Raw genomic sequence first — 115,343 nt, 5'->3', positions numbered from 1 at the left:
GTTGTATTCATCTCAATCACCAACTCTGTCCCTTGACCTAATTGAGAATTACACTTAAGTTTACCTTGATGTTTTTCAACGATAATTTGCCGACTAATTGATAGTCCTAATCCTTGACTTTTGCCTACTGGCTTAGTTGTAAAAAACGGTTCAAATATATGTCTTTGGATATGGGGAAGTATACCTTTACCATTGTCAAAAATGCGAATGATAACTTTGTGTTTTTTCCCTAGTATTTTGTCATTTACCCAAGGTTCATGATTATTGACCAATGATAAATGACTGCTAACAACTTCTGTATTAATCAAAATTTTTGGAGTAAAAGAATCATCATGCTTCATCCTATCTTCTAAGGCATCAATGGCATTAGTTAAGATGTTCATGAATACCTGATTCAGTTCACCAGGGTAACACTCGATTAAGGGTAATTCACCAAAGGTTTTAATTACTTTAATCTCTGCTCTATCAGGGTTTTCTTTGAGACGATGCTGCAAAATCCTGAGAACACTATCAAATCCTTCATGCAAGTCAACCTTTTTCATTTGACCTTCGTCAGAGGTGGAAAAATTCTGCAAGGCAAAAACAATTTCTTGAACGCGCTCAGAACCGGCTCGCATTGACCACAGTAATTTTAAAAAGTCTGTCTTCACGAAACTAAGGTCAAGGTGTTGCAAATGTAAGGCTATGACTGGTGTTGGTGTGGGATAGTAATATTGGTAAAGTTCAATAATTCTGATTAAATCTTCAGCGTATTTACTAGCAGGATGGAGATTGCCGTAGATAAAGCTAACGGGGTTCTTAATTTCGTTAGCCATATCCGCCACCAGTTGACCGAGATTAGCCATTTTCTGGTTCTGCAATAACTGCTTTTGAGTATATTTGAGTTCTTCGAGGGTAGTTTCTAGCTGCTCTGATTTTTCCTTAACTTGGTCTTCGGTAGACTGGCGTTGAGCGATTTCAGTTTGGAGTTGTTCAAATAGTTGGTATTGTTGGGTAGCGTAGGCGCAGCCCGTCGTAGACATCGCCTTATCCTGAGTAATATCCTTGTGCGTTCCCACCATCCGCACTGGTTTACCGAATTTATCCCGTTGAAATACTTTGCCACAAGTCAAAATCCACTTCCACTCCCCGGATTTAGTCAACATTCGCAATTCGACTTCAAACACAGGTATGCATCCTTGGAGATAATCGTGCAATACCTGACGAATTCTCGGTAAATCCTGTGGATGTACAAGTTGTTCAAAGGATTTATAATCGTTGTCGATTTCGTCTACTTTATATCCCAGGATGCTTTTCCACTGGGGATCGTAATAGGTTTTGTCAGTTACCAGATTCCAATCCCACAACCCCAAGCCACTAGTGATTAATGCCATTTGTAAGGCGGCTTGTGAGCATTGGCAAGTATCTAAATTTTCTGGAGATAAGTCTTTGGCTTCTGGGAAATTCTGAGAATCTTGTATTGAAAATGGAGTTTCTGATTCATGGGTAGCGGGTTCTTGGATATGCATAGCTGCTGGTACGATGAGGAAGATATTCTGTAGCTCTCTCTCTACGCTGTCTTAGCACCCTGACGATTCAGTTATGGACAAATCCGCCTAGTTGGTTTATTAGGCTGTAACTTACAGCAGAATTCAGAAGTAAAACAGACTTTATACCTGGATAACAGACTTAGCTTGTGTACCTCATCAACTTGAAATCTGCTGTACGTTACGGATATATCAGCCCACATCATAAATTGGGATGGAATTTATAAAAAGGTAAATGGACGAGTGTAACCTCTGTTGCGATCGCCATAGCAATCTTTTAGAAAAAATCGCTACGTTGTGTGCATCTACATTCTAAGATATGTCTTAAAAAAGTAGTTCAAGTCACATAGAATTACCTAAAAACCCCAAAAAATTTGTAAAAAAAATTCTATGATTAAATCATGTCAAATAATTTAAGGATGCAAAAAATTGTCAAGGCTTTTTTGTAGCTTTTTTAGTCAGGACTGGCTGCTATGCATACAAGGCAGTCTACATTGACTTCCAAAGCTGAATGGTGTGAAGAAAATATCATACTGAATTAGAGTCAATGAGTAATGACTATAGATGAACTAGTATTGCTACTAAAAGCCAGTCAAGCAACCGGTTTAACGACGCTCCAAGAGTTGATATTGCGTTCTTCGTGGGAAGGAAAAACCTACACCAATATAGCCGATGAAGTACACTACGGCGAGGAACGTGTCAAGAAAATTGCTGCTCATTTATGGCAAGTACTGAGTAATTTTTGCAAAGAACCAATACATAAATCCAACTTTCGCCAGACTCTAGAAAATCACCATCTTAGCGAAGCGCATCAGCAGTTAATTAAGGAATTCAACCGAGCCGCCACGGCGATATCCTTAGAATTTCCTAGTGGCCCAGTATCGCTTAATTCCAGATTTTACATCCCTCGCCCACCAATTGAAGAACTCGCTTACGCAGAAATGGCTGAACCTGGGAGTGTAATTTGCATCAAAGCACCCAAAAAGATGGGGAAAAGCTCTCTGGTTTTGCGCTTGCTTGCACACGCTAACAAGCAAGGCTTTCGCACCGTAACTTTGGACTTTCAGCAAGCAGACAAAGCAATATTTGCCAGTTTGGATAAATTTTTGCGCTGGTTCTGTGCGAATGTTAGTCGGGAGTTACAGCTAGAACCAAAACTCAATGATTATTGGGATGAAGATATGGGTAGCAAAATCAGCTGCTCTATCTATTTCCAAAAATATTTACTGTCTGCGCTCTCCAGTCCCCTGGTTTTAGTATTAAATGAGGTGGATTGGCTATTTGAGTATCAGGAAATTACTGGAGAATTGCTACCATTAGTGCGATCGTGGCATGAACAAGCTAAAAGGGTAGAAATTTGGCAAAAATTACGTCTGGTTCTGGTTTATTCAACAGAAATTCTTGTTCCCATAAAACTGACTCAATCGCCATTTAATATTGGTTTGACAATTAATTTACCTCCCTTTACGAAAGAGCAGGTGGAAGATTTAGCACAACGTCACGGGTTGGATTGGACAGATGATAAAGATGCCGATAGTTTGATGGCAATGGTGGGAGGAAACCCTTATTTAGTGCGATTGGCATTGTATCAGCTTGTAGGTAAAGGTGGATTAAAAGGGGATTTAGGGCAGTTATTACAACAAGCATCTACAGATGCCGGAATCTATAACGAGTATTTAAGGCAGTATGTGTTAGCACTACGAGATGAGCCAGAATTGGTAGATGCTTTTTATGAAGTGATTAATACTACAAATTATGTAAAATTAGAGCCAAGATTGGCATATAAATTACAGAGTCTAGGGCTAATTAATTTAGAAGGCGATCGCAGTACTCCTGCGTGTGAATTATATCGGTTATATTTCCGACAATATCTCAAAAAAAGTGAGCATTTCAACAATACTCATGTTGAACGGTTGAGGCAAGAAAATCAACAGTTTCTCTTCCTCTCTAGCTTAGATGAACTAACTCAATTAGGAAATCGCCGCTACTTTCAAACCTACCTGCAAATTGAGTGGCAAAATTCCACTCGTGAAAACACTCCAGTATCAATAATTTTGTGCGATATCGATTATTTTAAAATTTATAATAAAACTTATGGTAGCTCGGCAGGAGATGAGTGTTTAAGACAAATCGCTAATACTATCTGTAACTGCGTCAAGCACTCACTAAATAATAGCACTTTCTTATCCAGTAGGAATATGAATCATTCAACTGGTAGTCCTTTTGTGAGTTCCCAAAAAGGAGATTTTCGAGACGAAAGCAGCAGAGTGTTAGTAGCTCGTTATAGTGGTGAAGAATTCGCCATTCTTGCTCAAATAGATGTAACTGCTGCAATGGACATTGCTGAATATATTCGAGAGCAAGTAAAAGCTTTGGGTATTAAATGTGAGTATTCTAACATTGGTGGTTTACCTGCTGCTGTTTTAACTGTCAGTCTAGGTGTGGCTAGCGTGATTCCGGTAATAGGAATTGAACCTACTACTTTAGTTAATGCTGCTGAAGAAGCACTCTATCAAGCCAAAAGAAAAGGACGCGATCGCGTTGTAGTTTAATCTACAAATTCTCATCAAATAACGAGATTGAAATTGATTAATCAGGTGATTGTCTCTAACATATTTCGCAAGTGCAAGTATAAAAGTAGCAATTGACAAGACTTTTTATTGCCGATGAAACTTCCATCACCAGCTTGGGAATAATAAATCATGCTTGAGAAAGATTTGCAATTAATCTCAGCAGATTAGGTGTGTTTACTACCGGCAATTAAAGGAACAATTTGTTAATGAAAGTGAGTTCATCAGGGATTAAGCTAGGTTTTGCAGCTGTTAGCAGCAGTTGTCTCGCAGCAGTAGCGATCGCTATCAATGGAGCAAGTGCAATTGCTGCTCAATTCATCACAATTGAAAGCACTGGCACATTATCAGGAACTATCGAACTTCCCAGAAATAATCCCATTTTCAATAATAGTACTACTCGTATTGATACGGATGAAACTGGAACTTATTACCGGAACTTAGGTACTAATAATAATCCTAATTATGTTCCTGTATACCAGTCAGACTATTTAAAGGTAGAAACACGCTCCGATGGAAGTCTGCATTACTTTGTTGACTTTAAAGGTATTCCCATTGTCTCGTTTAATAGTGTTCTGACATCGCCGGTGCTTTCTGGTGGTCAGTTGACTGCCTTCCTCTACCAGGGACAATTGCCAGGAACCACATTTCAAGGAGTAGTTCAAGATGAATTTAATCTCACAAAAGCTTTCTACACTGGTACTGTCACCGACCCAGACACCGGAAAGAAGTATCAAGGTACTTTTGAAGTGAGTGGATATGGGGAACGATATAGTAATCCCAATGGTAATTTAACTCCCACAGTCTTTGATTTCCAGTCCGATATCCCAGGTTTGCCAAGCGTAACATCCTTGACCATAACTAACGCTAGCTTGGCAAATCTAAGAATCAAAGTACCTATAAATGAAACTTCTATTCCAGAACCCGCTAGCCTTCTCGGAACTCTGATGGTTGCTAGTTTTGGTATCGTTCTGAAAAGAAGAAAAGACAGCGGACTTAGGAAGACATTTTAAAACTCAAAGGTTGTTGTAAGAAAGCTCACAAGGTGCTGAATTGTAAAGTCAGCGCCTTGTGAGCAAATAATCTTAGAGGATGTTTGAAAAGTCATGATTGATGTATCAAATATTTTTTTACCCCACCCTAACCCTCCCCTTATAAAGGGGAGCCACTGCGTTGGGCGGGCAACGCCCGACTTGAAGCATGTGGCGTGAGAGAACCGGATTTTCTTGTTTCCCTCCTTTACAAGGGGGGATTAAGGGGGGTAATAATTCGATAAAAATCACAACATACCACTTTTCAAACATCCTCTTAGAAAATAAGGACTAAAGTCCTGACTACGAACTTGCTTACCCATCAATTTAAAATTGACAAACCATTAGTGTAATTTTAAATATAAGCCGGACTTTTGCAAATCCGGCTGAGTTGAATCAATCATCTATACGCAGTAGCTTGCGGTAAAACGGTTGTGAAAAATCGGTTACGCGATAACGTTTATAGTTGTCCATCAGTTCAATTAAAAAATTAATAAACTCGAAACTAGCCATCATCAGTTCATAACTCAGGTCAGCATTGCCATCAAACTGAATTCGGCAACGGGTTAAGTCTGAGGGTAAAGTAGCAACATTCCAGGAAGCGACAAAGGGGACATGTTCGCTGGCTTCGATCTTTCGATGTCCCTCCAAAACCCCTTTTTGATAAAGACTGATGGCATAGGGTAAGAAATTGCGCCTAGCGCCCTGAACATAAGGTAAGTAAACACTGGCTTGTTGTTGAGTTGCAGGCTGGAGTTGCTCAATAGACATAGTTAAATATTCCTCAAGTTAGTTAGCAACTGGGGATATTAGTGGATGTTAGTAGTATTCCCCAAAGATGTGTCTAAAGCACATAGTGGTCAGTGAAGAAGGGAATAGGGTATAGGTTACAGGGTACAGATTATTCCCTATCACCTGTCACCTTTCCCTAATCCCAATGCCCCATGCTTAATAAATGAAGTTACTACTAAGAAATATTAAAATTTCGGTTACAATAATGCTGCATTAACTGTTATCGAATCTGGGAACGTTAACACTAAAAATGTCTACTGTAAAGTGGTGGATGCCGTTATTGCAGTTTTTCCCAACAAAAAGCTGCTGCTACCTTGCTATTACTTTACCCAAACCAGAGTTCTCGTTAGAGAAAGTCCGACTCTACAAGCTTCCTGCCCAAGTGGCTATCAAAGGAATCAAGCTTCTGTCTAAGAGTAGTAAACGCGGTTAATATGAGGTAATTACGCACAGTGACGGTGACAACAAAGGTAGTCCCAGCGGCTTTTGGCTTAGGGATAGCGGGTATTGCAGTTTGCCCATTCCGATTAATATCGGGAAAAGTAGCTTAGGGATATTTGTCCGTAAAATTACTAACTGTAGACAAATAGTGGTTTTTGAATCAAGCAACCTAACCTATGCCAGCGAATTCCTGGCCCGAAGAAGATTCTTATCAAGAGCTTGATCCGCTCAACTCCTTGTTGTCTGACCTATCAGTAGATGAGGAGTCAGTGTTAGAGACAGATTCTATGTCTCTACCATCCCGGTTTCAAGGTCGTAGAGGCAAAGCAGCTCTAGTCTTGACTATCGTCTGGAGTGGCACGATCGCTCTACATTTAGTTTCTTGGGCTTCCATTTTTATTCTAGGACTGACCACCATTCTAGGATTTCATGCTTTGGTGGTGGTGTTTACTAAATCCCGTCGCTATCCAAAAGAAATACAGGGAGATTTACCTTCTGTTTCTGTGCTAGTGGCTGCGAAAAATGAGGAAGCGGTAATTGCTAAATTAGTCAAAAATCTTTGTAATCTGGAATATCCAGGTGGGCAGTACGAAATTTGGATAATTGACGATCACAGCAGTGATAGCACGCCACATTTATTAACGGAACTCGAACAGAAACACGACCAACTGAAAGTACTAAGGCGTTCAGCAGAAGCTACTGGTGGCAAATCGGGGGCGTTGAATCAGGTATTGCCGCTGACAAAGGGCGATATTATAGCAGTATTTGATGCTGATGCCCAAGTGACACCAGACTTGCTGCAACAGGTAATACCTTTATTTCAAAGAGAAAACGTGGGGGCGGTGCAGGTGCGAAAAGCGATCGCCAACGCTAAAGACAACTTTTGGACTAAGGGTCAAATGGCAGAAATGGCACTTGATACCTGGTTCCAGCAACAGCGGACTGCCCTTGGTGGCATTGGCGAACTGCGGGGCAATGGTCAATTTGTCCGGCGTTCAGCCTTGGAAAGCTGCGGTGGCTGGAATGAAGAAACCATTACCGATGATTTGGATTTGACAATCCGTTTACATTTGGATAAATGGGATATTGAGTGTGTTTTCCATCCAGCGGTGCAAGAAGAAGGAGTGACAAGTGCAGTTTCACTCTGGCATCAGCGCAACCGTTGGGCAGAAGGCGGTTATCAGCGCTATTTGGATTATTGGGATTTAATTCTCAAAAACCGCATGGGAACGCGTAAAAGCTGGGATTTGCTGATTTTTATGCTGATTATGTATATCTTGCCAACAGCAGCAGTCCCAGATTTATTAATGGCGATCGCTCGTCATCGTCCACCAATGTTAAGTCCGATCACTGGTTTGTCTATTTCTATGTCGATGGTAGGGATGTTTACAGGTCTGAAGCGGGTACGTCAAGATCAAAAATTCCCACTTTCTACATATTTTATAATGCTGGTGCAAACCCTGCGCGGCAGTTTATATATGTTGCACTGGTTAGTCGTCATGAGCAGTACTACTGCTCGAATGTCGGTAAGACCAAAGCGCCTGAAATGGGTGAAAACTTTGCATACTGGGCATGGGGAATAGCCCCTTTGGGGAATTCAAAATTTAAAATTCAAAATTCAAAATGCAAAATTACCAAAAATAATTTTGCATTTTTTATTCATCATCAACTTCTGCTTCCTCTACCCATTCTGGTGTAGTTATGGAATCAGAGAATTCTGGGAAATCATCTGCAAAACGGATAATTTGTCCGTTGAAAAATTCTGCTACACGTTGAGCTGCGATCGCTACTTCGTCAGGTTCCCAATCAGGTGCGGGTGTTTGTTTTGGCGGTGGAGGCAAAGTTTGCGCCCCATTTCCATTTACCCCGTTTCTATTTACGCCATTTCCATTTGCCCCATTTCCATTTACGCCGTTTCCATTTTTTGCTGCTGTCGGTGCTGGTGGTGGATTAGTTGGCTGCGGTGCCGGCGCTGGAGACGAAATTTGCTGGTTGTAACTGGGAGTTGGTGGTTGCTGAACGCGAGTCGAATCTTTTGGCGGAGGATTTTTTTTAGTTGAGGTAGAGTTTGAAGAAATTCCTTTTTCTATATTTATCTGGATTTCACGCTGGAAAGTCTGCTGGAAAGCTGCCGTAATCATCGGTAGATAAGATTTACCCTTGTCATACCATGCCTGTTTAATCGCAATTCGAGCCACAACACCGTCAAAATCTATGAGTTGGCTCATTTGACGCAGCATTTCTTGCCTTGATTTTGGCTGGAGGTTGGCAAGCACTTGTTGCCAAATCTGAGTTAAGTCATATTCTGCTTCGCCAACAACTTCTGAAGTTACTGGTTCAATGTTCGCAGCTGGAACAGGAACAGCAACAGGTTCTGGAGTTGGTGCTGAAACTGATTTAGCAACAGAATTGTGATTTGTTTGCTGTTCAACTGGGGGAGATGAAGTAACGGGCTGAGTTTGGGCAGCCGTTTGATGATTGGCAGATGCAGAATTATGATTTGTTTGCGGTTCAGCTAAAGGTACAGAAGAGACTGGGTGATTTTGGGCAACTGCTGGAGGATAGCTTGGAGATACAGCAGGTGTATTAACTCGCGGTGCGACACTTGGGGCTTGTGGCTGAATATTTGTCGCACTAGGTAACAATCCTAGTAATGTTACTTCCAACCACAAACGCGGCTGGGTGGTATTTTTAATTTGTACTTCTGATGTTCGCAGGTGTTGCTGTCCCGCCAAAATCGTGCTGATATCGAAGTATTGAGCAAACTCAACCAGCGCTGTCCAAGTTTGCTGAGTACAAGCAACCAAATCGTGGCGGTTGGGTGCTGTTTTCGCTATGAGTAAATCGCGGTAAAAAGCAGCGAGATTTTGCAGAATAGTTAGGGGTTCTCGACCACGATCTAGAATGTAGTGAGTACAGTCTAGAACTGCTTCGGGTTTATCTTGAGCGATCGCATTTAAAAGCGCTAACAAATCCTGTTCGCTTACCGTCCCCACCAAATCCCAAACTTGCTCTGGTGTGACTTCACCCGCTAACAAGCCCAATTGATCGAGTAGACTTTCGGCATCCCGTAATCCCCCCTGAGAAAGTTGGGCTACCAGGGTGACAGCATCATGTGAAATATGAATGTTTTCTATAGATGCGATCGCACTTAAATGCTTCACCATCGCCTCTAACTGAATGCGTCTAAAATCAAACCTTTGACAGCGCGAAATAATCGTTGGTAACACCCGTTGCGGGTCTGTTGTCGCCAATACAAAAACTACGTGTCTCGGTGGTTCCTCTAGGGTCTTAAGTAGCGCATTGAATGCCTGGGTACTGAGCATGTGGCATTCATCGATTACATAAACCTTGTAGCGACACTGCACAGGAGCAAACTGGGCTTTTTCAATCAACTCGCGGATATTATCGACACCAGTATTACTGGCGGCGTCTATTTCAATTACGTCTAAGGCGTAGCCCTTGGTGATTCCCTGACAAACCTCACATACACCGCAGGGTTCAGCAGTGGGCTGATCACCTTTTAGACAATTGAGAGATTTAGCCAGAATCCGGGCACTAGAAGTTTTCCCCGTACCTCTTGGCCCAGTGAATAAATAGGCGGGGGCAATTTTGGATGTGCCGATCGCGTTCGTGAGGGTGGTCGCGATCGCCTCTTGACCCACCAGTTCAGCAAAACTTTTGGGGCGATATTTGTGGTGCAGGGGTTCGTAAGACATGGAAAAATAGACTTCAATGCCTTTCAATGTTGATTAGTAGCACCGAGTCGAGTTTAGGATTCAATTATTTTAAACTCTCGTACCTGCTTTGTTGATCGATGTTGCCATAGCCCTTGCACTCAACTAATGCCGTGAATTTTGGCACCCAGGAAAGCAAGTAACCAGAGCTTATCCTCTACTATGATTTCAACATCAATGTATCGGAATTATAGCATATCATTTAGTACATTTGTTCTTATAAAGGAGTGGGGAGGCAGAGGGAGAAGAATTAATAAGTTCCCAATGACTAATGCCCAATGCCCAATGACGAATGACCAATGACTATACGTTTTATTGACTGAACTAACGCCATAGTCCAGTGCGATCGCTACAATTTTATAGATAAAGTAAAACTCGATGGTGCAGCAGATGCTCAAGCGGCTATTTCAATGGCTCAAAAAGCTTTTTCAGAGCTTGTTTGGTGGAAAACAGAATACCTCAAAATCTAGGGGAAATGTCCAAAAAGAACCAGCACCACCCTTAAGCGATACGGATCTGGAATTTCTCTTCAACGAACTGTTGCAAGGAGTACATCAAGCACGAGGGGAAGCATGGGCACAGAAGTGGCTGCATAATATCGAACATCGCATCACAACTCAAGAGTGGGTTGAGTGGTTGGGGCGCTTTGGCGACAGATTGCTAGCATCTCCTACACCCAATAATGAAATGGCTGCGCGGTTAGTGCAATTGGGTGAGTTGAGCATCGGAGAAATTGGAGATGTTGCCTATAATATCGGGATGCAGTTGTTGACACGCAATGAAGGCGAACCAATTTGGGAATACGAAGGGCCAGATGCGTTTAGCACTGCTTTGCCCTCTGAGGTAGCTGTCCCAGTATCAGAGTCAGCAGATGCGCTAGAGAACCTCCCAGAGGGAGAATACCAAACTGTCACCCTAGAACAGTTGTTTGTGATGTTGCAGGAGGATGAAAATTTACGTCAGCAAATTGCTCAACAGCTTGCCGTTGAAACAGACGATCCACAAGTGCTTGTCCAGGCATTAATTAGTCAGTTATATCCTGCTGGTCAATCGACTACAGAGCAAACTGAAAATTAACTGCTTGCCAAAGTCAAATTCAAGAGTTAAATCTGGGAATTGTAACGTTGTAATGCTATGCTCTTGAAGATTTGTATATTTTTTGCTAACCTGCTACGGAAGCGCTGTCCGAATCTAATGGATTTTTACGTAATTGATGATTTTTTTAACACAACGATGGCTACAATCTAGAAAAACAAAATCCAAGAGTGTGGCAGATGCTCAGGCGGATATCGCAGTCGCTTAAAAGGTTTTTAAAGCGCCTCATTGCAAGTAAACAGAATAGTTCTCTCAAGGGTGCGAGAGGACGCAATCTGGTGGGGGTACTACCAGAACTAACCAATGCGGATCTGGAACAATTGTTTATCCAATTGTTAGAAGGCGTGCATCAAGCACGAGGACGACAGTGGGCATTGAGGTATCTGCAACGGATCGAAAATCGCATTCCGGCTGAACGTTGGATAGACTGGTTGTTGATGTTTGGTGAAAGCTTGCTAGCTTCACCTACACCAAATCCTCTTTTAGCAACACAGATGGTGCAATTGGGGGAACTTGGTGTTGGCAGAATTGGAGAAGTTGCTTATGACATTGGCATTCGGCTAATGCAAAACTTACCTACAGAAATAGAAGATTATCAGGACAATCAGGCACAAGATGATCTAGAAATCACTCCTGGGCAAGAACTGATCCGCGATTTGGGCGAACAGTTATGGGAGCATGATGAGCCAGATGTAATAGAAATCACTCCTGGACAAGAACTGATCCGCAATTTAGGCGATCGGTTATGGGAGTATGATGAGCCAGATGTAATAGAAAGTACACCCGATGAAGAAATTCTCCCAACTCCCCCTGGACAAGAGCTAATTCTTAGTTTAGGTGAACAATTATGGGAATATGATGCGCCAGATGTTGAAGCAATAACGTCAACACCCCAAAATGACTCTTTTGAGGAAAGATTACCCGAAAACTTAGAGGAAGTGGTATGGGAATATGAAAGGGAAGACGCCCAAACCACAATCCCAGAAAATCTTCCTCTGCCCGCAGCAGAAGATTCAATCACTTTGTTAACCCAATTGAGGTTTGACGAAGAAGAAATTGTTCAAATTACAACACCAGTAAATCTCCTTTCCACTAGGCAAAAGACTGAATTAGCAACGTCTTCCTCGGTGGAAACCTGGGATAACACTCTGACGAATTTAGAGCCGAATGTGGCTAATACTTTAGATGAGTTGTGGGTGAGGTTGGATCAAAGTACCAATTTAGTTCAGCAACTTGCTTCGGATTTGGCAGTTCAAAGCAGTAATTCCCCTGGTATTATTGAGCGACATAACGATAATCCGATTACCGACGCTCAAGGGTGGTTTTACCAAGGTCTTCAGCAAGCGAAAACGGGTGATTTGTTGGGCGCGATCGCATCTTATGACCAAGCCATTGCAATGCAACCAGAATTCTCAGAATATTGGTTTAATCGAGGCTTGACGCTGTTCCATTTAGAACGTTTTGAAGAAGCGATCGCATCTTATGAAACAGCTACACAACTGAAACCAGACTTCTACAAAGCCTGGTACAACCGGGGTGGAACTCTCGGAGAATTAGGATACTTTGAAGAAGCGATCGCTTCTTTTGACAAAGCTATAGAAATCAAGCCAGACTATCAAGAAGCTTGGTCTAGCAAGGGTTTGGCACTGCTGAAATTAGGTTGGCTACCAGAAGCTATTGCTAGTTATGACCAAGCGCTGCAACTCGAACCAGAAGACCAGGAAAACTGGTATCACCGAGGCATAGCCTTAGCTGTCAGCGAACAATTTGCTGAGGCGATTATATCTTACGACAGAGCTATAGAAATTAACCCAGAGTACCACGAAGTTTGGATAGACCGGGGTGTAGTGCTGTTTAATTTAGGTAGGTGGTCAGAAGCGATCGCCTCTTGGGATAAAGCACTTTCAGTTCAAGCTGATTTCTACTTAGCTTGGTACAACCGAGGTATAGCGTTAGACAACTTAGGACGGAGAGAAGAAGCGATCGCCTCCTATCGGCAAGCGATCGCCATTAAACCCGACTTCCACTTAGCTTGGTATAATCAGGCAATAGCACTGTTTCATTTAGAACAATTTGCCGAAGCGATCGCTTGTTATGACAACGCTTTGCAAATTAAACAAGATTATTGGGAAGCTTGGATTGGTCGGGGAACTGCGATCGGTCATTTAGTAGCTTCTGACGTATTGCTGAATTTGTCGAGTAGTATCATCGCGGCAAATCCCGCCTTACAACAGGGCGGCTACGAAGGAAAATTAGCCAGCTACGAAGAAGGGTTAAAGCATCTACGGACAGATACCCATCCAGAAGGTTGGGGTAGATTGCATTTTGCGATCGCTAATACTTACTACGAACAAGGTAAAAAACATACCAATACGCGGGATTATTGGCGCAAAGCTGCATCTGAGTATCATCAGGCGCTGTTAACCCTGACACTAGAATATTTTCCCCAGTTGCACCTAGAGGTTTTGCAATCTCTTAGCAAAGTGTTGATGGGTTTGGGACAAACCACACAAGTTCAAGAATTGCTGCAACGTGGGACAGATTTATTGCGACAATTACTGAGTGAAGAAACTCGCTCAGACGAAAGTAAAAAACAACTAGCTCTAAAATTTGCCGGCTTCGATCAATTGGCAGTTGATTTAGCTGTGGAGTCGGGTGATTTAGTAGAAGCTTGGGAAATTGCCGAACAAGGTAAAAATGCTTGTTTAAACTGGCTGCTTTCTGGTTGGAATCATAATATTTACTCGCCTTATTATGGCGCAATTCAACAACTATTCAATCCCACAACAGCAATTATTTACTGGCATATTAGTCCAGTTGCCCTACATACTTTTATTCTCAAAGACCAAGCTCCATCACCAATTCTCCTGTTTACACCCATGCAAGATGCTGGGGTAATACCTTTAGGAGAAGACGCTATCCGTCTAAATGAATTGCCTCTACCCGAAGCAGTGCAACGCCTAATTGAATTTGAAATTTGGCTAGAAGATTGGCATCAACAATACCAAGAATATCGCAGCACAGCCCACGACAGAGAAAGTAAAAGTCAGCATTCTTGGCGAGTTGATATGGAAGAGAAACTGTTGCGACTGTATGAAATTCTGAATATTTCTACAATTGCACAGGAACTCGAAGGCATCACCCAACTGGTCTTAATTCCTCACCGTGACTTGTACAGATTGCCCATTCATACACTTTTCCATCTTTCTTCGCCATCTCTGGAAGAGTTACCAAATGTGGAATCAAATTTCAGCGTTACCTATCTACCTAGTGCCCAAATAGGTTTATCAATCAGAACTGAGGATATTTGGCAGTGGCAAAATAAGTTCTTGCTCAGTATTGAACATCCTGAAAGTACAAGTTATCCCACACTGAAATTTGCCAAACTGGAGTCTGAAATTGTTAGTCAGATGTTCAATAATATCCAACGAATTCAGGGGGCAGAAGCTACAAAAAGTATTGTCGAAAATGCCTTGTCTGATAATTATAACATCTTGCATTTTACAGGTCATGTCACTAATAATTTAGCTGAACCTAAAAAATCAGAATTAGCATTAGCAGGTGAAGACAAACTTACTCTAGATGAAATCTGCCAACAAAATCTAGATAGTTACAACCTGATTACCCTCTCTGCTTGTGAAAATTTAAGTACTAATAACTACACTATTAGCAGCGAATATTTGAGCTTAGTCAGTGGTTTTGTAACTCAGGGCGTACCTCATGTAGTGAGTACTCTCTGGAGTGTAGAATCTTCGGCTAGTGCCTTAGTAATGATCGAGTTTTACCGACGATTACAGCCCAATAAATCAGCAATTACTGCTTTAGCGGAAGCCACACAATGGTTAAAAGAACTAACTGCTGGAGAACTGACAAAATGGTATGAAGATATTTTGAATAATCTGCATCCAGAGGAAGTAAGAATTCAAACTTATTTAGCGACGCAACTATATAGAAATAGTAAAATGGCATCAGATAAAATTCTTTATAACCATCCTTACTACTGGGCAGCATTCACGATTACGGGTAAGCCGAATTAATCTTTTCAAGCTTAGTCAAACAATTTTGGTTTTTAGATTTGCGATCGCGCAGCGTTAGCAAGGAAGAGAATTGAAGAATTAAAGACTCGAATCAAAGAACTCAGTAGTCAAGCTGTAAAATTTAGTAAAAAAGCAACTGAAGTGTGTTTGACGGATCGGGAACAAGCTAGGGAACCTAGTAAGCGTTGTCAGCTATTAATACAAGAATTGAAACGGCAATAGGTTTAAAATAATTCGTAATGGGGGGTTTGTTATGCCAGATGTTAGGTTTGATAAATACTATCGTTATGAAGACCTGGCAAGCATTCTGCACAGTTATGCAAAGGAATTTCCCCAACTAGTACGCATAGAAAGCATTGGCAAGAGTTACGAAGGACGTGATATTTGGGTATTGACAGTTACCAACTTTGCCACTGGCGCACACCAAGAAAAACCTGCCCTTTGGGTTGATGGCAATATCCACGCCACTGAATTAGCACCGTCAAGTGTTTGTCTATACCTCTTGCAAACATTAGTTACAGCTTACGGTACTCACCCAGAAATTACCCGTTGTTTAGATACTCGCACCTTCTACATTTGCCCCCGCGTTAACCCTGATGGTGCTGAGTTGGCATTGGCTGACAAACCGAAATTTATTCGCTCTAGTACTCGTCCCTATCCCCATGATGAAAAAGGCAACGATGGGTTAGTCATGGAAGATATCGATGGCGATGGTCGGATTTTACTGATGCGAATCCCCGATGACAATGGGGCTTGGAAAGTCTGTCCTACTGAACCTCGTCTGCTGGTGCGACGCGAACCCACAGAAACAGGTGGACAGTATTATCGCGTACTACTAGAAGGAAATATAGAAAATTATGACGGAGTTCAGATTAAAATTCAGCCTTCTAAGAAAGGGCTAGATTTAAACCGAAATTTTCCATTTTTATGGCGGCAAGAATCTGAGCAATCGGGGTCTGGCCCTTATCCTACATCTGAAACAGAAGTGCGATCGCTAGTTCAATTTATCACTACACATCCTAATATTACAGGAGCGATCGCCTTTCATACTTTTAGCGGTGTTCTCATCCGTCCCTACACCCACCTCAGCGATGACGAATTCCCCGTTAATGACCTCCGCACTTATCAACGTATTGGCGCAAAAGGTACTGAACTTACTCAATACCCAGCCATCTCCGCCTTTCATGATTTCCGCTATGACCCCAAAGACGTAATTACAGGGACATTTGATGACTGGGCTTATGAATATCAAGGTCTATTTGCCTGGACAGTAGAAGTCTGGAGTCCGCAGCGCCAAGCTGGAATTAATGATTATAAATACATCGATTGGCAGCGAGAACACTCTGTAGAAGATGATCTGAAATTGCTGCGTTGGAACGATGAAAAACTTGCAGGTAAAGGCTACGTAGATTGGTATCCCTTCGAGCATCCCCAACTCGGTCAGATTGAACTAGGCGGCTGGGATACCATGTACGCTTGGACAAATCCACCCCCTGAATTTCTGGAGAAAGAAATAGCCCTCTTCCCAGAATGGCTAGTTTGGCATCTGTTAATATCTCCGCGTTTAGAAATTTACGAAGCCAGTGTCCACAGCTTGGGTGATGATATTTATCGGGTGCAATTAGTTGTGCATAATACAGGCTGGTTGCCCACCAACGTCACTCAAAAAGCCTTAGAAAAAAAGCTGGTGCGGGGCTGTATCTGTGAAATTGAACTACCTCCTGGGGGAACTTTGGTAACCGGTAAGCCCCGTGAAGAGTTAGGTCAATTAGAAGGACGAGCCTATAAGCCTTCAACTCCCATTAGACGGCACAGCGATCCTACCAAGGATCGGGCAAAAGTAGAATGGGTGGTGCGTGTGCCTCAAGGTAGCACAGTTAAACTGCTAGCCCGCCATGAACGTGCTGGAGTTGTTCGTACTGAATTGACATTCCCATAATTTTGACATTTGAAATTGTCAAATATACTTCCTGCGATATTATCCTAATACAGCTTTGTCTAAACCTATAATTACCGTTCGCCTAATTACACGCGACGAACTTCCCCAACTTTTGGCTTTATATAACCACCTAAATCCTGTCGATGCGCCTCTACCAGCTGATGATGTTTTACAATCTATCTGGGATGAGATTTTACATGATCCCCATTTGTATTACATCGTGGCTGATGTTCATAGCCAGCTAGTAGCAACATGTAATTTAACCATTGTTCCCAACTTGACGCGTGGCGCACGTCCATACGGCATCATTGAAAATGTTGTCACCCATCTCGATTTTCGACAACAGGGATTAGGTACACAAGTGCTACATTATGCCTTAGCTTTAGCATGGCAGCAAAAGTGCTATAAAGTGATGCTTCTAAGTGGCTCAAAAAACGAGGAGACGTTGCACTTCTATGAAAAAGCAGGATTCAAGCGTGGACTAAAAACCGGATTTGTTGCCCTACCTCCAGAAAAGTTGTGAGCAAAATTGAGACAGATTAGCCAGCTTCCAAAAATCCTAGTTTATCTTTGGGTTCGCTTTTATAAAATAGTCTTTTGTAAAAAAATAATTCCTAGCCAAAAATCTTGGCGCAATCAGGCTTGAAATTTTTGATTGCGATCGCTAATTTCCAGTCTAGTATTTGAAAATTTGCCATCAAGGACAACTATCTAAAGAGTGAAAGTTTTTCCTCAAAATCCAGCCCTGAGTTAGTTGTATAATTTCGATCAAAGATTAATAATGCATCATATCGCCAAGAGGCATTTTATTTCTTAAATCTTGCTAAAGATCATGATACATTAAGTTTGACAGCATGAACCCTCCTCGGCAATTATAAAGATACGGCTATTAAAGGCCAATTATTTTACTGCTTGACTGCAATTTTAGAACTGATAAAATCGCCTACTTGCATTAATTATCTTTATTGTTGCAACAGAAGAGATTACCCTGGTATGCCTGCTTCTCTTTAGTGCGATCTCCGGTTCTTTAAAAAGCAAATAGGAATCCGATACTACATGTGGTAAACATTTGGATAAATGTTATGAGATATCAGAGCAGCTACTCATAATGTCCCACATTTGAATTTTTCAGAGTAAACGGGTTTCATTTTTGGTTTCCATATTAAGGCGAACCAAATAATTATCTGGATATTTGTATTCACTTAACCTTGCATCCAGTATTTTCCAATAGTCAACCCAAGAAATTGAAAAGAGGATATTTCCATGTCTAGTTTGTTTCGTTGGTCATCAACAAAGGTTACTTTGCTAGTTCTGGGAATTACAGCTGCGACAATAACTCCCATCGTAATTTCTGCCCCAGCTTCATCTCAAACTCCTGTTCCATCTGCGACACCATCACCTGCGACACCATCGCCTACTTCAACAGTTAACCTGTCTGATGTTTCCTCAGATTATTGGGCGCGTCCCTTCATTCAAGCCCTAGCTGAGAATAACGTGATTAGTGGCTTTCCTGATGGCACTTATAGACCAAATCAGCCTGTGACTCGTGCTGAATTTGCTGCTTTGATTCAAAAAGCTTTCAGTACCCAAAACCGAGTCCGGCAATTAAGTGCGGGTGGATTTAGTGATGTTCCTGCTAACTACTGGGCAGCTGCTGCAATTCAAAACGCCTACGAAACTGGATTTTTGGCAGGCTATCCTGGGAACGTGTTTAGACCAAATCAAGAAATTCCTAGAGTACAGGGGATCGTTGCTTTAAGTAGTGGCTTAGGTTTAACTGGTGGCGATACAAGTACTCTCACTACTTACTACAACGATGCCTCAGCTATCCCAGAATATGCTGTTGGTAGTGTGGCAGCAGCGACAGTAGGTAATCTTGTTGTCAACTACCCGGATGTAAAACAACTCAATCCGCAACAGTCTTTGACTCGTGCTGAAGCAGCAGCACTTTTATATCAAGCTTTAGTTAAACAGGGACGGGTGCAACCCATTGCTAGCAATCTTCCAGCTAGTCAGTACGTTGTAGCTGGAACTCCCACAAGTACTGATATTGTTTCTCTGGCAGCATCCAGTAGTTCTTTTACAACTCTGACTTCTTTATTAAAGACAGCCGGTCTAACAGATATTCTTCAACAGCCAGGCCCTTATACAGTCTTCGCTCCCACCAATGATGCATTTGCTGCTTTGCCTGCTGCTACCTTACAGCAGTTAGAGCAACCAGAGAACAGAGAAGCGTTAGTTAAGATTTTGAGATATCATGTGGTTCCCGGTGCGGTAACTGCTAGTCAACTCTCGGCAGGGGAATTGACAACCGATGAAGGAAGACCTGTAAATATTAAAATCGATTCCGCTAACAGTCAAGTGACAGTGAATAATGCCAGAGTTCTCCAGGCAGACGTGAAAGCTAGCAATGGTGTTATCCATGCAATTAACCAAGTCCTGATTCCGCCTGATGTTAACATCAGTCAGTTAAATCAGCCATCAACAGGAAGTACAACGCCTGATGTTAACGTAGGCAGAAGTACTCGTGGTGGCAGAAGCTATATCGGAGGTGGTGGTAATATTGGTTTGAGCGGCAACGATTCAGCTTTGAGCGATAGTAACTTTGCAGTAATCAGCAAACTTGGTCTGACAAACAATATATCAGTTAGACCATCGGTGATCTTTGGGGACGATACAATATTTTTGGTTCCTGTAACTTTAGATTTTTCTCCTCGCAGAGCTGGTTCGGTAGGCGAGAGAAGCTATAGTATATCTCCTTTTATCGGTGCTGGGGTAGCAATTGAAGCTAATCTGGATACTGATATTGGATTACTGCTAACTGGTGGTGTAGACGTTCCTGTAGGTTCTCGATTTACAGTGACAGGTTCCGTAAATGCTTCTTTTCTCGATGATACTGATGTAGGGCTACTATTGGGAGTTGGCTTCAACTTCTAAGTCAATAGAAGCAGAATACGCAATAAGGGCGCACAGTTATTGTGCGCTCTGCTGTATTAAGATCGCTTGATTGCTAAAGTAAGTCCATCGGCGATGGGGACAAGGGCGAGAGTAATGCGTTCGTCATGATGTAACTTCTCGTTCAGCGCTCGGATAGATTGGGTGCTTTCATCTTGATTTTGCTCGTCAGCTACTTGTCCAGACCATAAAACATTATCGATCGCAATCAATCCACCTGGACGCACTAATTGCAGCGATCGCTCATAATATCCATCATAATTTTCTTTATCAGCATCAATAAAGGCAAAATCAAAAGTCTCGCCTTGCCCAGTTGCCAATAGCCGATCTAAAGTTTCCAAAGCTGGAGCCAATCGGAGATCAATTTTATCAGCAACCCCAGCTTCTAGCCAATATCGCCGAGCGATCGCAGTAAATTCTTCACTCACATCACAAGCAATAATCTTGCCATCAGCCGGTAGCGCCAAAGCTACAGAAAGTGAGCTATAACCCGTAAACACTCCAACTTCTAGGGTTTTTTTCGCTCCAATTAACTGTACCAGAAGGCTCATAAACTGCCCTTGTTCTGGTGAAATCTGCATTCCACTTCGGGGATGATTGGCGGTTTCTTGGCGCAACTTTTCAAGAATTTCTGGTTCTCGCAGCGAAACGGATAAAAGATAATTGTAGAGTTGATTATCAAGACCTATAGACTGTTTTGGCATGGTAGATGAGAGAATTGAGAGAATCTACAGTTATACTATCGCTGATAAGTGGAATCTCAGGAATAACATGGTGCGGTTAGTTTTGACAGCAATATTGCTGGTGCTAGTAACAGCTTGTGGCAGTATTGGACTGCTACCGACTAGCGAGTTAGTGCAAAAAGCGATCGCACTTGGGCTAGAACAAACTCAACAAAAACTTAGCCAACAGTTGGATCTAGATTTTCAAGGATTTGAAATCAAGCGGCTATCAATTACCCAAGAACAACCCCTAACCATTGACAATTTACCAGCTTTCCGGGTTCGGGGAACCTACGACTTGATTCTCAAGCTACCAAAACGGCGCTTGACGCAAGCAAAACAAGCATTTGACGTTTACCTGCAAATTCAGCAAGAAGGTAAAACCTGGCGATTGCTACTTCCAGAAAAAGGCAGTAAAAATACTCAATCAATTTGGCGCAGTTATTTAGTTGAGTAAACAAGATAGGACTTACGCAATAACTCTCTGAAACTCTCATTCCTTTGTATCCTTTGCCCTTTGCGGTTCGTTTTTCCATTATTTGGCGTAAGTTAAGTTTGTCGCGGTTATCGAAGAACTACATTAAGGGTTTTTAAATTTTCAATTCCGCACAGTGGGATATGTGCTACTCAAAAAACCATCACAAGCATTTACGTATAACTGCTAGGGCAAAGTCATGATCTAGGTATAGTTTCACCGGAGACAGGGCAAGATGTATATTAACTTTTTCATCAGTTCCATTGCAGGAATTGTGGTTGTGGTGTTGGCAGCTTTTGGCTTACTGCAATGGTTGCACATTCCTGCTGGTAACTTTCTTGATTGGGTAATTGGTGGTGCTAGTTTTTGGTGGCTGTTGGTAATTGTTACCGTACCGTGGAATGTGCATTTTCAAGCCAAAGAAGTCTTAGCAGAAGCAGCACAATCAACTGAGAAAGGCATTCCAGTTGATGAGAAACAAGTGAAGTATGTCACATTGTTGGCAAAGCGATCACTCTGGGTTGCCATTGCTTTACACTTATTCTCAGCTGTTGGTCTTTATACCCTTGCTGTCACTGGTATTAGTACGGTTGGATATATCAGTTCTGGTGCAGCTTTATTATTAACAATTCTGCGTCCCGCGATTCGCGCTTACGAGTATTTATATGCGCGGTTAGCGATGATTCGCCAAGAATGGAAGTATCCGCGCGAAGATATTTTTGAACTGCGCGATCGCTTCTCGATATTGGAACAAAAAATCCAGTCATTGGAAGATCAACTCAACCCAGAACAACCCTATTCCTTACCAGCAACTCAACAACGTTTTGCCGAAGAGACTCGCAGAGATTTAGCTCGAATTGTGGCTAATTTAGAAGAATTACGGGCGACAAATCAAACAGAACATGAGCGTTTGGGGAGAGAAGCCAGAAATGCGATCGCGCAACTTTCCACCGACGGGCAATTTCTTGATCATGTCCGCGAAATTATTCGATTTTTTAAGACCGCTTAATTATTGCTCTAATAACTGAACTAATTTTAAGTTTTGGATAATGATAGTGAATATTCATCATCCAAAATTTAAAAAATTATTTAAAAAGGAAAGGCTATAGTAAAGCTTACATAACTTCAGGAGTACTCACAGTGAATCAGATCCAACTGACTTTAACTATTGGTTACTTATTAATGACATGCTATTTTTTAACTAATTGGTTAATATTTTCCCTATGTCATCCTGCTTCCAATCCAGAAGATAAATTTTTATCGGTTGTGATGTTTGTGGTGACAACTATCTTCTGGCCTCTGATGATTCCGATATCTTGTTTAGAAATAGTTCAACAAAAGCGAATAGACTTTAGTAAAATGATTCCTGTTCTCTTAGCAATATTTGTATTTAGTATTTCATATTATTTAACCGAATAATTAATAATTCCTCCTCGTCAATTACATAGATATTAAATGCTTGCTGTGTATTTAGGGATACGCGGCAAATTACCCAAATTAGAACAACTGCGCTCTGCTTCTGGAAAATTATTAGCGATCGCGACAATATTCTTAGGGATTAATTACTTTTCGTTTACCAAGGTTTAGCATTAACATCGCCTGCTAACGCTGAAGTTCTCATTCAATTATCTAGCCTTTTATTAGGTTTTGGAGGTTTAGTAATTTTTAAAGAACGTTATCGGCTGTCTCAATGGATTGGCGTTAGTGTCATGATTTGTGGTTATCTTTTATTTTTTCGCGAACAACTAACGAATTTAATTACAGCACATGGCACATATATACTAGGCAGTATTTTAATTGCTCTAGGATCAACGGCTTGGGCTATTTATGCTTTGGCACAAAAGCAGTTATTACAATCTTTATCTTCCACCAGCATCATGTTGATAATTTATGAGGGCTGTGCTTTATTATTCACTCCTCTAGCAAAAGTTAAATCACTTTTTATACTTGATACTTTCCATTTAGGAATGTTGATTTTTTGTGCCTTGAATACCTTAATCGCTTACGGTGCTTTTTCTGAATCATTACAACATTGGGAAGCATTACGAGTAAGTGCAGTAATAGCTTTAGCTCCCATTGTGACATTAATATCAGTCGCATCTGTGTCAGTTATTGCACCTTCTTGGACACCACCAGAACACTTCACCCTCATAGCAATATTTGGAGCGGGTTTAGTAGTTACAGGTTCAGTAGCGATCGCCTTGGGAAAAGCTGATTAATTGCAATGTTTTTCAGGATTTTTACTGGATTTTTCATCTAGTGAAATTGTGCAATATTCAAAGCTACAACATAAATACTGAGGCAGACTATTTTTTATTTGTTATGATTTAATAGTGAAGGCAAACTACTGAAGTCATCTGGATACTTTACCCATCTGCGTGACTTTGTAGGATTTGATTGTTGACTTTATAGCCGAAATATCCTTGAAAAAGAATTCAAAAATCAGAATTCAGGAGTCAGAATAAATTACTAGGGCATTGGGAATCACTACTTTTTTTGACTACTAAATCTCAGATTTGGTGGAAATTTTAAAGCCATTTATACCTATTATTTTCAGCCAGCTACATTCGCAAGTCATACATTAATTCATCGTGAATTATAAATCCTGACTCCTAAATTCTGTTTTGATAAAATTGAGGCTAATAACTTTAAGTAAACTAAGCAGGGCGCCCGAATAACTACCAAAGCCAACACCTGATAAAACCAGACCACCGAAACAGTTGAGCGATGAATAGTTTGTTTGGTAATTGGGCCAGCACCCTCAGAAAAAATTCTTTATTGCTGGTTCTTTCAATGGTGCTGCCAACATTTGGAGTTAGTAATTCTGTCTTGGCAGCAGAGCGGATTTATGCATCTTATTCAGCTTTGGAGCTTTCAATTTCAGTCACAACTTTAGAGAACTACGCCAAAACAGGTGTAATTAACGAAGACTTAGCAGCCTATCAGCGATATCTGCCTCTAGAACAGCTTCAAGAATTGCGGCGGATTTTGCTTAATCGTGTGAAAGTTAGTCCAGTAGTAGTTTCGCAACTTCTCTACACACCACAAGGAGAATTTTTACTGCATCGATTGGCGCAAGTGATTAAAACCAGTCAATCAGAACCAGGATTTGGTACTTTGCGTTCGGCGCTAATTTTAGCCTCTGGTGAATCAGGAGGCTTGACACTTTTAAATGTGTTGCGTAAATATCCCACCAGCAGCATTCGCCTTGATGTCGCCGAGACTTTGGAAATAGCTACGGAATTGGAGAAACTTGTTAACCAAACCCATCAGGCGATCGCAGCTGTTTCCCAAAGGTCTAAAATAGAAGCTGAGAGCATTTTCCCACCAAATTTCTCGCAATTGCCCGATTTAAAGGTTCCGGGAAAATTTAAGTCGCAAAAATACATCCTGAAGTTTTTTGACTCAACCCGCAATCGCCTTTTATTGACTGATGTTTACATTCCCAATGTCCAGAAGACTGCACCGATAATTGTAATTTCTCACGGTTTGGGTTTAGACAGCAGTAACTTTCAATATTTAGCCACTCATCTAGCTTCTTACGGATTTGCTGTCGTTGTTCCCAATCACCCTGGTAGTGATGCGAAACAATTGCGTTCTCTGCTAAATGGACGCGCTATTGAAGTAGCAGAACCAAGTGAATTTCAAGACCGACCTTTGGATGTAACATATATACTGAATCAATTGCAAAAAGGTAATCAATCTGATTCACGGTTTAAAGGTCGCCTAAATCTGCAACAAGTTGGAGTATTTGGTCAATCTTTGGGAGGCTACACAGCCTTGGCGCTGGCAGGCGCTAAAATCAACTTTGAGCAGCTAAAACAAGACTGTCTACCAGCAGCACTACAAAATACCTGGAATATGTCTTTACTGCTCCAGTGTCGCGCTTTAGAATTGAACATCAGCAAGTCTGGCAAAGATTATAACCTGCGGGATGAGAGAGTGAAAGCTGCGATCGCAGTTAATCCCATTACTAGTTCTATTTTCGGTAAAGCTGGTTTAAGTCAAATTAAAACTCCAGTAATGATTGTCAGTAGTAGTGATGATACAGTTGCACCAGCTTTATCTGAGCAAATTTTACCTTTTTCCTGGTTGGCAAATTCCCAAAAGTATCTCGTCATGCTTGTTGGTGGTACACACTTTTCCACCATTGGCAATGCAAACCCTGCAAATCAACAAGTAGCATTACCTGCTGATATGATTGGCGATGCTTCTCAAGCACGTCGTTACATGAATGTTTTAAGTTTACCTTTCTTCCAAACATACATTGCAGGCAAGCCGCAATACACACCATATCTGAACGCCGCTTACACTCAAAGCATTTCTAGTAAGTCTCTTGGTTTGAGTCTCGTCAAGTCATTGAATACAGCAGAATTAGCACAATTATTGGATATTAAAGGAGCCAAACTCGTAAAAAAAAAGTTCCCAACACCATAGTCAGCTTCGGATTTTGGATGTTGGATATTGGTGTTGCATTGCTGCATGTGATGATTTTTATTTGATTTGTACAGACGTAATCAATTACGTCTGTAAAATTTATTTGCGTCTTTATAAAATCAGAGGTTCAATTTTTGCTTGGACTTCTTCAATTAGCTCCTGTTCAACTTTCTCTACAAACAAAATCTTTCTAGCTTTCCAGTCTAGTGATTTGATCTGATCGGCTAGCACCACGCCACTGGTTATCATTCCGTCAGGAAGCGGAACCTCAAAGTTAAGACCTTTTTTTTGATTAGTAATTGGACAAACTATAACTATAGAAGCCATTTGATTGTATTTTAATGGCGACATAACTAAAAAAGGACGATAGCCCATCTGCTCACGCCCTTGAGGTTTTAGTTCAGTATTAAGGGTTTCAGCAATATCTTCAAATGACATTCCTGATGTTCTCAGGGCTAATACATGTCGGATCGAATCAGCCGTAATTTGCTTTGTAGTTCCGCAGTCTAACTTGACAATATCACCTCTATCTGGAATGTATGGTTTAACTACCAAACTTCATTCCCTACAGCAGATCCAGTATCTATTTCAGAATGGAAATTATCTGGAGTCATACCTTCCAATAATTCATCAAGCGTATATTTTTTTCGCTGCTGCGGCGTGATGACAATACTATTGCCTGAAATGCTGAAAGTTATGTCTGTCCCCTCTTTGACATTAACTTGTTCAGCCAAAGCTTTCGGAAGTCGAATAGCTAGGCTGTTTCCCCACTTAGCAACAACTGTAGTCATAACTACCTCAAAATAAATGCTTTCTTAGAGAATTCCACACCCAAACATAAAACTTTCGGAGCTTGACGCACCTAATTTTTGACTATTTTAAGTATCTACTTTGAATATACCATAATTTGTATTTTCGCTATGTTACGGCTTCCATAACGTACCGAAAACCATCTTCTAATTATTCTCCGGCGAGTTCCCGCGCAATATCCATGTTTGCTGCCAGTACACGCACGATTTCAACGGGGTTTTCACCTCTGTATATCAGGAAATATCGGGGCTGCACCAACCAGAAACGGACGGGAAGCGGAGTCAGGTCGTAACGGTACTGTCCGATTCTGGGGTTGTCTGTCAGTAATTCACAGGCACAAAGAAGCTTATCTAGCACCTGTTCGGCAGCATCCGAATTATCTCGCGCGATATAGGCATAAATTCCCGCGAGGTCGTTTTCAGCTTGCGGGGAGAGAATATAAAGTTTTGGGTTCGTCACAACGATTTTTTGATCAATTGTTGTGCTTTATTGCGGATGCGCTCTCGCGCACCTTCTTGGGGAAGACCTTGTGCATTATCAAGCTCCGAAAGACCGATAGCGATTTGCTCATTGAGCCACAATTTATACTCTTCGGAATGGTCGTTAAAGCGTTTCAAAAGACGCAACCCCTCCCGAATCACCTCGCTTTGAGAATGGTACAAGCCGGACTCAACCTGCATTTGGACGAAGGCTTCCAACTCAGGAGTAAGGGAAATATTCATGTATCTATTTCTTTATAACAAGAATAGACATTATAATAACAGTTTTTGTTATTGCTTGCCAGTGAAAACTTTCGCAAATATCTACGTAAAAACCGTAACAAGTAGAGTTGATATGCGATCGCATTCAAACTTCAGGACATATACTTTAAAGAAATATGACATTTAATTGCGTTATTGTAAAAATCAGCTTTACATAAGTTCAGTTATGAGCCAGCCGGAATATACTACAGCCCAAGCTACTGCCCTGACTAACCACGATCGCAAACCAATTCATATACCTGGCTCTATTCAACCTCATGGCGTTCTACTGGCACTCAGTACTCAGCTAGAGATACTGCAAGTTAGCAACAATACTCAAGTATATTTGGGCAAAGAGCCAGAAGATGTACTCGGTCGGCCCTTGAGCTATTTAATTGACCCTCGGCAAGTGGAAATTGTCAAGCAGTGCTTAGGAAAAAAAATTGGCACTGCTAATGCTTTCAAAGTATTAATAAATACTTTAAATGGGGAAAGATACTTTGATGCTATTGCTCATCGTACAGAAGAGGCTGTGATTCTGGAGCTAGAACCAACTGACTCTGAATCTGAGGTGAGTTTCTTAAGCTTTCATGCTTTGGCGGGTGAAGCGATCGCTAAGATGCAAAGGACATCCAATCTGGTAGAATTTTTGCATTTGGTGGCTGAAGAAGTCCAAAAAATCATCGGTTTTGATCGGGTGATGGTCTATCAATTTGACGAGTCAGAAGCGGGTTCTGTTGTTGCAGAAGTTAAACGGGAAGATTTATCACCTTATTTAGGACTCCACTATCCGGCTACAGATATTCCAGCGCAAGCTAGGGAGTTATACACGCGCTGCTTTCTCCGATTTCTCCCCGATTTAACTGCCGAACCTATCAAACTAATTCCAACGGAAAATCCGACAACACATCAACATCTTGACTTAAGCTACTGTCTGCTACGGAGTTTTGATCGGTGTTGTACTGAATATCATCAAAATATGGGGGTGAAGGCTCTTTTGGTGATTTCAATTATTCAAGAGCAGAAGCTTTGGGGATTAATATCCTGTCACCATCAAACACCAAAGTATGTTTCTTACGAAGTCCTCAAGATGTGCGAATTTTTGGGACAGATTGTTTCTTCAGAGTTAGCGCACAAAATTAGTTACTCAGAATGGGATTATAAAGTAAAACTCAAATCGCTACAGTCTGAGTTTTTAGAATCTATTTCCCAAGCAGACAATTTTATCGATGCCCTAATCAAACCGGAAATTCGCTTGCTCGATCTTGTGAGTGCTTCAGGAGCGGCGGTTTGTCTGGATAATGAAATTAACCTTGTGGGAACAACACCGAATATTCATGAAGTTCAGGCACTCATTGAATGGGCGGATACCCAAGTTAGTGACAACCTGTTTTCTACCGATTCTCTGCCGAAGCTTAACTCAGAGGCGCTGATATTTAAAGATACTGCTAGTGGCTTGTTGCTGCTGCGAATTTCTAAAGTCCGGCGCTATTACATCCTTTGGTTTCGCCCTGAAGTTATCCAAACGGTACACTGGGCAGGAAATCCACAAGAATCCATACAAGCACAGGCAGACGGTAGCTATACCCTGTCTCCCCGAAAATCCTTTGAACAATGGCAAGAAACGGTTAGATTAACTTCTCTACCCTGGAAACCTTGTGAACTTGACAGTGCGATCGCTCTGAGGAATGCGATCGTTGGTATTGTACTCTCGAAAGCGGATGAATTAGCTAAAATCAACCTGGAGTTAGAGCGCAGCAACCAAGAACTAGCGTCCTTTGCTTACGCCGCTTCCCACGACCTCAAGGAACCTTTGCGAGGCATTTATAACTTCTCAACAGTGTTGCTAGAAGACTATGCCCAAGTATTAGATGATGAGGGAATTGAGTGCTTGCAAACAGTAGTATCCTTGTCTGTACGCATGGAAACTCTGATTAATGCTCTCTTGCGGCTCTCGCAGTTAGGACAAGCCCAACTGCGCTTGCAAGCAACTGACCTCAACGAATTACTCAACCAAGTAATAGACGTTTTTCGTGCGAGTCGCCAAGACTCTGGGCTTGTGGATATCCGCATTCCTCGGCCTTTACCAACAGTTTTGTGCGATCGAGTGCTGGTTAATGAAGTCTTCAGTAATCTGCTTGGTAATGCGTTCAAATACAACGATAAGGCGGAGCAATGGGTTGAGATTGGCTATTTTTCTCAAGAAGCAGGGGGACAAGGGGACAAGGGGACAAGGGGACAAGGGGACAAACAGAATAACCAATCCCCAATCCCCAATCCCCAATCCCCAATCACTTTCTATATACGAGATAACGGTATTGGAATTCCACACCATCACCTAGAAACTATCTTTAGATTGTTTAAGCGGCTCCATTCCCAGGAAAAATACGGTGGAGGAGCCGGTGCAGGACTAGCTATTGTTAAGAAGATTGTTGAGCTTCATAACGGTAAAATTTGGGTGAAATCTACTGTAGGCGTTGGCTCGATGTTCTATTTTACGCTGGAATAGTTTAAGATAATGACTAAATATATATTTTTGTTAAGCTCTTTTAAGATCGCGAATGACAAAAAAACTTCATGAACCGCTGCTCGTTGTTGAGGACAGCAATGAAGATTTTCGGATGCTGCAACGTCTGATGCGGCGTATGTCCGTCCAGAACCCCATACACCGTTGTACTAATGGAGATGAGGTTTTAGAGTTTCTCTATCAACTGGGGAACGATGCCTACCCTAAAGGCGAAGACCTACCTAACTCAAAAGTAGTATTACGACCCTCTGTGATCTTGCTCGATCTGAATTTGCCAGGTATTGATGGGCGTGACATTTTAGATCGGCTCAAGCAAGACAAGACTTTCAAGGGAATCCCCATCGTTGTTTTTACCACATCATCTAACCCCAAGGATATTGAATTGTGCTACCAAAAGGGCGCAAATGGATATCTGGTAAAACCGATGGATGCTCTGGAACTAAAAAAGACGATCCAGGCATTCGTAGATTACTGGCTTGAAGCCAATACGCCGCCTGTGTTGGATTAAGTTGTTTATTTTCTGTTGATGTAGCAGTAGGGGAAAAAGGATAATAAAGGAGACGGCTCAGAGGAAACAGAGATATTTTCCTTTTTAGTCACTGTATCTGTTTGTCTCTGTTAGATTCCTTTTCCCCATTTTCCTGTTTTTGACTATTTGATGTTTCTTTAGGATTACTAAAGATTTTAGATTTTATTTACACTTATTTTATATTATTTTTAGAATTATGCAAGAAAACACAATCTGGATAAAAGGGATCTATATGGCTCCCTGATCCTCATAACCTTATGTTGGACACATGGACGCTACTTATCATTGATGATTGTGCCGCAGATCGGAAAATCTATCGTCGATATCTTTTGAAAGATCCGCACCAGTCCTACCAGATTTTGGAGGCAGACTGTGCAGAAGAAGGAATTGCTTTGTGCCAAAAAGTACGCTGCGATGTCATTTTGCTGGATTTTTGCCTACCTGATATGAGTGGGTTAGAACTTTTTGATCGCATCCAGCAGGAGATATTTAAGACTTCTATCCCCGTGATTATGTTGACAGGGCGCGGTGATGAAGAAATCGCTGTGCAGGTAATGAAACGGGGTGCTTTAGATTATTTAGTCAAGCAACATGTGACACAGGATGTGCTGCAACTAGCAGTTCGCAACGCCATCAAGCAATCGTGCTTGCAAGCCCAGCTGATCAAAACTCAGGAGAGACAGCGCCTAATTGCCACGACTGCTTTACGAATTCGTCAGTCTCTTAACTTAGAGCAAATTTTGAATACGGCTGTAGCTGAGGTACAGCAACTTCTGAAGTGCGATCGCGTGATGGTTTATCAGTTTGCCCCAGATACAGATGGTAAAATAGTCGCCTCATCAGTTGAGTCATACCGCACTCTGGCATTGTGCGATCACGTCGGTGCTGGGATTGGGGAGCAGGGGAGCAGGGAGGAAGTTGGAGTAGGTTTTTCTCCTCTGCCCCTCTGTCCCTCCGCCCCTGTGTCTCTTGTGCCCAATACCCATTACTCCTTATCCCCAGAGGGAGGCATACCTTCCCCAATCCCTTATATCTATGAGCTTGGCTTGTGTAATTGTGTCAATCTAAAAGAGCAATTCAATACTAAGGCAAATCTGGTAGTTCCGATTAATCTGAGCAATAATGGGAACCCAACACCCAAGCTTTGGGGTTTATTGATTGCTCACCATAATTCCGGGGAGCGACACTGGCAAACTGATGATGCAGAAATGCTCAATGAAGTATCAGTACAATTAGCAATCGCTATTCAACAGGCGGAATTGCTAGCTCAAACTCAAGCAGCCCTTGCCAAAGAAAAGCAACTCAATGTATTTAAATCCCAAATAATTACAACGGTTTCCCATGAGTATCGAACGCCGCTAACTTCAATTCTGGCTGCGGCATCAACTTTGGTAAAACATAGCCAGCAATTAGATGAGTCTAAACAACAGAGGTTCTTGGGAATCATTGAACAGAAGGCAAGGTATATGTCCAAACTCGTGGATAATATGCTTCTGGTTAACCAACTTGAACTGGAAAAACCCAAGTTTCAACCAATTTCAGTCGATTTACTGCAATTTTTTTCTGACCTTTTAGAACAAGAGCGAGAAACAGTAGGCGATCGCCACGAATTGATTTTTAAAATTACTGGTAATCATCATGGATTTTGGGGCGATCGCGGACTTTTGCAACAAATTTTTATTAACTTAATGTCCAATGCAATTAAGTACTCTCCAGATGGAGGTAGTGTAGAATTTCATCTGATCGGCAAAGAATCAGAAGCAATTTTTTACATTAAAGACTGTGGAATTGGTATCCCGATGGTAGATCAAGAAAATTTGTTTCAATCCTTCAGTCGTGGAAGTAACGTTGACACAATTCCTGGTACAGGCTTAGGGCTAGCGATCGCTAAAGTTTGTGTCGAGTTACATAGTGGCAATATTACCTTGTCAAGTGAAGTGGGGCAAGGAACTAAAGTTACAGTTAGCTTACCGAAGATATGCCCAACTGGTCAACTATCCCCATCATCCACTTGATCCACTTGATTTATATAATTTTAAAAAGCATTAGGACTTACGCAATAACTCTCTAAAACTCTTATTCCTTTGTGCCCTTTGCGTCCTTGGCGGTTCGTTTTTTTATAGGACTTATGCAAAAATCGCCAAAAATCTTAATTTCTCGAACCGCCAAGCCGCCAAGAACGCCAAGAATTGTAGAGTTTGCGTAAGTCCTGAGCATATTGTAATTATTGCTCTTGAATTTCTATCTTACTAATCAACCATTCTTTGATTGTTTTCCCGCAAGGCTCAGAACTTTGGCAATCACTGACGTTCTCTAGAGAATAAAACATTTTTACTTTTTTGTTGACGTATTTTTCTGGTTCACAAACCTCAAAGACTGCACCGACACCTTCATACACTTTGCCATTTTCATCGACAACAGTAACGTAGCATTTCAAGTCTCCGTTTTGCATATCTTTGATAGTACCACAAATTGGATTATCGTTTTTAATTTTCTTGGATTGATTGTTTTTAATAGATGCTGAATTAATTGAATTTTTGCTGTTATCTAGTTTTACTTCATTTACAGAAATAGATTCAGAATTAACTTGGATAGCTGTTGCAGGATTTGCTTTATTAATTTTATTCTTTCGAGAAGCACTCTTGTCAGAGTTACTACAACTCATAATCAACAGAGAACAAAAAAGCAATGTAGTAGTAAAGATTGTTTTTTTTTATTTCATTTATGTTTATAAAAATCATCGATGGGTGTTTTTCTAAAAGCGCTACAGGTAAGTTATTTGATTTACAATGAAAACTTTCATTAAGTTTTCTCTGATAATTGTTGATTATTACAGTTTTATTTGTTGGAAATTATAATTGACATCGTGATATTTGCGGAAAATACTCGGCGTTATCTCAATACGGTTCGGTTAAGGTTTTTTGATGAAAATGATAGATCACAAAGATCCGATAAATCATCACAAAGACGCGATAAATCGCCGTCTCTACAAAAGACTGATTATTGTAAAGACGGCGATTCATCGCGTCTATGCTTAGAGAATACCTTAACACTGGTAACCTTGTATAAAATAATGCCTAAACTAGTCTTGGTTACTAAATATTAATGCTTTGAGCATTAAATAAGTATTTAATAGAGTTTAGAAGCTGTAAGTATTGATTTTGTGTTATTTCAAGGTTTTCTCAACTTAAACAAACCATTTGACTGGACTTCCCACGACTGCGTAGCGCGGGTGCGAAAATTGTTGCGCCTCAAACGTGTAGGACATGCGGGAACCTTAGATCCAGCAGCAACAGGGGTTTTACCGATCGCACTTGGTAAAGCCACAAGATTATTGCAATATCTGCCAGAAAATAAAGCTTACAAGGCTACGATTCGTCTGGGTGTGCGGACTACAACCGATGATTTAGAAGGTGAAATCATTAATTCTCAAGCTTGTGCCGGATTGAGTTTGACAGAGGTGAAAACTGCACTGGCACAATTTGAAGGCAAGATTGAGCAAATCCCACCGAATTATAGTGCAATTCAAGTGGATGGGAAACGTCTCTACGACTTAGCACGCCAAGGGAAAATGGTAGAAGTTCCAGTGCGGACAGTGGAAATTTTTCAGATAGATATTTTGGACTGGAGAGAAGGAGATTTTCCCGAATTGGATGTGGTGATCGCTTGTGGATCTGGTACATATATTAGAGCGATCGCTCGTGACTTAGGTGCAATCTTAGAAACTGGTGGCACTCTTGCAGCTTTGATCCGTACCCAAAGCAGTGGTTTCGATTTAACAGATAGTCTCACTTTCACTGACTTAGAAGCTAAATTGCAAGGCGGGATATTTCAACCTCTTGCCCCTGATGCAGCGTTACAACATTTGTCGTCTGTGACTTTACCAGCAATATCTGCTCAAAAATGGTGTCAAGGTCAGCGAGTTTCTCTAAATTCTGAAGTTAATGAGATAGTAAGAGTTTATCAAGAAGAGACTCGCTTTTTAGGTGTTGGACAATTACAAGATGAAGTGTTAATTCCGCAAATGGTTTTTGAACCGATTTCTTAAAACTGTTGTTCTAAGTAAGTGGCTGTGAATAATTAAATTACATAACATAGTTTGATTTATTCTAGTCCACTTACTTATTTACTTACTTTTTCTCTTTAAAAAAAGGCATTAAACCAAATAACTCGTATTTGGTACGATCGCAAAGAACGCATACTCGTACCAAGCAGTCCAGATGAAACTGCGAATCCATCGCTGACGCTTGTCGGGACTCAATTCGTATTCAAACGCCCCACGAGATACATCAATGGAAGATAGATGAGAGTTGCAACCGCAACCATGCTGATAAGTAAAACCGTATTTGGAGGCAATACTTTGCACCTTCATTTGAATAGCAAATACCTTCCCTGCATGGAGTATGGCATCCCAAGCACGTTTGTGTTCGATATCGCGCTGATCGAATCGCAAAGCACGTTCTTCAAAAACATGATCGCGGTAAATTGGTGCTAAATGCACGTGATAAAAGCTAGCAGGTAGTTCATAACCAAATTCATTGAACAAATCTATGCCAATATGAGCCACTTTTATTTCATCAGCGTAATCGACTCCTTTAGACTCCACATCACGGAGAATTTCTGCAAAGTTCGGATAGCTGTGTTTGAGAAAGTCTTGTCCAAAGAACTCTAAGGTTTCCCATGCCAGTTGTGCAAATAACTGGGAAAATGACGGTATTAAGTGAGCTAGTTGGGGGCGATCGCTAAATAAGTCAACATCACCACATTCTAATTTATACAAAAACAACTGCGCCATCTCAACATAGCTTTGGGGTTGGGAAAGTCCGACACTCGTGGTTCCTCTTGCAATGTCTTGCCATATAGAAGGTAGTTGAGAAACATGAACCGCATTTTCTCCAGCAATGACTGCAACAGGAGGACATTCGAGAAGTTGCATCGACAATCTCCTTAAATACTTTAATATGTAATTTACCTTAAACGCTCGCTAAATCTATCTTCTGAACACAATAAAAAATGTTTGACAGACTGTCTTTTGACAACGAGCGCAATTTTATTCCTAATTTTCGGGGTATTGGCTATTAGTTATTTTCAGATAATTCATAATTCATAATTCAATTACCCATTCAAAGCATTCTTTTCACATACCTGCTACTTTCCTATATATTTTCTCACCCTTGACTAACTCTTCATAGTAAGGCTCATAAGAGGTGAATCTGATAGATTCTTGTCTTCCTAAACCCAAGATACCAAAAGTACAAAGGCTATTATAAAACAGTTCGTGTACCCGTTTTTGAAGGAACTGATTAAAATATATCAGGACATTACGACAAAGAATCACATTAAACTCATTAAAAGAACTATCAGTGGCTAAATTATGCTGGGCAAAAACAACATTTTCTCTTAGGGATGAGCGAAAAATCGCGTTGTCATAAGCTGCTGTATAATATTCAGAGAAAGATTTCTTGCCGCCTGCTTTTAGATAAAGCTGAGTATATTCCTGCATCATTTTCAGCGAGAAAATCCCACTTTTGGCATTTTGTAATACCTTCTCGTTTGTATCAGTGGCATATATGCGGCAACGGTGATAAAGTCCTTCTTCTTGCAGTAAAATTGCCATTGAATAAACTTCTTCACCAGTTGAACATCCAGCGTGCCAGATGCGAATAAACGGATAGGTTTGTAAGAAGGGAATAACCTGATTTCTGAAGGTATTATAAAAGCTGGGATCACGAAACATTGATGTTACATTCACCGTCAGAGCAAGCAAAAATCTTTCTAAATAGGGGCGGTTGTGGAGTAATCGCTCTTGCAATGCAGAAACATTTGCTAACCCTTCTAAGTGCATAAAGCCCTGAATACGTCGCTTGAGTGAAGAAAGAGCATAATTGCGAAAGTCATAACCGTAGTACTGATACACACCCTCCAATAGCAGGTGTATTTCTATATCCTCCAATATTGGTTTTGGTAGAGGCATAATACTCATAATTCATCATTCATCATTCATGATTCATAGGTTTCAGCTTAACCAAGTGGCTTTTACTACTAAAACAGCGATCGCAATTATTGAAATTCCAGCTAGCCATCTAACCTGATAGCGCAGATTTTTAATCTCTTGGCTTAGACTTTCTGTTTGTGGTATGGAATATGGTTCCAGTTGTACAACTTCGATAGCTACTTGTTCGGGTGTCTTTTGGGGCTTTTCAAAAGATACTTGCGTGTGTAGCCAATTAGTAATCAGTTGGGGACAGTTCTTTTTAAACCAATTTAAAGCTAATGTTTTAAAAACTGGTTTCGACATTCTGGCAATTAATTTCATCACCCTGTTTAAGGGTTTCAGGCGAAGCTTTTGATTGATCAGATTGACTGAACCAACATCATAAAGACAATCCAGAATTAGTTTTACAGTGGCTTCTTCACTGTTAATCAAGTTTTGCAGTAAAATCAGAACATCATGCATACGCTCTGCCTCCATATACTTTTCTGCCAAGTTTTCTGGAGGGCTTACAGAAGGATTTACAGTTGGATTTAGAGTGTTTTTTCTTACTATCGTCATATTGGTAACATAGCAGCCATAATAATTTCAGTACACCTATCTATCGAGAGAAAGATTTTTTATCTAGAGAGAGAACCTAAAAGCCAAAATTTATTCGTGAGAGACATAACTAGATCGTTTCTGTAAAAAAGCTATTTGTCTAAATTCTTCTAAATTTTTTATCTACTTATGGATAAATAAACTTTTTTATTTAGATGCTAATACCTCAATTTGCGAAATCACCCGTTCTAATTCCTCAATGATTACAGTTGTTTCAGTCTTTTTAAAGGCATCTACAAGCGCCCGATAATACCAAAGAGTACCTTCTTTACGCCCATGAAAACGTTCCCAAAGTGATTCACCTACAATGCGATAATCTTTGAGAATAGACTGGGCGTTGTAAAGTTTATCTGCTGATGACACAAGTAGAACTGATGGGGAAGCAGTAGGAATATGAGCAATGTATGCCTCCTTTCGCTGTCGCCAAGGGGGTTTTGGAGTTGTATCAGCATCAGTACAACCATCGACAATTGCCGTTACATTGTCACCAAAGCGACGGCGAATTTCTTCTCGTGTTGCAGCGCCACCTTGATCTTCGATCGCATCGTGTAAGAGGGCTGCGATCGCTTCATCTTCATTTGCCCCATATTCTAAAGCAATACTGGCGACACCTAATAAATGGGCAACGTAGGGGACACCTGAACCTTTACGAATTTGGTTAGCGTGTAGTTGGGTGGCGTAGGTAAGGGCTGTGGTAAAACGTTCTGAGAGCATTGTATAAAAAAGTTCCAGCAGTCAGAAGAACTCAACCGAAATATTGTGTTTGTGTCAATTTTATAACAAATCGCTCCAAGTGCAGAGGTAATAAAAGATGAAAAGGGTAAAATTGAAATTTGAAATTAGGTAGACAACATTTAAATCTATATTCCATCGCCAGATAGATAAAACTCTGCTGTTAGTTTATTAAATTTACTCAAGGATGTGCTTTAAAATAGGAGTTAATTTAGATAATGCCAGACAATCCTGGATTAGGAGAGCAAGCGCTCAATAAAGCGGCAGAAATAGGATTATCTAGTCAATTAGATGAAGTAGAAAATTTAGATGTAGACATCAAGACAGACCCGCTGAAACTGGTTCAGGGAGAGGTGGATGAAGTGACAATTGAAGGTGAAGGTTTGGTAATGCAAAAAGACCTCCGTATGGAGGAATTGGAAATGCAAATGACTAGCGTTGCCATTAATCCTCTAAGTGTGGCTTTTGGCAAAATTGAACTAACTAAACCGACTGAAGCTCATGCACAGGTTGTCTTAACCGAAGCTGATATTAATCGTGCCTTCAATTCCGAATATGTGCGTTCACAACTGCAAAGTCAAAAAATACATATTAACGGACAACTGAGGAGTATTGAACCTCAAGATGTAGATTTTCGATTACCAGGTGATGGGAAAGTAGCACTAAATGCCAGCATAAAATTAGTAGAAACTGATGAAAATCAGCAAGTTGCTTTTTCCGCAGTCCCCAAGATTAGCAGCAATGGAAAAAGTGTTGCTTTGGAAAATATTGAGTATAGCGAAAGTGAGGAAATATCGCCAGATTTGACAAAAGCTTTGATAGATCAAACTAGCGAAATTTTGAATCTAAGTAACTTTGATTTAGATGGTATGAGTCTGCAAGTCAACCAACTAAAAGTAGAAGTAGGCAAACTAATCCTACAGGCTGAAGCTTATGTGGAAAAAATTCCTTCAGCTTAAAAATGTAACGTTCATAAATTCAGGATACTAATAATGGAAACTACAGAAACAACGCAAACAGGTTCAACACCTTTTCCAAATATTCCACCAGTTATTGAAAGTAACGACAGTGAGTATCGTGATACTGGTGTACCCAGTACAGTTGCGATCGCCGGACATCCCCTACACCCGTTGAGTGTGATCTTTCCCATAGCCTTTTTAGCCGCCGCTTTGGGCAGTGACATTGGTTATTGGTTAACTGGCGATTTCTTTTGGGCTAGGGCTTCGCTATGGTTAATCGGACTTGGATTAGGTGGAGGCATCCTTGCATCTGCGATCGGTCTTAGCGACTTTGTGAAAATTGAACGAGTCCGCAAGCGCACCGCCGGTTGGACGCATTTGATACTTAACGTTTCTATACTAGTTTTATCACTCGTTAACTTTCTCCTCCGCTTGGGCGACGCTGAATCCCGAATAGTACCTTGGGGACTGTTAATATCGCTTGTTGTCGGTACACTAACTAGTGCTTCTGGTTGGTTCGGTGCTGAACTCTCCTATCGCCACAAAATTGGTGTAGTGGGTGGAGGTAGTAGAAGATATCCTTAAAGAGGCAGAAGACAGGAAAAATGCAGCAATTAACAAGATAGTTGGTCGGAGCTAGAAACCCACTAACAGATTATTAATTACAGCTTCCGCTAAGAATATTTAGCAGTTATCGTTTGTATTTGATACAGTTTTGATACATCTTGTGGGGTGGAGATAAGTCTGATATAAGGTTTTACCAAATCAAAATTTGGGAGGCTCTTTCTCTTACCAAGTAAGGCTTTTAAACCCATCTCACAAGAAAAAAATTAGCGTATTTAATTACTAACTGTATACTTTCTCTAATGTATACTTTATCTAAGTGGTGAAAAAAATTACATTCTGTTAATTACTAACTATTTATATACACAAGCTTATAAAAATTACAATTATACAAAAGGGTGAAATTACAATAGAGAATTTCATACCAAATTGAGTTTAAAAAAGTGCGGTAGCAGTAATTTTCAGAGTTTAAAGTGTTTTAATAAAGTTATTACCCAAAGTTTAGAGAAGCAAAAACATGAAAGGTTTCAGGAAACTATCCTCAATAGCAATGTTGCTATTTGCCTTTGTGTCCCCGCCCTCATTAGCTGAAGCGAAAGATATTTCTCTAAGTAATACTCTGAATGAACAGAGCGTTGCCCCAGATGCCAACCTGGTTGGAAATAAAACTGGAGAGCTTTTGATTGCTCAACGGCGGTCAAGACGATACCAGAGAATCCGACGACGGCAGATAATCCGACGACGGCAGCCCTATGGACGATACCAGAGAATCCGAGGACGGCAGCCCTACGGACAACGGCAGATAATCCGACGACGGCAGGGCTTTGGACAACGCCAGATTATCGAACGACGGCAGCCCAACAGACGATACCAGATTATCCGACGACGCTATTAGAGAAATAAGTGAAAATGACGTAGGCATAATCCTCTTCTTCTAACAGAGACGCTACGCGTAGCTTGCTTCTAGAAAGTGGTGTGGGAAGGCTTCAGCTACATGATGCCTATAGTTTCTAGAGATGTCTATTGAGGACTCGTGATACAAATAAGGCAATTGTTAATAGGAATCTGGTGAGAAAGAATGTAGAGAAGCAGCACTGCTACATCTCTAAAAGGGTTTTAGATAACACATATTTAATTTCACCAGAGGTCTAATGGTTAGTGGTTACTAACCATTAACTATAGCGGCTCACTTCAGACTGGGATTAATCGCTGGTATCACCTTGAAATTGGCGATTTTCCAAGGTTGTACAATCGAGATTTTTTGCTGCGATGAAAATTCAGTACTGGCGGAACGCTCTAATAAATCTACTGTATTTCCGAGATTCAACCCTAAATCACTTTGCAAAGATAACTCGGCTATTTCTCCGTGAGATTCATAACATCGCAGAATTAACTGCTGTGGGTCATCTTCAGATGGCTTCAAGGCCATCAAGATTAAATTTTCAGCTGATAAATTTAGGAAACTTACTCCTTCAATAGTGCTGTTAGCGGTAGCTCCGGGTTGAGCCAGTGGCCAATTCAATATCACTTGCAACGGTATATTCAATTCATAGCCACGCCGTACTGTATGGGCTGATTCCCAACTATCAGCATGAGGATACAAGGTATATTTGAACTCGTGAAAACCTCGGTCAGCCTCTGAGTCTGGCCAATTAGAACTGCGTAGCAGTGTTAGGCGGAGTTGATTTGGTTTGCTGTCATAACCGTATTTACAATCATTGAGCAAACTGACACCATAACGATTTGGGATTGCGGTATTTGTCTGTGTATCTTCTGCTGTTAAATCAGCCCAACGCAAAGCGGGAACTTCCCATTTTGCTTGTTCTGCGGGGGTTTGCGGTTTAGTTGGTCGGCGAATCGCGCCACAGGGAATTTCATAAGTAGCAAAGTCAGCTTCAATATTTAGAGGAAAAGCAGCTTTCACTAAGACATGATTTTCTTGCCAATTGACAGTTGTAGCAATGTTCAGCAGAGGTGAACCAACTTGCAGAATATAGTCTTGGCAAAATTCCGATTCACCCAACTGACGCACCACGCGCACACGACTTTGCACTGGGCCTTGTTCTAACCACTGAATAGATTGAAGATTTGTTGAGGGTAAGGGATGTTGAGCATAATTGGGGTCTATATTCCAAGCATCCCAATATTGCCCACTGTCTTTAAAAGCTTGCAGTTGATTCCCCGCTCCACTCAAAACTTCTCGCTGATAAGTTTTGTCAAAAACACTTGATAAATCTCCGGTGTCAGGATCTATAACAACTCGCAAGAATTCATTTTCTAAAATCCAGTCTGGGAAAAATGCGGGAGATGAGGGAGAGACGCGATTCATCTCGTTTGGACTGGAGAGTGAACGGGAAAGCCAAAATATGCGGTAGCCTACGGGTGGAATTTCGGTGGCGAGAAATAGTAGGGTTGATGGTTCAGATAATTGGGAGACAAGCTGCTTTCCAGAAGCATCGAAAATCTGCCATTCTTGAGTGGTTGTTGGTGGCGTGGGTAAGGCTACAGAGATTACCTCAGAACGTTGCCAATTGAGAGAATTGAAAACAAAAATAGGCCGACTATCGGGTTTTGGTGGTTCTGATAGGGTAATGTGAGATGCGATCGCTAAAAGTGATTCCTGTAATATTTTCGTTCCCACTTGTTCCACTTGCTGCCATTGGGGCAACGCATCTGTGTAAACTTGGGTAATTGAAGAACCAGGTAAAATATCGTGAAACTGTTGAAATAACACCAATTTCCAAGCTGCTTCAATTTCTGCCTTGGGATATGTCACACCACAGCTTACAGTTGCCAAAGTAGCAAATAGTTCAGCTTGATATAATAAATTTTCACAACGACGATTCCAACGTTTTTGATCTGCGTGGGTAGTGTAGCAACCGCGATGAAATTCTAAGTATAGTTCGTCATTCCAAGTAGGGAATGAGGAGGATGGGGAGGCAGGGGAAGAATCATAATTATTAACAGACGCGATGAATCGCGTCTCTACAACTTGCTGTAAATACTTTTCAGCCGTCGTAAATTCTAAGTCTGGAAATAAAGGCGACTTTTGCCAGCGTTGGGCGGTTTCTAACATATCACGGGTGGGGCCGCCGCCGTGGTCGCCGACACCGGGAAGCCAGAGAGATTCTGGTAAACCAGTTTGAGTTTGCCACTCAAGAGCATAAGTTGCCATTTTAACTGGATCTATAGCTTCACCGATGGGTGCAGACATCAAACTAAAGACTTCGCACCCATCAGGCGATCGCCACCAAAAAGCCCCATAATCAAATTTAGTAGTATCATTCCACCGCAACTTCTGCGTCACAAAATACTCAATTCCGGCATTAGCGAAAAACTGCGGTAAAGTTGCACAGAAACCAAAAGAATCTGGAACCCATTCCACAGTTGAAAGCTTGCCAAATTTCTCCTGGATGTAGCGCTGACCATATAGTAGCTGACGAACTATTGATTCACCAGCAATTAGGTTGAGTTCTGGTTCCACCCACATTCCGCCGACAACTTCCCAACGCCCTGCGGCTACCTGTGCTTGAATTGCCCTAAATAAATCTGGGCGATGTTCCTCAATCCAAGCATAAAGCGCGGGAGTCGAATGACAGAAAATTAACTCAGGAAAATCTGCTTGCAACTTCAGAACCGACTCAAAAGTATTTTGCGCTGCATTCCAAGTTTCACTTACAGGCCATAGCCATGCTAAATCTAAGTGAGCATGACCCAACAAAAAAATTTTAGATTTTTGATCCCCCCAACCCCCCTTCAAAAGGGGGGCTAAGATGTCAGATTGAATTAAATTTTGACGTAGAGACAAAAACGATTTTACTAACTCTTCCTTGGCGTCCTTGGCGTCTTCTCTACGAGACGCTTCGCGAAGGCGGTTCGTAACCTCCCCCACCATCGCCGCCAAAACATCCAACTTCTCGGGCGCAAATTTTTCTAAATAAAGTTGCACCACAGCTAACTCATCAGCCACAAAACCCGGATCGGGATTATTATCAACATAAGACTCATACACTAGGCGCGATCGCACTAAAGCACCATCACAATGTCCCGGACTCACTAACCGCAAAGCCACAGTGAATTCTTCCCCTGCCGTCACCCCTTGACTGAGAAGCACTCTCGGCGAACAATCAAATAAATCACCCTCCAGCACTAACTCACCATTTACATAAATCTCAGCAGAATCCGCCCACCAAACCAGTGCCAGCCGCAAAGACAACCCCGCCAAGGGATAACCGTGTAAATCTTGGGGAACAACCAATCTTTGCACTAGCCATAGCACTTTCTTCCCGCCCGTCCAAGCAATATGTTCTTTAGCATTCAACTGGGCAAGTTGCCAATGAGACAAATCAGCAGCTACAACATCAGTAATAACTAGGTCAGATTCCTGATACAGCCACGTAGACTGAAGATTAACTTGACAAAAAGAGCGCAGTTGCTCAATTGCTTGTGAGATAAATTTGGTCTGGGATTGAGAGACAGTCGGGGTCATATATTCGCTAAGATGAGGTGTTGGTCGTTTTTATTGTTTGGCGCGAGTCTCACAACTTAACAAGGCTTGAACTAAAAAATTACTACTATGTCTTCTGGTTCCTCTGGTCGTTATCAAAGCAGACTATTTAACTTTGTCCACCAGCAATCTCGGCGGGTGACACAACAGTGGGAACATACCTTCCGGCATTTGCAAGTCGCCACTAAGTGGGGTGTCGAGGTACTACTTTACCCAGTGTATCTACTGTTTCAGTCATCTGAATCATCTGGGAAAACGCTACATACTAAAGAACCACAAACTAGATTAAAGTTACAACCAAATGATACCGATTTCCAGCCTAAAACTCTACCCAATGCTGATAGTCCCATTCAAAATGTACTAGAGGCAGTCAATTATCTATCATCAGATGAACCCGCCTCGACTCCTACAAAAGCATCTGAACATTTCAATCCCTTAGCTTTATTGGGAGTTTTCCGGCTGAAATTCGTTGAAAATAACTCTAATCTTAGTCAATCATCAAATATTACAGATAATCAAGCTGTCAGTCTCAACCCTTCACAATTAGACAATGCCCTTCAACAGCGTCTTTCAATAGTGCGAGGAATTGCCACAAATTTGATGAATCGAAATTTAGTACTTGTTACTGCCGACAATGAAATTCTAGATATCTTAACACCCGAACAACAGGCAAAATTAGAAGACCGAATTATTAACGAAGTTGCTAATTACTGGCAGTATTGGCGTTTGATTGTAGCTAAAAAAGAAACGCAGTTATTACCACAAATTGACCGATTATTAGTAAAACTAACTGACGTAAATCTAGCTAAAATTCCAGTTTTAGCGGAGGGTATACCAAAAAATTTACTTAATACAGATAAATTATTAGCATTTCTAGATATAGCCATTGCTAAGTTGGAATCGAATGCTTTAGTCCCAGTGCAAGAACGTAGTCAGGAAATTGTCCAAGTTGCCCAAACTCAGTTAAACATATTTCTTTATGGCAAAGAGCAATTAGCTGCCAAAGGAGAAATTTCGTCCAACGCTAATGATTTAGAAACTCATTCACAGAATTTTCAGGCTTTGATTGAGGCGGCGCTTAATTACTTTTTTGGTGTTGGTAATAGAAAAAAACTTGAGACAACTAGTAATGAAAGATTACCAGTTAAACTCTTCTCGTCACGTCTTAGAAAAGTCTTGTCCAAAATCCCTTTGATAGAGAACCAGGATTTAAGAGATGATCCTTGGCTAACATGGAATGATTTATTTGGTGACAGCCAAAGCGTTGCTGACAAGCCAGTTACACTTTCTGGGGGGATAAATCCTGCTTTAGCCCCAAGTTTATCAATAGGGCATTTTCCACAAAAGAATTTGAGTGTAAAACAATCTAAAGTCGGATCTGGTTTGGTACAAAGAAAACAACCAAGTAGTAATCTTACCTCAAGTCAAAAAACATCTGGAAAAGTCGCCTCTGTCAAACAAACTCAAACCCGCATTTCCCAAACTAAAAGCGAGAGTCGTAAAGGGGAAATTTTGCAACAGCAATTTCACCAAAGCAGTCAAGTTGAGCCGCAGCCGGATTGGATAGAAACCACAGCAACTTCAACTGGCTATGAAAAGCACCCCTTAGAGCAACTTCTAGAATGGCTTGATTATGTTATGGTCTGGCTAGAAGAGAGATTTGTAAAGATTTTTCAGTCGTTGCGGCAGCTATGGCAGGGAAAATAATACTAATTCGTAATGGGCTACGACCCGCTGCGCTAACGTAATTCGTAATTCGTAATTCGTAATTAATACTCATCAGATTTAATTTGGGTTATATCTGTGGTCTTATGTTTGGCCCTTTTTAGTCGGCAACGCCAGATAATGCTTGCTCAAAAAAATTTTTAACTATATCATGCACAGAATTCTAGTGATTGAGGATGATTTTTTGCTATTAGAACTTATAAAGGAATTACTTGAATTGAGAGGGTTCTATGTTATTACCACAAATACTTACCAAGAAGGATATGATCTATTCACATTAGAACAACCCGATTTGATTCTGTGTAATTATCCCTTTTTTGATCTCAATAGCTTAATCATTATGAAAACTATTTGCGATGATGCAGCAATACAAAACATTCCCTTACTATTTATGCTTAACTACCAAATAATAAAAAATTCCGAATGTGACACTATTTTGAAACAACAAGATATTTTATTTAAACCATTTTCTTCTGTAATTTTATTAGAAAAAATTTCCACTTTGTTACAGATATAAGGTAATTGCTAAACTCCCTTGACAAGAGGCAAAGATATTCAATCGCACTTTTAAAATTGCCCCTAGATGCACTTCATGTAGGTTTAGTAGGGTTCAACCCTTGTTATCTATGGTTACAGGCAGAGAACAGGTTTCAGTTTTCCCTCCTGCCCTCCGCCTTTCCGAGGTGTTCGACCCTTACTTTGAACGCATCCCGAAGCGACGCAGCCTAGAGTTGGCTCTAGGTTAGGAATGCCCTTGACTAATAATTTCCAGATGATTGAGAGTTTTTTCGATGGCGTTGCATAATGCGGGATGAATTGGCGGTTGAAACCATTGAAAAATCGTGACAAAATGGGCGAAATCATCCCATAATTCAGCAATGCCCTGAAGCAAAGTCAGGTAAGCTTCTTTACCCAATTTTCATAATTTGAATTCTTGTATATATTTTGATGTTGACTTTTTAGTAGCTTGTTGGGAAAATTATGTAAAAAATTAACCTTATGATTGACTATAGCGATCGCCTAGCTTCTCGTAAAGAAGGCAGATTCCAAGGTGTTGGAGGACTTAAACTGTATTACCAAAGCTGGCATCCAGAAGGTAAAGTCCGGGCAATATTAGCCATTGTGCATGGACTCGGAGCGCACAGCGATCGCTACAGTAATGTAATTGAGCAGTTGATACCCAAGCAATACGCTGTCTATGCCTTAGACTTGCGTGGTCATGGACGCTCACCGGGTCAACGAGGCTATATCAACGCTTGGAGTGAGTTTCGTGAAGACTTAGGAGCTTTTTTACAGTTAATTCAGACTCAGAATCCTGGATGTCCAGTTTTTCTCTTGGGTCACAGTTTAGGCGCGGTGATTGTCTTAGATTACATTCTGCGCTATCCCCAACAAGCATCATTATTGCAGGGTGCGATCGCTCTTGCGCCAACCTTGGGGAAAGTTGGAGTCTCACCTATTCGGGTACTTTTAGGAAAAATGCTCTCACGGGTGTGGCCGCGTTTCACCCTGAATACAGGCATTGACATTAGCGCTGGTTCACGAGATCCGCAGGTTTTAGCTGCGATCGCTCAGGATACACTGCGACATACCCTTGGTACTGCCCGTCTAGCTACAGAATTTTTTGCAACAGTTGATTGGATTAATGCTCATGCAGGTGATTGGCAATTACCATTGTTGATTCTCCACGGTGGTGCAGACCGAGTTGCTTTACCTGTGGGAAGCGACATCTTTTATCAACGGGTAAACTATACAGATAAGCTGAGAATTGAGTATCCAGAAGCCTATCACGAAATTCAGCGTGACCTCAATTATCGAGAGGTAATGGCTGATTTGGAAGATTGGTTAGAGCGACACCTACCATCTGAGGTGGTGCAGTTAGGGAGGGGAAGTGGTGACTTAGAGTTTCCCAGTTTTTAGTTTTCAGTACTGAGGCTTGATAACTGTATCCTCAAGGAATGCGTAGGTGTAGTCTGTCGTACACATCGCCTCTCGATTCCTTGATGATAATTCAACAAAAGTGTAAAAATTTTCAAGGCTCAAGATGTTTTTATAGTAAATACGGTAAGATTTTAGTTGGTATTTACAAATCAAGCTTAAGCTGTATTGGCCCTTTCTGCTCAGACTGCGGTTTTGCATCACAGGGTTTTAAAGGAGTTAGTTTAGAGTCATCGCTTGCAGGTATCTTTGCTTCTTCAGTCAGGCTTGTAGATGCCTTTGCGTCTTCGCTCAAGATATAGTAGCCACTACGGCCTCCGATACCCATATGCTTTAAAAGATCCCGATCAGCAAGTTTACGTAGTAAGTATCTTGCCTGATTAGGATTGATGCGACATAATTCTGCTGTTTGTCCTCGTGTAATACGTCCATTGGTCTTGATGTACTGTAAAATCATCTGTTCTCTCTGTAGTTCATCAAACCCACGACGGCGAATATATGCTTCTGGACGACCCATTTGACGATAAACAGATGCGCTCAGATGGTACTCACGCTGTTTTGCGGTTTTGATACGTTCTACCAGACCATTCTCCATTAATTCCTCAAGGAGATGGCGAGCATGAGCTTCTCCTTTTTGAGTCAGACGCCCTGCTTCAACGATATTTATTTCTCCTTCTTGCCTAAGATAATTGAGGAGTATTAATTCATCTAAGGTAAGCAACCGTTTTAGTCGCCTCTCCTCAGCTAAAATAATTTTTACAAAATCTAAATCAGCTTTTCCACCAGGTAGCCGAACGATGACATTTGAATTGGTAGTAGCGGAATAATCTGGCAGTGGATGTCCAGTGCGTAATTGACCAGAATATATAAGTCCAATTCCACGACCAGTACGTTCTACCAAACCTATTCGCTTGAAGATATCAGCGAGTAATGGATTTCTTGGTAAAGGACCGCTAACTAATAAAGAATCCAATTGAATGCCTTCAACAAAACCTCCTGGATTTCTGATAACTAACGCATCATCATGTGTCTGAATATGAACTGCTCCTATACGATTGTAATCGCGGTGGGTAAGTGCATTATTAACAGCTTCACGAAATGCACGTGGATCATAAGCTGGAACACCCACACGAAAGAGGTCAACTGTTAATTCATTTTCTTCATTTCGCAAGCTAAATGCTTCCATAATGCGCTCAAAAACGCGCAATAAGGGCCAGCGATAAAATTCATTGATTGCAACATCTTGACCCCTTAACACTTGAAAAGCTACTTCGTGGGTCGGAACTTGCTCACTCAAGACACTTTCTCGTCCAATAACAAGTAAACCCGCAAGTGTTGGTACTAAATCATCTCCCCGTACAAAACTTAAAGCTTGTGCTAATTCCCGATCGGATAAATCTTGAAGCGATATATCGCCACGATATTCACTTAGCAATCGCCGGAGACGAACAAATTCAAGTGGATCAAGGTCATCCCAGGTAGTTCCAGTTATCAGCCGTGCTGTAACATCACGCTGACCTCGGTCAGCATACCAACTATCTATTTCATTCGCATAAAGTGGTTGGCATTGAGGTTTTCCGCGTGTATCTAATCGACGTATCAGCGTTCGACCATTGCTTGTTGATACCAATTGCGGTGTAGTGGGTACGTTTATTACAGCCACGCGTCCTTCAGGCAAATCAATCATTGCCGTTTCTACGGACAGAGATGGTGTTGTTTTACTTGCTATCAAAGCAGACAACAAACCTGGAGAAGATTCTGCAAGCTTTTGATTTAAGCCTGTTATACAACCATCATCCTCCACACCAATTACTAGTTTGCCACCATGCTTGTTAGCAAGGCATACTACAGCTTCTACCAATTCATTCTCAGGTAGTGGTTTGCGATCGCTCTTAAACTCTACAGTCAGAGTTTCGCCATCACCTATGAGTTTTATGAGTATTTCTGGAGTTATCATGCCTATAGTATCCTAGCGATCGCATATTGAAAAATAACAACTACAGTGTTGTTGGATCAACCGCTACAATTCCTTCAGACGCATAACGAATGAAATCTTTAGTATTGAATGTCAAAATATGCGTCACACTATTTGCCTTTATATTAGCAACGAGACGAGCATCATGCACTTGGACACCTGACACACTGAATGCAACAACAAGCTTACGCTACTCAGGGTAAATAGTAGGCATATCAGGCAACAATGGAAAGAGGCGTTCAATCAATTGCAGAAGCCGATCTGCATCTGTTGGTGTTAAGCCAAATCCGTTTTTTGTGGCTGGTCTTGTAGCAACATTCCAAAACTCAACGCAGTTTTGCACGGTGATTTGCAGTGTATGTCCATCGCGCCGCAGTTTTCGGATCGCAGTTCGTACTATTGGATGTAGTGGGTGAGTGCGATCTACAAAATGCAGTAGGATGTTAGTGTCTATGAGGTATACCACTGCTAAGGATGATCCTCGTAAATACTCTCACGAGTTACAGCATAATCTGACAGCACTGGTAAATTTGACCCAACACATAGCGCAAATTCGTCAGCTAACTTATCTGCAACGACTTCAAACTCCTCATCGTTCAGTTGACCCTGTGTCTGAAGCTTTGCCATCAACTGAGCGCATTTTCCTTCTTGGCTTTTGCACTGTTGATCTTGAAAGATTAGCTCTTGAAGATATTCACTGGCTGAACTATAACCGCCTTTAGCTACTTGTTCCTCGACAAAGACTTTCATCGACTCAGGTAAGGAAATCTGAATGTTAGTCATACCTTCTCCGCTTTGATATTATCCTTGGCTGCTGGCACAAAAAACTTCATAGGCTTTGGTTACGAATAACATGAGTTTCACTAGCACAAGCGTAACGCAATTACCAAGGCAATCTGCTCCCATCCCATGAGAAAAACTGTCCACTATCACCTTCTTGAAGCTGTTCGATGACAGCCAATAATTGGGTAACAGTACGTTCCACTGAAAATAATTTTTCCGCAGGTACATTTCCTTGGTAAGGACGAGAAAGGCGGGTATCAGTTGTACCAGGATGCAATGTTACTATTAATGCTTTTGGACAACTTCTTTTATACTCAATTGCCGCAGTTCGCATCAACATATTGAGTGCTGCTTTAGAAGCCCGATAGCCATACCATCCACCAAGTTGGTTATCGCTAATACTGCCTAATTTAGCAGAAATAGTGGCGAACACGCTGCGTTCTCCATGACGAAACAGAGGCAATAAATGTTTAGCCAGTAAGACAGCACCAATACTATTTATCTGAAAGTAGCGTAGCAAATTTTCTGAATTGATCTGTCTTAAGCTTTTTTCAGGTTGCAAAGTATCTTCATGTAACAGTCCTACACAGTTGACTCCCAAATGCAGTTTGTCAACTTGAGTATGTATTTTTTGAACAGCTTCAATAATCTCTAACTCATCAGTAATATCCATCTCCAAATAAATTAATCGCTCAGGAAATTCGTCTGCAAGAGCTATTAACTCTGAGGCCGATTTCGGTTGACGAGAAGTTGCATAAATTTTAGCTATTCTGCGATCTTGTAGCAATTTTTTCACACAACCCAAACCAATACCTTGGCTGGCTCCCACAATCAAAGCATTGACAGGATTAATTTCATCGATAAAAGACATATCAATTTAGATAACTTGTGGAGGTATTTGATATTCATAGCGAAAGACGAAATAAGCACCAATTTGTCTCTGGCTGTGATAACGGAAATCAAAGCCTTCATATACTGCTCTCAGGCGCGGACGCGAATCATCGCAATCTAGACGTAAATAACGTTTACTAAGTGTTTGTGCGTGTTCAACAGCCCAAGCCAGCAGTGTCGAACTGCAAAGCGATGTACAAATGCTGACTCTTTCTGAGAGATGTCGGGCCAGAAAAGTAAATGCTCTAGTTCTTAGAGCAAAGCGCCACCACAACTAGAACCACACCCAGCAGTACAACCATAGCAATAAGCAGCAGTTTGTACCTCATTAATCAGGTCTAAACTGCCAGCTTCTAACAATTTGCCAACTGTCAAAGTTTCACCATTGCGAGTTTTTGCAGGCAAATTCATCATTTGGTTAAAGTCACAATCATATACATTGCCCAGATAGTCAATTGAAAGTTCATCGCGACACATTAAATGTTCAACTGTGCTGGGATTAAAATGCGACTCTAAAAACTGCAAATAGCTGGTGTATAGTTTTCTCCGTTCTAAATGCATTTTGGTTCGACCAACTGGTAGGTTGGTAAAGGTGAAGAGGTTGTTAAACACAATATTAAAATGTTCTTGTAAGAACATTTTGTAATCTCGTTCTAGGTTACTCTGTTCGGGAGCTAAAGAAAATTTTTCATCGGTGGGCAACTGAGGATTAAAAACCAAGTCCAAAATTAAATTTTGGTCTTTACCATAGCCGAGTTGGTTAAGCCACTGCAAAGCTTTGACTGAACTATCAAAAACACCAGCACCGCGCATTTTATCAACATTATCTGCTAGGTAACAGGGTAAGGAAGCTACAACTCTTACTTGGTGTTTAGCAAAGTATTCTGGTAAATCACCAAATCCATCTTCAAAATAAATAGTCAAATTAGACCGGACAATCACTTGTTTACCAGTTGCTTTTGCTGCTTCTACCAGTGGCTTAAATCCATAATTCATTTCGGGTGCGCCACCAGTCAAATCCACAATTTTAATTTCGGGAAAATTATGGATTAGTGAAATCAATTGTTCGCAAATTTCGGGAGAAAGTTCTTCTGTACGTTTTGGCCCGGCTTCGACATGACAGTGTGTACAAGCAAGATTACAAAGCTTACCTAGATTAACTTGTAAAACAGTGATTCCTTTTTTTGTCAAAGGTGAACTGAGTTTGTTTTTAAAGGCTGTTACTGCTGTATCTAGTAAAATTTCTGTTTGAGTTTGCATTAGTTACTACTCCTGAAAAATTACACAAATATATTGATGTTTTCTAACCTTGCAATAATCTGTATATTATTGCGCTAATAATTGCAGCAGTTGGTAAAGTTAAAATCCACGATAATAGAATCTGATAAAAAACGCGAGTATTAGATTTAGATTTGTGGCTAATTAATCCAACCCCAAAAATAGAACCAACTGAAGTGTAAGTGGTAGAAACTGGAAGCCCAAACCGAGTAGCTGCAATCACCAGAATCCCAGTTACTATATTTGCTGATAAGCCTTGAGTATGATTCATTGAGGTAATCTTTTCACTCATGGTTATTGCAACTTTTTGGGAGTTGAGTAAACCGCCAAGTGCCATTGCGATCGCTATCACGATCGCTCCTCCCTGAATCGAAAAATATTCAATAATTAGGATGAGTGAAACAATTTTAGGAGTATCATTTAATCCTCTAGTAAAACTGACAATTCCAGCGCTGAAAAAATGGCAACCATCAATCATTTTTTGGTTGACTGGTAGATGCCATTTTGAATTAATATAGCCAGATAAGCTGTAAATTCCTGCTCCCAAGGGAATAGCAATGATTGGACTGAGTAATAAAGGCAAAATAAAGGAAGTTCCCAAAGCTGCAAAATTAACTTGTAGTCCAATCGCAACTAATCCAGCGCCAACCAGCGCACCTGTTAAACTGTGAGTTGTGGAAATGGGAAACCCCATGAGGGTGGCAATGAGTACAGTCAATCCAGTAGCGATCGCTACTGCAAGATGAAACTCTGGAGAATTAGCGATCGCATCAGGTAATAGTCCTTTTCCAGAGAAGTTTTTAATTAATGCTCCTGCTAAAAAAGTCGCAGTTATTGCACCAGCAAAAGTTGTAAAAGTTGCCCACAAAATTGCTGTTTGATAACTGCTAGTCCGGCTACCAAACAGCGTCGCTACACCTTTAAAATTATCATTTGCTCCATTTGAATATGCTAAAAAAAGCGTAGCTAAAAATAGACTAATTAACAACATTTTGGAGTTTATAAAGAAGAAGCCAGAATTCAGAATTCAGAATGTAATTAGTGAAATATTCCAATTGTGCATTCATTACCCAGTACACAGAACCATTCTGTTAGCGGATAGCTAAGGTTTAGCCCATTCTGACTCCTGACACCTGAATTCTTTCTTAGATAAATTAACAGCAGCCACCACCGCTATAGTGCCAGGTTGAATCGGTAACAATTATTTCTGCTGGCTTACTAGCAGCAAGTTTAGCAGCAGTTTTATCACACACCGCAGCCGGAATACCTAGCTGAAGTAGATGACCTGCCAAATCGTCAAAGAAGGGTTCAGAACCAGCATAAATTGCTGTTTTTCCAGTGAAAATGCAAGCACCATCTTCTGGAATTACAACTTTAAATGAGACAGAATCCAGACTTTCTAAAAGTAGGTTTTCTTCTAAATTATAAGTCTGGGAATCTAGTAGGCGATAAGGACGACGGGCACGAATTTCAACTTGACCAAAACCAGCATTTATAATCCTTTCAGTATACTCTTGATATGTGAGCGCGCCTGATAAACACATGGCTCTCAGCCGCTCATCTTCTTGAAGATGTGCTGGAATGGGACGAGTCGCAATTGGATCGCTCATCTGCAAGCGTCCACCAGGTTTTAACACCCGATATGCTTCTTTTAAAGCACGAGTTAAATCTTCTGGTTCAAAGATGTTGAAAAGACAATTTTGTGCCACGATATCAACGCTAGCATCAGCAACAGGTAAGTTAAAAGCATCACCTTCGCGGATTTCGACAAAGCTGGTGTTAAACCAGGGGTTTTCTTGAGCAGCAATTTCCAAATTACGTGCAGCTGCTTCCCGCATAGCGCCAACCGGTTCAACGGCAATTACAGCACTTGCATAACGGGAAAAATAAGCGAATTGCAACGCTTCTAATCCGCCACCAACGCCGACGTACAGCACAGTAGGTTGGTTTCCTAGTTCGGTGGGGTGAACAGTGGTGCCACAACCATAATTCATTTCCTGCATTGGCAAAGGAATTTTCAATCCTGGTAGTTGCAGGGGCGTACTTTGTACACAACAAAGTCCAACTTGCGGGGTTTGGGCAACTTCGCGGTAGAACTGCGCTGCTGTTTCTAGATAGGTCATGCCACTTTGAGTTTTGGATTTTGGATGATGATAGCTTTGTGCATCCTAATATAATTAACTCTAAGTTGGATGAGTTTTTGTGGAGATTGCCAAAAACGCCAAAGTTTGCTATGTGAAGCCTTTTGCTTTTGGGCAATAGGCACTGAGGGAATAAGGAAGAATTATTGAAAAGTCTTTCGCTTGTCTTCTCCCAATCTCCAATTCAATCATGCAATGTGTAGCCAACACCAATCACAGTTTGAATGAGACATTTTTCGTTATTGGCTTGAAGTTTCAAGCGCAGGTAGTTAATATAAGGTTCAATGATGTTGGCATCGCCCATGAAGTCATAACCCCAGACTTCCTCTAAAATGCGATCGCAGCTAATTATCTGTCGCGGATGTGCCAGTAAATATTCTAGTAAATCAAATTCTTTAGCAGTTAACTCAATTAACCGCCGATCTCGATACACTTCCCGCGTGCGACGATTTAAACTTAGGTCTTCAAATTCTAAAACATCTGCGTACTCTGCTTGGTTGCTTCTTCGTAGGTGAGCGCCAACTCTGGCTAATAATTCATCAACGCTGAAGGGTTTAATGAGGTAATCATCAGCACCAGCGTCTAAACCTGCAATGCGATCGCTCACTTCATCTTTGACGGTTAATAAAATTATCGGCACTCTCTCAGCTATAATCCGCAGGCGGCTGCAAATTTCCCACCCCGACAACCCAGGCAACATCCAGTCTAAAATTACTAAATCCAGATGCAACTCCCTGGCTGCGGTGAGTGCAGTTAATCCATCGTAGGCAATACTGACTTGATAGCCTTCATAATTCAATTCCAATTCGACAAATCGCGCCAGTTTGACCTCATCTTCAATCAGTAAGATGTGCGTCATGATGATGTTAATAATTTCAGCAGGATACGGGAAGCAACAATAGTGCCAGCTACTTAATAGCCAAACATCTAATTAGGTGTACGTTAGCTTAGTATAAACCTGAGTAAGTAACAACCGTAAACCTGCAATTACCGATCGCTCGCTGCTCGATCAAACAACAATCCAACTGGCTATCAGCAATAAGCTGTAATATCTTCACCACATTCATCGGCAAGATAACAAAGCGCTCTAAAACGCAAACCAACCACTTCCTCGTATAGAGGATTTAATTTACACATAGGTGGAATATGAAATAGCTTCCGACCAAACAGTGTGATGTCTCGCTCAAAGGGACACTGAGCAGGAATAGCTTTGCATAGGAAATGAGCCAATTTGGAGTTATGAATTTCTATCGTTTCCAACCACTCGCGGGCTGGGTGCAGTAGGTCGTTGTGTGAGTGAACTTGAATAAAGCTTGTCATAATTTTTTACCTTGATAATTTCAAACTAGATTGAGTTTTTTGTATTTGAACCTCTATAAATAAATACAGTTAGGTTTTGTAGTTTTATGCACTTATTACTTTTGCTTTGGCTCTCTACAGAGGTAGAAAGAGTACTGTTAACTACACATTCAAGTACTACAGTTCCCGATAATTTGTCGTGATTTTCACTTCATATTGAAAAACCCATCCAAAACCTAACCCCCTAACCTTTCTCTAGTAGTAAAGCTAGATTTTTAGGGCAAAAATCTAGACAGGACAAAGCTTTTCAGCGAATTGGCACTGTTTGACAAATATTTCGGCTATTACAACCAATTCAGAACCGCTATAGTTAATTTGACGTGAGTTCGATGAACCTCTCCCTCCCAGCCTCCCTCTGGAAAACGGAAAGGGAGGAGCAACGAAAATTAAGCTTTTTACTCCCCTCTCCGTGTCGGAGAGGGGTTGGGGGAGAGGTCAAATAAGACTTGTCGAACTTACGTTGATTTGTGTTGTTAACCAAATTCTTGGAGGCGCAGCTAAACTTACCCTCAAAAAGCATCAAGCTTTAAGAAAGCTGCGAAAACTAATGACTGATGACTTTTTCAATCACAAAAAGCTGCTTTTTGACCTATGGGCATCAAGTTACGATTGGTTCTTTCCTTCAGTGTTTTATCGAGCCATTCACCAACGATTGCTGGAGTACGTCGATTTACCAGAGCCAGCAAATGTACTTGATATAGGCTGTGGTACTGGACGCTTGCTTGAGCGCCTTGCTACTCAGTTTCCCAATCTACGAGCTACCGGATTGGATTTATCTGCTAATATGTTGCGGGTAGCAAGACAGAGCAACCGCCACCATCCACGCTTAATTTATATTGAGGGCAAAGCTGAGTCTCTTCCCTTTGCTGATGGTCAATTTGATGCCGTTTTTAGTACTATCAGCTTCTTGCACTATTTGGAACCCACACAGGTGGTTAGTGAGATAGCACGGGTACTTTCTCCTGGTGGACGCTTTTATTTAGTTGACATTACTTCCAAAAAAGAGACAGAACCTCAATTATTGCCAGTCTCTCCCCGTGGAATTAGACTCTACAGCCCTAATCAACGTCAACTTCTTGGCTCCTGTGCTGGGCTATTGTGTTTGAATCACCATTATTTACTAGGGTCTGTCTTACTAACGATTTTTGCTAAACCTCCAAGTTGAAATAGGAGATAGGGGAGAGTAAAGGGCTGGAAACATCTTGTATCAAGCCTTGTTCTGCATATTTTAAATTACGAATTACGAATTACGAATTACGAATTAATCTGACCTTGATATTTCATAAACACCACAGGAACTTTGAGCAGTCTTTTAGCTAACTGCGAAAATCTAAATTTATCCTTGAGCGTAGATAAGCCTGTTGTCTTGGGAAATTGTGGCAAGTCTTCAAAACATATTGGCACAAAGTCAAAGCGACTGTAAAACTTCACCAGCCGTTGACCTAAGCATTCCAGATAAAGTGGTTGCGTTGCTGTATTAATCAAATGCTGCGTTAGCAAACTACCCAAACCGCGACCTCTCCAAGCTGATGCAACGACCAAGCTACCAAGTTCTTGCGCCCCTGAAAAGTTACGCAACTGTCCGCAAGCTATCAGATTCTCATTGTATTCAATTACCCAAAATTGCTGCCAATTTAACTGGGTTGGGTCGAGTTTCGCTGAAAATACCAGCAATCGAATCGACCACTGATCCGCAGAAATTGCCTTGCGAAGGATACATCCAGATGGTAACGATAGATTGTTCTGGTTCATTAATTAGACTTTGATAGTTTGTATCACAATCATCACACCATATTATTCAGTCAGATTATTTTTCATTTCCTGGCAACTATCAATAAAGCAATTTTAAAACCATCTCGGAGATAAAACCCCTTCTAGGTTCTCCATTAACGATAGCAAGGGTTCTAAGGTTAACAACTTCTATATTTATAGATTTTTGTCAGCAGAGGTGAGTAGTACAAAACAATACTTAGGATAGAGGGAGGAATCAGCCATAACTATATTTTAGATAGATGCACTCATACTCCTAATTTTTTAAGATGATCCCAAGGATAAATAATTAGGAATGTAATCATGGCTGAACAACAAAAATCTAATAATGAACAAACTGCGTCTACTGCTTCTCCTGACGCCGAAACCCCTATCGACGAAAGTATCCGCAAAACTGGTGATGCGCAAAAGAGTGATGCTAAATCCACTGCTACTCCAGAAGCACCAGAAAACGATGGTGTCGCAGGTAGCCCCAATCAAGGAACTGAGTCACGTTAATTAATTTGAACTTTCCCAAGTTTTAATCAACTCGTGGGGTCTTTTGTTGTAACCCTAATACAGTAAATTTAGAGTGGAGATGTGGTGTTACACTACATGTCCACTTGTTTTTTGTGTCAAAAATTGCATTGTCTCTACGTTGGTGCGTTAGCGTAGCTTACCGCAGCTATATTTATTCTCGTGTGGGTGTAATACTGCCCTCAGTCTAGCTCTAAGTAATTTACATATAGCGATCGCTCAAGATAATGGTCTTAATATCTTGAGCAAATTTTTGAGGTTTTTCGCCGTCTTCATAATTGTCGAGAACAGTATGGTGGTCGCATCTAGGCTGAGTCGGAATCAGACTGGGCGTAGGAACAGTATTTTATTTTACTCTGAACGCAAATTAAGGTATCTTTAAATATATATAATAACTGCCTAATAACCTCCTAGTAAGCGCATTATTTCTAGCCTTATCTAAAAAATAGGAAATCAGGTGATTATCTACCAAATTGATATAACCCTGTACTATGGAAAAGCTCACAATTCACATTCTATTAGTAGAGGATAGTGCAAGTGATGCTCATTTGCTACACCGGATATTTATAAATGCAGATCAAGAACAATGGCAGATGTTACATGTTGAACGATTATCTGAGGCAATAGAAGCTAGCAGGGAAAACTCTGCGTCCACCTTTGATAATTCTCAGCTAGGGAGTCGAAAGCAACGCAGATTCGACCTAGTTTTGTTAGACCTCAGCCTTCCAGACTCTATTGGACTGGACACGTTAAAAGAATTTAAGGCAGCAGTACCTGATATCCCAGTTGTGGTATTAACAGGTGTTGATGATGAAGATTTAGCACTGCAAGCATTAGCAGAAGGGGCGCAAGACTATCTAGTTAAAGATAAAATAACTATACAACGGTTAGTGCGTGCCATTCGCTATGCCATTGAAAGAAGCGAAATTCTCAACCAACTACGCGAAAGTGAAGAACGCACCCGTCAAGCGCTGGCGAAAGAACAGGAACTCAACGAGTTAAAGTCAAACTTTGTAGCAATGGTTTCTCATGAGTTCCGCACCCCTATGACTACGATTCGGACAGCTGTAGATATCCTTGAATACAACAGCAATAAACTAACTGATGCCCGGAGAAGTAAATATTTTGCTCGAATACAAAATGCTATCAACCAGATGCTTAATCTCTTAGATGAGATATTGTTCTTGAGTAAAACGGAAGCAGCCAAACTCGCATACAAACCTACATCTTTAAATTTAGAAAATTTCTGTAGCGAAATCACAGATATTCTTCAACTAAATGCAGGTAGTAAGCACAACATTATCTTTACTTTTCAAGGGGAATCAACTCAAGCTGAAATGGATGAAGACTTACTAAATTGTATCTTAACCAATTTGATTTCCAATGCCATCAAATATTCCCCTCACAATGACACGATTTGGTTTGATTTGATTTGCAAAGATCGCCTGGCAATTTTCCAGATCAGAGATCGGGGAATGGGCATTCCTCTAAAAGACCAAGCTCATCTATTTCAAACCTTCTATCGCGCCAGCAATGTGGGTGTAATTCAAGGAACAGGACTAGGACTCACTATAGTTAAAAAATGTGTGGAGTTACATGGTGGTCATATTCAATTAGAAAGTGAGCAGGGTGTTGGCACAACAGTAATTGTCACTTTGCCACTACAATGATTAGGTATTGGGCAAAACAGTTACGTTAGCGGATAGCTAAGGTTTAGTCGGTTCCAAGTTCTGAGTAAATAAATGAGATTCTCCACTCAGCCCTCCTAAAGGGCATTCGTATTGGTTATTTTCCCTTGCTTATTTTGGTGCTTGGGGATTTGGCGTTGGGCAAGTTTTCTTAGCAAAATCACACTGATAAATATAGGGTTCTTGCCAACTCAGAGGAATTTCTAACAAATCTCGCGTTCCTGTCATACCTTGTCCAATAAATAGCAACAAAGCAATGCAGTTTAAAATCGTATGGACGATACGCCAGCGATTGGATTTATCTTGATAAATATCTTGAACAATTGCTAATGAAAAAATCATCAGCAGTGCTGCGGTAATGCCAATATAATAATGTGACCAATACCACTCATTCGTGCGGCGATAGACTCCATCCTGACAGCCTAAAATTACTAAACCTGCACCAGTTAAAGTTGCAAAAACTGCCCGCCACAACCGCTGTTTTGCCCGATAAAGAAATACTAAAGAGGCGATGGTGGCAGCAAATATTAGCAGTATAAAAATAACTTGAAAAGGTGTTTGATTCCACAATTGATTTTTGATAATATTTTTGCCAATAGGGTAGCTTAATCCGATTAAAGTTAATCCAACAACTGCACTTGTGAGCCTTTCACCTAACTGCTTATGTTCTGCACCCACCACTGGAGGAATTTTACTCTTACTCCCCGCTAAAATTTGTAATCTACGTTGGCGTGTTTGCCAAGCAAAATTAACTACTGTACCGATGAGTGGAAACACGAATATAATTGCGATCGCTGGATGTAAAAGACCAAGAAAATCTGTTATTTGCATAGAACACCTTTCAATGAATCATTGAATTCATCACAAAGAATAATTTAAAGCATCGTGCCATTACTTAAATTAATTTCAGATGAGAATTTGTTTAATATTTATTTTTGTTATTTTTAGCTGATTTTAATCAAAAAACTATTTAAATATCTTATAAAAGATGATTGCTGTAGCAAATATTTCCATATATCAAAAAATATATGGAAGTATTTTTTAATATAAAGTTACGCAAATAATAGTCGAAGATACTTATTTTCAGGTAGGGGCAATTAAGTTTCTTCTCTACCTGATGCGAATTCATTTATATGAATTGCCTATAACTACAGCGTCTAGTTTTGTACAGCGTCTAGTTCTGCTTAAGTCCTAATTTTTTCAAAAAATACGTCGCTACGTGGATTTTCTATTTTCCAGAGCAAGTAATTTTTGTCACCATATACAACAAACGTTTTATAATTATAATTTGTTTCTATTTGCTTGCGCCAGGTATCTGAAGGATTTAGTAAAAAAATATCAGTGAACTCATCAGGAATATTCGGGATAGAACGGTCTTTTACTAATTGGAACTGCACTTTTGGCTCTAAAAGATAGCTGAAAGAAAAGACATTCCCATAATTAATACCAGAATCATTACTAATCAAAAGTGGATGAGTAGCCTGATTAATAATTTTTGCAGCTTGGGGATTACCAGAGCTAATAACTTTACTCCACCAAGTTTCAGCCTGAGAACTCACTCCATAAGAAACTAGCCCACAAATAATCACTAGTCCCATGATGATTTGCCAGATTCTCCGGCGTACAAAACTCTTATTATGTAGCTGCGTAGCTAGTAAGTAAGTAACAGCTAGTTGAATTCCTAAATAAGAAATCAATAAATAACGTTCGGCAAGTGAGCGTATACCCCCAAAAAGTAAGTCTGGTAGCATTAAAGGTAATGCAGGAATCATAATCAGTGTGACGATAAACAACCAGATTTTATAGTTAGTTTTTCGACAAATAAAATAAATAGAATATCCAACAAGAACTAAAAAAAATGGTGTAATTACATAGGTAAACGGATTTTCAAAGCCTAAGTCTAAATCAAGAAAGATTCGATTTAACTGTAAAAGCCAAGATTTAATTAAACCATCTAAGGGTAAATATCTTTTTGTCCAGGCTGTTGAACTCTTTACTTGCAATAAGTTAACTATTAAAACCATTATCCAAGGTGTAAAAGCTAAAAACCCTGCTAAAGATGCTAAGAGATAAGCTTTTACTGTGTTAGTAAATCTAAATTTTGCAATGGCAATTACATAAAGACCATGAGCAACTACGACAAATCCACTGAACAAAAATGTATAGAGACTAAGCGCCAAAGTGACTGCATACATTCCCCAATTTAATATGCGTAGTACTCGCTCTTTTGATTCCAACCGTAATGCTCGTAGTAATGAAGCGCTGCATAGTAATACAGTCACTATCCAGAGAATATATTCTCGTGCTTCTTGGGCGTATACTAAGTGAATAGGGGAGATTGCCATGAGTGCGATCGCAACCTCCGATACCCATGCCGATGTTTTAAATAATTCTCGACACAGCCAATAAATACTCGGAAAAATCAACAAGCTGATAAAGGCAGATAAACTTCTAATTACTGTCACCGAATTGCCAAAGATTCCCACCCAAAACCGAGCGAGTATATAATACAGTGGTGGATGCTGTGGATCGTCTACTTCCAAAGATATAATTGTGTCACGTAAGCCTTTTTCCATATTAGGACTTTGGAATTTGGCAAAACTTTCCTTATTAATTATGCGACCATTAAATATTTGCTGCTTGGCTTCATTTGCCGTATAACCAGAAATCCGCAATGAAGTGAAAGTCTCATCGTGCCAGTAAACTTTGCGATCGAGGTTAAAAAAACGAAAAAATATACCCACCATTAACAAAACTACAATGAGAAACCGCAACCTATTGGGAGCAAGTTGGAGATGCCGCATAACTAAATTTCACAATAACTTGTACAACAATTATCTACTTTAACGAAACAACTTTATAACTCTCGAAACTAGTTATTAAAAATGTCTAACCTAATAGACACGGTATGGAGGCGATCGCTCTAAGCAAATCATCAGGGTGAAGGTTCCGCGGCGCCTATGCCAAATCCTGATAAATGATCGTCATACCAGGCGATTGTTGTGCCCTCAAATGTCCAATCTCTACCTATGCAGAAACTCAAAGTGGCGGTAAATTCTGCATCCAATCGGGGGTTTGATTTCTTGCACGATTGCTGGAAGTCGATCCGGCACTTGTGATATTTATCAAGAAATTGCTAGCAAAGTTTCTACAGTGGTGGGTGGTAATTATAGGTAGGGAGTTAGTCAAGTACCGGAAGTAGTAATTAGACTTAGTAGCTTTTTGTGCAAGGGAAAAATTGTATATTTAGCTAAAAATTACTTGTTTAGTGAAGTGGGAAAAGTGGATTTATGTACTTCAAGCAGGCTGTTCTGTGCAACAAGGAACTTTTTAAGCGTTGGCAGCTATGGAAGAATTGTTTGCCTAGTTGATATAGCAGTCCTAAATCATTCGTGAAAATTATATCTCTCTTTCTTCTTTCTTTCCTTTGCGTCCTTCTCTTCGAGACGCTGCGCGAAGGCGTCCTTGGCGGTTCGTTTTCTAATCTATATTTTTCACAACTCAAATAGGATTGCTATAGCTCGGCAGATAATTGATTATTAGGCGAAATATTCCGTCGCCGTAAATTACGAGTTTTAGCCAATTTCCAGATTGAATAATAGTTATCACTATAAACAATATCTGTCTTGAATTTATACTTTTTTTCTATGGTTTTGCCCCAAGCCTCTGAAGGATTAAGTAAAAACACATCAGTAAATCCATCAGGAATTTTAGGAATTTTTTGATTGTTCACCAACAAAAATCGCACTTTTGGCTCCAAAAGATAGTTTAAAGAAAAGACATTACCATAATTATTGTTAAAAGCATCACTAATCAAAAGTGGACGATTACTTTGATTAATGATTCGGGCAACTTGGGGATTGCCATAATTCATACCCTTATTCCACCAAGTTTCTGCCTGTGAACTCACCTTAGAAGAAATCAAACCACAAATAATAATTAATGCCATGATTATGTGCCAAATGTTGCGGCGTGACACACTCCCATTGTATAGTTGCGTAGTTAGTAGATAAGTAACAGCTACTTGGATTCCTAAATAAGATGGGATTAAATATGCTTCTGTATACGATCGTATACTCCCAACAATTAAATCTGGCAGTATTAGGGGTAATGCTGGTACTACAATTAACGTGATGATAAAAGACCAAGTTTTATAGTTAGTTGATTGGCAAAGAAAATAAATTGAATATCCTACCAAAGTTAAAAAAGCTAGTGCAATTAAATAGCCTAGAGAATTTTCGTATCTAAGGTCTATATCAAAAAAAATCCGGCTTAACTGCATCAATAAAAATGGAAAGATAGGTATTAAATCTGACTGCGCTGTTGTTTTATCTGCTGAAATCAGAAATTGAAAAAATTCACCCGTTAGAACTGTTATCCAAGGCATGAAAGCTAAAAAACCTACTAGTGATGCTAGCAGATAACTTCTCACAGTTTCAGTAGGCTTAAATTTGGCAGTTATCATTACATAAATTCCATGAGCAACTGCTACAAATGCACTCCAAATAAATGTATAAAGACTAATGACTAAAGTTACTGTATAAATGCTCCAAATAGCAAATAAATCGGGTTTTTGTCGTTCTTCTGCTAGCTCATCTTCTAACCGTATAGCTCGCAGCAGAGACGCACTGGATAGTAAGATGGTGACTAACCAAAGAATATATTCTTGTGCTTCTTGGGCGTATACTAGATGAATTGGAGAGATAGCCATGAGTGCGATCGCAACACCAGGAACCGATAATGGCACATTAAATAATTCTCGGCATAGCCAATAAACACAAGGAAACGCCAGCAAACTGATGCAAGCTGATAAACTTCTAATTGCCGTCACCGAATTACCAAAGATTTCCATCCACAATCTGGCTATTATGTAATACAACGGTGGATGCTGAGAATCTTGTTTTGCCAAAGACATAATTGTGTCATTTAAGCTTTTCTCTGAATTTGCACCTTGAAACTGAACAAAACTTTCTTTGCCAATCACACGATTATTAAAAAGTTGCTGTTTAGCTTCATTAATTGTGTAACCCGAAATTCGCAATGAGACATAAGTTTCACCTTGCCAGAAAACTTTACCATCAAGATTAGAAAAGCGAAACAATATACCCATCGTTAATAAGAAGATAATTAAAAATCGCAACCAACTCGGAGCAAATTTGAGATGGTGCATAAGTGGGTTTCCTAAAAAGTTTTCTCAAATTATCTAATTAAGTAGGCTGGATGAGATGCCGCAGCTACGCCCGTCGTCGACATCGCCAATCAGACTTTAAATTTAATTGGGAAGATTGGCAATCAACACCTCTCCTTTATTAACTACAAAAAGACATGGGCAAGGTTGTATCAAATCCCGCAAAACTGGATTTGGTTTTGAAACCGAGATATAAATGGAGTGTAAAATCCACTAGGTGTAGCCGCATGTGTGCTTAGGCGACTCCATAGCTACCGTGCAGCAATCGCTTTGTGGGTTATAGTTCTCAATTCTCCTAACGGCGGATAAATGATTGTTTTTTGCCTCCAGCACAGGACAGGGTATAGAACGAGGGATGCCTACGGTGGGCTACGCCTACGCCACGCCATTTGGTATTGTTAACCGATCAGAATTCGAGGTAGCAGTTTAAAGTAGCTGTATCAGCAGATTGATAATACTCCCTTGGCAAGAAGATAAACTCTTGCTTTTAAGCTAGTGGAAGCTAAGATCGCACCCTCAGTGGTAAGGGTTTTTTGAGAGGATTTGGATAACGCCATCTGGCAAAGTCTGCAATATTAGATATAGTTAAAAAATCAATAGTTTTAAACTGCCGATCAATAGCAGGAAGGCTGCATATTTTAGCTCCAATATTCAAGTATGCCTGCAAAATTTTCGGAATCTCAATATGAGATGAATCTGGACAATTTTGAGTCAGTTCTAGACAAAATTGTGAATTTGGATAAACCAAAATACTTGGATGCATCAAGTTATTCTGCCGAAAATAATCATAAGCCCAAGTAGCTTGCCCAGGACATTGTGTTAGTAATGATGCACAACCAAAGAAATATTGGTTTTTACTCCAGATGAGATAATTTGCCAACCCTTCCCAGAGTAGTAAAAGTGTCTGACTATTACGATATTCTTTAGCTATACATGCACGCCCAACTTCCACTGATACCTGAAGCACAGAATTGGGAATTCCATTAAGATTAAATATATCGGTAGCATCAAATCCTAGTCTTTGAGAAGCCATTATATAGGTCTGCATCCGATAAGTTCCAATCGTTTTACCCGTATGTTTGGAGATTAGGATTAAATGATGGCAAACCGCATCAAACTTATCTATATCCATCTGGGTAAACTTAGAAGCAGAAAATCCCAAGCCTAGTTCAAGATTAAAAACTTCAAAGCGCAACCGAAAAATTGATTCTAATTCTTCTTCAGTTGAAGCCAGCCGTAGGGTATATTTTTCAGTTTGAAGGACGGGAAAATCTTCAAGAGGGGGAGGAGGATTCAGTGGGTAATTGATGCGTCCAGAAACTTCCATCTATCTTCCTACTTAGATTTGCGAAAATATTCTACTAGGATTTAGGCACTATACAAATAGTTCACATTATGCATTAATGTGTCGAATGTGTAATTGAGACAGGTTTCGATCAAAGATCCTTTAGAGCAATACGCTTGGGTTAAGGATTTTTGGTACTGATTTTTGACCTGTAAAGACGCGTTAGCGCAGCGGGACGTTAGCATGGCGGGGCGTTTGCGATCGCGTCTCCAAGAGTTGCCCAGTCCAATTTCGCGTCTCTAACAAGGATTTTAGGTTTAACTAAACGGTGTTGTGGTCTAGAGAGCTTTTTTACTTTCTTAGATTAGGGTTAGAGTGCTTTTATTATGGGCATTAATTCCCAAAAAATCTGGCAATAAGATACAAAATTTTCTTTTAATATACGCTATAGATGTAAGTCATAGCATTTTACACAAACTCTGATACAGAGCAGAATACAGAATTCAGAATGCAGAATTCAGAATTCAGGAGTAAAACACGCTTTATATTTGGGCAAGAGACTTAGCTTATGTACCTCACCAACTTGAAATCTGCTGTATATTGTGACGATCATTATCCTCAGTGAGTGAGTTATGTCAATTAGTCGACCGAGAGAACTTGCTATGGTTTTCAAAAGTTGAAGTATCACAACAAGCCCGATCAAAAAAAATTTAGAATTTTCAGCTTCAAAACCAGTTCTGCCAGTTCTGAATTAATTTGCTAACTGCACATCAAAGCGCTATTCCCGCTTGCTAGAGTGTGAGTAGTTCACGTAAAATATAGTGCCATTGTTGCAGCAGTTCTCATGACCTCATCTGCGTCGTTTGACACATTAGAGTCTTTACAGGCGGATATCGCTGAATTGATCGTTCGTTTACCGACATTAAAAAATCGGCAATTTATTCAGCAAGCACTTACTACTATTGTTCGTCTAGCTGATCACGAAATTGAGCGTCTCGATTGGAAAATATTATCTGCTGCATTAGCAGATATGGAGCGCGGTTTCCAGCTTTTTTATGATTACCGACACGTTCGCAAAGTCACCATTTTTGGTTCTGCTCGTATAGCGCCAGATAGACCAGAATACCAAATGGCCCTTGAGTTTGCTCGTGCTGTTTCTCAATTAGGATTTATGGTGATGACTGGTGGTGGTGGTGGAATTATGCAGGCGGGTCATGAAGGTGCTGGGCGAGAAAATTCTTTTGGATTAAACATCCAGCTACCCTTTGAACAGCAAGCAAACCCTTTTATAGAGGGCGATCCCAAGCTAATTAACTTCAAATATTTCTTCACCCGCAAGCTGTTTCTTCTCAAAGAAAGTGATGCTGTAGCCTTGTTTCCGGGAGGCTTTGGCACTCAAGATGAAGCTTTTGAATGTATGACATTAAGCCAAACTGGTAAATTTGGGCCAGTACCTTTAGTTTTAATCGATCGTCCTGGTGGTGATTACTGGCGCTCTTGGAGCGAATATATTGATAAACAATTAGTGCAAAATGGTCTTGTCAATCCTGAAGACCCCAGCCTTTACACGGTGACAGATAACTTGGATGTAGCTTGTGATGCTATCACCCATTTTTACCAGGTTTATCATTCCAGCCGCTATGTAAGCGATAAGTTAGTCATCCGCCTGAAGACAGATATATCAGACGCTCTTTTAGAACAACTGAATGCTGATTTTAGCGACATTATTATTCAAGGAAGAATTGAAAAAAGTCAGGCATTACCTCAAGAAGCACAAGATGAAACTGTTGGACTACCTCGCCTGATTTTGTACTTCAATCAACGCGATTTGGGGCGCTTGTATCAGATGATTGCCACAATTAACCGGATGGGTACTCCTTCACCAGAGGATGTAGCGCATCCAGAAAGAAAGTAGGTAAGCTAAAACACATCTAATTTGCATACTAAAATTTTCTCAATATCTTGCGGGGTAGACATCTTATCCGCCCTGATTATGCAACTTGAATGCTGATTAGTTTATTAAGGGAAAAAAGGGGGAGAATTTTGAATACTTTCCCTTTTTTTGTTTCAAGGTTATAGAATTACCAAGAGCGATCGCCTTATTCTCAGGCTATCTGCGACACCCTGCGCGTAGCTTGCTTTGCAGGAGTACGCGATCGCTTAGAGGGCAATACGCTTGGGTTAAGGCTAAAACTCTGTTATCCAAGTCAATTTTTTAACGTAGACGCAAAGCGGCTTGCCGCAGGCTACCGCTAAGGCGCAGAGGACGCAGAGAGAAAAAAGAGAAGGAAAAAATTGCTTAACTGAACTGTATTGGCTTAGAGCGAGTGCTTCTCATGTCAGATACGCTACCGCAAGCTTCCTTGCTTCTCCGTTGGGGTACAAGTGTCATAGTTCGTCGTCGATATCGCTAACGGCTTAGTATCTGCACAGATCAAAAATATTTTTATTTTCATGCGGCTATCTTCATGAGCAATGGGCATTTTGGCATTGTCCAAGCAAGCTACGAAGACAATATAATTCACCCTACTTACAGATGGGAAAAACACCAGTTATTATTACTCAATACTGATTCTTGTAAAAAAGCTTGTATATTAGCACAGTAAACAACGCTTGAGATCCTAACAGAGGAATAAAAAATGCTGGAATTATTGGGTTCAGGTTTGGTGTCGCTTTGGCTGGAAATGGCTGGGGTACAAATCAAACCTCTAGATGCCTTAGATGCACTAACTTGGCAAAGTAGCCCTGGCTTGGTTCTTGCCCCCGATCCAAATCCAGCTGGGGCGACTACGGTGCAGGAATATTTGAAAAAGCTCATCACATCAAAGGTGGTGGCGCAAAATCTGGCTGAGAGTCAGGGGATTTGGATGCAGTCGGGGCCGATGCTGATGGCAAATCACCAAGGTACGACACCTCTGCCGGCTGCTTCTTTAACTAAAATTGCCACTTCACTAGTTGCTTTGAAAACTTGGGGGCCAGATTACCAATTTGATACTTTGGTGAGTGTCACTGGTCCAGTGGTAAATGGAGTTGTGCAGGGCGATTTAGTGGTTACAGGCCGTAGCGATCCTTTGTTTGTTTGGGAAGAAGCGATCGCTCTTGGTAATACTCTCAATAAAATGGGCATCAAGCAAGTAAAGGGGAATTTGATTATTACTGGCAGTTTTGCCATGAATTTCCAACGTCAGCCAATGCTAGCCGGTCTGATGCTCAAGCAAACGCTAAATCGTGCAACTTGGGGACGCCCTGCGATTTATACACACTCAATCATGCCCAAGGGAACACCCAAGCCTCAAGTTCTCATTGCAGGCGGGGTGAAAGTTGAAGCGCAACCAAACCCTCAACAAACTTTGTTACTGCGTCATCGCTCATTGCCCTTGAAGCAACTACTCAAGGAAATGAACGTTTATAGTAACAACGATATGGCAGAGATGCTAGCAGATTCAGTGGGAGGAGCAAGTGTAGTCCAATCAACTGCTGCTAATCTGGCAAGGGTGCCACAAGCGGAAATTCAGTTAATCAATGGTTCTGGACTGGGGCCAGAAAATCGCATTTCTCCCAGGGCTGTTTGTGCCATGTTTATGGCTATTCAAGCTGAGGCATCTGCCCATCAACTAAATTTGGCTGACTTGTTTCCCATGTCTGGATTCGATCACCGGGGGACACTACACACAAGACACATTCCTCTGGCGACTGTGATCAAAACTGGTACTCTCCGGGATGTGAGCGCCTTAGCGGGAGTGATGCCCACACGCGATCGCGGTTTGGTTTGGTTTGCTATTATCAACCGTGGGACAAATGTCTGGGGTTTGCGGACTGGACAAGACCAACTTTTGCAAAGTGTTGTTAAACAATTACAACTACCTCTCACCGTTCCTGTTAACCTCACTCCCCACTCAGCCATCAACTCTTTACCCCAGCTAGGTGCAGCTAATCGGAATGAAATTTTATACAAAAGTTAGTTCATCCATAGTCTAGAGTTAGAACAGAGAGCGGACTAGTCTTATTAGCAATCCAAAAGTTTTATTGATGGGTAAAAACCGAACTTGTAAAGGGTAAATGTCCATAATAGCTTTTGGGTTAAATTTTCTATTAAGTTGATTACAGGTAGTTCGCAAAATGCCCTAACCCCAGTATTGGAAAGAGCAGGCGAAACCTGAAATAAAAATAACTGTAAATAGATTTGTCACGACTAAGCAACAATTAGGCTTATAAATTAGGTTGTGATTATGCGATTTCCCAAAACATCTCGGTCTCTACGTCAACTCAGTACTCATGTTTTAGCGATCGCGCTAGGAGTTGTGCTAGCGGTTAGCACATTGCAGGTGTTACCTTCCCAAGCCGAACCAGCACCCACAATAACTGCTCTTGATACTTCAAATCTAATTGCTCAACGGCAATCACCAGCCACTGCTGCGATCGGTACCACTAGCTTTGTCACAGCAGCAGTTAATCGTGTTGGTTCAGCAGTTGTCCGTATTGATACTGAGCGAACAATTACTCGCCGCGTCGATCCATTTATGGAAGACCCCTTTTTCCGTCGGTTTTTTGGTGACGGTTTCTCCCAACAGATGCCTTCTGAGCAGTTACGCGGTTTAGGCTCAGGTTTCATTATTGACAAGAGCGGGTTAGTTTTGACTAATGCTCATGTGGTCGATAAGGCTGATAAAGTAACAGTCCGACTCAAAGATGGCCGCACCTTTGAAGGAAAAGTTCAGGGTATTGATGAAGTCACAGATTTGGCAGTAGTCAAGATTAACGCTGGTAACGATTTACCAGTCGCACCCTTGGGTTCTTCCACCAATGTCCAAGTAGGAGACTGGGCGATCGCAGTTGGTAATCCTTTGGGATTTGATAATACCGTTACCCTGGGAATTGTCAGTACCCTCAAACGTTCCAGCGCCCAAGTCGGCATTAGTGACAAACGTTTGGATTTCATTCAGACAGACGCCGCCATTAACCCTGGTAACTCTGGCGGGCCACTATTGAATGGTCAAGGTGAAGTAATTGGGATTAACACAGCTATTCGCCCTGATGCAATGGGTATTGGGTTTGCCATTCCTATTGATAAAGCTAAAGCGATCGCTGCGCAACTGCAACGCGATGGCAAAGTTGCTCACCCCTATCTAGGTGTGCAAATGCTAACTTTGACACCCGATCTCGCCAAGCAAAATAACACCGATCCCAACTCTCCGATTCAGATACCAGAAATTAATGGGGTTTTTGTCATGCGAGTTGTCCCCAATTCTCCAGCGGCATCTGCGGGTATCCGGCGCGGGGATGTAATTCTGCAAGTTGATGGTAAAGCAATTACCAGTGCTGAACAATTGCAGAATGTTGTGGAAGATAGTCGCCTTGGTCAAGTATTACAAGTAAAAGTGCAACGAGGTAATCAGACACAGCAGCTTTCAGTCCGCACAGCTGAGTTGCAAAATGCGTCGTAGGGGCAATATAGCCTATTTTAATTGTGTGGAATAGTAAGGGCACAGCAATGCTGTGCCCAAAGCGCGTGTAGTCTATAAAGGTTTTTAACCCACGGAGGTGGGTAAAGTCTCGTGTAGCCGAGACTTCCAGTCGCCAAGGCGAGTAACAATTTAGACTTTTCAAACATCCTCTTTGAATAGAAACTGCGATCGCACATCGCAGTTTCCGGTGCTACTGGTTTCCTCTTTTGATAAGTTTGAATTGATGGGTTGCGATGCCTACGGCGGGCTACACCTAAGCATTGGCGGAGCTAACGGAGTTAGAATACTTTCGGTCACTTATTACACGTATTAGCCCAAATGTGTAACTTGATACGGTCGGTGTGCAACGGGTCATGATTGCCAGTTCCAAAAATGACGGCTGTAACCCTCATTCTTTCATCAACTGACAAAAGTTTTCGGTCTACTGACATTGCAATTTCCTCTTGGCACTTTATAAGGAGCGATGAGTTAAACAACAGAATGCGCTAGTTCTGTGATGTAACTCTCTAATGAAACTACTCCTCGTGTAACAAGATCGCGGGGTGGCATCTCTCCTTTGATCGCAAGGGTTGTCATGTTGGAGAAGGATGCTGCTGCTGAGTTTGAAAATCCCATATTCCCCATTGTCTTTATCCACTGGTCACGCGGAGTTTCTACTACCTTGACTGGTTTTTGTAAAACTTTGGCAAATGCTTGTGCAACGTTGAGCGAAGAATATATTTCTGGGCCTTCGATGTTGTGTAGCCCTGTATTCTCTATTGGCTCTGTCATCAAACGCGCTGCCAACTGACCAATATCGCGTGGGGCTACCATCGGCAATGCAAAATCGGTTGGAAAGAAGGTATGGATTACGCCATCCTGTTTAGCTGATTGTAGAGAGAAGTCCCAATTGCTCATATAGTAGGCAGCGCGGATGATACTAAATGGTATGGACTGGGCGGCGAGTTGCTGCTCCATTTCGTAAAGCACTCCTAAATCGCCAATTTGAGAACCGGGCTGCGCTCCATAAGTGGATTCGGCAACGATTTTCTCTAAGCCAGAGTCTCTTATCGCTTCCAGAATGGATGCTAAACTTTTTCTTTCTTCGACATCTGTGTCTGTCGCAGGATCAGCAGGTGGATTAAGCAGGAAAAGACGTTTACCCTTTGCAAACACGCGGCGTAGTTCTACGGTATGAAGCGCGTCTACAACCTCAACCATCGCGCCGCGCTTCTGCCATTCAGGAATAGACGCAGAACTGCGCGAGACAATGGTTACTGGCTCACCTTGCGATAACAGCGTTTGTGCTACAGCAGAACCAACATGACCATTGCCACCAAGAATGATGTGCATGGGAAAAATCAAGAACGGTAGGTACGGAAGAAGTATAGGAAAAGTACAGTGTTGCACTCAAGCAGACCAACTATTATTATGCAGAAAATTTTTGAATATCAGTGCAAATAAAATACTTCTAAATATCGCTACAACGACTCTAAATCACTTACCAACAGCTAATACTAGACCTTCATGGGCTAATATTGCTTGAGGAAAGGCAGATTTAATATCAACTTGAACCCGATCAAGAAAATCATCATGGTCATCTGGGTGATGATGAGAAATAGCTAGCCGTTTGACACCAGCATTCAGAGCCGCGTTCACCGCAGCTTGCCAGAGTAAATCAGCAGAATCATGGTTGTGAGATGTAGGGGGAGTATAAGTGGCATTGGCAATCAGTAAGTCAACGCCTTTAATAAACTCTAAAATCCGCTCTCGCTCCACTTGATCGGCATTCTGGTGCAAATCCGTGATATAGGCAACACTATACTCTTGCCAAGTAACTCGGTAGCCAACTGAGCGCTGAGTTTGATTAATTAATGCAGTTGTAATGGTGACATCATCTAACTTCACATCACTTTCTGGAGTCAGATTATAAAACTGCAATTCCGACTGCATTACCTGTAAAGGGTAAGGAAAGTGTGGCTGGAGCATCTGATCGTACAGACATTGTTTGATTGAGGCTCCATTTGAGGCAGCTGTGCCGTAAATATGGAAGCAATTTTCCCCAATAAATGCAGGAGCAAAAAAGGGAAACCCTTGAATTCGGTTTGATTGGCAGTTGGTAAAAAATAAATGGGCTTCTAGTGGCTGTTGCAGTTCTTGCCAAGTTTTACCCAATATGCGTAAGCCAGTACCGCCATCAAAAATCAAGCGTTTCCCAGCTACATGTATTTCTACACAAGCGGTATTACCACCATAACGATTGGTGTTGCTACTGGGAGTGGGTATCAAACCTCTGACACCCCAAAATTGCACGATAAATTCACCTGCTGGGCTACTGGGCAGGGTAGATGACTTTTCAAGTATGTAGCTCTGGGAATCCGACAACTCAAAATTTGACATTTTTCTTGAAATTAGACCTTACTGAGCAGGTCATCGTAGCGCCGCACTTCCAACAGCCTGTTTTTTTCGTCCACAATGACTACCGTAGGAGAGTAACTTTTTAACTCTTCTGGAGTGAACTGCCCGTAAGTCATTATAATCAAGCGATCGCCAATAATGCCTAGACGTGCCGCACCTCCATTTAGCTCAATTATTCCTGAATGAGCTAGAGCGGGGATTGCATAAGTAATAAAGCGCTGGCCGTTGGCACTATTAACTACTTGCACCTGCTCATAAGGTAAGATACCAGCTTTTTCTAAAAGGATTTCATCAATGCTGATACTACCCACGTAGTTGATATTCGCCCCCGTAAGGGTGCAGTTATGAATTTTTGCCAAAAGGAGAGTACGCTGCATTCTGGTTTGGGGTTGGTGGCAGTTTTTGCGATCCGTAACAAGCGAAAGTTATGAGTAGAGACGCGATTAATCGCGTCTCTACAGGCGTTAGGAATAAAAATTCATAACTCTTAACTCCTAACTCCTAGCTCCTCTATTATCCTCTATAAGCTTTGACGGATTTTTCTACTAAAGCTGCAACCTTGTCTACATCTTGCCAACCGAGAATTTCAGTCACCTTTTTTTCCAAATTTTTATAACTACGGAAAAATTCGGCAATTTCATCTAAGCGGTGTGGCGCTAAGTCTTTCAAGGATTTTACTTGAGTGTAGCGCGGATCTTTGTCAGGAACACAAAGGATTTTTTCATCGCGATCGCCACCGTCAATCATCTCCAAAAAGCCAATTGGTCGCGCAGCAATAATACAACCAGGAAAGGTCGGCTCATCAATGATGACCATACCATCTAGGGGATCGCCATCATCAGCCAAAGTATTAGGTACAAAGCCGTAGTCATAAGGATATTGTACCGAGGAATAAAGTACTCGGTCTAGAGCAAAAGCTTCTAGTTCCTTGTCGTATTCGTATTTATTTTTACTTCCGCCAGTAATTTCAATCAGAACGTTGATTAGACCCGGTTTCGGTTGGGCAGGAATGCGAGATAAGTCCACAAAAAACTCCTCTGATAACAGTGAATTACGGGGGCACTCAGTCAGCTTCGCTCCCCGTGTAGAATTTTAGGGCAATATGGATCTCTTCCCAAGGTATTTATTCGAGGGCATGGGGAAGAGGACAAGGGGAAAGACTTGTTGTAAGTTCTAACTTTTGTCACCTTGTCCCCTACTCCCTTGAATTAGCCAAAAAATAGAAAAAGCGTTACGAGCAAACTTCGCAACGCTTTTTCCAAGAGGGTATTATGGATATCCTCCGCCCTTAATTGTTGTTAGAAAGATTTCTGTCCTAACTTTGTTAAGACAACTCAAATCTGGAGTCACACAATCCAGATTTAGCTTATTCTTGACGAACTACACCCACATTCACAGAGATTGTCTACAAAATCAGTGTTCTGCTTTTTTGTAGGTCTCCTCATGAAGAAATGCGACTGGGAAGCTTGATTAATCTTGATTTCCTTGTATCTTCTGGATCAGAGGTTGTTGGTTATTTTGAACATTAGTTGAAGAATAGTGGGCGATGACAAATACGGGTAGGGTAAGAGTCAACAGAGCGATCGCAGTTCCCACAATGTCTGCCAAACGTTGGGAATATGTATCGGCATTGGCAGACTGGCTATTTGAATTCATACAAAATTGAAGTTCTTCGTAACACTGTGTAGGTTTACTCTCTGAGTGAGAGTATTAATGCTATTTTAGCTATTTTTAAACTGTAAAATGTATAGCATTCTACAATCTAAACCAGTTATACAACTGTCATAATAGCCTTTTTATACATGGACTTCTTAATACAAAGTTACAAGTAAACAAATCATGTTTTATTTTGTAATTAATATTTTCAGATGTTTCCCTGTATGGTGTAACGGGTTGCATACGCAAAGCAAACTTTGATAGCATCATAAGTTACATTTTTTCGCTGATTAAAGATTAATTAGCAAAACATATTTATCCGATACTTCATGATTATAACATCCTATAAAGCCTTTGATAAGGTCATTTTACTGGAATTGCTAATTTGTGATACAGGACACAAAACCGCAATTGCACTGATAGATATTCAGTATTTTTGATTGTTATATGGTAATTATACACAAAAATATTTGACACCAGAGAAGAATTAAGTAGGAATGATTTTTGTAACCAATGATAACTACCGAATAAATACAGATACATCAACTCTATAAGGGAGAATGGATTCAGTGATATCACTAAACAAATATTTAAGAATTTCAATTTTGTAATGTATTTAATATCACAGCAATTTTGTCAATCTATATAAAGGTAGAGTAAAAAAAGTTTTAGAAGCTGGCGTAGAAATTTAGTGGGTTATGACCAAACTTTCCTTATATCTGAACAAAATACCTAATCCCAATTTCCAGATCCTAAATCCGCATAATTTTGGATAAATTAAATCTAAGACGAAAAATTGTATAACAAATTAATCAGCTAAAAAAACCGCCACTAAATATAATAGGGCGGTCTGGTTAAGCAATCGGAGGGTAATTACAGATTACTCTGCTAATAAATAAAATTGCTGTAACGACGTTTGCACTAAATTCGGAATTGGGGATTGGGCAGAGGGGAAAGACTTACTGCAACTTCTCCTCGGTCACTGAGCGTAGCCGTTCTCGTAGAGAAGTGCTGCTCCCCTGCTTCTTCCTCACTCTCTTCCATAAACACTGATTGGTTCCTTGATAAATCGGGTGTAAAGATGCTTAAACGTAGACTTAATGACGCGGGGCATACCAAAATCAATGGGCATTAACTTGTCTGGTAGCCGCCAATCTTCTATTTTTAATAAGTCAGGATTTAAATGCGGAAACTCTATGGCAGCAAGTTCTGGACAAACTCCTAGCCTTTGAGAAGCTGCAACTGTGGGCACTTGTTCAGGAGAAACATTGAGGATTTCTACCATTGCCCGATCTAAGGCAAATATATCTGATGCGGTCGCTAAAATCCCCAGTTGGCGAGGTTCTCCGTTGCTGGGGCCATTACCTTCATGACCGATGATGCCATCTAATATAGTTAAGTCAGGGTTAATCGCTCTAGCAGTTTCTACTAACATTTCACCAAATCTATTCGCGTCTTTTCCCGCTTCCATGTGCCACCAAGCTTTCATTTTGCCGGGGACGCAACCAAACAGGTTTTTTACGCCCAGTGTTAATGTCAACTGGGCATGTGATTTCACTTTCGGTAGGTTAATCACTACGTCTGCTTCCATTGCTTCTTTAGACAGTCGCAGATGGTTAAAATTGTCACTGATGGTTTGGTAACGCTGACCATGAAAATCGATGATGGGAAGATTGAGTTCTTCTAAAATAGGCAGATAGCCATTTGCTATTGCTACGCCCTTGGCACTACCAAAAGCAGGACTATCGCCCAAAAATGGCTTACCGCCAACCTCAATTACCATTTGGGCAACTTCATAAACTAGTTCGGCACGGGTAATACACTCTTTACCAGGACGCGATCCTGTAAGTAGATTTGGTTTGAGTAAAACGCGATCGCCTTTTTTTACAAACGCTGCCATTCCTCCAAAAGGTTCCAGGAGAATCACTAAGGATTCTCGTAAAGCTTCTCGTTCGTAAGATGTAGCCCGAATGAGACTAACAGATGGTTTTTGAGTCTGCATGGTATAGGTAGGGGATAGGGAATAGGGGACAGGGAACAGGCAATAGAGGCTAGTCACCTATAACCTGTAACCCATAACCCATAACCTATTATTCTGTTTTAAGCGGTAAGATACCACTCATTTGTTCTAGATTTAACACTGTGGCTAAATCTGTTTCACTCATCAATGCTCGTTCTAAAACAATTTGCCGCAGGGATTTACCAGTTTCTAAAGATTCTTTGGCGACAGATGCGGCATTTAAATAACCAATGTGGGTATTTAGTGCGGTTACTAAAGCTAAACTGCCTTCGGCATAAGCTAAACAACGTTCCTGATTAGCAGTAATTCCCTCAATGCAGCGTTCGGTGAGTGCAGCAATGGTATTGCCGAGAATTTCAATACTGTGAATTAGGTTATAGGCAATCAGCGGCATCATCACATTTAATTCTAATTGTCCGGCTTGTGCGGCTAAAGCGATCGCACTGTCGTAACCCATCACCTGAAAACACACCATTGATGTCATCTCTGCCATGACTGGGTTATATTTCCCTGGCATAATCGAGGAACCGGGTTGCACTGGAGGTAGTTGAATTTCTTTCAAACCAGTTTTTGGCCCCGAATCCATCAGCCGTAAATCATGAGATATTTTGACTAAATCCTGGGCTAAGTTGCGTAAAGCACCGGAAACATTCACAAATGGAGCCATACTTTGCATAGCTGCCATGAGATGCGGCGCAGGTTCTAAAGGAGTTTCAATCAATTCTGAAAGAACTTCTACCACACGGGCACGATATAGAGGATGAGTATTTAACCCCGTTCCGGCTGCACTACCTCCCAAACCCAGCACCATCAAATCTCCAGAGGCGGTGTAAATCCGGTTTTGGTGTTCTGTAAGAATTTGCGCCCAAGCTCTAAAATTCTCACCCAAACGCACGGGTACAGCGTCTTGTAAGTGGGTTCTGCCAGATTTGACGATATCTTGAAATTCTACAGCTTTGTTTTCTAAAGATGCGATCGCACCATCTATTGCTGGGTGTAATGTCTTAGATAATGCCAATAATCCACCAATGCGAATTGCGGTAGGAATCACATCATTGGTAGACTGCCCATAATTAACGTGATCATTGGGACTAACACGTTTGTAATTGCCCTTTTCTTCACCGAGTATTTCTAAAGCGCGATTTGCCAAAACTTCGTTGACATTCATGTGGTGGGATGTTCCAGCACCCGCCTGATAAACATCCACGACAAATTGATCGCGGAACTTACCAGCTAAGATTTCATCAGTTGCTTGCACAATCGCCTGACTAATATCTTGGGGAATGCAATTTAGTTCTCCATTTACAATTGCTGTAGCTTTTTTAATTATTAATCCAGCATCTACGTAAGTAGCTAAAGGCTTAATGCCGCTAATGGGGAAGTTTTCAATCGCCCGAAGCGTTTGGATACCGTAATAAACGCTACTAGCAATTTGGCGATCGCCCATCGAATCGCGTTCGATGCGGAATTGGGAATCTGTGTGTTCAGTCATAGTATTGTTTTAGGAGAGCTACAGAAAACAAATTTTCCCACGCAGCCACACTCAGATACACTAATCTGCATATATTTTGCATATTTGCTTGCTGCTTATTGCTTTACACTTGTTAATTTTGAAGTTTTATTTTTGAATTCCCTATGACCATACCCAACTGGATTACCTTCTCTCGCCTATTGGGGATACCATTTCTGCTTTATGGTTTATATAATCCCACACCTCAAGCTCAGTGGATATGTTTGGCGATTTTTCTCGTTGCTGCATTGACAGATTGGCTAGACGGCTATTTGGCGCGGAAACTCAACCAAATTAGTGAGTTGGGCAAATTTCTCGATCCCTTAGTGGATAAACTTCTGGTACTTGCGCCATTGCTGGTTTTTATTGAACTCGGAAAAGTGCCAGCTTGGGGAGTGTTTTTGATTTTAGCGCGAGAATTAGCGATCGCTGGTTGGCGGGTGAATCAAACGACAATTACCGGAGCGAATATTTGGGGTAAACTCAAAACTGTTAGTCAAATAGTTGCGATCGCACTTCTGATTGCGCCTCTGGGTGAAGTGTGGCAAACTCCCTCTCTAATTGCCTTTTGGGTTTCTGTCGCCTTGACTTTAATCTCTGGGGGTATTTATCTTTTGCCGCAAAAAGCTAGCACTGAACACGAATGAAACTGCAATATAGTATTGTAATTCAGTGGTCGGTGGAAGATAAAAAGTACATTGTCAGCCTACCTGAGTTTGGCCCCTATGCACACACTCACGGAGATACCTACGCTGATGCTCTCAATAATGGTGAAGAAGTGCTAGAACTTTTGATTGAAGATTACCAAGCACAAGGAAAACCACTACCAAAGCCTTTGACTACAAACATTTTTTTTCAGTTTATCCAATCCTTACCCTAATTATTAGCACTCTGTTGCCTTGACGTTAATATCTGGAGCAATTTACCTCATACTACAAATTCCAACTAGGGAAAATATACCTTTAAGTACAAAGTGAAACCAAGAAAGCTCCACGGGACTGATGTTTTTTTATTTGGAAGTCTCTTTAAACTCGGAAGTTGAGCCTCTGAACTCGGAAGTTGAGCCTCTGAACTCGGAAGTTGCACCTTTGAACTCGGAAGTTGAGCCTCTGAACTCGGAAGTTGAGCCTCTGAACTCGGAAGTTGCACCTCTGAACTTGGAAGTTGCACCTTTGAACTCGGAAGTTGCACCTTTGAACTCAGAAGTTGCACCTTTGAACCCGGAACTTCAAGATCAAAAGTTTAAAACTCGGAATTTTTAGAATTCGCAAACAAATAAAGAGTCGAGTTGAACAAATATGAGAGGCAATTTAGCACCTCACCTTGACACAGCTACTACTTTATTTCTCAAAATCATAGCTAGGTAAGCCAGTAACATCAGTTTGCAGAGCAAATAAATCACCTGAGTAGAAACTTTTTTCAATCTCCCCTTGGCTGAGTCCAACTGAAGCAGTGGTAATATAGAGTGTTTGCAAATCTTTGCCGCCAAAGGTGCAACTCGTTACGAGTGGAACAGGTAGTTTTATCCGCAATATCTCTTCACCCTTGGGGTTGAAACGAATCACACACCATCCATCCCACATAGCTGACCAAATATTTCCTTGACTATCTATTGTCAAGCCATCTGGGTAGAAAGATTCATGAGTTAAATCAACAAAAATCCGACGATTAGTAATGTTACCTGTTACTGAATTAAAGTCGAAAGCATATATTTTTTGTTGAGGAGAATCACTCAAATAAAACGTTTTTTGATCGGGACTCCACCCCAGACCATTAGAGATAGTCAATCCCGTTTCCATCAAATGCAATGAACCATCACGATCATAGCGATAGAGGCTAGCCTGGGGTTTTTCTAAAGAACACATTGAGCCGATCCAAAAGCGGCCTTGGGGGTCACATTTGCCATCATTAAAACGGTTGTCTGGCAGATTTCCTTCAATCTCCAAAATGGGTGTAACTTCACCTGTCTGGGTATTGAGAAATGCCAAGTGATGACGCAGTGCCATAATTAATCTATCTTTCCCTGCTGTTGCGATCGCGCCTACGACATCTCCCACATCAAAAAACAAGGCTTTCCCTGTCGCCGGATTTAACTGATGTACCCGATGGTTGTAGATATCAACCCAGTAAATTAGGTTTTGGGTAGAGTCCCACATGGGGCCTTCACCCAAGCGGGCACGGCACTCTAGTACATTGTGGAGTGGATATTGCACAACCTGGCTCATATTATCAACCAACAATAGTATTTACAGAAACTAGTTTCAGTAGTCTTCAGACAATTTTAAAAAAGGTTTCTCTGACTAATAAAGAAAATTTTCATTCCTGTCTCAGTAAATACTAAAAATGCAATTTATCGCGTCTTTCCCAGGTAGAAGAAAATATTTTTGATTTTGACTCAACCTTTACTGCGATCCGTTAACTTAAAATTAGTCGGTCAGGATTCCCGTTATGTACCAAACAGACCCGCCGCGCCCTCCAAAAGAAACCCTACCCACCATGTACGATCTTCCCAGTGAATACCCGGAGGACTCTGGTTTGTCTGACGAATTTCACCTTTTTCAGCCCCAACTTCTGCGCGAAACCTTCTGTCCACCTAACTATCCAGCAGAGGAAGTATTTGTTGCCAGTGACTTAAATCTTTACTATGACCTGCGGCATACACTGTGGTACAAACGCCCAGACTGGTTTGCTGCTGTGGGAGTTTCGCGTCTCTATGAACAACAAAACTTGCGTCTCAGTTATGTAATTTGGCAAGAAGGGGTTGCTGCTTTTGTAGTGGTAGAATTGCTTTCTCCTGGCACTGAAAAAGAAGACTTAGGACAAACTCTGCGGGAGATTAACCAACCGCCGACCAAATGGGAAGTTTATGAGCGGATTTTGCGAGTTCCTTACTACATTGTGTTTGACCGCTATACTGACAAACTCCAAGTATTTCAATTAGTTGCAGATAGTTACAGCGCATTGGACTTGAGTACTCCACGGGTGTGGATGCCGGGTTTGGAATTAGGTTTAGGACTTTGGCGAGGTTCTTACCAAGGAATTGAGCGATTGTGGCTACGTTGGTATGATGCATCCGGGAATTGGCTTTTCACGCCGCTAGAACGAGAAAGTCAACGTGCTAACAGATTAGCAGCACAACTGCGAGAGTTAGGCGTTAACCCTGATGAGTTGTGAAGATGCAGCAGGCGGTTAGAAAGCGCGTCTACACGAAACAAAACCCACAAAGGTGGGTTTCAAACCCTTAATTTGACCTTAGTCCGCGGAGGCGGACATTGCCTGTATAGCCAAGCCAGTGCGGTCTTGGGGGTTTCCCCCATGAGCAACTGGCGTGCGAATTCTATTCGCCCTAGCTACTCACAACGCTTGTAAAATCTCCTCATCTACAGAAAAATCAACATCAGCTTTATCTTTTGCATTAGCTAAATAGTCATTTTCCAGAGAGTCTTGTAACCCAGAAATCAAATCATATTCAGGTTGCCAGTTTAATTCTGTTTGCGCTTTATTCACCGAAGCAAAGAAATGCTGCACCCGCATCGGAAAAGCTTTGCGTTTGCCGAAATCAAACTTTTTCGGGTCGTAGTGGACAATTTTGACCGCATCGGGTGATTTACCAGCCGCGACAGCACTAGCACGGGCTAAACCATCAAAAGTGACAAAGCGATCGCCAGAGATATTATAAATCTGCCCTACGGCTTGTTTATTGCCCAAAACCTGAGTCATTGCTAGTGCCAAGTCTTTTACATGACCTAGCTGCGTGATATGCAAGCCATTTCCGGGGATAGGAATGGGGCGATCGCGCACAATTCTGTCAAAAAACCAGCCTTCCAACTCATTATAATTACGAGGCCCGTAAATATAAGTAGGACGAATAGAAGTGAATGGTAATCCCAATTGAGTCAGATAAGCTTCTGTTTCATGTTTACCCTTATGACGACTTTTGGGATCTACAGCATCGCCTTCTATGTGGGGCAATTGATCGGATTTGAGATACACCCCCGCAGAACTCATATACACAAAATGTTGCACTCGTCCTTGAAAAATTTCTGCTAGTGGTTGAGTATCAGTAAGTTCGCGCCCGTTATTGTCAAAAATAACATCAAAGTTTTCTTGTGATAACTTTGCCTTTAATTGAGTAGCATCAGTGCGATCGCCTATAATTTGTCCTACTCCCTCTAAAGAAGGTGCTGGCCGATTTCCACGATTGAACAGCACTACCTCGTGTCCTTTTTCCACTAGTAGTTGAGTCAAATAGACACCAATGAACCGAGTACCACCCATAACCAGAATTCGCATAAATTCACCCTTTCTATATCAGTTGTCATCAAGGGAGTAGGGAGACAATGGGGAATTGAACAAGTTTCTTTTCTTCCTTGCCTTCTCCCTCTGACTTGTCTCTCTTGTCTCTTCTCCATGCCCAATGCCCAATGCCCCATTCCCCAATCTGAGATTATCAGGTTGCCGCATCCATCTGGAACCTCTGAGGGAAAGATTCCGTCTTATGTGCTAATCTGGGGCGCTTCCCATTAATTAATCACAAGGGGAAACTTTTCAGTTAACGTCATCAAGTTAGCCTTTGTATTTTCCACTTATTCAAGTTAGCTGTGCCCTTGAAATATGCTCTGGTTCATGAGTGGCTAACACCCAAAGCCACCGGTGGTTCAGAACTCGTTGTACGAGAAATTTTGAATCACATTGATGCTGATTTGTATGCTCTCATAGATTTTGAATCCAGTAATAGAGAAAGTTATTTATACAAGCGTCAAATTGGCAAGACGTTTCTCCAGAACTTTCCCTATGCCCGCAACGGTATACAAAAATACTTGCCCTTGTGGCCCTTGGCAATTGAACAACTGGATTTGCGGCATTATGATGTAATTCTGTCTTCATCCCATGCTGTTGCCAAAGGAATCCTTACCACTCCCGAACAGATGCATATTTGCTACTGTCACAGCCCTATGCGCTATGCCTGGGACTTGACCTTTGATTATCTGCGCCACAGCAAACTGGGTAGTGGTTTACCTGGATGGGTGACTCGATATTTATTACATCGTTTGCGCCAGTGGGATGTATTGAGTGCCAATCGCGTTGATTACTTTATTGCCAACTCGCAGCATACAGCTCGGCGGATTTGGCGTTGCTATCGGCGAGAAGCAACAGTAATTTACCCACCAGTGAATATTGCGGAATTTCCGTTTCTGTCTGAGAAAGAGGACTTTTACCTGACAGTTTCCCGGTTAGTGAGTTACAAGCAAATATCGTTGATTGTCAAGGCTTTTAACCAACTAAAACGACCATTAGTAGTCATTGGTACAGGAGATGAAATGAACAAGATTCGCGAGATGGCAAACTCAAATATCCAAATACTCGGTTGGCAACCCGATAATGTGGTAAAAAAATATATGTCTAAGGCTAAGGCGTTTGTGTATGCAGCTTGTGAAGATTTTGGTATTGCCCTAGTGGAAGCACAAGCCTGCGGCACGCCAGTAATTGCTTATGGTGCAGGGGGTGCTTTAGAAACAGTGCGAGATATCCGCTCTGATGCGGATACAGGGACAGGTATATTTTTCAAGACGCAAACCGAGGCGGCTTTGGTGGAGGCAGTAGAAAAGTTTGAAATGTATGAGGGTTTGTTCAATTCCGAGTATATGCGATCGCACGCCGCGCTGTTTTCACCGCAAATCTTTGCAGATCGTTATCTAAATTTTGTAAACAAGTGCAACGAAAAAGACCGTTTTCGGAATGATGGTCTTGATTAACGTCTTATTTTTTTAGGCTTTTGGCAATTTTCCCCAGAAGCACATCATTTTGGCTTTAATATTGGGACTATGTGTGGTGTGGATTATTAAGGAGTATGATGACTGCCCAGAGCTCACTCCTCTCCGGCAAGCGAGGCGTAAGGCAAGACACTAGAGCGTCTACGCGTTTCTTAAAACGCGGTCAAAAAACAAAGACGCCAAAAGTTAAGCCCAAAGGTTTATCTTTTCAGGGTTTAAACGGAGAGTTAGCCAAACGACTGTTCGATATAGTGTTTTCGCTGTCGGTATTAATTTTGTTCTTCCCCGTCTACTTAATTTTGACCTTGCTGATTGCCTTTAGCTCAGAAGGGCCAATTTTTTATGTCCAGGAACGGGTAGGGAAAAATTACAAAGCGTTTAATTGTATTAAATTCCGAACAATGGTAAGCAATGCGGATGAAATCCTCATGCAAATGATGGAAACATCACCCGAATTGCGGCAAGAATTTGAGAGCAGTTTTAAGCTGAAACAAGACCCCCGGATTACCAAAATTGGTCGATTTTTGCGAATTACTAGCTTAGACGAATTTCCCCAGTTCTGGAACGTTTTAAAAGGGGACATGAGTGTAGTCGGTCCCCGACCATTGGTAGCACAAGAACTGCCAAAATACGGTTGTCACATTGACGAGATTTTAACAATCCGTCCAGGAATTACTGGTTTGTGGCAGGTATCTGGGCGTAATGACATTCCCTATCCTCGGAGAGTCCAAATAGACCTGCATTATGTCAAATTTAGGAATTTCTGGCTTGATTTATGGATCATCTTGAAAACTGTTGATGTGGTAATTCTACCCAAAAATAACGGCGCATACTGAGTAACTACTGAGGTTGAATTCTGTGGGGCAGTCAATGCCCCTAAGTACCAATTCTCCCCTCAAGCTAAAGGATTGCTCATTTTTGTTTCTATAATTTGTGCTTTTCTACTTAATTCAGACTTCTGTGAGTGCGTATATTTGGCACATTTACCAGAAGTCTAATTTAAAATGGCTATTTTATTAAGTCTTCACAAAACTAGAGATATATGAAGTTTTGACAAAAAACAACATACATAAAAATAATCTTGAGCTATCGGTAAAAGAAAATATACATAATTAAATAATCTTGAGCTATCTAAATGTTCGACTTACGTGCTAAATTAATTTTTGTTAAGTATATTTATTTACGGAAAAAGTCTCATAACCACAAGAACTCGTAGGTTTGCCATTAGGCAATTCAGCAATTAGTTGCTAGGTTGTATCAGATTGGCTGTAAATTTTTAATCAAAGACAATAAGGGATAATTAGTATGACGCAACAGAAGCGAGCGTTGATTACTGGTATTACGGGACAAGATGGTTCATATCTAAGTGAGTTTTTGTTGGAACAAGGTTATGAAGTTCATGGCATCATTCGCCGGACTTCTACCTTCAACACAGACCGTATCGATCACATTTACGAAGATCCCCATAAAGAGGGAGTACGGTTGTTTCTTCACTACGGCGACTTGACAGACGGTACAACGTTGCGGCGTATTTTAGAAGAAGTAAAACCAGTAGAAATTTATAACCTCGGCGCTCAATCCCACGTCAGAGTCAGCTTTGATTCACCCGAATACACAGTGGATGCAGTAGGAATGGGGACATTGCGTCTGTTGGAAGCAATTCGAGACTACCAGCATCGTACCGGAATTCAGGTGCGATTTTACCAGGCGGGTTCTTCAGAAATGTACGGTTTAGTACAAGCAATACCTCAAACTGAGACAACGCCCTTTTATCCCCGCAGTCCCTATGCCTGTGCGAAAGTTTACGCTCACTGGCAAACTGTAAATTATCGTGAATCTTATAATTTATTTGCTTGTAACGGTATACTTTTTAACCACGAGTCACCACGGCGGGGTGAAACCTTTGTAACCCGCAAAATTACTAGAGCGGTGGCTGGTATCGTTGCTGGGAAGCAGAAAAAGATTTACATGGGTAATCTAGATGCCAAGCGAGATTGGGGCTATGCGAAGGATTACGTCAAAGCAATGTGGTTGATGTTGCAGAAAGACCAGCCAGACGATTACGTAATTTCTACTGGTGAAACCCACTCGGTACGAGAGTTTTTGGAACTGGCATTTAGTTATGTGAATCTTAATTGGCAAGATTATGTAGAGTTTGATGAGCGTTACCTGCGTCCATCTGAGGTAGAGTTGTTGATTGGCGATTCTACCAAAGCACGGCAGAATTTGGGCTGGACACCATCAGTAACCTTTGAAGAACTAGTTTCCCTAATGGTAGAAGCAGACTTACAAGCATTGGGTCATACTTCACCTAATGGAAAAGGTTCGCAATTTCCAGATGATATTGCTACTATTCGTCAAACACTGGGCGCTTTGCACTTCTGATTCGGCATCACAGAGGATAAAATATGACCGCCTTAGAACTAAAAAATAAACGCATTCTAGTCACTGGTGGGTCGGGGTTTCTAGGCCGTCAGGTGATAGATCAACTGTGTAAAGCAGGAGCCGATCGCGATAAAATTACAATACCGCGATCGCGCGATCAAGATTTGCGTGTTTGGGAAAATAGCCAACTTGCAGTTGACCAGCAAGACATAATCATACATCTAGCAGCTCATGTCGGTGGCATCGGTTTGAACCGCGAAAAACCCGCAGAGTTATTCTACGATAACTTGATTATGGGAACCCACCTAATTCATGCTTCTTACCAAGCTGGAGTAGAAAAATTTGTTTGTGTTGGCACAATTTGCGCCTATCCCAAATTCACTCCAGTGCCATTTAAAGAAGACGATCTTTGGAATGGCTACCCAGAGGAAACCAACGCCCCTTATGGAATTGCCAAAAAAGCACTTTTAGTTCAATTGCAATCTTACCGTCAGCAGTACGGTTTTAATGGGATTTACCTACTGCCAGTAAATTTATATGGCCCAGAAGATAACTTCGACCCCGGAAGTTCCCACGTCATTCCAGCATTAGTTCGCAAAGTTCACGAAGCCCAAATTAATGCAGAAAAGCAACTTGCAGTTTGGGGTGATGGCAGTCCTACCCGTGAGTTTCTGTATTCAGAAGATGCAGCACGGGGGATTGTGATGGGGACTCAATTCTATAACGAATCGGAACCAGTTAACTTGGGAACTGGTTCTGAAATCTCCATTCTTGATTTAGTAACTCTAATCTGCGAATTGATGGAGTTTAAGGGGGAAATTGTGTGGCAAACTGATAAGCCGAATGGTCAACCCCGTCGCTGTTTAGATACTGAACGTGCCAAACAAGCCTTTAATTTCACGGCTCAGGTAAGCTTTGAAGAAGGGCTAAAGAATACCATTGAGTGGTATCGTCAACACGCTGCATAACAATGTTCTGGTGAATGTAGAGTGATACAAGCTGGGTGATGCCCAGCTTATTTTTTTGACTATTTTTATGGACAAAGTTAATCATCAACTAAATAAAGTAGAACTGCGCCGCACTCTACTCAAAACACGTCAATCAATGTCCGTTGGAGAATGGAGAGAAAATAGCGATCGCATTAGCTCTCATTTACAAAACTCTACTTTGTTTACCCAAGCAAAAACAATACTCGCTTATTTCAGCTTTCGCCAAGAACCTGACCTCAGTCCCCTATTTGCCAACACCAAATACCGTTGGGGATTTCCTCGCTGCGTTGATAAATCCCTGTGTTGGCATATTTGGACACCTAACGATTCTGTCCAAAGTGGCGCTTATGGCATTACTGAACCACACCCCGACGCTCCAATCTTAGATGCTGCGGAAGTAGATTTGATTCTCGTACCCAGTGTAGCTTGCGACTATCAAGCATATCGTTTGGGTTATGGTGGCGGATATTATGATCGCTTGCTCAGTTTACCGCAGTGGGAAACAAAGCCAACTATCGGAATTGTCTTTGATTTTGCCTATTTGTCCCAAATACCGATTGAGCTTTGGGATAAACCACTACAAGCTATTTGTACGGAAACCGGATTGACTCGAAAAAGTTGAAGGATTCAGGATACCTTTGCCTTACCCATCGAGCGCTCGACCATATGGCAGAATGATGCGTCCACCACCGAGAGGAATATGTTCTGGCAATCTAAAATTGGAAACCTGGAAACTGGCTCCAGTCAGATCGAGTTCGTCAAAACCAATGATACCAAAATCAGTCCCATCCAAAATGGCACTTTTAAAGGTAGTCTGCTCCAAACTGACCATTATAAAAGTAGCACCTCGGAGGGAAGCTCTATCGAAATTAGCTCCTTTAATAGTACTTTCTTCTCCACCGAAGATAGCCCCATCCAAAATGGCTTCAGTCAAGTTAACATTGATGATTCCACTATCTCTAAAATCTTGGCAGAAAGTTCTTTATCTCCCAAAGCTTAGATACAATTACAGGAGTTATTAATTAAAAATTCTGAAAATCATTTTTCAAATGAAGAAACTGAAATTGTAGACAGATTATTGGCACAAGTTGACCAATTAAATATTCTTAAAACTAGAGCTAGATATACCTTAAATATTTTTCAAAATAAACAGCAAGTAGTGTGAGTATTTACATTCCTGTTGAATTACAAAATAAAATTTGCAAAATCAAATGCTGAACTGGAAAAAATCACGATCGCAGATTCTGCTAATGTATGCGCTATTGGGAGCGATCGCACTGTTGATGCTCTTTCCTTTACTATGGCTAATTAGTACAGCCTTGAAATCACCTACGGAAAATATTTTTCAGTCGCCGCCACAGTTGCTACCGAGTCAACCGACACTAAATAACTTCTCTAGTGTGTGGAACTCTCTACCTTTTGGACAATACTTGTATAACAGTACCTTGGTATCAATACTGACTGTGGGCTTAAATCTGCTGTTTTGCGCTTTAGCGGCCTATCCGTTGGCAAGATTGTCGTTTGTGGGGCGAGACTGGATTTTTGTAGCGATCGTCTCTACGATTATGATTCCCTTCCAAATCGTGATGATTCCCCTTTATATTTTGACAGTCCAGATGGGTTTGAGAAATACTTATTTAGGGATGATTTTTCCGAGTTTAGCTTCTGCCTTTGGCATTTTTCTGTTGCGCCAAGCTTTCATGAGTGTCCCCAAAGAAATAGAAGAAGCCGCTCGGATGGATGGCAGCTCAGAGTTAGGATTATGGTGGCATATTATGTTACCAGCAGTTCGTCCAGCACTGGTAACTTTAGCTATTTTCGTATTCATTGGTGCTTGGAGTGACTTTTTGTGGCCTTTAATTGTCATCCAAGACGAAAATTTATACACTCTTCCTTTGGGAGTTGCAAAGCTAGCAGGTACATTTTCCCTTGATTGGCGGTTGGTAGCTGCTGGCTCAGTCATTGCGATCGCCCCAGTATTATTACTATTTTTGTTTTTACAACGTTACATTGTACCTACAGAAACAGGTAGCGGCGTTAAGGGTTGAAGCAGTAAGTGGCGATAAGGGAGATGAAGCAGACGCGGGGACATGGAGAAAAACTAATGACTAATGACTAATGACAAATTTAATAAGCACCAGTCTTTTTAAATACCACCCAGATAGTTTTAATAATCAAACTCAGGTCATAAGTTACAGACCATTTGCGTTGATAATCCATATCCATTTTCACAATGGTTTCAAAGTCTGTAATACTGGAACGCCCATTAGCTTGCCATTCTCCGGTAATTCCTGGTTTGACTCGCAATCTATCCCAGTGATGTAGATCGTAATTACTGACTTCATCAGGAGTAGGTGGACGAGTACCAACTAAACTCATGTCCCCTAACAAAACATTCCAAAATTGAGGTAATTCATCCAAGCTAGTATGCCGCAAAAATTTACCAACAGGAGTAATGCGAGGATCGTCAAAAGATTTAAAAATGTGACCTTTGGCTTGGTTCTCAACCAAATGCTTGAGTTTATCAGCATCGACTATCATGGAGCGGAATTTCCAGATGCGGAAAGTTTTTCCGTTTAACCCACAGCGAATTTGGGAATAAAATATTGGACTTGGCTCATGAATAAAGGTAGCAATTGCTATAGGAATTGCTACCATAAATGTAATAATCAGCCCCACAATTGCTCCAACAATGTCAATTAATCGTTTTCTCACGCTTAAAGTTGACGGGTGTGAAGGCTGTTGCAAACAATTAACTGAATAAAGATTATTCACAAGGGCTAACTTATGTCTTAAAAGGAATTTTTACATCAGTAGTGTAGACATAGACATGATTGTATAGGCGACTTTTTACTGCTATTGCCGCTACTACCGAGTGTTAATATACACAAATTTTAACCGATGTAAAAACCAAAAACCAAAAATTTACGGAATCTTTCAATTCAATTGATATATTGTAAATTTACGGTATTTTATCCATCTAATAAAAACTAATAAAAAGATACTACTATCGGACATATCCCAAAAATTACTGTGCTGAAGTACTAGTAGTAATTCGCAAAATTCCAAATGCTTATGTTATGAGCATTTGGAATTTTTAGTAGTATTCTTATTTCTAGCGCGATCTAGTAGTCTCAACGATTAACCTCTAAGGCAAAATTCACCGTATATGGTTCCTCCAGTGATTGCTGATTACTAGCCTTGATTGCATCTAGATAGCGACGTAAAGACAACAGTTGTTGAGAATTGGGACGGTAAGTGAGACTTCCTTGTTTTTCAAAAAGTGGTGCTGTGGCGATCGCCTGATAGTCAGGATTTTCTTGCGAACTCTGGGTAAGCCAAGTTGATTCTGTGACTGAAGGTATCAAACCGGAAGGCAGTTCACCTTCCAAAAAAGCCAGCAGCCGTTGCTGACAAATGCGAGTATTGATTCCACGACCCTCAAATAACTGGATAACTTCACCGAAAGATAAAGAACGGTCTGGTAGCAGTCGCAACAATTCCGTAAACAAGAAATAATCAGTGTATTGTTGCCTGGGTATATCTAAAATCTGGGGATGCAGAGGCAGCATCGCCAAACCATAAGCAACCCGACTGCAATTGGGAGCGCCGTTTTCGCCGAGATATAAATCTTGAATAATCTTAGTGCTAGGAAGTTTTTGCCGTAACCAGCGGTTCACCGTCCCGACACAAGCCACTCCACCAGTCAGGATCGCCTGATTAATGGCTTCTGTGGGGATACCACGAGCTACCAATAACTTGTTAAGTTCTCGGTTCAGACGGCGCACAAAGGGAATAAATACCTGGCTTTCTAAGTCTCGTCGCTGCAAAACCCACCGCTGATCGGCTAATTCTAGGGTAAAAGAGTCTTGGTGTTGCAAAATCAGCTTTAGGGCTAATGCCGCATCTAATACCGCCTGTCCCAGTAGAGAACTTTCTAGACGCTGTTGGAGACGAATTCGAGCGGTGATATCTGGTTCTCCGACTCTAGGTAGTTCTAATTCTTCCAACCCTAAAGTCTGCCAACGCATTTGGTCTAAACCGGGAATTGACGGTTGCCATTGCCAAGGATTACTCGTGGTAGTTTTGCGATTGCTTGGTGTTTCTAGGCGTGATTGCCGAGATTTCGGTGGCAATAGCAGCTGGCAGATAATATCTTGTTCAATTCCCTTGCCAGCATAAGCAAAACTGTGGAGCATGAAATCACTGTATGTCAATTGCTGCAAGGTTTCTGGTAGATTCACCAGCAACATTTCTGTGGCAGTTGTCCCAATGTTAATCACTAGGGTGTTGCCAACAATGGGATGTTCGCTGGTTTTTGCAGGATGAGAACCTTGAGCATCGCTTAGTTTTACTTGCTCACCGTTAACTGCATCAAGTTCCGGGAGTAGACTAGCGATCGCTTCTTCGACAAAAAATACTTGCTGCGGATGTTGAATAAGTTTGCTAGTGAGTAAAGCTTCCCGCACGTTAAAGCGGTATTGTTCCGACCAGCTAGATGGACAGGTACAAATTACACCAGCAATATTATTGATAATCTGCGGAAAATTTTGTTCGCTGATCCCCATAGCGGCAGCCATTAAACTAGGGGTAGTACTTGTTTTTTCGGATTTGAGGGTTAATAGTAACTTAGAGAGCGATCGCACAACCCAAATCAAAGGCCCTGCCGAAAATTCATTTAATTGCAAAACCGGTTCCCATTTCTGTCGTTCGCTCTTGTAGGGAATGGCTACTTGTAGATAGGGCTTCAACTGCGCTGAGTAGAGATTATTTTTCGTCGGATCTGCTGTCGATCTTGGTGTTGCAGGAGTGGTAGCCGAGCGATCGGGTACTTTATCTTGGGCAACAGCCGCAGGTGCTGTTTGCTCATGTGCTTCGATAGTTTCGTTTTCACCGTGGGGTATAGAAGCTATAGGCAGATAAACCTCTGTTGGTAAACGAAACGATTGCTGAAAAGAGCTTATTTCCGGCGAATTTTCTGCTGACCAGTAGATAGGATGTACAACAAAAGTCGAGCGATTTAATAATGCAGCGGAAATTCCTGTTGTACCTAAATCAATTCCTAAATACCAGACTGATTCTAGAATATTGGGCGAAACTTCTGGATTATTTATGGAGTGAGCAATTGGAGGTAAAGAACTTTCTGGAACAGGAATTGTGACTTCCTTTTTTTTTTCAGTTTCTACTAGGGGAACTGCCAAACTAGAGAAAGCAACAGTTGATGTATTCTCTTCTATTTGGGGATTTTCAGGGGAAGTTGTGGGGATTGTGTCTTGAATGTTATCAAGTAGTTCCGAGAAAACATCCAAGTTGCGATCTGGCTGCGACTCAAAATTTAGCTGCCGATCAAAATTAGCCAAATCCCGATCTAATTGCTGCAACTGTTCTTCATCTAAAGAAATATCTGGTACGGCTGGAGACTGGTTTGACTCAATAGAAAGCAAGTTTTCCTGGGGTGAAGCAGCAATGTAGTTATCTGAAGACAGTTCGGAGCGATCGCTGTTAATTAATACTTCCGATGTGGTGATATCTTCGCTGCGATCGCGCAGGGTGTCGTAGACAGACGCTTCGGGAACAGTAGGCTCTACCAACGCAATTTCTGTTACTTCTGGAATCACTGGTGCTGTAGTTGTGGCATCATCTACAAAAGATGAGACTTCCAGCAGTTGCAGTTCACTATCGGTATCAGGCAATGGGTCAGTTGCTGTAGTTGTGGAATTATCTACAGAAGATGAGACTTCCAGCAATTGCAGTTCAGTCTCGGTATCAGGTAATAAGTCAGTTAGGGTATTAATTGTATCAACACTAGCTGGCTGAGTGCCGACTTGTGGCAAACTGTCTATTTGTGGAGTAGAGAAGCTAAGAGGTGAGTCTAGGTCAGTATTCTCTTCAAAAAATAGTTCTTCCTGTGGCTCTGATGAATCTGTGGTTTCGCCTAAAGTCTCTTGGATTGAAAGACCTGTATCTGGTGTTACAACCGCAGAATTCACAATTGGAGAGACAGGTGGAGCCTGTGCCATGTTCAACGGAGATGCAGAGGCTGTGAAAGCAGATAAGTCATTTGTGGGAACATCGAGGCTGGGATTATTAACATCACCAGCATCAAACAAACTAGCGTAAAGTTGGTCTACTTCATCACCAATTGCCGCAGAAATATCTTGCGGTAATTCGGTCGGAGTTTGAGAATATTCAGATGAGTCTACACCAAGCTGCAACAGCACTGCATCTAGATCCTCTGTGAGGGTAGTCTCCCGTTGCTCAGAAGTAATTGTGAGTGGAGATGAAGTTTCTGGCTGGATAAGCTCCAAGGATTGGGGCGCAACTCCAGCAGCAATATCGGCTGGTTCAGTCAATGATAGTAGTGTCTCAGATTCTCCTCCCAGCAATGACGACTGCAAACTAGAGGATTCTTGTTGCAAATGCTGGGTCAAATTGTTGACAAAGCTAGCCATCAGCTGTTCGCCTTGCATCCCCTTGCTATGCATTCTTGCCAGTGCTTGCGACAGGGATTCGTAATAAGTGTTAATGTTGCGCTGTAGTGCTTCAAAGACTACATTCACCGTCCCATCTAGTGATAATAGGCGTTGATCTAACTCCCTAGCTAGCTGGGTTAAGCGCTCCACATCGTCAGAGGATTCTAATAAAGATTGAGTTGCCGAGGTTGCATAATTAATTCCTCCTGAAGAACTGGGGGAATTTTCCCTCGTCTGTCCAATCAGTGGCGTTAAAGTTGGCACAAGGCGGCTCATGAGTACCTGTAAAAACTCGGTAATTATTTGCTCCTGGTTTGTCAACTGCTGCGCTAAGGAGTAGTTTTGCAAACGCCTTTGCTCTAGTTGCCGAATTTCTTGTATGAGAGTGGCTCGCTCTTGCAAGAGCAATTCTAATTCCGATCGCAACGGCTGAATCAATCTGGAAAATTCATTTTTTAATTGTCCGGCGCCAACAGTACTCTCTTCCTGACTGGGTTCGAGCGGCGGTAGTGGATACTGATTATTACCACGATCAATAAATTTTGTTAACAAAGGCGAACGCGGTTCTTCAGAAGACTGATTTGGGATGCCGCTCTCTAATGTTTCTTTTTCTCGTAACCTCACCAAGAAGTCGCGAATTCGCTCTAAAACTTCTTTAGGCTCTTGCGCCTGACCAGAGAGAAATCTTGACAGGCGCTTGCCACCGCTGGCAAGTAAGTTGTCAATGTCTGCGATCAGCTTTTGAATTTCATCTGTACTAAAAGTCACTTTTATTACCTTACCTAAGAAATTATGTCAACTAATGTGACAATTACTTTACAATCACCGTACCCCTATGGGGATCTTGCTACGCGCAGCGTCGACCATAGGAGAAGTTTTGAGTAGCAAAAGCCGCTACTTGGACTTGTGACTGTCATTATGTTATGGATTACTGGGAGTCGTGGCAATCTTCAATCATCGAAGAAAACAAGGAAAAAAGTTTCTCTTTGTGCCCCCATCTCCTTGTCTCCCCCTCTCCTTGTCCTCTTCAGACAGCCTTTGCTCGAAAAGCTTAATTTTGCAGGTCATTGGTTGCCTATTTTTGAAAGTCGCTAAAATACCTGAGCAATAATTTACTCCCTTTAGTATCATTAATGTTGTTTGCCTATATTCATAACTAATCAAGTTTGCAGTGCAGCTAGCCCCTAAGCAATACAACCGCAGGCTATAAACTACTTTTTGCAAAACTTTTACTCCGTTTAAACTTATAGGTAAAGATTATTTAGAAAAACTTCTTATCGCTTTCTTGTGTAGCATAGTTTAGTTTTTTCTTGGAAAGGGAGCTGTGCAATGATAGCTTAGGCTACAAATGGCACTCCTGTTTTTTGTGTGTACATAGCAGCTTGAATTAAAGATGTCGTAATGGAAGATCGATATAGCTTGCAAGCACAGGCTAATTCCTGGATGATCACCTCCGCTCCCTTTTTTCAAGGGTTGCCAGAAACTGCTGTGGAATCAGCACTCACCCATCTTGTTACCCGCACTCACCCAGCCAATCAGGTGATTCTGCTAGAAAATGACTGGGGTGGTTCTGTGTATTTTATTATGGACGGATGGGTAAAAATTCGCACCTACAATCTGGAAGGAAAAGAGGTAACGCTCAACATTATTGGCAAAGGTGAATTGTTTGGTGAAATGGCGGCGCTAGATGAAGCACCTCGATCCACCGATGTGATTACCTTGGCCCCAACGGTAATTGGTAGTATGCCTGCTCAGGATTTTGTCAAATTACTTCAGATAGAACCCTTGGCGGGAGTTCGATTGGCGCAGCTAATGGCACGACGTTTGCGGCAAGTAAATCGCCGATTGCGGTTGCGGGAATCTGATAGCCAGTCAAGGGTAGCAGATACGTTGTTATTTTTGGCAGAAGGACAGGGGAAAAAAGGGCAAACCGGAACTGAAATCCCCAATTTACCTCATCGGGAATTGAGTAGTTTAAGCGGACTGGCGCGGGAAACGGTGACACGAGTGTTGACAAGGCTAGAAAAAAAAGGCTTGATTAAACGGGATCAAGACACTATTTGTATTCCCGATTTGTCAGCCTTAGAAAGAATGATCGTTTAAAAACTTGTCAGATATGAGTATTTTAGATTCTCTCCCAGATCAGCCGGAGGAAGATCCATCCCCTGAATCTTCAACTCCTCAAAATCATTGGTTAGATAAAGAACAGCAGTTAATGGCTCCTCAAATCAAAGCTGATGCGCCCTTGAGGATGGTGGAAACGGCATTTTTAGCCAGTACCGCTAGCTTAATTTGGTTTATTAATTTTTACTTTCCCTTGGGCCCAGTTTTGCGAATATTTTTTCCGGTGCCGATCGCTCTAGTTTATCTGCGTTGGGGCAAACGTGCGGCATGGATGGCAGCGCTCACCTCTGGGTTACTGCTGACGGTACTGATGGGGCCAGCGCGCAGTTTGCTGTTTGTCATGCCCTACGGGTTTATGGGCGTCCTTTTGGGTGCTACGTGGTGTCGTCGTCGTCTTCCCTGGATTGTTTCTATCACTCTGGGTACGCTATTGGGTACTTTAGGAGTCTTTTTTAGGCTGTGGTTGCTGTCTGTTTTGTCGGGTGAAGACCTGTGGATTTATGTGATTACCCAAGTGACTGAGTTCATTGAGTGGGTATTTTTTAACTTGAGTTTGTTGGCGAGTCCCAGTGTATTTTTGATTCAAGTGGGAGCGATCGCTTTAATTCTACTCAACAACTTTATCTACCTTTTTGTGGTACATCTGGCAGCATGGTTGCTTTTTGACCGCCTGGGAAACCCTATTCCCCGCCCACCACACTGGGTACAAGTCCTGATGGATTATGAAGGATAGTTATTAGTTATTAGTCATTTGTCATTTGTCATTGGTTAAACGATCAGTCCTAACTAATAACCAATGCCCCATGCCCAATTGCCCATGCCCAATTCCCAAATTCGTATTTATACCCAAAAAGAACAGGGTGAACAATGGCTGCGAAGGTATCGTGGTTGTCTACCCGTATTTGCTTGTGTTTTAGGATTTACTGAAACTGGTTTAATTCCAGGGATTTCAGCAGCTGGTCGCACTCCAGAGGATCGGAAATATACAGCTTGTGCCGATGCTGAGTTTTTGTATTACGGCCCAGAACATAAAGCCCAATATCCTCTACCACCATTGGCGGCTGGGGCTTCGCCTGTGTTGATTTCTCGCGCTGTCTTTGAGTCATTAAAGATACCAATTCATTTATTTAATGCGGGTTTACCTCAGCCTCCTGCTGTGCCAGTAATTGATTTAGGTGGCGCTCCTGCTCAGTGTTTAAGTGGAGGTGCTGCGATGGAAATTACCACAGTACACCACTTGTTTGAACAAGGTCTACTTTGGGGAGAACGCCTAGTTGCCAATATTCAACAGGGGTATCTGATTGTTGGTGAGTGCGTCGTCGGAGGTACTACAACTGCCCTGGCAATCTTAACTGGTTTAGGTATAGATGCTGCCGGAAAAGTTAACAGTAGCCACCCTGTTTGTAACCACTCGCAAAAGTGGTCACTAGTGCAAGCTGGACTGGAGAAGATGAAGGGGAGCAGGGGGCAGGGAGCAGGGGGCAGGGAGCAGGATAAGATATTTCAATCTCAAATCCAAAATTCTGTAGATCCGCTAAAACTCGTAGCCGCCGTGGGCGATCCGATGCAAGTGGTAGTAGCTGGAATGGCGATCGCTGCTAGCCGTAGTTGTGGTGTAATGCTGGCTGGAGGGACGCAAATGCTGGCGGTTTATGCGCTAATGAGTGCGATCGCTCAAGCTTACGCCTTATCATGGCAACCAGAAGCAGTAGTTGTCGGCACAACCCGCTGGGTGGCTGAAGATCCTACTGGGGCTACAGTTGACTTAGCCCTCAACTTAGGAAAAGCCAGCTTAACTCCGACTGTAGGAACCCCTCCTCTATTAGCAACTCATCTGAGCTTTGCTGATTCTCGTTATCCCCAACTCAGAGCTTATGAGCAAGGCTTTGTAAAAGAAGGTATGGGCGCTGGAGCCGCTTGCATAGCCGCTCATCTTAGCCAAGATTGGCAGCAACACCAACTTTTGGCAGCCATTGAAGCCCAACTTGAACGGCTAAGTACAGCATCTCATTAATTCTTAGCGAATTAAATTTGGCAAGACTCTGCGCCCCACCAAAGTTATAAACGGAGGTTTCCTCCGATGCTACTTCTCTGTGCGTTTAAAAATCTTGCCCAGCATGACAGAAGAATTAGAATAAACTATGAATTGGAGTTTTCCCTTTCTTGGTTTATTATCTAATTGGTAAACGCGTAATATTTCTATCTGCTAAAGCGGTTCTGGAGCTACAAATAAAATGACTGTTTTATTAGTTGCCATCCTGTTGGCAATTAACTTAGGTGCTGGATGTTATTTGACTCTAGCTAATCCTCTAAAAGTCTCAGAGCAAACATCAACTAAACTTATTTTTATTATTCGGCCAAAAGTGTTTTTAGGTGTGGGAATATTTTTTAGTCAATTATTTGTTCTATTTTTATTTGCGTCTATTGTATTTACACCTATTACACAACTTGTCTGCAATCGTTATCCAAACAATATATCTACTTCAAATATTGATTTGAGTACAAGACAAAATACTTTAACAGTAATGTGTAAGTTAACAAAAAATAATTGGTTAGGTCGAGAACAGAGTCAAACGCTAGTTTCTGAGTTACTAGAGGCTAAATTGGAAACTCAGATTGATACTGATGGTCAGGCAAAGTATTATAGATATAACATTTTACTATTAAATGATAGAGATAGTTTTCCTTTTTCACGCGCAGGATACCCAAAATTGAACCTTGAAGAATTGCAATCAATAGTATTAAGAATTAACAAATTTTTGAAAAACCCTATAGAGAAGAATTTAGAGGTTATGCTTGATGAGGCTTTTACTGGCTACATTTCTGTGATGATTACTGTATTCTGTGGAATATTAGCGTTGCTAGTAGCGTCACTAGGTTTCTTTATCACTTGTAATTTTGATAAAGAAACAAATACTGTAAAGCTTAGTCGTTACAGGTGGTTTGGAACGTTAGGAAAAACAGTTTTTCAATATTATTTGAATGAAATTACTGATGTTAAGCTTGAACGGATTGATACTAGTATAGATGAATACTTTTTTCGGGTTATTTTAGTACTAGAATCGGGTGATAATCTACCATTAACGCCCAATTATACTTCAAATTATATAAATGGAGATTCTATAGTTAGAGTAACTAAAGATTTTCTGGAACTAAAACAATAAAGATAGCGCTAGATAAAAGCGTGGGGTTGGTAGACTCAGAAAAATATGAGTTCTGAAACAAGCTATGTCTCACATAAGCTTTTTAATAAAATTTGTACCCTCTGTAATTTAATTATTTCATTTTGAGATTTATATATTTCAACAGCTTTATGATAATCTTTTTTGTTTTGCGTTTACTCTTTTCTTTGGCTGCAAATGTTTTAAGAATTTCCGACTTGAAATCTCCGTAAATTTCTGCCGTTTCATCAATTGGGATTGAGTCCCTTATTTACAATAGCGGTTGAGTAGGAGCAGGTTGCAAAAGGTCAATCTTAGCGAAAGCGGTCTGGCTTGTCATCAACCAATTTGAGAACAAGATGCCAAAAACACTAATGAGAAAAATACAGATTAATAAGAAAATCTTGGTTTTGAAACCAGACAATACCCTAACGACACCAGTCTTAGGGTTGGTTTTTTTTGTTTCATAGTGAGGTATTGACTAAAAACCTATGGGTAGATATATCACACTATTACGTAAAGGTATGTAATAGTGTGTTTAACTTTTCTATCAACTTGGTGGCTGGATTACTTACTTTTATCTAAGTATATGCTCATAAAACCATCACTCGATATTGAACCTAAAGGCTTATCTTACCTACCTCAATCTATTTTTTATTCGTTGAACTTCAGGCTAAATTAATGAATTCTCTCTCTAAGTAATTGTTCTTCTAAAGCAGCAATGCGATTGTACGCTGCTGTTAACTGCGCTGTCAGTCGTTGTATTTGAATTTCTGGTGTTATATTATCTCCAGCTTGACGATGCATGTCTAGATAAATGCCATCTATCAACACATCCTTGTGTTCCATTTCTGGATTTAAATTGTTACGTCCTTTAAACTGGTAGCCTCCAGCTGCACCATTTTGTTGGCAATTATCCTTTGCTTGTGTATTCGCTAAAGAACACTCTGAGAAAGTTTGAGTGACTTTACCATCAAGCTGCTCAATTACTTGGCACAGGTCATCCAGCTTTTGGCTTAAAGTCAGGATCTGCTGCTGTAATAGCTCCATTTAATACCTTTATCCGTACATTTTCTTTATGTTATTCAATTTACTCCCAACCTTAACGATACTTATGGATTATTTAAGTATTGATAATTTTTGCTGGAAATGTGACATTTAAATCATTACTTCTAAATATAAGTAAGGGTTCACCATAAGTACCACCAAGTAAATTTATGGATAAAATTTAATCTTTAGGTAGAAATTTGACAAAAAATCGCTAATTTGAGTCAAATATTCAAAATTACCCGTATTATCAATAAAAAATACCGATAATTCTCCAGATCCACTTTTTCAGCTAGTCAGCCACTGGTGAATCTCTGCTTAATATTAGGTATAATCAAAAATCTTAAAATCCAAAATCAATGGATCGACGGTCTTTTTTGCTAGGTACAAGCACACTGGCACTTTCACAACTGCTTTTTGGCTGTGGTGGAAACAAGCAGACACAACTAAAAGTACAGCTATTAAAAGGTTCTATACCTGGTCAGGTGGTGAATCAGTTCCACAAAGGTTTGCAGCAAAGGGTGCAGTTAAAGTTTGCTCCAGTTGAGCGTATACAGGATTTATTTCAGCAATTACAAAATTGGCAGCAGAAGCCAAAGAACAGCGATGAGCAGGGATGGAGCCGCTTTATACCCTTTAGGCAAGGTCAAGGTCAAAAAACGGCTGATACAGACCTAGTAACATTGGGAGATTACTGGCTAAAAGCAGCTATTGAGCAGAAATTGATTCAACCACTCCAAGAAGTGCAGGGAAACCAATTAAAGCAGTGGTCTACTTTAGATGAAAGGTGGAAACAACTGGTAACGCGCAACGAACAAGGTATTTTGGATACTCAAGGGAAGGTGTGGGGTGCACCTTACAGGTGGGGTAGCACAGTAATTGTTTATAACCGTGACAAGTTGCAAAAATTGGGATGGACACCCAAAGATTGGAGTGATTTGTGGCGAGATGGAATGCAGCAGCGTATTTCCCTACTCAATCAACCACGAGAAGTTATTGGTTTGGTCTTAAAAAAGCTAGGAAAATCTTATAATACAGACAATCTTGACCAAGTACCAGACTTGGAAAAGGAATTACAGGTATTAAACCAACAGGTGAAGTTTTACAGTTCCAATAACTATTTGGAACCTCTAATTATGGAAGACACTTGGCTAGCGGTTGGTTGGTCAAGCGATGTATTGCCTATTTTGGGACGTTATCCGCAGCTTGCCGCAGTTATCCCCCAGTCAGGAACAGCAATCTGGGCGGACTTATGGGTACGTCCCGCAGGCATTACTAAGGATAGTTTATCAGATCAATGGATTGATTTTTGTTGGCAACCAAGTACAGCTAAACAAATTTCGGTGCTGACTAAAACTAATTCGCCAATTTCTACAAATATTACCGCTTCCGATATCCAAGAACCATTATGGAGTTTGTTGCAGAGCGATCGCAATGTTTTCGATAAAAGCGAATTTTTACTTCCCTTACCTCCATCAGCAATAAAACAATACGAGTCTTTATTCGCCAAAATTAAGGTTTAATTGGGAATGGGGCATGGGGCATGGGGCATGGGGCATTGGGCATTGGGCATGGTTATTCTGCTTTTCCCTTTTTCTCGCTTGTCACCCTCATCTCTCCCAGTCCCCAATCGCTACAAAAAACGCTGTAAACCGATCTTGTTCTTAATAGTGGTTTGGATACTGCATAAAGCTGGACTTGTACTAAAGTTGCAAGTGTAGGTTGCCAAGGGTTCTTTTTGATAATTAAATACCCGGACGTTGTAACCAAAGTTCCGTGCAGCGCTACCCAAGCGATTTACGAAGTCGTAGCGCTCTACATACTCTAGTAAACTCCAAATTTGCTGATTCACGATCAAGTCTACTCGTGCAGGTTCTTTGCCAGAAGTTGGATATGCTATCCAATTATCCAATAGTTTTTTCTCGGAGTTTTGTTGTGCCCACCATAAACTAGGAACGGTTAATCGTTCTGGATGAATGGTGTTAGCTGTGATTACATAGTCTTTTGGCTTGGTCAATAAGTCTAGTTCTAAAGGCGCACTAGAAGGTGACGGTATTAAACGGGTTTGCGCTAGTGAGGGGGGGGCTAGTAAAGCTGTGAGGGTAATGCTTAGTACTAATGAAAACGATATCTGGCGATCGCACAATTTAGGTATATACATAACTGATACTAATTCATCATTCGTTATGAATGTACAAGTTAAAATTCGCACACCTTAAAGTTTAACGGCAACGATGCGAATTCTTCGATAATCTGCTGTCCAAGTTCCTTGTTGATATAGTGTTGGCTTCAGATATTCCTCGACGACGGGAATTATTTGTATTTGTTGCTCAGGTGAAAGTCCGGCGAAGAAAGGGCTGGCGAACATTTTTATCCAGTTTGCTATGCCAGTTTCCCCTTCTGCGAGGGGAGTTGGGCGAGGAAACAGGATAGCATAAATGACATCAAAGCCTTGATGTTCTAAGAGGCTAGCGTATTCACCAATGCTGGGGTAATACCAAGGATTTTCTACTTGTGCTTGAGAGATACCAATGGACTCTAAAGCATTGTATAAAGCTGTGGCGATCGCCTTTATATTCCCTTTACCACCAAATTCTGCGACAAAACGCCCTCCGGGTTTTAAGGATTGATGGATGGAAGCGATCGCGCTATCTGCTTCTTTTACCCAATGTAGTACAGCGTTGGAAAATACAGCATCCAATGGCTTATCTACTTGAAAGTTTCTAGCATCAGCAACATCAAAACGGATATGGGGATAGTTTTGTCTTGCCTTCTCAATCATCTCAGATGCATAATCAACTCCCATTACTTCAGCCCCAGCTTGGGCAATTTTTTCTGTGAGTTGTCCAGTACCACAGCCAAGATCCAAAATGGATTCTCCTGGCTGAGGGTTGAGTAATTTCAGTAAGTCTTCGCCATATTGCCAGACAAAGGCGTGTTTATCTTCGTAAAGGGAAGTGTCCCAATTATTGCTTGTTGAAATATTATTCATAAATAAGTATGGTGGTTTTTAATTTTATCTAATAAAACCTTTTTATTGTAGTAGTTAGATTCTCAATTTTTTAAAAGTCGATAATCGATATATAGCAATCCTAAATCATTTGTGAAAGAGAAGATACCCAACTTCTTTGAATAGATACAAAATTTTGTAAAATCTTCCAAATTCACCCTTTTGGGTTTATCTGGTGAGGTTTTGTACCGACTTATATTTCTGATTTATTAAATAAGTAGGGAATCTGAGGGTCAAATGAGTAATACCAAATAATTTGCTAAACTCGGAATCATCATCAGGAGTAAGTGTGATGTTTCAAGCCTTACCAAAAATGATCGCTTTTGAAGAATTCCTCAATTGGAAGCCAGATGGAGGACGCTATGAACTACACGATGGGGTAATTGTTGAAATGCAGCCAGTAGGAGATCATGAAGAGATTAATGGTTTTTTAGCTAAAAAACTAAACGTGGAATTTGAACGGCTGAGTCTCCCCTACCTTATACCCAAGCAAACACTAGTTAAGGTTCCTGACAAAGAGTCGGGTTATTCACCTGATGTAATCGTGATAAATCAAAAGAATCTTTCAGCAGAACCGATGTGGAAAAAGTTTTCAACGGTTACTCAAGCTGCGTCGGTTCCCCTAGTTATTGAAGTCGTCAGCACGAATTGGAAGGATGATTATGCACACAAGCTGGTTGACTACGAAACTTTTGGTGTTCCTGAATACTGGATTACTGATTATTTAGCTTTAGGCGGTAGAAGGTATATAGGTAATCCCAAACAACCGACTATTTCCGTTTACTATTTGGTGGATGGTGAGTATCAAGTTAACCTGTTTCGGGGTAGCGATCGCATCATATCGCCTACATTCCCAGAATTGAATTTGACTGCGGAACAGATTTTTCAAGCTGGGCGATCGCAAAATCAATTATGAACGCAGTGCTGACACTCCCATAGGGCCACGAGTCACGCCTAATTGATTTTGCAACTTCAACTCGCGCCAAAGTTGGGAACCTGTAATCTCACCTTGCAATAATTGACTATAAAAATGTATTGTTTTACTCACTTGCTCTGGTGTTTCGTTCACAAACTCGATGCGGAAGTGGCGTAACCCCAGTTCTATCAGACGCTGTACGTACTCGGCTCCCGTTTGAGCAGTGCCGTTAAATACAGTATTGCGGCAACCTACATCTGCTTTGATGACGTGTTCGCTGCCTACACGGTCTTTTAATTTCACTTCCTGCTTTTCACAAGGTCGTCCACAGTTGGTGTAATCTGTACCCGTCGAGAGAAAGGCACAAAAAACACAATGCTCCATGTGAAACATCGGTATATGCTGATGGATTGTCACCTCAAACCACTGGGGTGGACAACTGGTGAGTAAATCTTGAAGTTGGGTAATATTCAGGTCGTAGGATGCCGTCAGCCGTTCTAAACCAAAATGTTGCTGAAAGTAGTCTGCTGTTAAGGAATTAGCAACGTTGAGCGAAAAATCTCCGATACAACGGTCTGCTGCAAAGAATTGCAATTGGTCATAGTTCCGTATCAGATAGCCATCTGCTTCACAGGCACGGACTTGCTGCAAAATCCAATTTTCTCCCGGTTTGGTAATTCGGGGTGGTGCAACCCAAATTGTGGGGAGTTGGGAGTTGGGAGTGGGGAGTTGGGAGTTAGGAGTTAGGAGTGCTGAGTTATGAGTTGAAAGTGAAGAATTTTCTGCTTTGTTTTTTTGCTGTTGCTGGCGCACCATTTGCACCGCTTTTTGGTAGGCACGGGGGTCTTCAAATTCACAATACAGTGTTTCAATACCAGCTTTGAGAGCGGCTTGCAGTTGCTTGAGATTTCGTACTAGGACGATGAGTGAAGGAGATGTAGCTTTAGCTTCCCGCAGGGTGGGAGATGAGGGGAGTAAATTTTGGAAAGAGACATCAGAATGTAATTGCCAGCGTTTGGGTTGACTTCGCAATTCTTCCAACTGTGCTACCATTTCCCGCCGCATCCGGTTCAACTCACTTACGGGTAGCATAATAGCACCGCTGAGGTGGTTGGTTAGTGTTCCTAAACAGAAAGATGTGTTACCGAGACGACCGAATTGTTCTTTTAAACGATCTGTATCTAGCGATTTGGTGTGCGCTTCCACCAGAGAAATTGCAGATTCTACCTGTACAATATTACCGATTTGATCGCGGGCGATCGCAATTAATGGCTGACCAACTTCTCCATAAATCTCCAAGTCAATCGGACGCTGAAATTGTGGGTTCTCGCCAGCAAAACTCTGACGCACTTGCTTATCGAGTTCTGGATCGCTGGTTTTCCAAATGCGATCGCCTATATGCACTCGGCGTAAGTTCAAGTCATTTCTACCAAAGGTCAGCACACTTTCCTTTCCTTTGGAAACCACCCCATAAACTCGCCCACCTTCTTCCTTCGCCTCTGGATGACCGCAGTCAAATACAATTCCATCCCCTGGCTTGACAGGCGCTTCCAATTTGACTGTTACTTCCTCGTTGTGAATGCGGCTGACTTCACCTAAATAAACCCCACGTTTTTTACCAAAGCGGGCGTGAACTAGTTCCTGATTATTAATTCCGCCAAACCAACCCGTGTAGAGTCCGCGAGAAAATGCCATTACTAGGTTGTAATGTTCTTGGCCTGATTGACCTCTCCCCCCTTCTCTTGTAGGCAAAGAGGGGTTAGGTATTTCCAATTCCGTCATTACACTATCCAAAGCTTGCCGATAAACACGGGTGACATTAGCAACATACTCTGGAGCTTTCAGGCGACCTTCAATTTTGAGACAGGTTACTCCTGATTTCACCAAATCAGGCAGAACATCTAACCCTGCTAAGTCTTGAGGACTGAGTAAATATTTGCGCTCTTTTAAATCCACAACTTTCCCATCGGCGATTAAATCGTAGGGCATCCGGCAAGCTTGGGCACATTCTCCTCGGTTAGCAGAACGTCCACCTAAAGCCTCACTAGTCAAACATTGACCGGAATATGCCACGCACAAAGCACCATGAACAAAAACTTCCAAGGGCAGCGAAGTTTTTTGTTGGGCAATCTGCTGCTGAATTTTATTGATTTCTTTGAGAGAACATTCACGCGCCAGCACCACCAATTGACAACCAAGAGATTTGGCAAATTCTACCCCAGCCGCACTGGTAATCGTCATTTGCGTGGAAGCATGGATGGGAAAATCGGGGGAAAGTTGACGGATGAGACGGCATATACCAATATCTTGAACGATCGCTGCATCCACACCAGCTGCAATAATTGTGCGGAGATATTGCTGTGCTTCTGCTAGTTCTTTGGGAAATATTAGTGTGTTGACAGTGACATAACCCTTTACACCCCGACGGTGCAGGAATGTCATCAATTGGGGTAAGTCCGCCTCAGTAAAATTTTGTGCCCGCATTCTGGCGTTAAACCGATCCAAACCGAAGTAAATCGCATCTGCCCCATTTTCCACAGCAGCTTTAGCACATTCCCAATTACCGGCTGGCGCGAGTAGTTCAGGACGTTGAAGGGAGAGTTGGGACGAAGGGCGATCGCTTTTCATTAGATTTAGGGAGGATTAACTAGCACCATAGTGATTTTATCTAAGTTGGTGGGGGATGGTGCGATCGCTCTCTCATCTGCGGTTCATTCAATCCTCTTCTCCTCTGCATCTGGAGTAAGTAGACAGGCGAGAAGAAACAGAACTATATTAAATTTAGTTAAAAAAAGTTTCGCTAGGTTGTCAATGTATTAATAAAATGGAAATTTTTAAATCAAGCACCGCCATAAATTGGAATTAAACTTGTGTTAAAGATGCTTTTCATACAGTTGTTAAAACAGCACTTGAAAAAGATGGCTGGTTAATCACTCACGATCCTTATGCTCTCCAGGCAGGAACCCTTGAATTATATGTTGATTTAGGAGCAGAAAAAGTTATTGCAGCCGAAAAACAAGGACAAAAAATAGCTGTTGAAATTAAAAGTTTTCTAAGCCCGTCAAAAATCACAGAACTTTATGCTGCATTAGGACAATTTATTATTTACCGAATTGCTTTACAAAAACAAGAAGCTAATCGTACCTTATATTTAGCAGTTACTAGTACTGTTTACAATGAGTTTTTTATTCTTCCATTTATCCAATCTGTAATTAAAACTAATCAGCTCTGTTTACTAATTTATAATATTGAACAGGAGGCGATTGCAGAATGGCAAAGCTAGAATAATATCGAAAATATATTAAGATTTTGCTAGAACAACACGCTAGTACTGTTTGGGATAATCGCATTCAAGCAGAGACGATTTTTGATACAGAACACGATCGTTATCAATTAGTTTATGTAGGTTGGCGCGAGCAAGACCGCATATATGGCCCTGTTCTCCATTTAGATATTATTGACGAAAAAATCTGGATTCAGCAAGATGGCACAGAGGTAGGAATTGCTAATGAATTGGTTGAATTAGGTGTCCCAAAAGAGGATATTGTTTTAGGTTTTCAGTTACCATCGGTGCGTAAATACACAGATTTTGCTGTTAGTTAAGGGTGGGTTTCAAGCCGCGTTCAATAGTCACTTTTAAGGCTTTTGACAATAGTTTCAGCCATTTTCTGCCAGGTTGCCTTTTACTTATGATTGTATCTGCGATCGCTCTGCATCTTCTGGTTAAAAAAGAGCGATCACTTTTCTTTCTTGGCGTCTTGGCGGTTCGTTAAAAAGAGCGATCGCTATTAGACAGAATAGAACTCAAATTGGGAATACTGAGTAAAGTGCGGTTATTTGCTGCGGAGAATCCAAGCGACTTTTTGCCAGATATAGCCCTACTGAGTATTTATCAACTTGGAAAAGATTATGACTTTACCAGTAACAGTAACCTTTATGCTTGCTGATTGGATCATTAAAGGAATTGCAGATGGAACATTGGAAAGGGTTGGAGGTGTAATCCGAGAAGTAGGAAGCAAACATATCGTTACGTGGTTACGGGAGCAGGGATCTCCTACAGAAAATCAGTTAGGGAAAATTGGGCGAAGTATGCTACTAACTCAAGGAATTTTGCAGGTAACTAGTGCAGTCAGTATACTTAACCTGGGTGTCTCAGTTATAGGCTTTGCTGTGATAGCACAACGCTTAAAAGAATTAGAGCAACAGCTACAACAAGCACAAAAACTGTTAAATCACATTAATCGTAAAATCGATCTTAGTTTCTATGCTAATTTTCGTGCTGCAATTGAATTAGCAACTAATGCCTTTACGATGACCAAAACTGAAAATCGTAGAAGTAGCGCACTACAAGCTATTAACCGCTTTTTAGAAGCAGAGCATATTTATACTGAATTTGCTGATATCGAAATTGAGCAAAAAAGCCAAATTGCTGATGAATATCTGCTGACTTTATCTTTAGCCTACCTAGCTGAAGCACGTTGTTATCTTGAATTAGAAGAACAAGAAACCGCACTTCGCCGCTTCCAAGAAGGGTCAATAGTTATTCGTTCTCGTATTCAGAAATATGTTAAGCTTCTGCTTACTTTGAACCCAGCAGTATACTTACAGCCTCAGTTCAGAGGTCAGATTGATTTGCGGAGGCTAACCCGAATTTACCAATGGCTCGACCCAACTTTGAATGAAAATGCAGTCTTTGATATGCAACGTATGAATCTATTCATGTTGGCTAAAGATCCGAATAACGCGAAGTGGGTAGAATCGATACCAGCAGCAATTTGGGATTCTAAAGTAGATTGGGTAGGCAAAGCAATTTGGGATGATCCTAAGCCGCAGATTTATGCACGTCTTCCTAAAACTTTGGAGCTAGTAGAATCTATGATTGAAACCAATCGCCGTTTTGAATCTTACCAAACAGAAGTACAAGCAATATCCCAATTAGGAATCAGCTTTCATGACTGGCTTAAATTAACTCCATCTACAGAAATTAAACCAGACGGTGCAGAATTAATGTACATCATTCCATCCAAACCTTTAGAGTTACAGCCTTCAATCTGATATCCAATCCGGTAGCATCTAAATGATTAAAAAACCGCAGAGACGCTGAGGGCACAGAGGGAGAGGAAAGAGGAATAATTCCGATAAAATGGATTTGATATGAATTAAGTTCTCTCTTTTCCTCTGTGTTCTCTGCGCCTCTGCGGTTCGTAAAAAAAGGCGAACCCGAAAGTTCGCCCGTAACATAGTATTATGCTGTTGCTCAATCCAAACTCAAATCTAAATCTTCGCTTCTTCTCTCACCAACTTATCCCAACCTAAATCTTTCAAATTATTATTCCGACGCAACGGACGAGTCACCAACTCTAACATGTCACGCGCATTCGTAAAGCCGTGAATTTGAGCAAAAGTGAACTCCACCGACCACTTAGTATTAATACCACGTGCTTCCAACGGATTAGCGTGAGCCATACCAGTAATTACCAAATCTGGTTTCAACTCATAAATCCGTTGAAGTTGATTGTAATTATCCGGCTTCTCTACAATCCTTGGCAGGGGTGAATTCATTTCCTGGCAAGTTTTCTCCAACAATGCCAACTCAGCAGCTTGATAACGCTTATCCATGTAGGGAATGCCGATTTCGTGAACAGTCATCCCGCAACGGATTAAGAATCTTGCTTGGGAAATCTCCAGCAAGTTATCACCCATGAAGAATACAGACTTACCGCGAATCAGTTTCACGTAATCTTCCAAGCCTGCCCAAATTTGGGCTTCCCGTTCATCCAAACCCTTGGGAGTAATACCAAACACCGAGCAGATTTTCTCAATCCAAGCGCGAGTACCATCGGGGCCAATGGGGAAGGGTGCGCCAATGAGTTTACACTTGCGGCGGCGCATTAAGGTGGTAGCTGTGCGGCTGAGGAAGGGGTTGACACCAGCGACATAATACCCTTCTTCCAGTACTGGCAATTCTGTGAAGCGCTTCGCGGGTAGCCAGCCGGAAACTTTGATGCCTTGTTTCTTCAGTTCCAAGGTTAACTGAGTAACTACGGGGTCGGGAAGGGAGCCAAAGAGAACTAGTGGTGGATGATCTACGTACTCAGATTCATCTTGGGCAACATCTTCTTTCTTCTTACCAAAGTTGAGTAATTTAGCGATCGCATTACGTTCACTTTTCTCTGTTTCCGCCACAGGAGCCTTATCAGGGCAACGGTTAGCCATTGCTGCCAATACCGTGTCTTCCCCTTGGGTGAAGGCGTAATCTAGACCATTTGCCCGCGCTACAACGATGGGAATCCCGATTTCAGATTCCAACTTCGGTGCCAAGCCTTCTAAATCTGTTTTGATAATTTCGGTGGTGCAAGTGCCAATCCAGACAATTACACTCGGATTGCGATCGCGTTTAATTTGCAAGCACAACCGTTTTAACTCTTCATAATCACTCAGCTGTGCCGAAATATCGCCCTCTTCCAACTCTGCCATTGCATAGCGGGGTTCAGCAAAAATCATCACCCCCATCGCGTTTTGCAGGAAGTAGCCACAAGTTTTTGTCCCAATCACCAAAAAGAAGCTATCTTCAATTTTTTGGTATAACCACGCCACGCAGCTAATTGGGCAAAAGGTATGGTAATTCCCGGTTTCACATTCAAAGCTTAAAGCTTCTGGTTGTTGAGCGACAGTCATTTTGGTTTTTTCTCCCCTTGATATTTAATGGCAGTTCAACCAATTTCAGATTTTAGATTGATAATTTTGGATTGAAGGTTGGGACAACAAAAGTATCCGCTGTCTAACGACAATTTCCCTAATTCCTCATCCAAAACCCCAAATCTAAACCTTAAAATTGCGAAGAACGGCAATAATTAAGCGTTGGGGAAGAGGCGGGCAATTTCTGATTCATCAAAAACGCCTGCTGGCAGTTCTTCCCCCAAAAAATCGTTACTTTCTTCAGCCTTTTGTAAAGCTGTTTCATCACCCCAGACATCTGATAACACGTCTTTAAACGCATTCTCATCTAGCGGAATATCTCCAAGCCCCTCGTCTTCGTCTTCATCCAGCTTTATTTCCGTTGCAGCTGTTGTATCGAAAGCAATTTCCCCAAACTCATCTGCTTCTAAACTAGAGCTTTGGAAAGACTCATCTATTGAGTTGTGTCCGTTGGTTAAGGAAATATCGCCAAAGCCATTTTCCGTTTCTTCCAACTCGCTGATTCTCAGGCTTTCATCCTCAGAATCCCCCATTGCGAACTCTTGAACTACCGCCACCGACGCAAAGCCATTTGTATGAGCGTGTGTCAATGTTTCATCTTCAGGCTTTTCATCAATGACAGTTGCTGCTGCTTCTACGTATCTCTCTACTTCTGGGTTGATGACGAAGCGATTACCGAGAGCTAAATCTGGGTCAAAATGCAAATCCAGCACCTCAATTAGGGTATCGGCGTCAGGATTAAGTTTGGCAAAGGGCAGCATTAACTGCGCTAGTTTTGGCTCTAGGGCGTTAAGAACTCCCAGGATGAGGTAGGAAGGTGGTCGCTTCCCGCCATCAGGGGTGTACACCGATTCCACTTCCATGTGGAGGGTAATCCAGTCTCGATTATTCTGGAAAAATTGCAACCACTTTTGCTTTATTGAATCCGTAAAGCTGTTAAAGAATGCCATGTTATTGTCCCCCATCCTGAGAACTTGGTGATTTATACAATCATCAAGTCTAGTTCTTCTTCTGAATTAGGAACCTGGGGTTTACCCGGATTTAGATAAAAATCGGACAACAAAGAGAACAACTCCCGATCTGGTGTGTCGTTAGGTACAACACCTTCGGGACGCGCCAGAATTTGGTCGGCGATGTTGAGATAGTAGTCGCAAACGTAGTCTAGGGAAGGATCTTGCTCTGCCATTTCAAACAAAGTCTTACCTTTCACACGGGAAACACGGATATCTTCAATTAAAGGTAAAACTTCTAGAACTGGCATGGGCACTGCTTCTATATATTTTTCAATCAAGTCGCGCTTGGAGGTGCGATTGCCAATTAACCCCGCTAAACGCAGTGGGTGAGTTCTTGCTTTTTCGCGGACTGAAGCAGCGATCCGATTGGCAGCAAATAAAGCATCAAAGCCGTTGTCTGTAACAATCAGGCAGTAATCTGCATAGTTGAGTGGTGCTGCAAAACCACCGCAAACTACGTCACCGAGAACGTCAAAGAGAATTACATCGTACTCATCAAAGGCGTTGAGTTCTTTAAGTAATTTTACGGTTTCACCGACTACATAGCCGCCACATCCAGCACCCGCAGGTGGTCCACCAGCTTCTACGCAATCAACACCGCCGTAGCCTTTATAAATTACATCTTCTGGCCAGACATCTTCGTAGTGATAGTCTTTTTCTTGGAGGGTGTCGATAATTGTGGGAATCAAAAACCCAGTCAGGGTGAAGGTGCTGTCATGCTTCGGGTCGCAGCCAATTTGCAGCACTTTCTTGCCACGTTTAGCTAGGGCGACGGATATATTACAGCTAGTTGTGGATTTACCGATACCACCTTTTCCGTAGACTGCTAGTTTCACTGTTGTTTCCCTCTTATAGCTTCTTGTCAAACTTGTGGCTCAAACATTTGCCTTCACCTTTCCTGAGATGGCGATGCGTGAGGTCTGTTGATGTCATTATTGGGCAAATTACCTAGAAAAGAAAGCGGCTCCTAATCTGAAAAACGGTCTTATCAAATGAATTAAAGCTTAATTATGTCTATTTGGATTTTTATGAGGCTTAAAGACTTTAAAAGCTCTCAAAAGAGCCATTAAAAAATTTTATTACTTATTTTTATAAAAAGAGTTACAAAAAACAAAAATCTGAAATCTGCTTTTTTGAATGCTTTTCATAGAATTAGCTGATGTTTTTACAACGTGTTTTCAAGGCATTGGGGCGCAGGGTCAAGGGGAAAGAGAGGTATATGCAGCCTGATCCTGGAAATACTACTGGAATTTGCGTTAGCGTAGCTCACCGAAGGTATCGAAGATAAATCGCCAGTTTTCAACCTATAGCTAAGACTGTTTAGTTGCTGCTTGAGAGTAAGTTAGTGTGATTTTGTAAAAATTTATTAAATTACCAGATATTGTCTAAGATTATTAAATTATTTCGGCTGCCGCCTGTGAACAGGGCGGCAGCCTATTAATGGGCATTTTCAGGCAGATACTGGGAAGGAGGCAAATCAGGACACTTCAGTTTCAAGTCCGTGGATTTCCTGTAATGTTTGCCAGCCAGCTTGCCACTGGGAGTTATCTTGTAATAATTTGGCATTTATCCAAAAACGGACTTTCGGATCGCAAGCAGCAACCATTTCGGCGTAAACCCACTTAGCCTGATTTTTACGATTGACAACTTGGAAGTGCCGCCAGCCATCAACTTTTTGCTGTGCTGTCCATTTAGAACCAACTAGGTAAGGAAATTTTTGTTTTTTAGTCATTTGTTATTCGTCATTTGTCATTTGTCATTGGGAAAACACTTTCTTTATCCCAAATTTCCAATATGCAATTAAGATGTCAACAAATCGCCGTTACGGGTAAACTTTTGGCAATGCAACTCATTATCTTGCTGGACACATAGCGAAAACCATCTAATATGACTCCAGCAGGTATTGATGCTGTTGGTAATTTTGCGCTTTTTCTTGGAAAGGCGTTGCCTTACAACTTCATTAGGGCAAAGAATTTCTAACGTGCCTGTACCATCTTCGTAATTGACGATGCGAAATAGACAGTCTTGCAACATAGCACGGCTGCTGCTGTCGAAGAACCGCTTAAATCGCTGTAGCTTTTCCCCTTCGCTCATTTGGCTGATGGGTTTTATTTTCAAGAAATCTTCATCCTCAAAGTCAAAGTCATCATCTTCAAAGTCGTAGGGGTCAATCATTTTCAGCATCCACTAAGCGACCTGGGATTATGGTAACTCTGTGTGGGGGCAGGAGGAGAATGGTGGAAGCAAGGTAGAAAAACTTTAATACGAGTGAGTGTACGCATTGAGCCAACCATCGTTGTGAATACTGCCAAGCCCCTAAACGATCATTTCGATTTGATGCAAGTTTAGGTATAGGGTTAAGTACAATAATTGAGAATTGCCCATAGGAAATGGGAAGTACGGGAAAATACGACTTTTACAAGACGTGAACACCGATCTAGGCGATCGCT

97 protein-coding genes and 2 pseudogenes (1 of these 99 cut by a window edge) are annotated in these 115,343 nt (G+C 41.3%); 49 read left to right on the top strand and 50 right to left on the bottom strand.

Features of this window, described 5'->3' with window-relative positions; all coding sequences use genetic code 11:
- Positions 1-1,508, bottom strand: partial view of a PAS domain-containing protein gene (locus HWQ43_RS02200; protein ID WP_292729605.1) — the 5' portion only. The gene continues 43 nt to the left of window position 1, outside the view; 1,508 of the gene's 1,551 nt are visible here — the first part of the coding sequence; its start codon is at positions 1,506-1,508; the stop codon falls past the left edge of the window.
- A 572-nt stretch (positions 1,509-2,080) separates the two neighbouring features.
- Between HWQ43_RS02200 and HWQ43_RS02195 the strand changes: the two genes are divergently transcribed.
- On the top strand, positions 2,081-4,078 hold the full coding sequence (locus tag HWQ43_RS02195) for an AAA-like domain-containing protein (protein WP_292729602.1): 1,998 nt from the start codon (positions 2,081-2,083) through the stop codon (positions 4,076-4,078).
- A 227-nt stretch (positions 4,079-4,305) separates the two neighbouring features.
- On the top strand, positions 4,306-5,109 hold the full coding sequence (locus tag HWQ43_RS02190) for a PEP-CTERM sorting domain-containing protein (RefSeq protein WP_292729599.1): 804 nt from the start codon (positions 4,306-4,308) through the stop codon (positions 5,107-5,109).
- Between the two features lie 414 nt (positions 5,110-5,523).
- Here the strand turns inward: HWQ43_RS02190 and ebsA are convergent, their stop codons facing one another.
- Positions 5,524-5,898 (bottom strand): type IV pilus biogenesis protein EbsA, encoded by a 375-nt coding sequence (gene ebsA / locus HWQ43_RS02185; protein ID WP_104905290.1) that lies wholly within the window; start codon positions 5,896-5,898, stop codon positions 5,524-5,526.
- 271 nt (positions 5,899-6,169) lie between these two features.
- On the opposite strand from ebsA, the gene HWQ43_RS02180 reads away from it, so the two are divergent.
- Positions 6,170-6,352 carry a hypothetical protein gene (locus HWQ43_RS02180; RefSeq protein WP_292729595.1) on the top strand — a complete coding sequence of 61 codons (183 nt, stop codon included), beginning with the start codon at positions 6,170-6,172 and terminating at the stop codon, positions 6,350-6,352.
- Positions 6,353-6,536: 184 nt separating this feature from the next.
- On the top strand, positions 6,537-7,943 hold the full coding sequence (locus HWQ43_RS02175) for a glycosyltransferase family 2 protein (RefSeq protein WP_292729592.1): 1,407 nt from the start codon (positions 6,537-6,539) through the stop codon (positions 7,941-7,943).
- Positions 7,944-8,015: 72 nt separating this feature from the next.
- Here the strand turns inward: HWQ43_RS02175 and HWQ43_RS02170 are convergent, their stop codons facing one another.
- A complete protein-coding gene (locus HWQ43_RS02170; RefSeq protein WP_292729590.1) occupies positions 8,016-10,079 on the bottom strand; it encodes a DNA polymerase III subunit gamma/tau in 2,064 nt (687 codons plus the stop codon).
- A 396-nt stretch (positions 10,080-10,475) separates the two neighbouring features.
- Between HWQ43_RS02170 and HWQ43_RS02165 the strand changes: the two genes are divergently transcribed.
- The 5 genes from HWQ43_RS02165 (at position 10,476) to HWQ43_RS02145 (ending at position 20,105) form a co-directional block, all read left to right on the top strand.
- A complete protein-coding gene (locus tag HWQ43_RS02165; RefSeq protein ID WP_292729587.1) occupies positions 10,476-11,174 on the top strand; it encodes a hypothetical protein in 699 nt (232 codons plus the stop codon).
- A gap of 197 nt (positions 11,175-11,371) precedes the next feature.
- The gene (locus tag HWQ43_RS02160; protein WP_292729584.1) at positions 11,372-15,229 is read left to right on the top strand and encodes a tetratricopeptide repeat protein; all 3,858 of its coding nucleotides are present in this window, start codon (positions 11,372-11,374) and stop codon (positions 15,227-15,229) included.
- 253 nt (positions 15,230-15,482) lie between these two features.
- Positions 15,483-17,168, top strand: a complete 1,686-nt coding sequence (locus tag HWQ43_RS02155; protein ID WP_292729581.1) for a M14 family metallopeptidase — start codon at positions 15,483-15,485, stop codon at positions 17,166-17,168.
- Positions 17,169-17,223: 55 nt separating this feature from the next.
- A complete protein-coding gene (locus HWQ43_RS02150) occupies positions 17,224-17,691 on the top strand; it encodes a GNAT family N-acetyltransferase (protein WP_292729578.1) in 468 nt (155 codons plus the stop codon).
- Between the two features lie 740 nt (positions 17,692-18,431).
- A complete protein-coding gene (locus tag HWQ43_RS02145; RefSeq protein ID WP_292729575.1) occupies positions 18,432-20,105 on the top strand; it encodes a fasciclin domain-containing protein in 1,674 nt (557 codons plus the stop codon).
- A 56-nt stretch (positions 20,106-20,161) separates the two neighbouring features.
- On the opposite strand, the gene HWQ43_RS02140 is transcribed toward HWQ43_RS02145, so the two are convergent.
- Positions 20,162-20,827, bottom strand: coding sequence for a class I SAM-dependent methyltransferase (locus HWQ43_RS02140; RefSeq protein WP_292729572.1), 666 nt, complete (start codon positions 20,825-20,827; stop codon positions 20,162-20,164).
- Positions 20,828-20,894: 67 nt separating this feature from the next.
- Between HWQ43_RS02140 and HWQ43_RS02135 the strand changes: the two genes are divergently transcribed.
- The 5 genes and pseudogenes from HWQ43_RS02135 (at position 20,895) to HWQ43_RS02115 (ending at position 25,757) form a co-directional block, all read left to right on the top strand.
- Entirely contained in the window at positions 20,895-21,302 is a 408-nt protein-coding gene (locus tag HWQ43_RS02135) for a hypothetical protein (protein ID WP_292729667.1), read from the top strand.
- Positions 21,303-21,555: 253 nt separating this feature from the next.
- Positions 21,556-22,329 carry a hypothetical protein gene (locus tag HWQ43_RS02130; RefSeq protein ID WP_292729569.1) on the top strand — a complete coding sequence of 258 codons (774 nt, stop codon included), beginning with the start codon at positions 21,556-21,558 and terminating at the stop codon, positions 22,327-22,329.
- Positions 22,330-22,460: 131 nt separating this feature from the next.
- Positions 22,461-22,739, top strand: a complete 279-nt coding sequence (locus tag HWQ43_RS02125; protein ID WP_292729566.1) for a hypothetical protein — start codon at positions 22,461-22,463, stop codon at positions 22,737-22,739.
- A 30-nt stretch (positions 22,740-22,769) separates the two neighbouring features.
- Positions 22,770-23,539, top strand: a pseudogene (locus HWQ43_RS02120) (DMT family transporter); the annotation flags it as partial.
- Positions 23,540-24,047: 508 nt separating this feature from the next.
- Positions 24,048-25,757, top strand: coding sequence for an alpha/beta hydrolase (locus tag HWQ43_RS02115; protein ID WP_292729564.1), 1,710 nt, complete (start codon positions 24,048-24,050; stop codon positions 25,755-25,757).
- A gap of 111 nt (positions 25,758-25,868) precedes the next feature.
- Here HWQ43_RS02115 and HWQ43_RS02110 read toward each other — a convergent pair whose 3' ends face one another.
- The 4 genes from HWQ43_RS02110 to HWQ43_RS02095 all read right to left on the bottom strand — a co-directional run bounded on the left by HWQ43_RS02110 (position 25,869) and on the right by HWQ43_RS02095 (position 27,289).
- A complete protein-coding gene (locus tag HWQ43_RS02110) occupies positions 25,869-26,312 on the bottom strand; it encodes a type II toxin-antitoxin system PemK/MazF family toxin (RefSeq protein WP_292729561.1) in 444 nt (147 codons plus the stop codon).
- Positions 26,306-26,548, bottom strand: coding sequence for an AbrB/MazE/SpoVT family DNA-binding domain-containing protein (locus HWQ43_RS02105; protein ID WP_094342324.1), 243 nt, complete (start codon positions 26,546-26,548; stop codon positions 26,306-26,308). The genes HWQ43_RS02110 and HWQ43_RS02105 overlap by 7 nt, the downstream gene beginning before the upstream one ends.
- 169 nt (positions 26,549-26,717) lie before the next feature.
- Positions 26,718-27,026 carry a type II toxin-antitoxin system RelE/ParE family toxin gene (locus HWQ43_RS02100; RefSeq protein WP_292729558.1) on the bottom strand — a complete coding sequence of 103 codons (309 nt, stop codon included), beginning with the start codon at positions 27,024-27,026 and terminating at the stop codon, positions 26,718-26,720.
- Positions 27,023-27,289, bottom strand: a complete 267-nt coding sequence (locus tag HWQ43_RS02095) for a type II toxin-antitoxin system ParD family antitoxin (RefSeq protein ID WP_099102796.1) — start codon at positions 27,287-27,289, stop codon at positions 27,023-27,025. The genes HWQ43_RS02100 and HWQ43_RS02095 overlap by 4 nt, the downstream gene beginning before the upstream one ends.
- Before the next feature lie 205 nt (positions 27,290-27,494).
- On the opposite strand from HWQ43_RS02095, the gene HWQ43_RS02090 reads away from it, so the two are divergent.
- The 3 genes from HWQ43_RS02090 (at position 27,495) to HWQ43_RS02080 (ending at position 32,378) form a co-directional block, all read left to right on the top strand.
- Positions 27,495-29,816 carry an ATP-binding protein gene (locus HWQ43_RS02090; RefSeq protein WP_292729553.1) on the top strand — a complete coding sequence of 774 codons (2,322 nt, stop codon included), beginning with the start codon at positions 27,495-27,497 and terminating at the stop codon, positions 29,814-29,816.
- A 52-nt stretch (positions 29,817-29,868) separates the two neighbouring features.
- Positions 29,869-30,342 carry a response regulator gene (locus tag HWQ43_RS02085; protein ID WP_292729550.1) on the top strand — a complete coding sequence of 158 codons (474 nt, stop codon included), beginning with the start codon at positions 29,869-29,871 and terminating at the stop codon, positions 30,340-30,342.
- Positions 30,343-30,620: 278 nt separating this feature from the next.
- Positions 30,621-32,378, top strand: coding sequence for an ATP-binding protein (locus HWQ43_RS02080; protein ID WP_292729547.1), 1,758 nt, complete (start codon positions 30,621-30,623; stop codon positions 32,376-32,378).
- Positions 32,379-32,587: 209 nt separating this feature from the next.
- Here the strand turns inward: HWQ43_RS02080 and HWQ43_RS02075 are convergent, their stop codons facing one another.
- Positions 32,588-33,028: a hypothetical protein gene (locus HWQ43_RS02075; RefSeq protein ID WP_292729543.1), complete on the bottom strand. Its 441-nt coding sequence runs from the start codon at positions 33,026-33,028 to the stop codon at positions 32,588-32,590.
- A 498-nt stretch (positions 33,029-33,526) separates the two neighbouring features.
- Here HWQ43_RS02075 and truB point away from each other — a divergent pair, with 498 nt between their 5' ends.
- Positions 33,527-34,411 (top strand): tRNA pseudouridine(55) synthase TruB, encoded by an 885-nt coding sequence (gene truB, locus HWQ43_RS02070; protein ID WP_292729539.1) that lies wholly within the window; start codon positions 33,527-33,529, stop codon positions 34,409-34,411.
- 108 nt (positions 34,412-34,519) lie between these two features.
- Here truB and HWQ43_RS02065 read toward each other — a convergent pair whose 3' ends face one another.
- The 4 genes from HWQ43_RS02065 to HWQ43_RS02050 all read right to left on the bottom strand — a co-directional run bounded on the left by HWQ43_RS02065 (position 34,520) and on the right by HWQ43_RS02050 (position 37,669).
- Complete coding sequence (locus HWQ43_RS02065; protein ID WP_292729537.1) at positions 34,520-35,299, bottom strand: hypothetical protein; 780 nt, start codon at positions 35,297-35,299, stop codon at positions 34,520-34,522.
- 201 nt (positions 35,300-35,500) lie between these two features.
- Positions 35,501-36,337 carry a protein-glutamate O-methyltransferase CheR gene (locus tag HWQ43_RS02060; protein WP_292729665.1) on the bottom strand — a complete coding sequence of 279 codons (837 nt, stop codon included), beginning with the start codon at positions 36,335-36,337 and terminating at the stop codon, positions 35,501-35,503.
- Between the two features lie 42 nt (positions 36,338-36,379).
- Positions 36,380-36,916 (bottom strand): hypothetical protein, encoded by a 537-nt coding sequence (locus HWQ43_RS02055; protein ID WP_292729534.1) that lies wholly within the window; start codon positions 36,914-36,916, stop codon positions 36,380-36,382.
- Between the two features lie 186 nt (positions 36,917-37,102).
- Entirely contained in the window at positions 37,103-37,669 is a 567-nt protein-coding gene (locus tag HWQ43_RS02050) for an HD domain-containing protein (protein ID WP_292729531.1), read from the bottom strand.
- 236 nt (positions 37,670-37,905) lie between these two features.
- Between HWQ43_RS02050 and HWQ43_RS02045 the strand changes: the two genes are divergently transcribed.
- From HWQ43_RS02045 to HWQ43_RS02035, 3 genes are all read left to right on the top strand, one after another.
- The gene (locus HWQ43_RS02045; RefSeq protein WP_292729528.1) at positions 37,906-38,646 is read left to right on the top strand and encodes a DUF2993 domain-containing protein; all 741 of its coding nucleotides are present in this window, start codon (positions 37,906-37,908) and stop codon (positions 38,644-38,646) included.
- Positions 38,647-38,679: 33 nt separating this feature from the next.
- Positions 38,680-39,231, top strand: a complete 552-nt coding sequence (locus HWQ43_RS02040) for a DUF2231 domain-containing protein (protein ID WP_292729525.1) — start codon at positions 38,680-38,682, stop codon at positions 39,229-39,231.
- Positions 39,232-39,727: 496 nt separating this feature from the next.
- Positions 39,728-40,105: a hypothetical protein gene (locus tag HWQ43_RS02035; protein ID WP_292729524.1), complete on the top strand. Its 378-nt coding sequence runs from the start codon at positions 39,728-39,730 to the stop codon at positions 40,103-40,105.
- Between the two features lie 291 nt (positions 40,106-40,396).
- On the opposite strand, the gene HWQ43_RS02030 is transcribed toward HWQ43_RS02035, so the two are convergent.
- Positions 40,397-43,699 carry an alpha-mannosidase gene (locus HWQ43_RS02030; RefSeq protein WP_292729521.1) on the bottom strand — a complete coding sequence of 1,101 codons (3,303 nt, stop codon included), beginning with the start codon at positions 43,697-43,699 and terminating at the stop codon, positions 40,397-40,399.
- An 87-nt stretch (positions 43,700-43,786) separates the two neighbouring features.
- Here HWQ43_RS02030 and HWQ43_RS02025 point away from each other — a divergent pair, with 87 nt between their 5' ends.
- Together HWQ43_RS02025 and HWQ43_RS02020 are read left to right on the top strand one after the other, a co-directional pair.
- Positions 43,787-45,424, top strand: coding sequence for a hypothetical protein (locus HWQ43_RS02025; protein WP_292729519.1), 1,638 nt, complete (start codon positions 43,787-43,789; stop codon positions 45,422-45,424).
- A gap of 169 nt (positions 45,425-45,593) precedes the next feature.
- Positions 45,594-45,959, top strand: coding sequence for a response regulator (locus HWQ43_RS02020; RefSeq protein ID WP_292729516.1), 366 nt, complete (start codon positions 45,594-45,596; stop codon positions 45,957-45,959).
- Between the two features lie 225 nt (positions 45,960-46,184).
- Here the strand turns inward: HWQ43_RS02020 and HWQ43_RS02015 are convergent, their stop codons facing one another.
- Entirely contained in the window at positions 46,185-46,358 is a 174-nt protein-coding gene (locus HWQ43_RS02015) for a hypothetical protein (RefSeq protein ID WP_292729514.1), read from the bottom strand.
- Between the two features lie 83 nt (positions 46,359-46,441).
- On the opposite strand from HWQ43_RS02015, the gene HWQ43_RS02010 reads away from it, so the two are divergent.
- Positions 46,442-47,362, top strand: coding sequence for an alpha/beta hydrolase (locus tag HWQ43_RS02010; RefSeq protein ID WP_292729512.1), 921 nt, complete (start codon positions 46,442-46,444; stop codon positions 47,360-47,362).
- A gap of 163 nt (positions 47,363-47,525) precedes the next feature.
- Here HWQ43_RS02010 and HWQ43_RS02005 read toward each other — a convergent pair whose 3' ends face one another.
- From HWQ43_RS02005 to HWQ43_RS01965, 9 genes are all read right to left on the bottom strand, one after another.
- Positions 47,526-49,337 carry an RNA-binding domain-containing protein gene (locus HWQ43_RS02005; protein ID WP_292729510.1) on the bottom strand — a complete coding sequence of 604 codons (1,812 nt, stop codon included), beginning with the start codon at positions 49,335-49,337 and terminating at the stop codon, positions 47,526-47,528.
- Positions 49,338-49,545: 208 nt separating this feature from the next.
- Complete coding sequence (locus tag HWQ43_RS02000) at positions 49,546-49,821, bottom strand: PIN domain-containing protein (protein ID WP_292729508.1); 276 nt, start codon at positions 49,819-49,821, stop codon at positions 49,546-49,548.
- A 2-nt stretch (positions 49,822-49,823) separates the two neighbouring features.
- Positions 49,824-50,138, bottom strand: coding sequence for a hypothetical protein (locus HWQ43_RS01995; protein WP_292729507.1), 315 nt, complete (start codon positions 50,136-50,138; stop codon positions 49,824-49,826).
- A gap of 100 nt (positions 50,139-50,238) precedes the next feature.
- Positions 50,239-51,009 carry an SDR family NAD(P)-dependent oxidoreductase gene (locus tag HWQ43_RS01990; protein ID WP_292729504.1) on the bottom strand — a complete coding sequence of 257 codons (771 nt, stop codon included), beginning with the start codon at positions 51,007-51,009 and terminating at the stop codon, positions 50,239-50,241.
- A gap of 272 nt (positions 51,010-51,281) precedes the next feature.
- Positions 51,282-52,289, bottom strand: a complete 1,008-nt coding sequence (gene arsS, locus HWQ43_RS01985; protein ID WP_292729501.1) for an arsenosugar biosynthesis radical SAM (seleno)protein ArsS — start codon at positions 52,287-52,289, stop codon at positions 51,282-51,284.
- Positions 52,290-52,332: 43 nt separating this feature from the next.
- A complete protein-coding gene (locus HWQ43_RS01980) occupies positions 52,333-53,298 on the bottom strand; it encodes an inorganic phosphate transporter (RefSeq protein WP_292729498.1) in 966 nt (321 codons plus the stop codon).
- A 163-nt stretch (positions 53,299-53,461) separates the two neighbouring features.
- On the bottom strand, positions 53,462-54,430 hold the full coding sequence (gene arsM / locus HWQ43_RS01975) for an arsenosugar biosynthesis arsenite methyltransferase ArsM (protein ID WP_194042580.1): 969 nt from the start codon (positions 54,428-54,430) through the stop codon (positions 53,462-53,464).
- A gap of 202 nt (positions 54,431-54,632) precedes the next feature.
- On the bottom strand, positions 54,633-55,307 hold the full coding sequence (locus HWQ43_RS01970) for a response regulator transcription factor (protein ID WP_292729491.1): 675 nt from the start codon (positions 55,305-55,307) through the stop codon (positions 54,633-54,635).
- A gap of 173 nt (positions 55,308-55,480) precedes the next feature.
- The gene (locus HWQ43_RS01965) at positions 55,481-55,768 is read right to left on the bottom strand and encodes a Mo-dependent nitrogenase C-terminal domain-containing protein (protein ID WP_292729488.1); all 288 of its coding nucleotides are present in this window, start codon (positions 55,766-55,768) and stop codon (positions 55,481-55,483) included.
- 586 nt (positions 55,769-56,354) lie between these two features.
- On the opposite strand from HWQ43_RS01965, the gene HWQ43_RS01960 reads away from it, so the two are divergent.
- Positions 56,355-56,972, top strand: a complete 618-nt coding sequence (locus HWQ43_RS01960; RefSeq protein WP_292729485.1) for a class I SAM-dependent methyltransferase — start codon at positions 56,355-56,357, stop codon at positions 56,970-56,972.
- Between the two features lie 89 nt (positions 56,973-57,061).
- Here HWQ43_RS01960 and HWQ43_RS01955 read toward each other — a convergent pair whose 3' ends face one another.
- Positions 57,062-57,559 carry a GNAT family N-acetyltransferase gene (locus tag HWQ43_RS01955; RefSeq protein WP_292729483.1) on the bottom strand — a complete coding sequence of 166 codons (498 nt, stop codon included), beginning with the start codon at positions 57,557-57,559 and terminating at the stop codon, positions 57,062-57,064.
- 321 nt (positions 57,560-57,880) lie between these two features.
- On the opposite strand from HWQ43_RS01955, the gene HWQ43_RS01950 reads away from it, so the two are divergent.
- Both HWQ43_RS01950 and HWQ43_RS01945 read left to right on the top strand, forming a co-directional pair.
- Entirely contained in the window at positions 57,881-58,075 is a 195-nt protein-coding gene (locus HWQ43_RS01950; RefSeq protein ID WP_292729480.1) for a hypothetical protein, read from the top strand.
- 509 nt (positions 58,076-58,584) lie between these two features.
- Positions 58,585-59,763, top strand: coding sequence for a hybrid sensor histidine kinase/response regulator (locus HWQ43_RS01945; protein ID WP_292729476.1), 1,179 nt, complete (start codon positions 58,585-58,587; stop codon positions 59,761-59,763).
- A gap of 129 nt (positions 59,764-59,892) precedes the next feature.
- Here the strand turns inward: HWQ43_RS01945 and HWQ43_RS01940 are convergent, their stop codons facing one another.
- The 4 genes from HWQ43_RS01940 to HWQ43_RS01925 form a co-directional block, all read right to left on the bottom strand.
- A complete protein-coding gene (locus tag HWQ43_RS01940) occupies positions 59,893-60,612 on the bottom strand; it encodes a DUF4079 domain-containing protein (RefSeq protein WP_292729473.1) in 720 nt (239 codons plus the stop codon).
- Positions 60,613-60,965: 353 nt separating this feature from the next.
- Entirely contained in the window at positions 60,966-62,585 is a 1,620-nt protein-coding gene (locus HWQ43_RS01935; protein WP_292729471.1) for a glycosyltransferase family 39 protein, read from the bottom strand.
- A 710-nt stretch (positions 62,586-63,295) separates the two neighbouring features.
- The gene (locus HWQ43_RS01930; RefSeq protein ID WP_292729468.1) at positions 63,296-64,951 is read right to left on the bottom strand and encodes a glycosyltransferase family 39 protein; all 1,656 of its coding nucleotides are present in this window, start codon (positions 64,949-64,951) and stop codon (positions 63,296-63,298) included.
- 520 nt (positions 64,952-65,471) lie between these two features.
- The gene (locus HWQ43_RS01925; protein ID WP_292729465.1) at positions 65,472-66,296 is read right to left on the bottom strand and encodes a GNAT family N-acyltransferase; all 825 of its coding nucleotides are present in this window, start codon (positions 66,294-66,296) and stop codon (positions 65,472-65,474) included.
- A gap of 802 nt (positions 66,297-67,098) precedes the next feature.
- Here HWQ43_RS01925 and HWQ43_RS01920 point away from each other — a divergent pair.
- From HWQ43_RS01920 to HWQ43_RS01910, 3 genes are all read left to right on the top strand, one after another.
- Positions 67,099-68,169 carry an LOG family protein gene (locus tag HWQ43_RS01920; protein ID WP_292729462.1) on the top strand — a complete coding sequence of 357 codons (1,071 nt, stop codon included), beginning with the start codon at positions 67,099-67,101 and terminating at the stop codon, positions 68,167-68,169.
- Positions 68,170-68,893: 724 nt separating this feature from the next.
- A complete protein-coding gene (locus tag HWQ43_RS01915; protein ID WP_292729459.1) occupies positions 68,894-70,216 on the top strand; it encodes a D-alanyl-D-alanine carboxypeptidase in 1,323 nt (440 codons plus the stop codon).
- A 267-nt stretch (positions 70,217-70,483) separates the two neighbouring features.
- Positions 70,484-71,698 carry an HhoA/HhoB/HtrA family serine endopeptidase gene (locus tag HWQ43_RS01910; RefSeq protein ID WP_292729456.1) on the top strand — a complete coding sequence of 405 codons (1,215 nt, stop codon included), beginning with the start codon at positions 70,484-70,486 and terminating at the stop codon, positions 71,696-71,698.
- Between the two features lie 489 nt (positions 71,699-72,187).
- On the opposite strand, the gene HWQ43_RS01905 is transcribed toward HWQ43_RS01910, so the two are convergent.
- The 7 genes from HWQ43_RS01905 to HWQ43_RS01875 form a co-directional block, all read right to left on the bottom strand.
- Positions 72,188-73,051, bottom strand: a complete 864-nt coding sequence (locus HWQ43_RS01905) for an NmrA family NAD(P)-binding protein (protein WP_292729453.1) — start codon at positions 73,049-73,051, stop codon at positions 72,188-72,190.
- A 144-nt stretch (positions 73,052-73,195) separates the two neighbouring features.
- Positions 73,196-74,098, bottom strand: a complete 903-nt coding sequence (locus tag HWQ43_RS01900; RefSeq protein WP_292729450.1) for an MBL fold metallo-hydrolase — start codon at positions 74,096-74,098, stop codon at positions 73,196-73,198.
- 11 nt (positions 74,099-74,109) lie between these two features.
- Positions 74,110-74,493 carry an aspartate 1-decarboxylase gene (panD, locus tag HWQ43_RS01895; RefSeq protein WP_292729447.1) on the bottom strand — a complete coding sequence of 128 codons (384 nt, stop codon included), beginning with the start codon at positions 74,491-74,493 and terminating at the stop codon, positions 74,110-74,112.
- A gap of 136 nt (positions 74,494-74,629) precedes the next feature.
- The gene (locus HWQ43_RS01890) at positions 74,630-75,142 is read right to left on the bottom strand and encodes an inorganic diphosphatase (RefSeq protein WP_229464783.1); all 513 of its coding nucleotides are present in this window, start codon (positions 75,140-75,142) and stop codon (positions 74,630-74,632) included.
- A gap of 444 nt (positions 75,143-75,586) precedes the next feature.
- Positions 75,587-75,772 carry a hypothetical protein gene (locus HWQ43_RS01885; protein ID WP_292729441.1) on the bottom strand — a complete coding sequence of 62 codons (186 nt, stop codon included), beginning with the start codon at positions 75,770-75,772 and terminating at the stop codon, positions 75,587-75,589.
- A gap of 1,030 nt (positions 75,773-76,802) precedes the next feature.
- Entirely contained in the window at positions 76,803-77,774 is a 972-nt protein-coding gene (locus HWQ43_RS01880) for a DUF362 domain-containing protein (RefSeq protein ID WP_292729438.1), read from the bottom strand.
- Between the two features lie 88 nt (positions 77,775-77,862).
- Positions 77,863-79,284 carry an aspartate ammonia-lyase gene (locus HWQ43_RS01875; RefSeq protein ID WP_292729435.1) on the bottom strand — a complete coding sequence of 474 codons (1,422 nt, stop codon included), beginning with the start codon at positions 79,282-79,284 and terminating at the stop codon, positions 77,863-77,865.
- A 143-nt stretch (positions 79,285-79,427) separates the two neighbouring features.
- Between HWQ43_RS01875 and pgsA the strand changes: the two genes are divergently transcribed.
- The 3 genes from pgsA (at position 79,428) to HWQ43_RS01860 (ending at position 80,564) form a co-directional block, all read left to right on the top strand.
- Positions 79,428-79,949: a CDP-diacylglycerol--glycerol-3-phosphate 3-phosphatidyltransferase gene (pgsA, locus tag HWQ43_RS01870; RefSeq protein ID WP_292729432.1), complete on the top strand. Its 522-nt coding sequence runs from the start codon at positions 79,428-79,430 to the stop codon at positions 79,947-79,949.
- The gene (locus HWQ43_RS01865) at positions 79,946-80,182 is read left to right on the top strand and encodes a type II toxin-antitoxin system HicB family antitoxin (protein ID WP_292729429.1); all 237 of its coding nucleotides are present in this window, start codon (positions 79,946-79,948) and stop codon (positions 80,180-80,182) included. The genes pgsA and HWQ43_RS01865 overlap by 4 nt, the downstream gene beginning before the upstream one ends.
- A 121-nt stretch (positions 80,183-80,303) precedes the next feature.
- The gene (locus tag HWQ43_RS01860; protein WP_292729426.1) at positions 80,304-80,564 is read left to right on the top strand and encodes a hypothetical protein; all 261 of its coding nucleotides are present in this window, start codon (positions 80,304-80,306) and stop codon (positions 80,562-80,564) included.
- A 78-nt stretch (positions 80,565-80,642) separates the two neighbouring features.
- Here the strand turns inward: HWQ43_RS01860 and HWQ43_RS01855 are convergent, their stop codons facing one another.
- Positions 80,643-81,527, bottom strand: a complete 885-nt coding sequence (locus tag HWQ43_RS01855; RefSeq protein ID WP_292729423.1) for an SMP-30/gluconolactonase/LRE family protein — start codon at positions 81,525-81,527, stop codon at positions 80,643-80,645.
- Between the two features lie 223 nt (positions 81,528-81,750).
- Between HWQ43_RS01855 and HWQ43_RS01850 the strand changes: the two genes are divergently transcribed.
- Positions 81,751-82,476, top strand: coding sequence for a Uma2 family endonuclease (locus HWQ43_RS01850; protein ID WP_292729420.1), 726 nt, complete (start codon positions 81,751-81,753; stop codon positions 82,474-82,476).
- 180 nt (positions 82,477-82,656) lie between these two features.
- On the opposite strand, the gene HWQ43_RS01845 is transcribed toward HWQ43_RS01850, so the two are convergent.
- Positions 82,657-83,595, bottom strand: coding sequence for an NAD-dependent epimerase/dehydratase family protein (locus HWQ43_RS01845; RefSeq protein ID WP_292729416.1), 939 nt, complete (start codon positions 83,593-83,595; stop codon positions 82,657-82,659).
- Between the two features lie 308 nt (positions 83,596-83,903).
- Here HWQ43_RS01845 and HWQ43_RS01840 point away from each other — a divergent pair, with 308 nt between their 5' ends.
- The 5 genes from HWQ43_RS01840 to HWQ43_RS01820 all read left to right on the top strand — a co-directional run bounded on the left by HWQ43_RS01840 (position 83,904) and on the right by HWQ43_RS01820 (position 89,072).
- Entirely contained in the window at positions 83,904-85,058 is a 1,155-nt protein-coding gene (locus tag HWQ43_RS01840; protein ID WP_292729414.1) for a glycosyltransferase, read from the top strand.
- Between the two features lie 98 nt (positions 85,059-85,156).
- Positions 85,157-85,912: a sugar transferase gene (locus HWQ43_RS01835; protein ID WP_292729662.1), complete on the top strand. Its 756-nt coding sequence runs from the start codon at positions 85,157-85,159 to the stop codon at positions 85,910-85,912.
- A gap of 469 nt (positions 85,913-86,381) precedes the next feature.
- Entirely contained in the window at positions 86,382-87,461 is a 1,080-nt protein-coding gene (gene gmd / locus HWQ43_RS01830; RefSeq protein ID WP_099099379.1) for a GDP-mannose 4,6-dehydratase, read from the top strand.
- Positions 87,462-87,484: 23 nt separating this feature from the next.
- Positions 87,485-88,429: a GDP-L-fucose synthase gene (locus HWQ43_RS01825; RefSeq protein WP_292729410.1), complete on the top strand. Its 945-nt coding sequence runs from the start codon at positions 87,485-87,487 to the stop codon at positions 88,427-88,429.
- 67 nt (positions 88,430-88,496) lie between these two features.
- On the top strand, positions 88,497-89,072 hold the full coding sequence (locus HWQ43_RS01820; RefSeq protein ID WP_292729408.1) for a 5-formyltetrahydrofolate cyclo-ligase: 576 nt from the start codon (positions 88,497-88,499) through the stop codon (positions 89,070-89,072).
- Between the two features lie 21 nt (positions 89,073-89,093).
- Here HWQ43_RS01820 and HWQ43_RS01815 read toward each other — a convergent pair whose 3' ends face one another.
- The gene (locus tag HWQ43_RS01815; RefSeq protein ID WP_292729405.1) at positions 89,094-89,384 is read right to left on the bottom strand and encodes a pentapeptide repeat-containing protein; all 291 of its coding nucleotides are present in this window, start codon (positions 89,382-89,384) and stop codon (positions 89,094-89,096) included.
- A 277-nt stretch (positions 89,385-89,661) separates the two neighbouring features.
- Between HWQ43_RS01815 and HWQ43_RS01810 the strand changes: the two genes are divergently transcribed.
- A complete protein-coding gene (locus HWQ43_RS01810) occupies positions 89,662-90,498 on the top strand; it encodes a carbohydrate ABC transporter permease (RefSeq protein ID WP_292729402.1) in 837 nt (278 codons plus the stop codon).
- A 79-nt stretch (positions 90,499-90,577) separates the two neighbouring features.
- Here HWQ43_RS01810 and HWQ43_RS01805 read toward each other — a convergent pair whose 3' ends face one another.
- Both HWQ43_RS01805 and HWQ43_RS01800 read right to left on the bottom strand, forming a co-directional pair.
- A complete protein-coding gene (locus HWQ43_RS01805; RefSeq protein WP_292729399.1) occupies positions 90,578-91,225 on the bottom strand; it encodes a sugar transferase in 648 nt (215 codons plus the stop codon).
- Positions 91,226-91,584: 359 nt separating this feature from the next.
- On the bottom strand, positions 91,585-95,691 hold the full coding sequence (locus HWQ43_RS01800; protein WP_292729396.1) for a hypothetical protein: 4,107 nt from the start codon (positions 95,689-95,691) through the stop codon (positions 91,585-91,587).
- Between the two features lie 633 nt (positions 95,692-96,324).
- Between HWQ43_RS01800 and HWQ43_RS01795 the strand changes: the two genes are divergently transcribed.
- The 4 genes from HWQ43_RS01795 (at position 96,325) to HWQ43_RS01780 (ending at position 100,211) form a co-directional block, all read left to right on the top strand.
- Entirely contained in the window at positions 96,325-97,026 is a 702-nt protein-coding gene (locus HWQ43_RS01795; RefSeq protein WP_104905149.1) for a Crp/Fnr family transcriptional regulator, read from the top strand.
- 13 nt (positions 97,027-97,039) lie between these two features.
- Entirely contained in the window at positions 97,040-97,780 is a 741-nt protein-coding gene (locus HWQ43_RS01790) for a DUF2232 domain-containing protein (protein WP_292729384.1), read from the top strand.
- 84 nt (positions 97,781-97,864) lie between these two features.
- Positions 97,865-99,061, top strand: a complete 1,197-nt coding sequence (gene cobT, locus HWQ43_RS01785) for a nicotinate mononucleotide-dependent phosphoribosyltransferase CobT (RefSeq protein WP_292729659.1) — start codon at positions 97,865-97,867, stop codon at positions 99,059-99,061.
- Positions 99,062-99,281: 220 nt separating this feature from the next.
- Entirely contained in the window at positions 99,282-100,211 is a 930-nt protein-coding gene (locus HWQ43_RS01780) for a hypothetical protein (RefSeq protein ID WP_292729381.1), read from the top strand.
- Between the two features lie 675 nt (positions 100,212-100,886).
- On the opposite strand, the gene HWQ43_RS01775 is transcribed toward HWQ43_RS01780, so the two are convergent.
- On the bottom strand, positions 100,887-101,258 hold the full coding sequence (locus HWQ43_RS01775; RefSeq protein ID WP_292729378.1) for a hypothetical protein: 372 nt from the start codon (positions 101,256-101,258) through the stop codon (positions 100,887-100,889).
- A 356-nt stretch (positions 101,259-101,614) separates the two neighbouring features.
- Between HWQ43_RS01775 and HWQ43_RS01770 the strand changes: the two genes are divergently transcribed.
- Positions 101,615-102,778: an extracellular solute-binding protein gene (locus tag HWQ43_RS01770; protein WP_292729375.1), complete on the top strand. Its 1,164-nt coding sequence runs from the start codon at positions 101,615-101,617 to the stop codon at positions 102,776-102,778.
- A 110-nt stretch (positions 102,779-102,888) separates the two neighbouring features.
- On the opposite strand, the gene HWQ43_RS01765 is transcribed toward HWQ43_RS01770, so the two are convergent.
- Complete coding sequence (locus HWQ43_RS01765) at positions 102,889-103,416, bottom strand: hypothetical protein (RefSeq protein ID WP_292729372.1); 528 nt, start codon at positions 103,414-103,416, stop codon at positions 102,889-102,891.
- 54 nt (positions 103,417-103,470) lie between these two features.
- Positions 103,471-104,247: a class I SAM-dependent methyltransferase gene (locus HWQ43_RS01760; protein ID WP_292729369.1), complete on the bottom strand. Its 777-nt coding sequence runs from the start codon at positions 104,245-104,247 to the stop codon at positions 103,471-103,473.
- Between the two features lie 310 nt (positions 104,248-104,557).
- On the opposite strand from HWQ43_RS01760, the gene HWQ43_RS01755 reads away from it, so the two are divergent.
- Positions 104,558-105,181 (top strand): Uma2 family endonuclease, encoded by a 624-nt coding sequence (locus HWQ43_RS01755; RefSeq protein ID WP_292729366.1) that lies wholly within the window; start codon positions 104,558-104,560, stop codon positions 105,179-105,181.
- Here HWQ43_RS01755 and HWQ43_RS01750 read toward each other — a convergent pair.
- Entirely contained in the window at positions 105,176-107,809 is a 2,634-nt protein-coding gene (locus tag HWQ43_RS01750; protein ID WP_292729363.1) for a U32 family peptidase, read from the bottom strand. The two genes, HWQ43_RS01755 and HWQ43_RS01750, sit on opposite strands and share 6 nt — an antisense overlap.
- 259 nt (positions 107,810-108,068) lie before the next feature.
- On the opposite strand from HWQ43_RS01750, the pseudogene HWQ43_RS01745 reads away from it, so the two are divergent.
- The 3 genes and pseudogenes from HWQ43_RS01745 to HWQ43_RS01735 all read left to right on the top strand — a co-directional run.
- Positions 108,069-108,464: pseudogene (locus HWQ43_RS01745) on the top strand (element excision factor XisH family protein); the annotation flags it as partial.
- Between the two features lie 17 nt (positions 108,465-108,481).
- A complete protein-coding gene (locus HWQ43_RS01740; RefSeq protein WP_292729656.1) occupies positions 108,482-108,784 on the top strand; it encodes a XisI protein in 303 nt (100 codons plus the stop codon).
- Positions 108,785-109,090: 306 nt separating this feature from the next.
- Complete coding sequence (locus HWQ43_RS01735) at positions 109,091-110,236, top strand: hypothetical protein (protein WP_292729360.1); 1,146 nt, start codon at positions 109,091-109,093, stop codon at positions 110,234-110,236.
- Positions 110,237-110,455: 219 nt separating this feature from the next.
- Here the strand turns inward: HWQ43_RS01735 and HWQ43_RS01730 are convergent, their stop codons facing one another.
- From HWQ43_RS01730 to HWQ43_RS01710, 5 genes are all read right to left on the bottom strand, one after another.
- Positions 110,456-111,859 (bottom strand): ferredoxin:protochlorophyllide reductase (ATP-dependent) subunit N, encoded by a 1,404-nt coding sequence (locus HWQ43_RS01730; RefSeq protein ID WP_163939065.1) that lies wholly within the window; start codon positions 111,857-111,859, stop codon positions 110,456-110,458.
- A 176-nt stretch (positions 111,860-112,035) separates the two neighbouring features.
- Positions 112,036-112,830 (bottom strand): DUF5331 domain-containing protein, encoded by a 795-nt coding sequence (locus tag HWQ43_RS01725; RefSeq protein WP_292729356.1) that lies wholly within the window; start codon positions 112,828-112,830, stop codon positions 112,036-112,038.
- A gap of 32 nt (positions 112,831-112,862) precedes the next feature.
- On the bottom strand, positions 112,863-113,729 hold the full coding sequence (gene bchL / locus HWQ43_RS01720) for a ferredoxin:protochlorophyllide reductase (ATP-dependent) iron-sulfur ATP-binding protein (protein WP_012410753.1): 867 nt from the start codon (positions 113,727-113,729) through the stop codon (positions 112,863-112,865).
- A gap of 641 nt (positions 113,730-114,370) precedes the next feature.
- Positions 114,371-114,625: a TIGR02450 family Trp-rich protein gene (locus tag HWQ43_RS01715; RefSeq protein ID WP_099103731.1), complete on the bottom strand. Its 255-nt coding sequence runs from the start codon at positions 114,623-114,625 to the stop codon at positions 114,371-114,373.
- Between the two features lie 68 nt (positions 114,626-114,693).
- The gene (locus tag HWQ43_RS01710) at positions 114,694-115,077 is read right to left on the bottom strand and encodes a hypothetical protein (protein WP_292729352.1); all 384 of its coding nucleotides are present in this window, start codon (positions 115,075-115,077) and stop codon (positions 114,694-114,696) included.
- Positions 115,078-115,343: the final 266 nt, after the last annotated feature.

The sequence above is a fragment of the Nostoc sp. JL31 genome (genome assembly GCF_017114965.1).
GTDB lineage: Bacteria > Cyanobacteriota > Cyanobacteriia > Cyanobacteriales > Nostocaceae > Nostoc > Nostoc punctiforme_A.
Note: the sequence above shows the minus strand (reverse complement) of the source record. Positions and strands in the feature narration are given on the sequence as shown.

Excerpts from the sequence above, each read along its gene's own strand:
- HWQ43_RS02195 (WP_292729602.1), top strand. The coding sequence starts at position 2,081 with ATGACTATAGATGAACTAGTATTGCTACTAAAAGCCAGTCAAGCAACC.
- HWQ43_RS02190 (WP_292729599.1), top strand. The coding sequence starts at position 4,306 with ATGAAAGTGAGTTCATCAGGGATTAAGCTAGGTTTTGCAGCTGTTAGC.
- ebsA (WP_104905290.1), bottom strand. The coding sequence starts at position 5,898 with ATGTCTATTGAGCAACTCCAGCCTGCAACTCAACAACAAGCCAGTGTT.
- HWQ43_RS02180 (WP_292729595.1), top strand. The coding sequence starts at position 6,170 with ATGTCTACTGTAAAGTGGTGGATGCCGTTATTGCAGTTTTTCCCAACA.
- HWQ43_RS02175 (WP_292729592.1), top strand. The coding sequence starts at position 6,537 with ATGCCAGCGAATTCCTGGCCCGAAGAAGATTCTTATCAAGAGCTTGAT.
- HWQ43_RS02170 (WP_292729590.1), bottom strand. The coding sequence starts at position 10,079 with ATGTCTTACGAACCCCTGCACCACAAATATCGCCCCAAAAGTTTTGCT.
- HWQ43_RS02165 (WP_292729587.1), top strand. The coding sequence starts at position 10,476 with ATGGTGCAGCAGATGCTCAAGCGGCTATTTCAATGGCTCAAAAAGCTT.
- HWQ43_RS02160 (WP_292729584.1), top strand. The coding sequence starts at position 11,372 with ATGCTCAGGCGGATATCGCAGTCGCTTAAAAGGTTTTTAAAGCGCCTC.
- HWQ43_RS02155 (WP_292729581.1), top strand. The coding sequence starts at position 15,483 with ATGCCAGATGTTAGGTTTGATAAATACTATCGTTATGAAGACCTGGCA.
- HWQ43_RS02145 (WP_292729575.1), top strand. The coding sequence starts at position 18,432 with ATGTCTAGTTTGTTTCGTTGGTCATCAACAAAGGTTACTTTGCTAGTT.
- HWQ43_RS02140 (WP_292729572.1), bottom strand. The coding sequence starts at position 20,827 with ATGCCAAAACAGTCTATAGGTCTTGATAATCAACTCTACAATTATCTT.
- HWQ43_RS02135 (WP_292729667.1), top strand. The coding sequence starts at position 20,895 with ATGGTGCGGTTAGTTTTGACAGCAATATTGCTGGTGCTAGTAACAGCT.
- HWQ43_RS02130 (WP_292729569.1), top strand. The coding sequence starts at position 21,556 with ATGTATATTAACTTTTTCATCAGTTCCATTGCAGGAATTGTGGTTGTG.
- HWQ43_RS02115 (WP_292729564.1), top strand. The coding sequence starts at position 24,048 with ATGAATAGTTTGTTTGGTAATTGGGCCAGCACCCTCAGAAAAAATTCT.
- HWQ43_RS02105 (WP_094342324.1), bottom strand. The coding sequence starts at position 26,548 with ATGACTACAGTTGTTGCTAAGTGGGGAAACAGCCTAGCTATTCGACTT.
- HWQ43_RS02095 (WP_099102796.1), bottom strand. The coding sequence starts at position 27,289 with ATGAATATTTCCCTTACTCCTGAGTTGGAAGCCTTCGTCCAAATGCAG.
- HWQ43_RS02090 (WP_292729553.1), top strand. The coding sequence starts at position 27,495 with ATGAGCCAGCCGGAATATACTACAGCCCAAGCTACTGCCCTGACTAAC.
- HWQ43_RS02085 (WP_292729550.1), top strand. The coding sequence starts at position 29,869 with ATGACAAAAAAACTTCATGAACCGCTGCTCGTTGTTGAGGACAGCAAT.
- HWQ43_RS02080 (WP_292729547.1), top strand. The coding sequence starts at position 30,621 with ATGTTGGACACATGGACGCTACTTATCATTGATGATTGTGCCGCAGAT.
- HWQ43_RS02075 (WP_292729543.1), bottom strand. The coding sequence starts at position 33,028 with ATGAGTTGTAGTAACTCTGACAAGAGTGCTTCTCGAAAGAATAAAATT.
- HWQ43_RS02065 (WP_292729537.1), bottom strand. The coding sequence starts at position 35,299 with ATGCAACTTCTCGAATGTCCTCCTGTTGCAGTCATTGCTGGAGAAAAT.
- HWQ43_RS02060 (WP_292729665.1), bottom strand. The coding sequence starts at position 36,337 with ATGCCTCTACCAAAACCAATATTGGAGGATATAGAAATACACCTGCTA.
- HWQ43_RS02055 (WP_292729534.1), bottom strand. The coding sequence starts at position 36,916 with ATGACGATAGTAAGAAAAAACACTCTAAATCCAACTGTAAATCCTTCT.
- HWQ43_RS02050 (WP_292729531.1), bottom strand. The coding sequence starts at position 37,669 with ATGCTCTCAGAACGTTTTACCACAGCCCTTACCTACGCCACCCAACTA.
- HWQ43_RS02045 (WP_292729528.1), top strand. The coding sequence starts at position 37,906 with ATGCCAGACAATCCTGGATTAGGAGAGCAAGCGCTCAATAAAGCGGCA.
- HWQ43_RS02040 (WP_292729525.1), top strand. The coding sequence starts at position 38,680 with ATGGAAACTACAGAAACAACGCAAACAGGTTCAACACCTTTTCCAAAT.
- HWQ43_RS02035 (WP_292729524.1), top strand. The coding sequence starts at position 39,728 with ATGAAAGGTTTCAGGAAACTATCCTCAATAGCAATGTTGCTATTTGCC.
- HWQ43_RS02030 (WP_292729521.1), bottom strand. The coding sequence starts at position 43,699 with ATGACCCCGACTGTCTCTCAATCCCAGACCAAATTTATCTCACAAGCA.
- HWQ43_RS02025 (WP_292729519.1), top strand. The coding sequence starts at position 43,787 with ATGTCTTCTGGTTCCTCTGGTCGTTATCAAAGCAGACTATTTAACTTT.
- HWQ43_RS02020 (WP_292729516.1), top strand. The coding sequence starts at position 45,594 with ATGCACAGAATTCTAGTGATTGAGGATGATTTTTTGCTATTAGAACTT.
- HWQ43_RS02010 (WP_292729512.1), top strand. The coding sequence starts at position 46,442 with ATGATTGACTATAGCGATCGCCTAGCTTCTCGTAAAGAAGGCAGATTC.
- HWQ43_RS02005 (WP_292729510.1), bottom strand. The coding sequence starts at position 49,337 with ATGATAACTCCAGAAATACTCATAAAACTCATAGGTGATGGCGAAACT.
- HWQ43_RS01995 (WP_292729507.1), bottom strand. The coding sequence starts at position 50,138 with ATGACTAACATTCAGATTTCCTTACCTGAGTCGATGAAAGTCTTTGTC.
- HWQ43_RS01990 (WP_292729504.1), bottom strand. The coding sequence starts at position 51,009 with ATGTCTTTTATCGATGAAATTAATCCTGTCAATGCTTTGATTGTGGGA.
- arsS (WP_292729501.1), bottom strand. The coding sequence starts at position 52,289 with ATGCAAACTCAAACAGAAATTTTACTAGATACAGCAGTAACAGCCTTT.
- HWQ43_RS01980 (WP_292729498.1), bottom strand. The coding sequence starts at position 53,298 with ATGTTGTTAATTAGTCTATTTTTAGCTACGCTTTTTTTAGCATATTCA.
- arsM (WP_194042580.1), bottom strand. The coding sequence starts at position 54,430 with ATGACCTATCTAGAAACAGCAGCGCAGTTCTACCGCGAAGTTGCCCAA.
- HWQ43_RS01970 (WP_292729491.1), bottom strand. The coding sequence starts at position 55,307 with ATGACGCACATCTTACTGATTGAAGATGAGGTCAAACTGGCGCGATTT.
- HWQ43_RS01965 (WP_292729488.1), bottom strand. The coding sequence starts at position 55,768 with ATGACAAGCTTTATTCAAGTTCACTCACACAACGACCTACTGCACCCA.
- HWQ43_RS01960 (WP_292729485.1), top strand. The coding sequence starts at position 56,355 with ATGACTGATGACTTTTTCAATCACAAAAAGCTGCTTTTTGACCTATGG.
- HWQ43_RS01955 (WP_292729483.1), bottom strand. The coding sequence starts at position 57,559 with ATGAACCAGAACAATCTATCGTTACCATCTGGATGTATCCTTCGCAAG.
- HWQ43_RS01950 (WP_292729480.1), top strand. The coding sequence starts at position 57,881 with ATGGCTGAACAACAAAAATCTAATAATGAACAAACTGCGTCTACTGCT.
- HWQ43_RS01945 (WP_292729476.1), top strand. The coding sequence starts at position 58,585 with ATGGAAAAGCTCACAATTCACATTCTATTAGTAGAGGATAGTGCAAGT.
- HWQ43_RS01940 (WP_292729473.1), bottom strand. The coding sequence starts at position 60,612 with ATGCAAATAACAGATTTTCTTGGTCTTTTACATCCAGCGATCGCAATT.
- HWQ43_RS01935 (WP_292729471.1), bottom strand. The coding sequence starts at position 62,585 with ATGCGGCATCTCCAACTTGCTCCCAATAGGTTGCGGTTTCTCATTGTA.
- HWQ43_RS01930 (WP_292729468.1), bottom strand. The coding sequence starts at position 64,951 with ATGCACCATCTCAAATTTGCTCCGAGTTGGTTGCGATTTTTAATTATC.
- HWQ43_RS01925 (WP_292729465.1), bottom strand. The coding sequence starts at position 66,296 with ATGGAAGTTTCTGGACGCATCAATTACCCACTGAATCCTCCTCCCCCT.
- HWQ43_RS01920 (WP_292729462.1), top strand. The coding sequence starts at position 67,099 with ATGACCTCATCTGCGTCGTTTGACACATTAGAGTCTTTACAGGCGGAT.
- HWQ43_RS01915 (WP_292729459.1), top strand. The coding sequence starts at position 68,894 with ATGCTGGAATTATTGGGTTCAGGTTTGGTGTCGCTTTGGCTGGAAATG.
- HWQ43_RS01910 (WP_292729456.1), top strand. The coding sequence starts at position 70,484 with ATGCGATTTCCCAAAACATCTCGGTCTCTACGTCAACTCAGTACTCAT.
- HWQ43_RS01905 (WP_292729453.1), bottom strand. The coding sequence starts at position 73,051 with ATGCACATCATTCTTGGTGGCAATGGTCATGTTGGTTCTGCTGTAGCA.
- HWQ43_RS01900 (WP_292729450.1), bottom strand. The coding sequence starts at position 74,098 with ATGTCAAATTTTGAGTTGTCGGATTCCCAGAGCTACATACTTGAAAAG.
- panD (WP_292729447.1), bottom strand. The coding sequence starts at position 74,493 with ATGCAGCGTACTCTCCTTTTGGCAAAAATTCATAACTGCACCCTTACG.
- HWQ43_RS01885 (WP_292729441.1), bottom strand. The coding sequence starts at position 75,772 with ATGAATTCAAATAGCCAGTCTGCCAATGCCGATACATATTCCCAACGT.
- HWQ43_RS01880 (WP_292729438.1), bottom strand. The coding sequence starts at position 77,774 with ATGCAGACTCAAAAACCATCTGTTAGTCTCATTCGGGCTACATCTTAC.
- HWQ43_RS01875 (WP_292729435.1), bottom strand. The coding sequence starts at position 79,284 with ATGACTGAACACACAGATTCCCAATTCCGCATCGAACGCGATTCGATG.
- pgsA (WP_292729432.1), top strand. The coding sequence starts at position 79,428 with ATGACCATACCCAACTGGATTACCTTCTCTCGCCTATTGGGGATACCA.
- HWQ43_RS01865 (WP_292729429.1), top strand. The coding sequence starts at position 79,946 with ATGAAACTGCAATATAGTATTGTAATTCAGTGGTCGGTGGAAGATAAA.
- HWQ43_RS01860 (WP_292729426.1), top strand. The coding sequence starts at position 80,304 with ATGTTTTTTTATTTGGAAGTCTCTTTAAACTCGGAAGTTGAGCCTCTG.
- HWQ43_RS01855 (WP_292729423.1), bottom strand. The coding sequence starts at position 81,527 with ATGAGCCAGGTTGTGCAATATCCACTCCACAATGTACTAGAGTGCCGT.
- HWQ43_RS01850 (WP_292729420.1), top strand. The coding sequence starts at position 81,751 with ATGTACCAAACAGACCCGCCGCGCCCTCCAAAAGAAACCCTACCCACC.
- HWQ43_RS01845 (WP_292729416.1), bottom strand. The coding sequence starts at position 83,595 with ATGCGAATTCTGGTTATGGGTGGTACTCGGTTCATTGGTGTCTATTTG.
- HWQ43_RS01835 (WP_292729662.1), top strand. The coding sequence starts at position 85,157 with ATGACTGCCCAGAGCTCACTCCTCTCCGGCAAGCGAGGCGTAAGGCAA.
- gmd (WP_099099379.1), top strand. The coding sequence starts at position 86,382 with ATGACGCAACAGAAGCGAGCGTTGATTACTGGTATTACGGGACAAGAT.
- HWQ43_RS01825 (WP_292729410.1), top strand. The coding sequence starts at position 87,485 with ATGACCGCCTTAGAACTAAAAAATAAACGCATTCTAGTCACTGGTGGG.
- HWQ43_RS01820 (WP_292729408.1), top strand. The coding sequence starts at position 88,497 with ATGGACAAAGTTAATCATCAACTAAATAAAGTAGAACTGCGCCGCACT.
- HWQ43_RS01810 (WP_292729402.1), top strand. The coding sequence starts at position 89,662 with ATGCTGAACTGGAAAAAATCACGATCGCAGATTCTGCTAATGTATGCG.
- HWQ43_RS01795 (WP_104905149.1), top strand. The coding sequence starts at position 96,325 with ATGGAAGATCGATATAGCTTGCAAGCACAGGCTAATTCCTGGATGATC.
- HWQ43_RS01790 (WP_292729384.1), top strand. The coding sequence starts at position 97,040 with ATGAGTATTTTAGATTCTCTCCCAGATCAGCCGGAGGAAGATCCATCC.
- cobT (WP_292729659.1), top strand. The coding sequence starts at position 97,865 with ATGCCCAATTCCCAAATTCGTATTTATACCCAAAAAGAACAGGGTGAA.
- HWQ43_RS01780 (WP_292729381.1), top strand. The coding sequence starts at position 99,282 with ATGACTGTTTTATTAGTTGCCATCCTGTTGGCAATTAACTTAGGTGCT.
- HWQ43_RS01775 (WP_292729378.1), bottom strand. The coding sequence starts at position 101,258 with ATGGAGCTATTACAGCAGCAGATCCTGACTTTAAGCCAAAAGCTGGAT.
- HWQ43_RS01770 (WP_292729375.1), top strand. The coding sequence starts at position 101,615 with ATGGATCGACGGTCTTTTTTGCTAGGTACAAGCACACTGGCACTTTCA.
- HWQ43_RS01765 (WP_292729372.1), bottom strand. The coding sequence starts at position 103,416 with ATGTATATACCTAAATTGTGCGATCGCCAGATATCGTTTTCATTAGTA.
- HWQ43_RS01760 (WP_292729369.1), bottom strand. The coding sequence starts at position 104,247 with ATGAATAATATTTCAACAAGCAATAATTGGGACACTTCCCTTTACGAA.
- HWQ43_RS01755 (WP_292729366.1), top strand. The coding sequence starts at position 104,558 with ATGTTTCAAGCCTTACCAAAAATGATCGCTTTTGAAGAATTCCTCAAT.
- HWQ43_RS01750 (WP_292729363.1), bottom strand. The coding sequence starts at position 107,809 with ATGAAAAGCGATCGCCCTTCGTCCCAACTCTCCCTTCAACGTCCTGAA.
- HWQ43_RS01735 (WP_292729360.1), top strand. The coding sequence starts at position 109,091 with ATGACTTTACCAGTAACAGTAACCTTTATGCTTGCTGATTGGATCATT.
- HWQ43_RS01730 (WP_163939065.1), bottom strand. The coding sequence starts at position 111,859 with ATGACTGTCGCTCAACAACCAGAAGCTTTAAGCTTTGAATGTGAAACC.
- HWQ43_RS01725 (WP_292729356.1), bottom strand. The coding sequence starts at position 112,830 with ATGGCATTCTTTAACAGCTTTACGGATTCAATAAAGCAAAAGTGGTTG.
- HWQ43_RS01715 (WP_099103731.1), bottom strand. The coding sequence starts at position 114,625 with ATGACTAAAAAACAAAAATTTCCTTACCTAGTTGGTTCTAAATGGACA.
- HWQ43_RS01710 (WP_292729352.1), bottom strand. The coding sequence starts at position 115,077 with ATGCTGAAAATGATTGACCCCTACGACTTTGAAGATGATGACTTTGAC.